We start from the raw sequence: 102,894 nt of genomic DNA, 5'->3' as shown, positions 1-102,894 counted from the left end.
ACGGGCGAGGAACGGCGAAGCGTACCCTTGCGGGCGATCGGATGACGGTGCTACGACCAGCCCTCCGCGGGGAACCATCCGGAACATGAAGCACCGGGGATGAGATGAGCACGAACACACCCGGCACGGCGGAACGGCGTGACGTCCTCAGCGGCCCCGTTTTCGGGGCCAGTGAACGCACCGGCGGCAGCCGGTTGCAGCCCTTGACCTCAGCCATCAGGCCCTATGTCCGAAACCCGAAGGGGTTCGGCGGAGCTTACCGGCAAAGCCGGTTAGCGCAGTAGGACTGACGACCCGGCAACGCCGGGGAGCCGAAGGTGGCCATGTCCCGGTCCCGGAAGTTGATGTTTAGTCAGTAAAGGCAGTAATTGCATCTGAGGCTGCATAACCGGTAACACCATCCGGACAGCAGTGAGACACCCGGCATGACTGGCAGACGACAGAGAACGCGGAGGGAGAGAGCCGGTGCGTCAGCACCGGGTTTTGCCTGGCCGTAAAGGCCTGCAGGCATTGCGCCCTGTACAGCACGGATTCAGGTGCGTGAGGTTGCCGAGCAAATCGGTTAGCGCAGGCAGGTGCTCTGGCTGCCTGATGCTCAGTGCATTTCAGGCAGTTCCTGTGATGCGAAGGTTTAAAACTCCAGATTTTCCAGAAGTTCTGTTTCATCAAGACGTTTTGACGGATGCCGGTACTCTCTCAAGGCTTTAGCCACTTCCGGATCGTTCAGCCATACAGCATGAACGGCGTTCAGGTCGAGCAGGTCGGCCTCGCGGCGTAACCTGCGGGCAGTCTCATAGTTATCCCAGCCTGCCTCGTATGCAGCCTGGCTCATTAGTGACGCTTTCTGTGCAGCAATGCGTTCAAGTACCGCTGGATCGGTTTCCGGTACAGTCCATTCCAGCTTGCTGGCATTGCCGCGCAGCACAACGCGATGCGCCCGATCAGTGATCCTGACGACCTGCGGTTGAAAGCTCAGTGCCTCGTAGTCGCTCAGGTGCCACTCATCGTTCAGCTCAGCCTGAACCAGCAACTCCATTGCCTCCGTGACGGAATCAGCACGACCCAGGCAAACTGCCCCGTCCCGCCAGTACGTGCCGAGATTTCTGTCATCTTCGTGGAACTCCATGGGTCCGTATACGATGACGCCAAAGGGACGGGCGCTCTCAATATACGACTGACGCTCAGCCTCACGGCATCCGGGAGCATCGGCCTGCAGCCATTCAAGTTCCGGCAGGTCAGGACCATCCACGGCTTCCCACGCTTCAGGATACAGTTCGATAGCCAGAGACCGCACGGACGACGCCAGCTCATACCCGGACGGTGTGACGATGTCACCCTTGTTAATCATCGTGCTGATGCAGGAAGCTGCCATCTGCAGGTCATCGAAAAGGTCTTCAGTATTGACACCCAGCGTCTCCATTGCGCGGTGCTTCATCAGATCGCCTTCCAGCTTTGCCAGGCTGAACCGGCGATTTGTGCGCGTAACCAGGTGCACGTCGAAGTTTTGTTTTACCCATGTTTCGGTAGATTCAGAAGCGGCGATTTTGACGTTGTGGGTGTTCATGCTGGTTCTCCTTTGTCGGTTGCTGTTAACCATGTTTCGGTGAGTTCATCGCGGCGAAGGGCAAAGGAGCAACGGCAGACGGGCGAACGCGGGGGCGTCACCGGAGGCCGCAGCGCAAGCGAGCCATCCTTATGGCGAGTGCGAACGGGCGAGGAACGGCGAAGCGTACCCTTGCGGGCGATCGGATGACGGTGCTACGACCAGCCCTCCGCGGGGAACCACCGGAACAGAACAGCCGCACCGAAATGAAGTGAGCATGAACACCTCCGGCACGGCGGAACGGCGTGACGCCCTCAGCGGCCCCGTTTCGGGGCCAGTGAACGCACCGGCGACAGCCGGTTGCAGCCTTTGACCTCAGCCATCAGGCCCTATGTCCGAAACCCGAAGGGGTTCGGCGGAGCTTAGCGGCTTGCCGCTTAGCGCAGTAGGACTGACGACCCGGCAACGCCGGGGAGCCGAAGGGGGCCATGTCCCGGCAGTGGCAGTGGCAGTGGCAGTGGCAGTGGCAGTGGCAGTGGCAGTGTAAGCGGGAAGATTACAGATGAAATGCGGTTAACAAACTATCCGGACTTATAACCGGGAAGGCTGGCAGGCAAAAGGTAAGGGCCGGTGCGGCAGCACCGCCCCTTACCTGCCCGAAGGGCTGCTTTTCGCTTTCAGACGCGCGCATATTCTCAGGCATCGCGCATCTTAGAATGCTGTTTAACTGAAAAACAGCGTAGCCGTGTTCACGCCGCACGCCCGCGCATACCGGGACAGGTTTTCGACACTGGCAGATGTGATATTTTTTTCCATGCGTGAAAGCGTTGACGGTGCAATACCCATTCGAGCGGCTACATCTGCGCTGTTTAATCCGGCATGGCTGCGCCACTCGGCCAGCAGCTCCTGGAGACGCTCTTTCCGGGCTTCCGCCTCATAGGCTGCCCGAAATTCATCACCCTGCATCAGCTTTGCTTTCATCTCCGCGAGAGTTTTATGTGCCATTGATCATGTCCTCCAGTCTGCGCCACGCCAGATCGATTTCGGCAGGTGGCGTTTTAGGTGTTTTTTTTATGAAGATACGTAACACAAAAATATTCTGGCCTGTCTGATATACCCATAAACCGCGAGCAATATCGCCACCCATTGTGCGAACTTCAAACAGACCATTACCGAGAGGCTTACAGTGCGGCTCTCTCAGGGAGCGGGGATTTTTTTCCAGCTTCTCCAGCAGTCGCACCATTTTGGCGGCTATTTCTGCGGGAAGAGCTTCCAGTTCATCACCGGCATTGTCGTGCAATTTTACGTTAAACAATTTATCTCCTCCGTGACAGAAATAATAGCAATAATGCTAACTTAGCTCAAGAGCTAAGTTAGCATATAAGCTAATTAATTATTTACATCCTTCTCCGACACTCCTCTGATAAAAGCCATCATCGCCTTGATCCGGCGCTGGCTTTTCAGCCGTTCTTCAAAATCATTGAGATAGTAAACCGGTGTATAGCGAACCCGGTTAAATTCAAGCGTCAGCGTGTTGCCGGTGACAACCTCCGCAGCTATGCCCAGCAGGGAAAGCTGTATAAACGCCATATCCGCCGCGACAGGATCAATATCAATGCAACTGACGAACATCTGAGCGGATGGATTCAGCCCGGCTTCAATCAGGCACTCAGCATAAGCGATCACCATTCCCCCGGCTCCGCAGGTCGGCTCTGACAGGGTAAACATCCCTTCCCGGCGGATGGTATCAATCACGCCAGGCATCAGCAGGCGGGCCATCATCGACTGGACACTGTAAGGCGTAAAATACTGCCCCCTGCGATCGTCGCCCAGCTCCAGCTCCATAAAAATAGCGCCCAGAAAATCATGAAACTGAGCCTGAAGCGCACATACCATCAGCGCGAACAGTTCATGCATATTCTGTATATCGGCGGTGCTGTACCGTTCGCAGATTTTCCGGCAGCGTTCAATGCTCTCCGGCGTTCTGATCCGGGCGATATCCAGCTCACTGGCCGCCAGGATAATGAAATCGCTGAACACCTCCCAGCGGCGCAGGTTATACCCTGTTTTTCGAAAGACGCTGATAAACTCTTTTCTCGCCGCTGCCAGGCTTAACGCGGGTGCGGAAACCGCAGGCAGATTTACCGGCAGCGCGGGTAAAGGATGCTGAACAACCGGTGCCGCGTCCTGTGCCTGGTCAAAAAATTCCGCAAAACTTATCTGTGACATGAATAGATTCCTTTTACAGCCGCCCCGATCAGGGGCGGCTTTTCACATCACGCCATGCTGAGGCCGGCATGAACCAGTTTCATAAACTTCGGCCAGTTTTTCAGCTTCATCGCAGGAACGCGGGCGCTCTTTCCTTCGCGAAGCGCATTTACAAATACTCTCGCCTGTGACACGATTTGCGGGTCGAATTGCATGGGTTTATCTCCGTTAAGTTTGACAGCGCCGGAACGGTCGTTGGTAGCGTGGTTCCGGCGGTGAATGAGCAGGCTTATGCCTGCTTTTTTCATTTCTGGTTCAGCTCAAATGCCTCCTTGACGCTCGTTATGATCCGGGCGTGAGTCATGTGGTTGTAATTACGCAGGCGGAAGTAACGCACCCCGATACGGGCGTAAATGTCCGTTACTTCGCCGCAGTACATTTCTGCAAACATGAACGTTTCACAGTTCCCGCCCTCACTGCATGCCCAGTTCAGCGGATAGAGTGTCCCCAGCGCATCGTGAAAGCGGTGTACGTCGATCTCCACGGGCGCTTTTACCGCCGCCGCCTCACGATTCAGCCAGTAACTCCGCGCTTCTTCGGCATAACCCTCTGCGCCGGAAAAACAATCTGCCAGGTGCGGATGTAAGCCGTTGATGTTTTGCCCTTCAGCCCAGGTTTCGGTGGTTTTGGTTGCGGCGGTTTTGACGTTCTGTGTGTTCATGCTGGTTCTCCTCTGATGGTTACTAAAACCCTGTTTCGGTTGGTATGGAGCGGCGAAGGGCAAAGGAGCAACGGCAGACGGGCGAACGCAGGGGCGTCACCGCAGGCCGCAGCGCAAGCGAGCCGTCTTTGTGGCGAGTGCGAACGGGCGAGGAACGGCGAAGCGTACCCTTGCGGGCGAATGGATGACGGTGCTACGACCAGCCCTCCGCTCCGTACCAGCCGGAAAAGGGTGACAGCACAGGGATGAGCATGAACACAGTCGTCACGACGGAACGGCGTGACGCCGTTGAAGGGCGCAGCGCGCCCGGTTGAAGCACCGGCGACAGCCGGTTGCAGCCTTTGACCTCAGCCATCAGGCCCTATGTCCGAAACCCGAAGGGGTTCGGCGGAGCTTACCGGCAAAGCCGGTTAGCGCAGTAGGACTGACGACCCGGCAACGCCGGGGAGCCGAAGGTGGCCATGTCCGGCAGTCGGTTGTCTGAAAAACTGCCACAGAAACTCTGCCGGGATCACGCTGAGCGCTTTACTAACACGGGTGTCTGCCTGTTACGTCTGAAGACAGCCTCAGCCCTCGTCACCTCCACCGCCCCGCCACCAGGCAATGTCATCATCCAGACGCCTGATCTGCTCACTGACGGCCTCAGCAAGACGCTCGGTTTCGATTTCCTGCGCCCCTGAAAGCCCCTCCCACTCACCCGACATCACGCAGAGTTTTTCATGCATGGTTATCAGCTTCCGGCGCTGACTTCGCGCCGTTTTCAGCTCAGTAACGTAATCGCCCCGGCTCATACCGCCACCGCACTGAACATCAGCTTGTTGGGTACCATCCAGCGCTCCAGCGCCTGCGTCATCGCGCTCGATTCCTCTGACAGGAACCTGGCTTCAATTCCCAGCCTCCATAACGGCTGGCCTGCCATTTCCCAGCGTTCCAGAGATTTCAGGGAGGGGAACCTCTCACTCCACCGATAAAACATGGTCTCCAGCTCGGTATGGTGCAGTTGCGAGTCAGACCAGCGGGAAATCCAGCTGCTGACACTGGCTGGCGTATGAAATGCCAGGTCAATCTCAGCCTGCCCTTTTATCGCCTGATGAGTCCGCGTTTTATCCTCTCTCTCACGGCGGAACTGGCGGGAGTACTTCTCACTGAGCAGCTCCGTTTTTCGCCGCTGCCGCTCTGTGCCCTGAAACCGCCATCCCGGGAACAGCTCGTCAACATCATAACTGTTCAGTGGATGCGGGCAGTGCTCACCGGCACTGGCAATCATTCGATCAATCGCTGCCAGCCATGACTGTCTGTTACCCCTGAATTCAGACTCAGGCATCGAGGGACGGAAAAAGCGGATTTCTTTCAGCGTCACCCGCCTGCTGCCCCTGAGAAGGCGGAAAAAGGCGTGTGCATACGGATAGTCGGCACAGTACACGTTACGTTCATGCCTGCTTTCAACGAACGCAATGGCCTGCATCGCGGCACGGCGTGCAGACGAGAGCGGAACCAGTGAACGGCTGATCGGGATCATGCAAATTCTCCTTCCGCCAGATATTCCGCCATACCGGCTGCGCAGTGTTCCAGCAGGGAGGCCTGAGCTGCTGCGTCGATCAGGTCGCTGATGCGCTGCGGGTCGAACGGCGTCAGCCTGAGCACCTCGCGCACGCAATTTCCGTCAGCTGACATGAGGACAATCAGCCACTCACCGGACACGTCTCCCGGACTGCATACGCAGAGACTGAATGCCTCTCCGGGCGGCGTGTAGCGCAACTGAACCGGAAAGAATCCGCCAAATTCTCCACGGTATTCCCCGTTGACCTTCCAGCCCGCAGGCACGTGCAGCAGCTGCGCGACGGCGCTGGTCAGAATGTGGCGATCGTTCTCGCCTCTTTCACGCCACTCCTCAAATTCGCAGGGGTGCATTTCAGTCAGCATGGTCAGATTCAGAGCATTGTTATTTTTCATGTTTGTCTCCATGCCGCCCCGAAGGGCGGCGCTCCTTATCAGGCCGCGTGAGCGGGAACGTTGTTGTCAGTGTCGCTGCCAGCCTCAGCAGACCCGGCCACGCCAGTCGTTTCAGGCTCCGGCCCTTTCATCCAGGCTGGCACCCAGCGCGTATCCCGCATTTTTCCCTCAGCCAGTTCAGCGGCATCGCCCTTCTTCATTTTCGCCGCGTCAGCAGCCGCGCCTGTAAACCCGGCCTCAGTCAGCGAATCGATAATCTGTGTATGCTTCAGGTCAGCGAAGAAGTTCGCCTTTGTGGGTTGCCACCAGTCACGCATGTGGAAGCCAATCGCATTTTCCAGTGTGTCCAGCCGGCTGTCAGTGGTGCGCTGATATTCACGCGTCTGCACCCCGTCAACCGAACAGGCAACGCAGAACGCCATCAGTGACATAAGCGTTTCACCGCTCAGATCGAAGAATGTGGTGAAGTCTTTATTCCATCCCTGCGGCAGCAGGGATTCCAGACGGGCCTTTTCCTGCATCAGGACGGTAAAGCCCGGGCCTTTGTCACCGGACGGGGCATCCTGCGTCAGGCTGTAGTGTGGTACGGTCACGCGGATGCTGAACGGGTTGCCATACTGTGAGCCGGAGCTGAATACGTTGTTGCAAAGCTGCCAGACCAGCAGGGAAACAGCCTTTTTCTGTTGCTGCATCAGCGCAGCCTGCACGGCAAGGGTGCGCTCAGACGACATTTTGGTGAGAAGCGGCAGACTGATCCCCTCAGCCGCATCCGGCTTTTTAGCCATGCTGATTGGGCTGTTCTGAGGTACGGCAGACTGTGCGTCCTGCTCTGTTTCGCTGCTTTCATCAGCCTGCAGATCGGCAACCCGCACAACGCCGCGCTGCACACAGAGTTCATCGTATTTATCGAACCCGACCACCACGCCCGACATGGCGCGAACTTCCGGGGTCCAGGCACGAACCAGTGCTGCTTTCTCGATGATTTCAATTTCATCGCTGGCTGCGCTGTAGCCATCATCGTCAGCGCTTTGTGCACATTCATCAGCCACCTGGTACAGATCATCAATGCGGCTTTCTTCGTCACCGATGTAGACAGGTTCCGGCTCGTCGGTCAGCTGATACGTCAGCGCATCCCGGTGCGGATAAAGCGAACTCAGCTGGCCCATGCTCCATTTCCAGCCTTCACTTTCCTGAATGGCCTGCGCCATTGCGGTCAGCTTCTGCAGGGTCAGGGTTTCCAGCAGAACCGCGTCAGCCGTTCCCTCACCTTCCTGCTGACTGAACAGGTCTTCGCGCACGACACCGCCTGCTGCCTCGTACGTCTCACGACCCACGAAGAGAAAGCGCTTATCTGTGATGGAGATTTCTTTATCGGTAATGAGTTTTCGTAACATGGTGACGGGCAGGTTATGCCAGGAGGCTTTGACCTCTTCATAAACACGCACCTGACGGGCCTGATCGTCTTCAAGGCAGAGCGCCTGGCACTGCTCAACCGTCAGCTGATCCTCTGCCAGCAGCTTAAGCAGCGACGGCGCAAGGTTTGCGAGTTTCAGCATGCGCTGAACGTGACGGGTGCTGTAGCCCAGCTCGGCACCAATCTGTTCGGGAGTTTTACCCTGATAAGCCAGGGTACCGAAGCTGGCAATCTGCTCCGCCGCATGCATATCGCTGCGCTGCGCATTCTCGATGTAGGAAACCAGCGCGGCCATTTCCGGTGAGACGCGCTTGAAAGGCACCGGGTAATCAGGGGTCAGAAACTGCTGTGAGAGCAGCAGATTCAGGGCGGTAAGGCGTCTGCCACCTGCGGCCACCGCCAGTTCGCCGTCCGGCAGTGCGTGGGCGACCAGATTCTGCAACAGGCCGACCGACCTGATGGTTGCCGCCATGCTCTCAACGCTTTCAGTGGAATACGGGATGGTACGGGCATTCAGCAGTGACATGACGAACACTGACAGGGGCGCATACTCAACCGGCGCGGCCTCAAGCGCCGCTTTTACCGCCGCCTGTTCGGCACCGGTCACTTTTTTAACGCTGGTTCTTTTAGGGGCTTTTGCTTTAACATCGGTTACTGACATCGTTAATACCTCGTTAGATTATTGACTGTCCCGCCCTGCGGAGTGGCTGCTCCGCAGGGCACCTTTTAACGGCTTACTGCGCTTTGCGAATACCGTAATCACCGATATAACGGTTCAGCCAGTAACCCGCCTCTGATTCAAAATCCCATGCTCTCCAGACCAGACCGCCGTCCTTACGCACGACCAGGCGAAAGTGCGTACCCTGATCGTCTTCGATAGTCACATTGGAATACTGCGCAGCGACTTCCATCGCCTGCTCACGCGTGAAGGTGTCATCCGGTAAGCGCACAACTGCTGGCTGTTCCACTTAAATCTCCTGTCTGTCTGCCCTTAAAACCATCACCCGTTGAGTTGCCGGGGCCGCGGTCTTGACGTTTTGCGGGGAACTGCTGCTTTCTCCCCTGGTTGTAACCTTCACCCGTTTGAGAGCCGTTCGCCGCAAAGGGCGCAACGAGCACGGGCCGGCGCAGATGTCCGGGAGCGAGCGGAAAAATTTTTGGCCACATAAAAAATTTTCCGGCGAGAGGCTTCAGCCGTCCCTGGACAGCCAGGCGGTTTGTGCTTGTCTCAGCCCCGGCGAAAGGACTCAGACGGGCGAAACAACCCATGAGGAAAGCAGGAACCCGCCGCAACGGTGTGACGCGCGGGGGCGAAACAGCGTTGCCCCTTACATCCCGCCGTGTGTGGTGGCGGGATGCAGGGAGCGCCGTTTACGGCGGGACTGAGCGGCGCAGCCGGAACGGCTGCTGCGAGCGGAAGGTGTTGCGTCAGGATGGAAACCCGCTGCCCCGGAACGGGGCCGGGCAGAGACGGCTCGCCGGCTCTGTGCGGAGCATGACAGCCGACCGGACGCCCGGGGTAACGGACTTTTTATGAATAATCGGCGATACACCGAAGAAATGATTTCAGAAGCCTTCAAACTAATGAATGCTTATGCTATTAAACAGCATAAATAAACAACCACAGAGAGCTGAACATGTCAGTAATACGTCCGGTCGCCGCTCAGTTTGAGGCTTACAATAAACACGATATAAATGCTTTTATTGATTGCTTTTCTGAGGATTTCAGGGGCTATCGCATGCCCGCCGAAACCCCCTCTACGATCGGAAAATCAGCGCTGCGTGAGTTTTACATAAGTAATCGTTTTAACAATCCGGAACTCAGGGCAGAACTCATTTCCAGGACGGTGCTGGGTAACAAAGTGTTTAATCACGAATTCATTCATGGCCTGTCACCCGATCCCCTCGAAAGCATTGCTGTTTTCGAAATTTCAAATGACCTTATCTCAACGGCGTGGTTCTACTTTCCATGATATCAATCTCGCGGCTCTGACAGGCAAAAAGACAGGAGTCGCGCCGTCAGGCGCGCCTCTTTCCTTTCTGCTGCCGCAGGCGCGTTTTTCGCGGGCTAAAAGGCGGCCGGAACCGCCTGACTGTGCTGATTACCCTTTCCCGCCCTGCTGAATAAAGTGGCCACCGATGTAAACGGCACTCTGACAGGTCATAAAATGACAGATTTCATCCATGATCTCCTCCGCTCTAAACTCTCTCAGGCCGTTGGTTCGGCGCTGCGCGTTCACAGCAGCTTTATACTGACGCAGGATTTCGCGGGTTTGTGGTGACAGTTCCATTTTTTCTCCTTTGCGGCAGGGCTTCCCCTGCCGGCGACATCAGTTGCTGAATACAAAGCCGTCGTGCAACACATAGCTGCTGCTGAACAGGTCGCGGGCATAGGCTTCATAGTCGAAATAAGAGCGCAGCGGCTCCGGCACGTCATTCAGCAGGCCGTTGTCTTCAACCAGCTCATACGCGTAATCTTCCTCCGTTTCTGCCTTCCCCCTGTACGCATCATCAAACGCGTCAAAATCACACCCGCCCGAATAATCCGCCCACGCAATAAAGGCGTCTTCCCTGCCCTCTTCTTTCGCCTGCTTCCAGGCCGCGATGAAATCCCAGTCGATAGAGGATTCAGATACGAATTTAGACGGAATGCCCTCCCAGTCCTGAAACATAAATTCAGGATCTTCTTCAGAGGCGTGGAGTTCGCGACACGCGTCGTGAAACTCGTCCTTTTCCTCAAATTCAGTGAGATCAAACCATTTCCCGAAAATGCTGCCGCAGTTGTATTTATGGTAAGTCCCGACGTATACCGCTGGTCCGCTAAATGTCATAAGAAATCCTCCGCAGTCAAAGTAATCACCGTTCCGGCCTGTGCCGTGACTGAATGACAGCCCGGCGGAAAGCGGAGTGTTCAGGAGCGACACCACAGGCCGCAGCGCAAGCGAGCGGGAGACGGGATTACGCACGGCGCTGGCGCGAATTTCTGAGCGGCGGCGCGACGGAAGTAAGCGCGGCGGAGCGAGTGCGAACGGGCGAGGATGGCGAGCGAAGCGATCTCTTGAACACGCAGCGGCCGGGCTAAAGTGAAGTCACGGCACCGGCCGCAGCACGCACGGACCGGTTTTTCTGCCCTGTCCCGCCGCATGGCGGAATATAGCGGCGCGCAGCAACATCCTTATTATTTTCTTTCGCCCGCAGTCCGAGTTTATCGCGGCCCGACTAAGCTGACGGCGCGGCACTTTCCCTATGCCGGTTTCCGGCCGCAGAACGGGAAGCGGCAAAAGAAACGGTTCAATCGAACATCACTACGATTTAGAGCTTGATTTACTTGGGCCTTTTGGAACCGTTGATTCGTTATATCTATCTTTAAAAAACTTTAGTCGGGCCAATATTTCTTCTTTAGTAGCAACCTTATGTTGTAACTTTTCAGCATCAGAGCTTTTTTTAATATTACTTACCGCAGATGTTGCATCTGAAGGAGGATTAGGTGTCGGATCAGACGGTGGATGAGAGTTATTTGAATTATTATTTTTTGGCCTAGGGTTTGCAAAAAATGAAAGCGGAAGGATTATTGCTTCATTATTCTTTCCTAACGCTAAAACATTTGCTCCCATATGAATTTCGCTAGTGTTACCATCACTACTATCATCTGAATCGCTATCGATTTTATAAAACGTAAGTTCTTGAGAATATTCAATAAATTGATCATAACTCATACCGCTTACAAAGAGATCTTTAGAATCGACCTTCTTTGTTATGTCAAAATATCTCATACAGCATAAATCTAGTGACTTCCCATTTTCTCCAAGCTTACCGGCGATAACATAGTGAGAATTTGAGTTTTCGTTGTCTTTTAACATAAATTTTGCAAATTCATACCCAGTCTTTCCCGATTTGTATTTATCATATTCATCTTTGAAGTCAGATGGCCTTCTCTTGAACTCAATAATGAAATAAGCATTATCCTTTCTAGTAATTGTGTCGCCTATTGCTTCTGGATAACCTGACAAAGGACTCAGTAAGTCTATCCCAAACTCTTCTGATGCATTTAAAACAAATCTATACTCAACAGTTTTTTCCCACCATAAATTTCCTACTAATTGTTTTTTTTCAGCAGTAGTTTCTATAGATTCGCTGGTCATCTTCTTTCTCCATGAGGTATAAAATATCTACAGAATGCCTAACTTACCCAACCTTGCAAAGATGTAATTAATATCCCTTAGCTTTTTATTTAAACGGACTGCTAGGGTAAGTGCGCATAAAAACCTAATCTTATGTGGCTCCCTCCAGCCCACAGTTTTGCCGGCTCGTCAAACCCCGCTACCTGATGAGCAAGCAGGCCAGTCCCTCTCACGATTTTATTTTTGGAATATCTTTTAATCTCGTTGTGTAGCGAGGTGACAGCATTTCACGCTTCATCTGCCATGCACTGTCACTCTCTCCCTGGCCCGCGAAAAAAACTTTTCCTCTCCCTGAACGATTAATACCGTCCAGTGCTGCCATTAACGCGTCTGCGTTCGCACGCGGCTGCTGCTCACTAAACATGTCAAACTGCGCAACACCTGACTGGTAAAAATCACCCAGCATGACGCCGGCTTTCGCATACCTGTAACCCTCCTTCCAGATAGTGCTAAGCCCACGAAGTGCTGATTCGATAATGTCCCGCGAGTCATTCGTCGGATAATCGCATATGCGTGAGGACGTATTTGAATACTGCGGTTCATCACCGTGACGACCGGTGGCAATCGAGACGCTTATATGGCGGCAGCGTGAATTCTGCTCCCTTAGCTTTTCCGCCGCACGCGTGGCATACAGTACGATTGCCTGCTGCATATCTTCCAGCTGTGTTATGCGCTGGCCAAAAGAGCGAGAGTTCACTATCTGCTGCTTAGGCGGAGGTGCGTCTTCTAGTGCCAGGCAGGATTCTCCATTAAGTTCCCGTGTCGTACGTTCGACGATGACGTCAAAGTTTTTCCGTATCATGCTGATATTGCTGTCTGCGAGCTGCAGGGCCGTGGTGATGCCCAGCTGGTTCAGCCGCTTACTGATGCGATGACCAATACCCCAGATATCACTGACGTCAGTCAGATGCAGAAGTTTTCGTTGCCGGCTTTCGTCAGACAGATCCACGACACCCCGGGTCTGCGTCCATTTCTTGGCCGCGTGATTAGCCAGTTTGGCCAGCGTTTTGGTCGGTCCGAAACCCACGCCGATTATCAGTCCGGTTTCTCTCCGGATGCGCTCACGCATCTGCTGGCCAAATGTCTCAAGCGGGATAAGTCTGCCAATCCCGGTAACGTCCAGGAATGACTCATCGATGGAATAGACTTCCTGTCCCGCGGCCATCTCGCCCAGTATGGCCATCATGCGCGCTGACATATCACCGTACAGTTCGTAATTTGAGCTGAACACCTGCACGCCGTTCTCTCTGAAATAGCGTTCGTTCTGGAACAGGGGAGCGGCCATCTTAATCCCTAACCGCTTTGCTTCTGCCGATCGCGCGATGACGCAGCCGTCATTGTTCGATACGACGACAAGGGGTTTGCCGCGCAGGTCCGGCCTGAAGACGGTTTCGCAGGAGGCATAAAAATTGTTGGCATCGGCCAGCGCAAACATAATCATTCTCCTGCCGGTCCGCTGAATCCTACCCCGGCTACGTCCGTGAGGGCATAGGCAACCACACCCCATACGGGGAGCGGCTGGCTTATATCAAGCAAAGTAACAGTTTCATCCGCGTCCAGCGCCTGCAGGGCGGGAACCGGATTGAGCAGCAGGCGCCTCAGCGTCATCTCCCCGTCGAGCTCGGCCACGATAAGCTGACCGTGTGCCGGTTTCAGCGCCCGATCAATGGCCAGCACGGACCCTTTAACAATACCCGCATCAGCACAGTCGCTTTCGCTGCGCATGAGATAGGTAGAGTAAGGCGAAAGATGCACCAGGTCGCCCAGATTAAGGCGCGTTTCAGTGTAGTTCTGGGCCGGACTCTGAAAGGCCATGAATTGCTCCATTATTTACAGCTTTTCAGCCTTATGAGATGAACCTGATAGCGACCAGTTGTTCGTCGCGCAGGCGCAATTAATACTCCAAGTATCAGTATACGTCGCTATCCTTACATCAACAGAAGGAGGTACCCATGTGTGGAAGATTTGCGCAGTACAGCAGCCGCGATGATTATTTTGATGCACTCGGCCTGACCCCGGACGAAATCACATTCGATCCGGAACCTGTCGGGCGCTTTAACGTAGCACCAGGCACTAAAGTACTCCTTCTAAACGAACAGGAAGATTCGCTGCGTCTCGATCCGGTGTACTGGGCCTATGGACCGGAATGGTGGGATAAGCAGCCACTTATCAACGCGCGCGGTGAGACGGCTGCGAGCGGCCGCATGTTTAAGCCTCTCTGGAATCATGGCCGCGCTATCGTGCCTGCTGACGGCTGGTTCGAATGGCAGAAAGAAGGTGGTGAGAAGCAGCCATTCTTCATCTTTCACAAAAAAAAGGAGCCGCTTTTCTTCGCCGCCATCGGCAGGCAGCCGTACGGTCAGGATCACGGCAAAGAGGGGTTCGTAATTGTCACATCAGCCAGCAATCAGGGCATGGTCGATATACATGACAGACGGCCGCTGGTGATTACGCCTGATGCCGTTCGTGAATGGCTCTGCAATGAAACGTCTCCAGCGCGTGCGGAAGAAATTGCCCATGATGCTGCCGTTCCGGAAAAAGCATTTACCTGGCATCCTGTCAGTAAAAAAGTAGGCAATATTCATCACCAGGGAAGTGAGCTTATCGGGGCTTTACCCGCAGATAAAGATTAATGCCCTTACCGTTCACAAAACTCTATATGGGTATCTCTCCGCCGGGTATCGTTTCCGGATTGAGCAATCCCGAAGAGAAATAAGGCTGCATATTTCTTTCCCTGAACGTGCAATCGTAACGCTCGCCGCAGGCCCGGCTGAGGCGTACCGCAGCGCAGCGAGGAACGAACAGCCGTGGCGAGGAAGCGTCATTTCACCGATGCCGTCATGGACTGCTTACGCCCGATACATACATTCCGCATTCTCATTAAATCAGCCTGGCACTGAAAGTCGGGCTGTCCGTCATAAAATTTCCCATCCTGTCAGACACATGGCTTCGCTTTTGTTCATGGCCGCTTCGCTCCCTCTTGCCAGATTAATTCACCTCAATAATACTGTACAAATAAACAGTAAAATGAGAGGAGGAATTTTATGCGCTATTTCAACAGAGTTTCTGCAGTGACACGACAGCATAACCGGAGCATCTGGTCATGAATCCGGGTAACTATGCAGCAGGCCTGACATTGCTCTGGCCACCCCTGTTTACGCCCCGCGTCCGTGTGCCACTGTATGCCGATCCGTGCGCCGCCGGCTTCCCCTCCCCCGCTCAGGATTACGTTGAGAAAGAACTCGATCTGAATGAGCTCTGCATCCGCCGGCGCGCCTCGACCTTCTTCGTGCGCGCCAGTGGAAACAGTATGCGGGACCTCGGTCTCTGCGATGGTGACGTCATGGTTGTTGATCGGGCAGAGAATGCGACTCACGGCGACATCGTGATCGCGGAGGTCAACGGCGAGTTCACCGTCAAGCGTCTGCAGCTACAGCCCACGCTGGCACTGCTCCCGATGAATCCGGCCTATCCGGTAATATATCCGGAGGAACTGCAGCTGCTCGGTGTTGTTACCTGGTTCTTTAACAGTACCCGGGCCCGTCGGAGGTGACCATGTCCATGTTTGGCCTCGCCGACGTCAACTCGTTTTACGCCAGCTGCGAGGCATTGTTTCGGCCAGATCTCCGCGGTAAACCCGTTGTTGTGCTGTCGAACAACGACGGCTGCGTCATCGCGCGCAGCACGGGCGCAAAAAAACTGGGTATCAAAATGGGTGCACCGTGGTTCCAGATTAAAAATCAGAATTTTAGCGAGCGCGTTCATGTATTCAGTTCGAACTACGCGCTCTAGTAAGTTAAGTGGAATGCAACATTGATTGAGTAAAATTTGAGCAGCAATACTGCTGCCAGAGGTGAGCACAATGATGATTTCACCGGATGAACATATCCTGTTGCTGGCAGAGCGCTGGCTGAAACTTCTGTTCGACCTGGGACGGGCGCCGTCAACACTCAACGCCTACCGCAATGCCCTCCACCATTATTTTGCGTTCTGCAGCCAGCACAGGCTTGACCCTGAAAAGGCTAGGTTTGAAGATCTGGCCGCCTACATCAGCCCTCAGTTACCCGGCATGCCTTTCTCCGCGGCCAGCGCCACACTCCAGCTGCGACTGTCAGCAATTCGTCTGTGGTATGACTTTCTGATGTATCTGGATCTCTGTACGGTCAATCCGCTGCCCCGCTCCGGCACACCTGGCATGCTGTTTTCCGGCCGGGGATTGGTTCCCCGCATCGTAAAGCTGCCGCGTATTCCTGACGATACGCAGTGGCAAACTTTTCTTTTCCACGCTGCCGCTTCCCCGCTTCGTGACCGCCTGATGCTGGCCTTAACCTATTACGGTGCGCTACGGCGCTCCGAGATTACTTCACTGAGTATCAACGACTTCGACTTTGCACACCGGCTTATCCGCATTCGCGCAGAAACCACCAAAAGCCGGCGTGAACGCGTTGTCAGTTATAGTCCGGCCGTTGCACCAGTGCTGGCAGCCCACCTTATGCAGATGAAACGGAACGGAATCGTCAGAGGTGCCCTCTTCCGTTCTGAGTCCGACCGCAATCAGGGTGCGCCGCTTTCATACTGGACCTGGAGCAAAACGGTACGGAAATGGTCACTGGATTCAGCGCTGACGGACATCTCAACACATACCTTCCGGCACCTGCGGCTGACACATCTGGCCCGTGCAGGCTGGAAGCTGCACGAACTCGCCACCTATGCGGGACACCGCGACCCGGCTACCACACAGATCTATATCCATCTTTCGGGCAGGGAGCTTGCCACAAGGATGGCAGGAGCGATAGAAACGGCAGATATCAGGTTGGCTAACCTTATTTTCAGCCCGGAGAAATAATATGAGAACAACCACACCGATCGTAAGCAGCTGGCGTCCCTTCAACATTGCTGAATACCGGCTTGAAACGTCACTGACTTCCGCTGAACAGACAGGGCTGGCCAGCTCTCACAGCCGAGCCGGTATGCTCCGGATGAAACCTGCGCCTGACCTCATCAGGCCGCTGACAGATATTGCCACCGAAAGCGGATGCAGCAGCAAAATCGCCGGGCTGGTTATAGCTGGGTTGCTGCGTGAAATGCATTTATCCGGCACACCCTGCTGGCGCTGGTCGCAGGAATGCTGGCAGACGCTCTGCCGGGATGCCAGAGAAGGTCGGCCGTTAATGACCGCCTTTGCCTGGCATCTCGGGGATTTTCATGACCCGCTCAGCCTCCCCGATATTCGGAAACCCGCCCTCTATGCCTCAGCCATCTTCGGCCAGACCGTTTATCATCATGAACTGCACCGGCTGACCGATACTCTGACGTCACTGGGTTATGCCCCGAAAAGCCAGAAGAATCACATCTCAGGCATCCTGGCAACACTGATGATAATAAACGGTGATCCCCGGCTTGAAACGTTTACGCCTGAACTGCTCTGGCAGGCGCAGAACAGCATAGATAAAGCGACATCCCGTTACGTTGGCCGGGTTTCTCACGGACTCGCCACACTGGGAATTCTCAGCGCCCCGATGAGGATGCGAAACTATACGAAGTGGTACGAGAAACCGGTGGAAGGAATTGATCCGGCCTGGGTGCACTGGTGCCGCCGCTGGCGCGAAACGTCTGTACTCAGACCACGCACCCGTGAAAGCCAGTACAGCTTTATTCTGCGTTGCGGCCTCTGGCTGGCCAGGGTGCATCCGGAGGTGCGGGAACCGGCAGACTGGACCATGGAAACCTGTGCCAGCTTCATCGCTGCGGTAGGCCGGATGAACGTGGATGAACTTCAGCTGGGCACGGAAAGGGGGACCAGAAAATCGGTGCGATCCGGTGAGCCCATGATGCCGCATTCAAGGGCGCATTTTATCTATTCATTGCGCCGTTTCATGATCGATTATGAAAACTGGGGCTGGGGTCGCCTGCGTTTCAGCTCTGCCCGTCATCTTTCCACACCAGACACTACCCTGTTCCGCCGCGGGGTCAACCCGCGTGTTATTGACGATCCGGTCTGGCTGAAGCTGATATGGGCCAGCCTGAATCTGCGTCAGGAAGATTTGCTGACTGAAATACATTACCCTCTTGCCATGCTGCAGGCGATGGCCGTCATCTGGACCCATGCGGGGCTGAGGAAGAGCGAGCTGCTCCGCCTGACCACTGGGTGTGCCATACCACAGGCAGAGGATATTGTGAAAGAGGACGGAGGCATCATTCCTGCAGGAACTCTGTGCTACCTGCATATTCCCGCCGGAAAGACCTCAAAAGCCTTTGTGAAACCGGTGGCTGCCGTGGTGAAAAAATATGTCGACATCTGGCTGGACGAGCGCCCGCCAGAACAGGCCATGCTCGCCGACGAGCGGACCGGCGAAAAGGTCCGATTCTTGTTTCAGTACCGGGGCAAACCTGCCGGCGGAGCAATCCTCAACCGCACACTAATACCGATGCTATGTGCAAGAGCTGGCGTCCCTTCAGAAGACAGTGGAGGTACGATAACCAGCCACCGGGGGCGGGCCTCGGCTGTGACCGCGCTGGCCAGCGTACCACAGGGCATGTCACTGTATGAGCTCATGCAGTGGACGGGGCATTCAACGCCTCAGTCCACCATGCATTATCTCCGCATTCGTCCGACGCAGCTGGCCGCTTCCTTCGTAAAAGCAGACAGAGTAGCTCACATGGTCAGCGTGCTTATAGACCACGATCCAGAGGCAGCCAGTCTGACCGGACCCGCGACGTACTATGATTTGGGCGACTCCTACTGCACAAATCCCTTCTGGAGTAGCTGTCAGCACCGAATGGCCTGCATTGGCTGCGATTTTAACCTGCTGAAAGACAGCGCACACGGGCTGATACTGGAAAGTAAAGCTTCTATAAAACGTTATCTTGAAGAAGTTCCGCTCACACCCGATGAGAGAGCCATCGTAGAGCAGGATGCTGAAAAGGTAGATCAGGCTCTTACACGGTTAACTACTAAATCTGGAGGATGAAATGGTTCGCTTTGTGCTGTGAGTTCAACGGGTCGACGCAACGCTATCCTTAAAGATGGGGGGGCATCGCCATGAAACAAAGATTGCGCATTTACGACACGCCAGAACAGAAAGCGATTATCTGGGATCAATACAAGCAATGTGACTTCCTGCATGATATCGCCAGATGTTCGACAGATATCATTCTTCTATTATGCCCACTATTCACCAGACTGGTAGGTATCGCTCACCTCTCAGATATCCACGGTCAGCACCGTCCCGCCGGTGGGGCAGAGCAGCTGCAGGTGCTTCAGCCATACGTCCTCCTGACCATATTGCCAGTCGCAGCCGTCACTTTGCGTTATCATGCCGGGCCACCAGGGTTGGCTATGCGTCCGCAGCCCGCATCAGACAGGTGCTCATCGACGGCCTTCGGAAGAAAGAGCTTATCAAAGCACTGCTCCCGCAACTTCGCCTGAAACGATGCGAGGCAGGTTTACATGAATTTTCCTCGCGGCGGGCAAGTTCCGTGTCGGCGCAATCGCACAGGAACCACGAAAAACAGGCGTGAAAGGATTGTCTGCTACAGACTGAATCATTTATCTGATATGTGAAGCTCTGTCTCCAGAGCCTCACCGGGTAACTGAGTTATAAACCAATCATCCTGATGGCCACTATTTCTTCAGCCAGCCTTCCATATGCTCAATTTCAGTCTTTTGCGCTTTGATAATATCTTCAGCCATTTTCCTCATTTCCGGATCTTTACCGTATTTGAGTTCTGTTTCTGCCATCGATATGGCCCCTTTATGGTGCTCTATCATGCCTTTGGCAAAAGCCTTATCAGCATCCGGGTCTTTAATGGCTGCCATCATGCTTTTGTGCATATTGCTCATGCCAGACATGTAGGCCTGAGAAGAGGATGACATGCCGGTCTGGCTTTGCATATCCATGGCAGGCTTTTGCGCCATAACGGTAACGGGTAAAACTGCAAGCAGGCCAGCCAAAACAATGTTCTTTGCTCTCATTGCGAAACTCCTTCTAAGGTTATACACATAACAAGTATAGAATCACGCCAGGGATTCCCTTCCCGGCTGGCGTCGATCAGCCTGCGTGACCGTTCATGGGAATATCTGACATCATGGCTCTGTGCTTTTCTGCCTGTGACTGATGGGCCCATGCGCTGCCGTTACTCATATTTTCATGAGCAACAGCGGCCTTTTCATGTTCACCATAATCAGCAAAGTTGTTACTGGCAGTCCTGTTATCAGTTTTACCTTTGTGACCCATCATCATTATATGCATGTCAGCCATGGAATGATGGCTGACAGCATCGGCGTTACCGGAGGCCATATGTGCCATCACGTCATGCGGGTGCCCTGTCATTTCACTGTGCGCTTCGGGCTGAAAAGATACCGGTGCCCCGGCAGCATAACTGAAACCGGCGAAGCCGGATAAAAGGGCAGCAGCAATAATTTTCATCTTCATAAGTATTTTCCCGTATTGTTATTTGATATAAATCAAAAAAAGTCAACCTGCTAAAAACAAAATAAACCCTCCCCTAAGGGCAAGGTCAAAAACATATTATTCAGGAATCGTAAATATATTTACCCACCACATTCCGATAGTGTTAATAACCAACAGCATACAAGTTAGCAGGCTGTTAAAATAAACATGCCGATAAAGTTCTTTTAGAAAATACACAGTAAGCGTATATTTAGCTTCCCGTTTTAAAAGGCAGCCATGATGGCTTTTTATAAAAGCATTTTCAGAAAAATGATGCAGCGAAAAAGCCGCCTACGGACGGTTTTTGCTGTTTCATGCTGGGCGCTTTTGAATGCTCAGCTGGCTGTAGCGGCCTATAACTGTGACAGGATCATAGTTCCGCTTCCTGAAGAGGTTCAGGCTGTATCCATGCCAGGCATGAACGCTGGTGACATGCCTGTTAAAAGTCTTCTCTGCGATAAGCACTGCACACCGGATAATGCCCAAAAAACCGGTCAGTTTCATCTTGCAGATGCTCTTATGCAGGGTCCGGCCATACGTCTGGTTGCCGCTGAAATTTCTTCGTCCTTTTCTGCTTCTTACTGGCTCACCCCACCCGTTACGGGGCCTCCTGCTGAAATAAGGTTTTGTCGCTTCAGAGAATAAATTTTCCGGTTAATACAGCCACTGTAACCCGCCGGGTTACTCCCTGTTATTTTCCGGAGATTAATCAATGCGTATCTTGTTATTTATTTTTGCTGCTATAACCGCGGTTTTTTCAGTCGTGCCCTCAACTCTGGCAACACCTGTTCCTGTCGTTACCTCTGACGCAGTACCCCTTCACGCTGAAATCATGGACTGACAAAGACGTCACCATTGCCCATGGCCCCGTTGCTTCTCTTGGCTGGCCAGCTATGACCATGCAGTTTTCACTGGATGAATACCATGGCGACCGGTTCAGCCCCGGACAGGCGGTCAACTTCACGTTCCGGAATTCCGGTAGCACCTTCAGCCTGACCACAGTCAGCACCCGATAACTGCCGGAGGCATCATGTTAAACCGATTTTCATTTATGACGATCGCAGGATCGCCATTCCTTCTCCTTACGGCAGCACTCAGCGCTTACGGAACCACCCTGAATGAGAGCCTGCGGCTCGCCGAGCTGTGGTCTGCGGAGCTGTCAGCTAATAAACAGGAAGTGAGTGCTTATAACAGTCAGGCAGAATCCGCCCTCCAGCTTCCCGATCCGAAGCTACGGTTTGGCATTGAGAACGTCCCTGTCGCCGGTGCTAACGCGCATCGTCTGACGAGGGAAGGCATGACAATGCAGCGTGTCGGCATCATGCAGGATTACGTCAGCTCAGCCAAACGTGAAGCCAGCTCGCAGACATTTCGTGCAGAAGGCCATAGGGCTGAGGCAAATAAAGACGTTATCCGCACCACTTTGCAGCAGAATACGGCGCTGGCCTGGTTTGACCTGGCTTATGCCGAAAAAAATCTGGCGGCCATTGAAAGAACGCTTGATGAAACCCGCAGACAGCTGCGCGTGCAATATGCTGGCGTGTCAGGCGGCAGCGCGACATCCGAAAGCGTAATTGACCTGCGGCTTGCTCTGAGCGAACTGGCTAATCAAAAGGAGAGCATCAGACGAGACATCAATATTGCCCGTGCCCGCATGAAAGAGCTGACCGGACAGGATATTAATCAGGCAACAGGAACCGGGCCGGATATATTCAGGCTGCCTGCAGATGAAACGTTGCTGACAGAGGAGATCCGTCAGCACCCGGAAATTATACGCGCTTCGCGCGAGGCGGATGTGGCACAAGCCAGAACCCATCAGTCAGCAACGGCGTCCATTCCGGATGTGGGCGTTGAGGTCTATTATGCCCGCCGCGCTGAAGGTTTCGATGATATGGCCGGCATTATGTTCACCGTGGATCTCCCGGTGCTGCAGTCACACAGGCAGGACAAAGAGCACGCTGCAGACGTTTCCCGGGCTTATGAAGCGAATGACAGGCTATCTCTCCTGGTCCGGGCACATCAGGCAACTCTCGAAACCCTTATCTCCGGCTACAACACAGCCCTGGCCGTCTATAACAGGCAGATAAACGAAATTATCCCGCTGAAAAAGTCCCGGGTCCGTCTCGCCGAAGCAGGCTACCGTACCGGCAACGTGTCGCTTACGGATGTTCTGTCCGCCCGCCGGGCAGTTCTGGACAGTGAAACGGATAAAAACAATGCCGAAAAAGCACTGGCCAGCGCGTGGGCTGCCATTCGTTATCTCATTCCGCAGGGAGACAGACCATGAGGACAAAACCGCTCTTCTTTTTTATCCCGGCTTTTGTTCTTGTTGCTTTTGCCGCCGGCTACTTTCTGGGGGAGGTCAATACCGATCGGAGGGCACGCGTTCCGGATGATGCCCACAGCAGTGCGGAACGTAAAGTGTTGTACTGGTACGACCCGATGATGCCCGCACAGCGCTTCGATAAACCCGGTAAATCGCCCTTTATGGATATGGAACTGCTTCCGCGGTATGCAGACGACAAGGCAGAGAAAGACGGCGTTGAAATCAGCGCACGCCAACAGCAGAGTCTCGGCATCAGAACGGCAAAAGTAACACGGGAGGTCCTGGACGAGCAGCTTGAGGCTTTCGGAACGATTGCGACCAACGAACGTGGCATGACCATCATTTCTGTCCAGGCTGAGGGGGTAATTCAGAAGCTTTATGTTAATGCTCCAGGCGCGTTCATCAGGAAAGGTGACCCGCTGGTTTCTGTCTGGATACCTCAGTGGACGGCTTCTCAGCAGGAATATCTGGCTATCCGAAGATTTGGTGATCCTGCACTGACTTCTGCAGCACGCCAGAGACTAAACCTCCAGTTTATGCCTGAAAGTATTATCCGGACAATTGAGCGGACCGGTAAGCCCAGCACGCAACTTATGGTCAGGGCTGAATATGACGGCTATGTCAGTAAACTATCCGTTCGCGAAGGACAACAGGTTACGTCGGCACAGGCCCTCTTTGAAATGGCGCGTCCGGATCCGGTATGGCTAATCATTGATTATCCAGCCGCTCAGGCGGGCCTGCTTACCACCGGAAGTAAGCTCCGTGCTGAGACGGGCAGCTGGCCGGGGCAATCCTTTTCAGGCGAGGTGACGGAACTGTTACCCGAGCTGGACCCGCTCACCCGCACGCTCAAAGCCCGTGTGGCCGTCAGTAACCCAGAAAGGCTGCTTAAGCCGGGCATGTTTGTTCATGCCATACTTGCCAGCAGCCAGCCCTCTGAACCGGTGCTCGTCATACCTGAAGAAGCGCTGATTATGACCGGGACGGATAACCGGGTGCTGATCACTGAAGGCGATGGCTGGTTCAGGCCCGTCAGTGTCAGCACGGGCCGGACACACAACGGGCTGACAGAAATCAGGCAGGGGCTCCAGGAAGGACAGCAGGTAGTGACTTCCGGACAGTTTCTTATTGATTCCGAGGCCAGCCTCAGAAGTGCGCTTCCTTCTACTCCGCAGCTATCTCCTGATGTGGCTGAAAAGCACTACCTGACACGGGGCGAGGTGTTATCAGTCACGTCTGATTCGGTCACGGTTTCTCATGAAGCCGTCAAGGACCTTAACTGGCCGCCAATGACCATGACGTTTTCACTCCCCGCTCCGCTCCAGGGAAAAATGAAACCCGGCGATCATATCTCGTTTACCTTCGAAATGAACGATGCCGGTGCCACGCTCGTTTCTTTTACTGATGACTCAGCGCACACGTCCCAGTCAGTTGAAGGAGGTCATAAATGACATCGGCCATTATTCGCTGGTCCCTGCAGAACCGGCTGCTGGTCATACTCGCCGCCATCATGATGAGTGTCTGGGGCATATGGTCCGTGCAGAAAACTCCGCTGGATGCCCTGCCGGATTTGTCGGATGTGCAGGTTATCATCCGTATCAGTTATCCCGGCAAGGCTCCTCAGGTGATCGAGGATCAGGTGACTTATCCTGTTACGACGACCATGTTGTCGGTACCCGGGGCAAAAACGGTTCGGGGTTTCTCAATGTTCGGAGATTCCTATGTATACGTTCTGTTTGAGGATGGAACCGATCCCTACTGGGCCCGTTCACGGGTACTTGAGTATTTAAGCCAGGTACAGACCGCATTGCCTGCAGGCGCACGGGCTTCACTCGGACCTGATGCAACGGGTGTTGGATGGGTTTTTGAGTACGTACTGACCGATAAAAGCGGTAAGCACAGCCTTGGCGATCTGAGGGCCATTCAGGACTGGATGCTCCGTTTTGAACTCAAAACTCTTCCCGGCGTGTCAGAAGTGGCTTCAGTCGGAGGAATGGTCAGGCAGTACCAGATAATTCTGGATCCGGACCGCATGCGTGCACTGAATGTTTCACATGCCCGGATAACGTCTGCGGTACAGAGTGCCAACCAGGAGGGCGGCGGTTCGGTAATCGAAATGGGCGAAGCGGAATATATGGTGCGCACATCAGGCTATCTGAAAACGGCTGACGATTTTCGCCATATTGTTATTGAAAATCGTGGCGGCGTGCCCGTAATGCTTTCAGACGTCGCCACGCTCCGGATGGGGCCGGAATTCCGCCGTGGCGTGGCGGAGCTGAACGGAGAGGGAGAAGTGGCAGGCGGCATCATCGTGATGCGCTCAGGTAAAAATGCCCTGGAAACCATATCAGCAGTAAAGAAAAAGCTCGCTGTCATTAAAAAAAGCCTGCCTGCCGGGGTGGAGATCGTGCCGGTGTATGACCGTTCCAGACTTATCCAGAGCGCAGTCGCAACCCTGACACATAAACTCGTTGAGGAATTTATCGTTGTTGCGGTGATCTGTACCCTTTTCCTGTTTCATTTCCGGTCTGCGCTGGTTGCGATTATTTCACTGCCGCTGGGGATCCTGGGAGCGTTTATCGTTATGCGCTATCAGGGGGTAAATGCCAACATCATGTCTCTGGGTGGAATAGCCATTGCTATCGGAGCCATGGTCGATGCAGCCATCGTGATGATTGAGAATATGCATAAGGTGCTTGAGCGCTGGCGTCATGCGCACCCTGGCCAGCATCCGGCAGCAGCGGATTACTGGCGCATCACGGAAAAAGCGGCCACGGAAGTGGGACCAGCGCTGTTCTGCAGCCTGCTTATCATCACGCTGTCTTTCATCCCTGTCTTTTCTCTTGAGGCTCAGGAGGGAAAGATGTTTTCACCCCTGGCGTTTACCAAAACGTATTCAATGGCGGTCGCCGCCGGCCTTGCCGTCACGCTTGTTCCGGTGCTGATGGGATTTTTTATTCGGGGGAAAATACCCGATGAAAGAGCCAATCCCTTAAACCGCTGGCTGATAAAAGCCTATGAGCCCGTGCTTAATGCCGTACTGCGCTGGCCCAGGGTAACCCTGACCGTTGCGGCTGTTCTCCTGCTTGCAACAATTTATCCGCTTACCCGTCTTGGCAGTGAATTCATGCCCGCCCTTGATGAAGGCGATCTGCTGTATATGCCCTCAACGCTGCCAGGCATTTCCGTTCGTGAAGCTGGCAGGCTCCTTCAGCAGACTGACCGGCTGATAAAAACCTTACCGGAAGTTGAAACCGTTTTTGGAAAAGCGGGCCGGGCTGATACTGCCACCGATCCTGCACCATTGACCATGCTTGAGACCACTATCCGCTTCAGGCCCCGCGATCAGTGGCGTCCCGGCATGACGATGGAAAGACTCGTAAAAGAGCTGGATGAAGTGGTGAAAGTGCCGGGCATAGCCAATGTCTGGGTTCCTCCCATACGCAATCGTCTGGATATGCTGGCTACCGGCATCAAAAGCCCTGTTGGTATAAAAGTGAATGGAAATAATATTGTCCAGATAGAAAAAGTGGCCCGTGATATTGAGCAGGTGGTCCGTCAGGTGCCGGGCGTTACCTCGGCGCTTGCCGAAAGGCTCACGGGCGGACGATATATTGATATTGATATCGACAGGGAGAAAGCTGCCCGTTACGGCGTCTCGGTGCAGGAGCTTCAGTCGCTTGTCTCTGCTGTGGTAGGTGGCGATAACGTCAGCGAGACGATTGAAGGGCGGGAGCGGTATCCCATCAGCATCCGGTATCCACGTGAAATTCGCGACTCGCTGCAGAAGCTGCGCGATCTTCCGGTGATAACAGCTGAAGGCAGCCAGGTCAGCCTGTCGCAACTGGCACGCATCACCGTTGCAGACGGTCCGCCAATGCTCAAGAGTGAAAATGCCCGACTTTCTGACTGGATCTATGTGGACATCCGGGGCCGGGACCTGAAATCAGTTGTCCGGGACATGCAGAACGTTGTTGACCAGCAGGTCAGCCTGCCCGAGGGCGTTTCTCTGAGCTGGTCAGGGCAATTTGAATACCTTGAACGGGCAACTGACCGGCTGCTGGTTGTTCTGCCTCTGACGCTGATGATTATTTTTGTACTGCTGTATGTCACCTTCAGTCGCATCACCGATGCGTTACTGATTATGGGAACGCTGCCTTTTTCACTTATTGGCGGGGTATGGCTTCTCTACCTGCTGGGCTACAACCTCTCCGTTGCGGCGGCGGTGGGGTTTATCGCACTGGCAGGTGTGGCGGCAGAGTTCGGTGTCATTATGGTGCTTTATCTCAATCAGGCGCTAAAAAAACATGCCGATCAGGAGGGCTCGCTTTCCTGCTCAGGCCTTCATGCAGCAATTCATGAAGGTGCCGTTCTGCGTGTGCGACCAAAGGTTATGACCGTCGCAACCATTATGGCCGGGCTGATCCCCATCATGTGGGGAGGAGGTACAGGTTCTGAAATCATGCAGCGGATCGCTGCGCCAATGATTGGTGGAATGATCACCGCGCCCCTGTTATCCATGCTGGTGATCCCGGCCCTTTATCTGATTATTCATCGCAAAAACTAATCCCTGACAGACGTTCCGGGCGTTCGCGTCCGGGACAGGAGACTGATATGAAAAAGACACTTCTTATGGCTTCTATGCTGCTGGTATCCGGCGTCTCCTCTGCGGTCATGCAGACGATTCAACTCTACAAAACCCCGCAATGCGGCTGCTGCACAGCATGGGCCAGTAAAATGGAACAGGCGGGCTTTAAGGTGCAGACTCACGTCATGACGGAGAAAAAAAGTGACGGCCTTAAAGCGCAATGGCATGTTCCCGCCGGGCTGCGTTCCTGCCATACCGCACTGATGAATGGCATGGTGCTGGAAGGTCATGTGCCCGCTGAGGATATCCGTGCTGCACAGGCTGTCGAGAGTGACGTTTACGGACTGGCTACGCCTGGCATGCCGGTCGGGAGCCCGGGCATGGAGCAGGACGGAAAACACGAGGCTTACAGCGTAATGCGTTTTGACAAGTCAGGTCAGACAGGCGTGTTCAGTCGCCATGAATAGCGAATGACATAATCCGACAGGCTGGCAGGAAAACGGGCAGGCTTTCTGTCAGCCACAGGTGAGGCGACAAAAGCGCCACGGGAAAAGAGAGGATTGATGCAGATGAAAAATGCGGCTTTCACTGTTGCACAGCACAGAAATATTCCTGTGCTGCGTTTTACAGGATGATGAATTATGCATGGGCACTGAGGCTCTGATCTGTCACCCCGTCTAGTGAAACGGGCAGAATGACCGTAAAGGTGATGATGTTGCCAGACTGGTCAACATTCAGTTCCCCCTGGTGCGCAAGGATAATGGAGCGGGTAATTGAAAGCCCCAGTCCGGCGCCATCTGAAGTATGTTTCCTTGAGGCATCACCCCGGTAAAAGCGATCGAAGAGACGACCAAGTTTTTCCTGCGTCATGTCCCGTGTTGGATTGGACAGGCTGACAGATGCCTGTCCGGCCTCTTCCCGTATAGTTACCTGAACGGTGACGTTGTCAGGTGAATATTTGATGGCGTTGGTCAGCAGGTTGCTGAATGCCCGGCGCAACATCAGACTGTCACCGGATACGGTTGCCTGCCCGGCAATCAGAAAGGTTTTTCCGCTTTCGCCCGCAAGAGGCTCGTAAAACTCGATTAACTCGTCCAGCTCGGTCCTCAGTGCTACATCCTGTTTTTCCAGCGTCATCAGGCCATTTTCTGATTTCGCCAGGAAAAGCATATCGCTGCTCATTCTGGCAAGCCGGCCCAGTTCCTCAAGGTTCGAGAAAAGAACCTCCCGGTAGCTTTCAGCATCACGCTCACGGGACAGCGCAACCTGCGTCTGCATCATCAGGTTGCTGACCGGGGTACGCAGTTCATGCGCGATATCGGATGAAAACTCCGAGAGCCGTCTGAATGAGTTCTCCAGCCTTTCGAGCATATTATTGAACTCCGACACGGTGGTCAGAAGCTCAGACGGCAGGTGGCGGGAAGGCAGGCGTTCGCTGAGATTGTTAACAGTAATGGCAGAAGTCAGCCGGTTAATCTCATTCAGCGGCTTCAGCCCGATTTTAGTGGCAAGCCAGCCAAGAAAGACTGAAATGAAAATCAGCGCCCCGTTGAACCACATCAGCCACCTTTTAAGCTGGCTGAGAAACTCATCGTGAAGGCCGGTATCATAAGCAGTGGTTATCAGCACATCATGCCGTCTGCCGGCTTTTTCTGCGCTGATTTTTCTTACCATAACGTTATAGCGAAAACCTTCTTCTTCGACTGTCTGCAGCGCATCAGGACTGTGGATTTTGTTTGTAAACAGTTCGCCCGGTACCGGAAACCCCGGAGATAAATACTCGGCAAGAATGTTGCCCTCTGATGTTGTAACCGACAGATAAAGCCCGTTATGCCCCACCATGGCGTCGCCCAGTTTGCGGGATAATGCCTCCGGATTAAGCTTGCCGGCATGAATTTCACTTTCCAGCAGTTCGCTGGCCAACTCCAGCTTACCGGTCAGGAGGACCTGGTCCTGATTACGGAAATAACTCCCCAGGGCCGCGACCAGCAGCACGCTTGAAAGCAGCCAGACGGACATCATCACGCCGGCAAAAATAAGGCTCAGTCTTGTGGTCAGAGACCAGTTGCGTTTCACTCTTCGCGTATCTCCAGTACGTAGCCGATACCCCGTACGGTGTGAATCAGCTTCGGACTGAAATCATCATCTACTTTGCTGCGAAGCCGCCTGACGGCAACGTCGATAACGTTGGTATCGCTTTCAAAATTGATATTCCAGACCAGTGAAGAGATCAGGTTTCTTGGCAGGACTTCACCGGTACGCTGCAGCAACAGTTCAAGCAGGACGAACTCTTTTGATGAAAGGTGAATTTTCCTGCCTGAGCGGGCTACGCTGCGCCGGGCGATATCCATCACCAGATCGGCAATTTCATGCGTGCCGGAGGTAAGCGAACGGTTCCGCCTGAGCAGGGTCCGGATACGGGCCAGCAGTTCCGCAAAATCAAAGGGTTTGAGCAGATAATCATCTGCACCAAGGTCGAGTCCTTTAATTTTTTCGCTGACGTTATCCTTGGCCGTAAGAAACAGAACGGGTTCTTCATGACGGGCCATTCTCATCTGCTGCAGGATATCCCAGCCGTCCATAGACGGCAGCATCACGTCCAGAATAATCAGGTCATAGCGCTGCTGCAGAATATGTTCGAGCCCCTGGCGGCCATCATCGACCAGAGTCACGTCATATCCTGCCTCCTGTAGCCCCTGCTTCAGGTAGCTTCCTGTTTTCACTTCATCCTCAACGATCAGAATGGTGGTCATGTGTGATGATCCTGGAGGCTGCGATTTAGGACTATTCCATACCGGTTCCAGGCGACAGCGTGCCAAGCCAGGCGACGGTGGCCAGAATCAGTACAGAAACGGTAAATTCCGTAACGATGCTTTTGCGCATCATGACAATGCCTGTCTTATAGTGGCCCTGGCTGAGCGCAATTTCCAGCCTTGGTGCAAGCCGGAAGCGATTTGCTGCAGCCAGCAGCAGCATCATAAAAAATAATGCGGTCTTAATCAGGAGCAGCTGCCCGTAGTCAGTGCCTGCCAGCGCACGCAGCGGCACCTCAACAATGAAGACAAAATTAATGATGGCGGTGACGACGATACTTAACACGATGATGGTACCGGCACGTGCGAATCCTGACAGCGCATCAGCCAGCTGCCTGGCATGACCGGCTTTTTCCGCTTTTTTTACACACAGCAGGATCGTAAAGGCAGCCAGTGCTCCTATCCAGGCACCGGCAGCTGAAAGATGAACAACATCACTCACCAGGTGCAGGTAATATTTATACCCGTCATTCATGGCGGCGTGCCCGCCCCATGCCAGGGTCGCCAGTGCCGTGCCGCCGGACAGTGCCAGCACGTAACGGGAGAGCCTGACATGCTTAAGCCGCAAACCCAGACCAACAAAAGCGACAACAAGCGCGGCAAGCCTGACCATCCAGCTGACGCCGACGGCAGTTTCACCAATGACCATTTCGATAATGTGCAGCGTGAGCTCGCCGAGTTCACTGACCCCGCTCATGGCTTTTGCGACCAGCAACATGTTAGCCAGCGACAGCATAATGCCGCCGGATATCAGGATAAAAAAGAACGACCAGACGCTGAATAAAGACACCGATTTTTTTAACGTTCCCTTCACACCATACAGCTCAAATAAAGGCAGCCCGAAAAGAACCATAAGATCGAGATAAAGAAGAAACCTGATGACAATAAAAGTCTGATCGTTCATAGCATTATTTCACGCTGAAACTGTAGTTTCCGGTACGGGGATGCGTATCAGACGATACCGCACGCCACTCCACCTTGTAGGCTCCAGCCGGTAAAGGCTTTGCCGGAGTGATAATCATGGTTTTTGGATCGCTACCCCCGGAGATTTTCGCCGCCACAGGCATTGGCGAATGTGCAGACATACCCGGCATGCCGGTCATGATAAGACGTGCGCCCGAGAACTTGGTGACCAGATTTTCGGTAAAGTGCAGCTCCACTTTTGACGGCGCGATAACCTGCGCCTTGTCTGCGGGTACAGAAGAAGCCAGTTCCGGATGCGCCTGCGCGGCAAAAGCAGCAGCGGAGGCGGCAACAGCGATGAGGTAGCCAGCATAAATACGTTTCATAATAATACCTGTCTTGTTTGTTTGAATTAACTGCATCAGAACCACACGCGTGCCCCGAGAAGAAAGAGCACTTCATTATTTTTTTCGCCCTCGCGGGCAGCCATATCCGCGGTATTACCGTAGAGCTGGCTCCAGGAAACACCCACATAAGGGGCAAATTCCCGTTTCACTTCATAACGAAGGCGTAATGACAGTTCAGTACTGGAAAGTCCCTTACCTGTTTCACGCGCTTCGTCGTCTTTCCCATAAATGTTGGCTTCAAAAGAGGGCTGCAGGATCAGGCGATTGGTCAGCAGCACATCGTAATCTGCTTCCAGCCTGAGTGCGGTACGTCCCTGCTCACCTGCAAAGGCGGTCAGCTCGGACTCAAAGTTGTACAGCGCCATACCCTGCAGGCCGGCGGCAAGCCAGGTCTGCGGCTTACCAGGTTTAAAGTCCTGACGGGCACCGGCAACCACATCCCACCAGGGCGTGATGGCGTGTCCCCAAAGAGCCTGGATTTCCGCCGACTCGGTTTTTCCATCGCTGGTCTCCCCTTCACTGCGTAGCCAGAGGCGGTCAGTGTCTCCGCCAGCCCAACCAGTGACGTCCCAGCTGAGGCCGCTGTTATCGTTGTTTTTCTGCCATTCCAGCTGATCGGCAAGCAGAAAATAATTCACGCTGCTGTCATGAACCTTGTGCCCATTTACATCGGGGAAGGCAGCCTTGCGATCGGCATCTGTGAGAGGCGGAATGGGCGTTCTGCTTTCAGTGGACGCCGCCGGCTGCATGGATCCCATACCATCCATATCCGACGCTGGCTCCATACTCCCCATGGCAGAATGGTCCATTCCGGCCATGTCATGGCCCTGCATGCTATGAGCCGCATCTGTCTGCGCTGCATAAGCGGACGTCAGCGTGCTGCCTGTCAGCGCCGAGAAAATCAGAAAGCTGGCCACAGAACGGGAAAAGTTCTTTTTCATATCATCACGCCTTGAAACTGACATCGGGAATACCTCATTCAACAACCCGGACTTCACGGAACATGCCGGTTTCCATATGGAAAAGCAGGTGGCAGTGGTAGGCCCAGCGGCCCAGCGCATCGGCCGTTACGCGATAACTGCGGCGGGTCCCCGGAGGCATATCAATGGTATGTTTACGCACCAGGAAGTTGCCTTCTTCATCTTCAAGGTCGCTCCACATACCGTGAAGGTGAATGGGGTGCGTCATCATGGTGTCGTTGACCAGCACAATGCGCACGCGCTCGCCGTATCGCAGCGTGACCGGTTCAGCGTCAGAAAACTTGATGCCGTTAAATGACCATGCGAATTTTTCCATATGACCGGTGAGGTGCAGCTCGATAGTGCGCGAAGGATCACGGCCGTCCGGGTCTTCAAAGGTGCTTTTAAGGTCGGAATAGGTGAGAACTTTTCTGCCATTATTGCGCAGGCCAATACCCGGGTCGTTGAGTTTTGCCGCTGGCATCATGGCCTGCATATCGACCAGCGGATTCGCGGTTTCAGACGCAGGATGCTTCTGCATATCACCCATGCCAGCCATACTTCCATGGTCCATACCGGCCATATTGCCGTGGTCCATACCAGCCATGCTTTCCGCAGATTCGCCCTGTACGGCTGCGCCATCCATGCTCTGCAGCTCTCCGCTGTCCATGGTCTTCATGGCATTGCTGTCCATACCCTGCATCTGGCTGTGGTCCATACCCCCCATGCCGCCATGATCCATGCCACCCATGCCCATGTCGTCCATGGTCAGCCAGGGGCGCGGATCCGGTGAAGGAACCGGTGCGGATAGCCCTGCCCGGGTAGCAAGCGTGCCCCGCGCATAACCACTTCTGTCCATGGACTGTGCAAAAATGGTATACGCATCCTGGTCCGGCTCCACGATGACATCGTAGGTTTCAGCAACCGCGATACGGAATTCGTCCACGGGTACGGGATTAACATACTGTCCATCAGCGGCCACTACGGTCATTTTCAGGCCAGGAATACGCACATCAAAATAGGTCATGGCGGAGCCGTTGATGAAACGTAAGCGGACTTTTTCGCCTTTGCGAAACAGGCCGGTCCAGTTTTTTCCGGGGCCCTGGCCGTTCATAAGATAGGTGTAAGTCGCACCGCTGACGTCCGCGAGGTCCGTCGGGTTCATTTTCATTTCTGCCCACATTTTGCGGTCGGCAAAAGTCGTTCCGAGACCTTTTTCCCGGGCATCACGGAAGAAGTCGCTGACTGTAGGCTTACCATAGTTGTAATAGTCAGACTGCTTTTTCAGCTTCGCGAGAATGGTGGAGGCTTTTTCTTCGGACCAGTCGGTCAGCATCACCACATGCTCGCTGTCATAGACGAACGGCTCAGGTTCAGCGGCGTCAATAATGATGGGGCCGTAAACGCCTTCCTGTTCCTGCAGGCCTGAGTGGCTGTGATACCAGTAAGTACCGTTCTGCTTGACCCGGAAGGAATACACATAGGTGTCATCCGGCTCAATACCATGAAAGCTGAGACCGGGTACGCCGTCCATGTTTGCCGGGAGAATAATGCCATGCCAGTGAATGGACGTCGGCTCCGACAGGCGGTTTTTTACACGCAGGGTAACGGTATCGCCTTCCTTCCAGCGCAACAGTGGGCCCGGCAGTCCTGCGTTGATGGTTTTCGCATAGCGGGTTATACCGGTAATGTTGAGCGGCGCTTCGGCAATGAACAGATCAAAATCAGTCCCGGACAGCGTGCGGGCCTGCGACAGGCTTACCGCAGAGAATGCATCAAACGATTTCAGTCCGAAACCGCCCACAACTCCGGCGGCCGTGAGTCCTTTTATAAAATTGCGTCGTGAACTTTTTAACTGCATGACTGAGCTCCGGCATAATCAGTACATTCCCGGGCTGTTTCGCCATACCGGCTAGCAGACAGTGCTGACCGGTCAGGAATCTTATTTTTGTTAACGGCAAACTATCACAGCCAAAAAAACAACTTGATTACATTTCTGTCATGTTTGAAACGCCTGTTTTTAAATTACATTTCTGTCATTTTCGACCATGGCTTATTTTTTCGTTTAGGATGCAGTTCATCGAAGCCGGGAATATTCCGGCCCGTCAGTAAAAGTTTACTTATTAATTTAACCGTAAGGATTAACCCAATGAAAAAGTCAGTTTTTATTCCCCTCCTGGCAATGCTTTCTGTTTCCTCTGTGTGGGCTCAACAGGAATATCCGGCACCGTCAGTCAACCCGGCCGGTAACGAATCTGTCACCACGAAGAATGAGCACGAGCTGGCTATCCTGGCGCACCAGAGTATGAACAATGCCAGCTCGGCCGCACATCAGAGCATCATCGATATGCACCGTAAAATGATGCAGCAGGAACAGTAACAGCCCGTTCTGGCCTGTAATTCCGTGTGATACCGCAGTCCCGGACGGATAAGATCCCCCGCTTATCTGTCCGTCTTTGCCACTGCTCCGGGGGGGTTGTGTATTACCCTCATTATTGCCGGCACGTTTATCCGGTAACAAAAACTTTTTTGGCTGATATCAGCCCGCCCGCCTGTCTGTCTGTGGCGGGCTTTTTTTTATCCTGTTTTTTCCTTTTTACTTCTCTTTCCCTGCTTGACTGAAAATTCAAAATATTTCTTTGCGGCAATGATTCTTTTGTTCCAGGCTTATAACTTTAGGCAAAACAATCTGAATAAGCCAGGAGGAAATATGTCAGAGCAACATCGAAGCTGTATTGAAGCCTGTTATTTATGCGCAGCGGCCTGTGACAATTGTGCTGCGTCATGTCTTAAAGAGCAGAATCTTGAAATGATGCGGGAGTGCATCCGTCTGGATATGCAGTGCGCCAGCATCTGCCGTCTGGCGGCGCAGTTTATGACGCTGGGAAGTGAATTTGCAGGAGAGCTGTGCAGGCTCTGTGCTGAAGTCTGTCAGAAATGCGGTGATGAATGTGCAAAGCACGATCACGACCATTGTCAGAAATGCGCACAATCCTGCCACCGCTGCGCTGAAGAGTGCAGGAAAATGGCGGTCTGATGCTGCAGCGGCATCAGAGTTGTAACGCATTCATCATAAACAGCTACGTGTAAAAGCAGACTGAGCCGGAAGACAGCAGGGTTTACTTCCCCTTTTCCGGCCCGGTCGTAAGGATTACGAGTCGGCCCGGAAGGGCACGCTCAATAGCTTTACGGTGACAGGGAAAAAGCTTACGCCACTCCCGGGTTTCATTCAGGATGCGTCCGCATCCCTGACACCATCAAATAAGTCAGGGTACGTCTGAAAGGGAGCTGAATAAGAAATTAAACTCTGATGACCTGTTCTCTGAGCGGTCTGGATTGCTTGTTTATTAGCCGGAATAAATTTGATTTAGTGGTTATAAAAGAGTTTAGACACAAAGGCATTTAAAACATTTTGAATTCTGCTTAACGATTTACTCCCCTTTTAACGCGCGTCCCGTTTGGCTTCTCTTGCCAAAAAACACCCTCTCATTAATACTGTACATATAAACAGTACAACCAGGGGGGATTTTTATGCGCTACACATTCACAGTACTGATCCATTCGCTGAAGCACACAGGGACTGATGCATTATGAAAACAGCGAACTACGCACCGGGCCTGACATTCTTGTGGCCCCCCGTGTTCACGCCCCCGGCACGGGTACCACTTTTTGCAGAACTCTGTGCTGCCGGCTTACCCTCCCCAGGCCAGGACTATGTCGAGAAAGAGCTGGATTTAAACGAACTTTGTATCCGCCGGAAAGCCTCCACTTCCTTTGTGCGCGCCAGCGGCAACAGCATGCAGGAGTCTGGCCTTTTTGACGGCGATATCATGGTGGTCGATCGCGCAGAGGAGGCTATGCACGGCGACATCGTCATCGCCGAAGTTGGCGGACATTTCACGGTAAAACGCCTGCAACTACACCCTCAACTTGCTCTGCTGCCTATGAATTCCTCCTATACCGTAATCTATCCGGAAGACCTGCAACTGCCCGGCGTCGTCAGCTTGTTTTTCAATAGTACGCGCAAGCGCCGGGGGTAATCATGACTATGTTCGGACTCGCCGACGTCAATTCATTTTATGCGAGCTGCGAGGCGCTGTTCCGCCCGGATCTGCGTGGTAAGCCTGTGGTGGTACTCAGCAACAACGACGGTTGCGTTATTGCACGCTCCGCTGGCGCGAAGGGGCTGGGTATCAAAATGGGCACGCCTTGGTTTCAGCTAAAGAACCAGCCCTATCCCGAAAAGGTCTTTATTTTCAGTTCGAACTACGGGCTTTACCATAACCTCAGCCAGCGAGTAATGACGGCTCTGGAAGAGCTGACTCCACGCGTCGAGCAATACAGTATTGATGAAATGTTTCTGGACCTGACGGGTATCGACGGCTGTGAAGACTTTGAACATTTTGGACGCCGCCTGAGGATTCACGTGCTGAACACCACCGGACTTACCGTTGGTGTCGGCATGGGGCCGACAAAAACGCTGGCAAAATCCGCGCAATGGGCAAGTAAGGAATGGAAACAGTTTCGTGGCGTGCTGGCGCTCACGCCGGGTAATCCGAAGCGCACCGCTTCCCTTCTGGAAAATCAGCCCGTGGAAGAAATCTGGGGTGTAGGCCGCCGTATCGGCAAGCGCCTGAACCTGATGGGTATCCACAATGCCCTTCAATTAGCACGCGCCCACCCTGCTCTTATTCGAAAGAACTTCAACGTTGTGCTGGAGCGAACCGTTCGGGAACTGAACGGCGAATCCTGTATCCCAATTGAAGAGTTACCTCCTGCAAAGCAGCAGATTTGCTGTTCCAGGTCGTTTGGTGTGCGCATTACGTCAAAAGTGGCCATGCAACAGGCGCTATGCCAGTACGCGACACGCGCCGCAGAAAAGCTCAGGGAAGAACAGCAATTCTGCAGGCGTATCAGCGTGTTTATCCGAACTTCACCGCATGCAGTCAACGAGGTGTTTTACGGCAACAGCTCCGGCGAAAAGCTCAGCCTGCCCACACAGGATACGCGGGACATTATCGAAGTGACCATGCGGTCACTTGACCGCATATGGCTGGAAGGTCGTCGGTACATGAAAGCGGGCATCATGCTCGATGATTTTACGCCAAATGGTGTCAGCCAGCTTAGCCTCTTTGATGATGCGCAGCCGCGTAAAAACAGCGCGCAGCTGATGAAAGTGCTCGACGGCATTAATCAGTCCGGGCTGGGGAACGTGTGGTTTGCCGGCCAAGGGATTAATATGGAGTGGAAAATGAAGCGAGAGATGCTCAGCCCGGCGTGGACGACAAGCTGGTCGGATATCCCTGTTGCGCGCGTTCTCTAATCAAAATGAGGGAGCAGAATGATCTTTAACTGCGATTGTTTTTCCATTCCACATAAACCACAGCATGTCTCAGCGCGTCATGACAGCGCTGGAAGAGATAACACCCCGCGTTGAGCAGTATTCCATTGATGAGATGTTCCTGGACCTGACCGGCATTGATTTCTGCGAAGACTTTGAACATTTTGGCCGTCGCCTGCGCGTACACGTGCTGGCTACGACCGGCCTGACTGTCGGCGTCGGTATGGGGCCGACAAAAACTCTGGCCAAATCAGCTCAGTGGGCCAGCAAAGAGTGGCCGCAGTTCCGCGGTGTACTGGCGCTGACGCCGGGTAATCCTAAGCGTACCGCGACCCTGTTGGCGAGTCAGCCCGTGGAAGAAATCTGGGGTGTCGGCCGGCGCATCGGTAAGCGACTCAATCTGATGGGTATTGAAAATGCCCTGCAGCTGTCGCGCGCCCACCCTGCCCTTATCCGTAAAAACTTCAGCGTCGTGCTGGAGCGTACTGTCCGGGAACTTAATGGAGAATCCTGTATTCCCCTTGAAGAGTTTGTGCCTGCGAAACAGCAGATTGTCTGCAGTCGGTCCTTTGGTGAGAGAATTACGTCTAAGGTGCTGATGCAGGAGGCGCTGTGTCAATACGCAACCCGGGCGGCGGAGAAGCTCAGAAAGGAGCGGCAGTTCTGCCGGCGCATCAGCGTCTTTATCCGCACCTCACCGCATGCGCAGGGTGAGAAATTTTATGGCAATAGCGCCGGCGAGAGTCTCACGATTCCTACACAGGACACACGTGACGTGATTGAAGTTGCCATGCGATCGCTCGACCGCATATGGCTTGAAGGGAGACGTTACATTAAGGCCGGGATAATGCTCGATGACTTTACGCCGAATGGTGTCAGTCAGCTGAGCCTGTTTGATGAAGATAAGCCACGTGCAAACAGTGCGCAGCTGATGAAGGTACTTGACGGTATCAATCAGTCCGGGCGGGGTAGTGTGTGGTTTGCCGGTCAGGGCGTGAATGCGGAATGGAAAATGAAGCGGGACATGCTTTCACCGGCGTGGACCACGCGCTGGAGTGACATTCCTGTGGCGCGCGTGATGTAACATCTACCGCAGGGCACAGCAGGCAAAAGCATATATGTTGCCCTGCCTTCTCATGAAAACTGCTGCCAGAACTAATCCACACTGATCAGAGGCTTGCCCGGGCGCTTTCCGCGAAAGTATCGTCAGCGCGGGCCCCTATCCTTACCCGAAAGCCGATGTAGCTATTCATCAAAGGCCGGGCGGCGCATGCGGACGGGCCCCTCAAACTTATCGGCTGACTGGGTGCGTGTTGTGAGCATCATCCCGTGTCCACGCATCTGCGTCAGCATGCAAGTCAGTTGTTCCTGTCTTTTCATGGATTCCACTGCGTTGAGAATTCATTCATCCTGAATTTTTCTTCTTCCAGCCGCCGTTGGCCAGAAATGCAGCGCGCGAAACGCAGGCGCCCCACAACAGTTGCATACCGATTTTGATCAGTTCACTGGCATCATGCATGAAGAAAAGCGGCATAATAAACAGCGTGCTCAGCAGGAACCCCCATTCAGCAGCGCTCTTTCTATCTCTATCGCTCAATGAAGTCATCGACTTAAAGCCCAGAAACCCAGAAAGCATTATTTTTAATCTGTTCATATATCAGCCCGCATGAACCCAGAAAGCAACGGATAATCACATAATCACATAATCACATAATCACATAATCACATAATTACATAATTACATAATCGCATAATCTAAAGATTATTGATGTCTTGCCATCCATTCATTAATGAGCTCGATTGTAACATCTGTCATGTCCCTGTCCTGCTTCAAACAAGCCAACTTAAAAGACTTGTGCAGATCTTCAGGAATGTTCATCTGGAGTTTTTTCGTCGGTAATCCCGGCTTGTGGATAGCGTCAACCGCATGCATTGTACTTTTGCTTGCACCGAGTTTCATTTTCATTGGCATAATTCCAGAATGTCGTTTGTTAGTACGTCGATTTCACCTTTCGCATTAGAATCGTCCGTGTCAAAAACAGTGCCGCCATCCATCATTGTTTTGATGTAACTCTGCCTTTGAGTCGTTCCTGTCCGTAGCGCGGGAATGCCAGTATCTTCAATCGATGCCTTAAGAACGCTTAGCATTTTGGCTGTATTGACCTTTTTGGTTATTACAAATCTAGCCTTAATTGGTTGCAGTTCCTGCCGCGCTTCAATCACAGCAATGATGGCGCCACAGGCAGCAAAATCCAGCGGTGAAGGTGTAACAGGGATTAAAACTACGTCGGAAACCATGACTGCAGCAGCTGAAATAGCAGATATCGCAGCTGCACCATCTATAATTATATAATCATATGATTTCAAAGTTTTCCTTACCGAGTAGACTTCTTTTTCTGATCCGGCATCGGCTACGTCAAACAGGCATTTATCCTCGTTATACCAGTTTCCGATACTACTTTGAGGATCAGTATCAACCACTATTACTTTGGAACCTCTTTTTGCGATTGCTGTAGCTACATTTATCGAAGTAGTCGTTTTACCTACCCCGCCCTTACCGTTTAAAAATGAAATGACTTTAGCCATACACATACCTTAGAAAGTAAAATAGCGCCCTAACCCTGTAACCCTGTAACCCTGTAACCCTGTAATCCTGTAATCCTGTAATCCTGTAATCCTGTAATCCTGTAATCCTGTAATCCTGTAATCCTGTAATCCTGTAACTATACGTGCGTAAATTGAAAACGCAATTAAAAAGATTATTTGATTACAAAATCATGTAATTCAATAATCATGTGATTACATAATTGTTTGACTATAGTTTCAATTTTTTATTAAGGATGGATTTAAGTTACTGAAAAATATTAATTGTTTTTAAATGGCACGTTCCATGTGAAATACATCAGGTCTTACTTTTGAGCATCGCAACAGCTTCAGTTCCAGGCATATGGAACTGCACCCGGTGCCTCGCCGCCACGTCCAGCGCAAACACCTTCGTGTAAACCTCGGTAGACTTCATGCTTTTGTGCCCCATCAGGCTCTGCAACGCCTTCAGCGGAATGCCTGCATAAAGCATGTGCATGGCGTAGCTGTGGCGGAAAGTATGTGGGGTGACCGGCACGGAAAATGTGACTCCGTCACCGGCAGCTGCCGCAACGGCCTCATTCAGCCAGGTCCGCACTGTCCTGTCGGTCACCGTCCAGAGCCTGACTTTTTCGGTCCGGCCAGTATCCGGGTTGCGTCGCTCCAGCGGAATTTTCAGCGTGGCGACCATCATCTCCAGCTGGGCCACGTACTGCGGATCGGACAGCGGAACCAGCCGGTGAGGGACCGCGCCTGACGGCGCACGTCCGGGGCCGCGGGCAGCTTTTTCCCCGCGCTGCTTCAGCGTGGCCAGCTGTACGTAGGGGTAGGGCGGTGCCAGGCTGAAATCCCCCCTTGTCAGTGCCAGCGCTTCGTTAATGCGCGCGCCCGTATTCCAGAGAGTGGTGAACAGCATCTTGCGGTGCAGATCCGGCACGTAATGAAGCAGGGCGCTGGCCTCGGGCGCCAGCAGGTATTGGGGGTATTCGTCGTGCTGTGCGGCCATCTGACGCAGCGCCAGCGCTGCCGGATAGTCGATGGCCACGGGCAGCTGGGATGGCGGATGTGAATATGAAACGAGATCGGTCATGATTCAGCTCCTGACAGCCGCTGATGTTCGTCACTCCTGACGTCAGCTTCCGGGTCGTCTTCAGCATTTAAAATTCTCTCAAATTCGGCATTCCGGATAGCATCTGCGGCTCTGCGCTTACGCTCCAGGCGCCATACCTTCCACATGGAAGGCTCCGCCGACCACTGCGTGGCATCGAGGCGGGTGTCCGGAAGGTGGGCAGATTTGCGCAGACGTCTGGCCTGGATAATGGCTTTCAGGCCCAGCCTGGCATACTGATACTGCCGCTCATGAAAATAATATCTGTAATCGGGAAAGGAATCGTATTCACCGACGCCGGCGATCATGCGCCTGGCCTCATCCTGCAGTACGGGAAGCTCCCGTATCCGGAACATCAGCAGCGCAGACAAAGCACGCCAGTCACCCTCAACGCCGGTAAACGCCAGTACCGGATATTCTGTGGTTGTCTGACGCTCGCCATGGGGGTCATCCTCACCGTCGTCAGTGGCTACCCGGGCGCATCCCTCCGCAAACCGTTCCAGCAGAAAGACCAGTTCGGTGGCGATGAAATACCGCTCCCGCGACTGCTTGTCCTCTTCTTTCTGTTGTTCATTCCGCAGGCGTTCAGCGGCAGCCGTTTCTTCACGTTCTCGCGCATAGCGGTGATTAAGCCTGCTCACCAGAAGCGCTACGCCGCCGGCCAGCACCCCGCCGGCCAGAGTAGATATCACAGGCACCCATCCCGAAATACCGGCAGCTGCAGCCTTTGCGGCCTGAGCCGTAGAAATAACATCTGCCAAGTTGTCGCTCCTTTGAGTTATAAGGCTTCACTGGTAGTGAAAATCCAGCCGAGGAGATTAATGAATGCTCAACGCAAGGTTAAACGCATCACCTTCATCGTGTATAAATACGTCTCCGGTTTCATTCCCGTACTCTTCCCAGTCCTCCGCGAAATCCTTATCGGTCCGCTCCCGCCAGTGTCCTTTTTCTGTACTCCAGATGGCGATAACTTTACCGCCGACGGAAATAAGTTCACGGCGACCGGATGAGTGCTGCTTGAACCACATTTTCGTATCCGAACCAGGTACATGGGTAAGGTACTCATAGATACAAAGAAGGGAGCCGAAGCGGTTAATTGCTTCTCCGCACCCGCCTTCGCAAATGTTGCATTTCCATGCGGTATTATTATTATTCATATAATTTCCTTATAAATATTCACGTCCGTGTTTGTATTTAACCTGATAATCTTATCCGAAATAGTCACGCTCACATCAAGTGAAACATATAAACTACAAGCCTGATAAATGTCACTTAAGCAATTACCTGAACAGTAACCACATAAGATCCGATTTATTCCTTTATAGGGTATTTAGCGGAAGTCATAAAGCAGAAAAAGGCATGATGATCGACAGGTAAGTTACGAACCTGGCGTGTAAATGAGTTTGTAACTTATTGTATATTATAGCACAAAATTTGATTCTGTTTCAAAAATAACCGATTTATCTTTAAGATCCGGTTCTGCCTTTTTCCGGATCTACGAAAGTAGGGCGAACAAAAAACAGGCGCAATGTATATCTTTTTTGAAAATAACTACATTGCAGTATTTTGATTATTAAATTCCAGGATATGATGATTGTTACAACCTGATGTTAATTTTCTCCAGAGGTCAGCAGTATGAACTTTCACAACCTGTCTGAAAAAAATATCGATGAAGGCAGCGCAACGTACACGCTGCGATCCATTTCACCGGTCACGGACGCAAACGTGACGGAGGAGGCCCGGGCAGCCGGGAAGCCGAAGGGCACTTACGCCAGAGAGTTCATTGAAGAGCAGCTTGGCGACCCCGTCACCAGCTGGATCCGTTCGAACGGGCTGGTCGCTTCGATGGACGAGGACCTGGCGCAGAGCTGCAGTGCGCTGCTTAGCAAGGAAAGTTTTGAAATCTGCTTCAGCGTGCAGGAGGCGCAGCAGTACCGCGCCCTGCTGGACATAAATTCTAACGCGGATCTGAAACGCATACTGTTCGATAACGCCGCGTACCTGCACTTTCAGGCCGCAAAAGAGCTGATGCTCAGGAAGACTGTGCTGCGCGGAATCTCCATGAGGCTGGCCCTGTTCTGCGAGCTAGCGGGTCGGGAGAAGCATGTCGTGGACGAGGCGTGGCAGCGAATCTTCTTCACTCCCCGGCCCGACGCATACGAAAAGTATCTGGACGACATTGATGCGATCAGGGAGCTGAAAAAGCTGCCGCCATTCGTAGGGAGCATTGTTCACCATGGGCAGGGAGCAACGGTGAAAATCAGGCAGACTTACGGGCCTGACAACGGCATCTGGCGGGTGAAAATCAGCCTCAATGACGCCAACCCGGGGCTGAACGGCCTTCTTCCCCTGCATCCCCTTTCGCATCTCCTGCTGATTGCCGATCCCGGCTATAACGGGATCGTCAAGATGAAAGATGGCAGTCCACTGCCGGCAATGCGCTTCATCAGTGGCCGCTGTGAGCTTCATCTCTACACCAGTAGCATCTCAGAAGAAGAGAATCCAGTTTCCGCATCCGCCGCCGCCGAACTCATCTGCGAAGGCGTTGAATCGCATATGCTCTGACCCACTGGGACCATTCCGGGAGAAAGATGAATGAAAGAAAGAAACAGCCGTTACCTGATGACAGAGGAGTCCTTCTCTGCGATCGCGCGCCGTCCGTCCGGTAGCGTAATCGCGCTGCAGCTTAATATGAAGGAAGAAGATGCACGTCAGGAAGTGTCGAAGTCGCTCAAAGCCGCGTTCTCACGGGCAAAGCGGAAGTGCTGTATAAAATCTGGTGACGGTGACGCAGCCTTTATGACACGCAGGGCCGGCGCAGCCACGCACCTCTGGGTTACCGTACTGTAAACATTGGGGAGTAAAGGGTCAGCTACTGGAAAATCGCATTTGCCTGATTACCCTCTTGCAGGGGAAAATAGATATCAGAGAAGGTGATAGCACTTTATGCTAATGACTAGGATGTGACTTTCGAGTTATTCTAACGAAAGACATACATCTATAAATTGCATAAGTAATTTATCCATGATAAATTATGACCTGATGCATCTCTTCATCAAATAAATCCCTGAGTAAGCGCCTAAAAACGACGTGCAGAATTTTTTCTGCAGGCCGGCTTTCTGCTGCCCATTTTCAGGATCGACAAGCTTAAAATAGAAATAACGCAACAGGAGGACTCACTATGAACAGCAGCTGATAACCACAGGAATCACGACGAAGACAGAAGGCGGACTATGCGGCCCACGACGGGAACGCAGGGTGTCCCATACATGCACGAAATCAATTCAGGAGGTTGCAATGCGCAACTTAACCGGAAAGAACACTTCACTCTATGGAGATTCGAATGAATCAATTTTTAAACGCACTGGAAGGGCTGAACCTTCCATTCCAGGAGGAGACGTCAATGTTACTGACTGTCACTTCCTCACCGGTCCGTAAAATTTTTGCTGAAGCCTGGAAAAGCTATCAGTCTAAAAAATACTGGACGTCATGCCTATGCTTATTCGCGGGTACCGCGTACGTGACTGGCATTGCGGTACTTGTCTGGTGGCTTTTCCCTGCGCTTAAAGCCATGTTGGTGGCGAAATTAGCACTTTCACCACCTGTAGCTCATGCAATCTGCTGGGGAATCAAACGCGCTTTGCGCTGGGGATTCGGCAAAATAGTTGACGCTATCAGCCGAAAGGGTGCTTCAAATACCGGATGCAAACCCTAACCTAAAACAGGACAAATGACAAGCGATTTGTCCTTTCTAAACGCCTGCTGCTGCACTGGCCGCAGGCGGCATTATTACGGCCTGCGCATGGTTGAATTGACACAATGCCACACACATTACGGCCGGTTTAATCCCGGCACTCGATGCTTAAGGCGCCTGGCTTCGTCTGGTGCAAAAATATCACGGGCCTTGGCCAACTCCTCCACTGATGGCTCAGGCAGTGTTTCCATAAATGCCTGAAACTGCTGGCTGACTGAGTTTAGCGAAAGGCTTGATGTAAGTGCTGTATTGCGGTTTGTGTACACGAGGCGTAGCAGAGGCTTTGTCAGATCTTTGCCCTCCATAAGCCGCTTGTAAACCCACAGGTACACGTCAACCAGCTCCAGTCCGGCGCTCCGGGTACCTGACTGAAACACGAGCGGTTGTGCCGGCATATTTCTCATATCCATAACTGGCAGGCCGGGGCCAATAGCGAAGGGCTGCTCGCGGATCTGCCTGTAGAATTCACTCAGCTCGCGCTGCGTGGTATTAAACTGCGACTGCTGGTCAACGATGATTTCGGCGCGCCGGTTGGGGGCTCCCAGCCGCGTGCAGATGCCGTGCAGAACCGACTGAAACCCAACCATGTTCGGCATGATCCGCAGCCTGTCTTTGTTAGTTTTGCAGTTATAGCCTAACTCCGTAAAGTTGTTAGCCGCCCAGTTAAGGGCGTCACTTATAAGCTCCCGAGTACGCGCGTCGTGCAGCCGTACACACCGCTTCAGCAGAGTATGACTAACCTCCCGGAACAGTAGCTCTGAACGACCATCGTGCTGCTCAAGCCTGGCGCGCCACGCTTTCTCTGCCAGCTCCTTATCAAACAAGTTTGCCAGACTCAGCAGCAGAGGATAGCGCAACGGGGTCCAGTAGGCCGTCCAGCCCACCGCCGGATTCATCCCCTGGTCGAATACCTGGTCAAAGAAAGAGATGATGGCGTGGTCTCGCTTCACCACCTGATAGATATCAAAGCGTATGCGGAGCTTTTTCTGCAAGACCAGCAGGGTATCGACAACCTCTCCCAGCCGGTGTATGCCCATCTCGGCGGCATGAAGCCGCGGCACTCGCAGGTCCTTTCTCAGCGCGGCCAGCTCTTTCTCAGCTTCTTTGTCGAGATCATGAGGCGAGGATAATACGCCATAGGACAAAACGGGCTGCGTCTGGTCAAACAGGTTCGGGCCGGTATGACCGGTTTCATCCACATAAAAGTACATCTGAAAATCCTTTATCGGTGGCTTCAAGACTAACGCGGGAGGGACTTCACTCAGACACATTTGCATACTGCTCCCTCTTTAGACTACCAGGCAACTTTAGCTTCAGTTAACCTACTGATAAAAAACCGGATATTTTACTCATCGTCCTCAGAGTATTTTCTGCTGCAGGTGACGAAATACTTGCCCTCACTTCTGGCTGACCATGAGGTAATGAAGCCGCTACCCTGCAGTGCACCGAGTAAGGCTTCGGCCTTGGAACTGCTTTTCAGGGTGAGGGTCGCCGTTTTCTGGGAAAATACTTTTCTGTACTCCTTTTCACTGAGTACGTTCACAAGGGCAGACATGTCGTTTCTGGTGGGGTTACCTGTTTTTAACAGTCTCAGGATCAGGCTTATTTTCAGATCGTCATTGTCTGCGTTGCGAATCATATTTTTAATGACTTCAGCGGATAATCCTAAATTTTCCAGCACGTCCTCGCTGTAATTTTCATAGCCATTTAAGACAAGGGCGGCCTTCTCCGCTGCGGTGAACTCAGCAGAACGACAAATTGAGGCCAGCATACATTCATGGTAAGTCTGATCATTATCAGAATTCAGGTAGTATTCTGAATCAGTCAGAAATTCCTCCCTGAACTGCGTAAACCAGAACAGTAAAGTCTTGCACACGGCGCCGTTAGTGAGTGTGCCCAACCGCTCTGTGACTTTTGAAAAAGACCCTGTCCCCAGAGTGAGTTTATTGTTGAATATCATACGGCGGACATTTCCGGAGCTCAGATTCTGGTCCCATAAATCGGTATTTACAGGCAGGACAGGAAGTACAGCCTTATACGCTGCATCGCTCAGACCGTCATCGCAGATGATTCGTTCGTATAACAGTTTTTCATCCCCGTCGCCGGTCAGAGCCACCTGCTGCATGCCGAGAGCTTCAGCGTGCCTCTCAATGTAGCCGCTCAGTACCGCCTGGTCACACTCCTGCTGAAGATACTCAAGCAGTGACGTCCAGTGTGGCTCCACGTGGTCGTGCAGGAAAAACAGATCCCGCCAGGACAGCCCCTCATCCGTATTTAAAAAGTCATCGCCGAACGGTTTCAGGTCAGGCACGGTGAACTGCATCTGTTCCAGAATCTCCGTTTTTGCCTCATCAGACAGGGGGTCATGAAGGAGCATGTTGACAATCACTGAGCTGTTCTCGTCTGAACCAATAAGCATATCTCTGACGAAAACATCACTGTTCGAATCAATACGGGATTTCACCTGCGATAAGTCATTGTCCGTTACGAGAGAGAGCGGACGGGCATCCACATCCTCACAGGTTACGTTATCCTTTGCGAGCAGACCCGCGACCACGGTCCTGAAGTTGGCTTTATCGAAGAGGTACATACGGTGTTCAACGATATAATTCAAAGCCCGTGCCTCAGTATCGCTCCCCGGCAGTTCAACGTCGCTGTAAATTACGCCGAGTTCTCTGATGTTATCCATAAAGGGCTGAAGCGTATTTTCATCAAGGCGGGATATCAGACCATATCCCTGCTCTTCAACAAACTTTCTGTAATTTACCTTATTATCGGAAGTGACCGGCTTCACAAACGCAATCATGTTTATGATGATTTTTATCAGTACTGGTGCAGGCTCACTGGACTGAAGAAAGGACAGCATTTTGTCCAGATACCCGTTTTTTTCGAGAGCACAAATAATGAAGTCCTTAAAGGATTCACCGTGGATAAACTTGGATGCCAGAACCTCGAACACGGAAAGAACTTCATGCGCTTTATTTTCAAATAATTTAGAGATCATATCTGACAGATAACATGAATTTATCGTAGTGGGCACCTTCATCAGGTAAGTCACGATCTGATGATGCAGGGCACCTTCACGGTAAATATAATGCTGCTCTGCCAGTTCGTAAATGACCTCTTTTTCACTGTCCAGAGAAAAGCTGTCATTTACCTCTTTACACCCGGTAAAGCGTCCCACTGCTTTGATATAGTCGTTATCGTTAACTGAAATGGTCCCTTCCTGAAAGATTGACCTGAACATCATGTAATCCTGCATGATGTAGCCGTTGGTCAGCAGGTAATACAGAACTTCAAAGCCCCCCCGGAGGAAGCCCGTTCGCAGGGTTTCAAGCTGTTTCACGTCAAGAATATCCGGACTGATGCATTTTTCTATGTAGCTTTCGGCTATATCAGTGAATTTTTTTTCACCAATGAACAAGGTTAATTCGGCGAGTGTGATGGAATTCCGTATACGTACTTTTTCATTAACATCGTTCAGATGAGAAACGGTTTTCTGGTATTCCTGCCTTCTGTCTGAAGAAACCAGCTTTGTTCTTTTTTTGTATTCTTCTACAACATCACTTATATCTATCTGAAAAGCACGGAAGCCATTTGAACTCCGCTCATCATATCCGATAAAACAAGCATTGCCTCTGCCAAAAAAAGTCAGGAAATCTTCTTCACTCTTATATAACTGCTCGGGTATAAAATAAACACTGTTATTATAACGCGGGTGTTGAGAAGTGGAAAAATAAATCCCTGACCACATCGCTTCCGATATATATCTGCAGATAATTTCCTTTCTGACATCGGCAGCTGATGATGCGGTTTCTTTTTTTAGTCGTTCAACTTTCTTCTCGAGTTCTTCTTTTTCCTCATCCAGAGATTTAAAATAGTGATCATGGAGTGTTCTTAACCTGTAATCATTTATATAGGAGAACAGAACCCCTGACTTCTTGTCGGTCAGGTTATAGTCCTGCGCGTAAACATTTTTGTAGAAAATGACGGAAAAAATTTTCGCTTCATTTTTATTTTCATCAACCACCTTCCTGAAAACGTTGTACTCGTTGGCGATGTTTTTCAGAGAGCGCATGTCGGAAATATATAAAGAAGTCTGCTTGAGAAGGACATTGTCTCTGACAGGGAAGTCTTTCAGTTTGTTTCTGAGGTGGGTGTACGCATTCCGGCTGTCGAGCACGGGAACGACGGGCAGAATGAAGTCAAAAAACTTGGTCCGGACATCAGAACCAAGAAAAATATCATCACGGCATGCATAGATAAACCTGACTGGCTCATTTCTGATGTTATTGTTTATTATCTGATTTATTTCCCTTAGCTTCACAAAAATGTCAGAATTCCCCAGTCTGTCGAGGTCCTCAAACACGACCACTTTGCTTCTGGAACGGGAAAAAAAATAGACGATTTCGTCCAGGCAGTTGTTCAGCAGTGAGGAGGATTCCTGCGCGGATACGTCAGCACTTGCCTGGAGAAAGGCTATTTTGCTCAGCTTCAGCTTTTTGTCAAAAAAGCCCGCTTTTGAGGCCACCCTGACAGTAAAAAAAAGGGAAATTAACGCCAGTATCATACTTATCCCTAACCGTTCCGGAAACGCATTCTCGACATAAGCAAGCGTCTTCACATCTGCACCGAAATAAGACAGTATTTTTTTGGGCATGACTGACAGGCTGAATAGAAACAGCGGCATCACAATGAAGAATGAGGAAAAAAAGATGCTTAAAATGTGTTTTATGTCTCTTTTCTGAATCCTGTCGATACGTGAGTCGGGAAGGGTCGACTTGTCTTCTTTGTAAAGAATTTGCTGAAGGATGCTCAGCTCAATTTCTGCATTCTTTGGCGGTTCCAGGTCCTTTCCTGAAAGGGAAAAATCGGCCAGGGACACACTGATAAAATCGTTTTTTTTCCGTTCATCAAGATAAGAAAAAATCACCGTACTTTTGCCCGCCCCGTAGGGGCCGGTAACCGCTATGTTTCTTACCTGATTTTGTGAGAAGGCGTAATTCAGGGCGGTAAAGTACTCTTCGGTACGGGCATCTTTCATTATCACCGGGGTCAGTGCATCGTAGACCTGCTCAGTGCTGTCGTCAGTTACAGCTTTATTTTTTCTGCCAGAGGTCATTTCGCTGTATTTCATTTTTAAATCCGTTAAGAATTTCATTTTTAACCTTCATCGGAAAAGTAACTGCTGACGTGTATTAAATTGTTAGCCTGCAGGAATATAATCGGCTATTTTCGTGCTTTAGTAATCTATCAGGCAACTCTGGCGTTAGAATGGATGAATTTCTAGGTTAATCGACTAGCTACCAGGGCCTTTTGTTGTCAAAAATAAATAGACTCTATTTGAGAAATTCAACTTTTATAACGTGCTCTGATGGAACGGATAATCCGTTACAATCAATGCCTGACGTGGTCCCGTGCCCGGGAGGAAGTCTTCTCACAGAGGTATATGCATAGCTTAACGCCGTCTCAAGAGTATTTTCTTTATTGTCTATTTTTGCCAGGAACCAGACCAGGCAGGGATGCAACACCCGCAAATAATGTTCTGTCAGATCGCATTGATATTCCTCGTTGTAAGCGTTGAGCACGTCCTCAACCAGCTCCGGCAATCTGACATAGTCTCCTAATCCCAGTTCATTAGCATGAAAATGAACTTCCCTTATAAGATGGCCGTATGGGCCCCAGTGTGTCCTGTCAGCTGTGCGTTGCTGAAACATAGAATCCGGCACACCCATTTTTTTGTTCCAAGCCTGCATTTTTCCACTGATATTTTGATCGGGGGCCAGTTTGATCAGCATATCCATTACAACTGATTCTGATTTGTCGAGTGAAAGTAACCCGCCTGGGAAGGTATTACCTGAAAAAGTGCGGGTACCGTGAAACCAGTACGCAGAAGTAAACGGTCGTGGCTCGCCAAGCATCCCGCAAACGTATTCCCTGAGATAATAATTTGAGTCAACATTTATGGCAGGGTCTGATTCATAAATTTGTTCAAGATCTAACGATAACAGAACCGCTTCAAGTTCATGAACTTTAAAGGAAAAACCTGCAGAAAGTGTCAGCAGAGTCTGAGTCCTTGATGAGCAGTCAAGTGTGAGCATTAAGGATGTCCTTGAGGATTACCGGAAGTAAGGGGTGGACTCTCTGCACCTCAGTCGTAACACCAATAACCTGTACGCGCTGCCTCTACCAGCATCCCGATAGTAAGAGGGATGGCCTCACGCGGGTTTTTTGGATAGTAGAGACTGAAAGTCACCTGGTCAGAATCCATTGCAAACGCATCGAAGACGTTCTGAAGGCATTCCGCAGCGTCCTCCGGGTCGAGCTTCATGTCCAGATTGAGCGACATTTCTGGCGTGAGTGTTTTTCTCCGGAACGTAAGCAGGGAGCGGCCGTTCCACGGCTCAATGAGTGCCATTACGCGTGCCTGGGTGTCATCTACCATATCTTATCCTCCCCGCGGGCGATGGCATTGTACAGTCTGACCGAATTGAAACTGATATCGGCAACGTCTCTGGCCAGAACCACCCAGCCCACAACGGGTATCGCCCGTCCGACAAAGGTGCTGAGCTTATGCGTAAAGAGAATACGCGCGGTCCGGGGCGGGTATCCCCCTACGATGGTGGGGAGCTTGATGCCAAAGGGAAATTTGGCATCAGGGAACGCTCTGCGCGCTGCCCGTGAGGCATAGGAGGTTCCCTTGAGAGCATCGCGCGGTTTGGTGCGGGTAGTCAGGACATTACGTCCGGACAGGATGGCCACGATCGCGCCGAAGTCATCGATGCCCAGCTGTTCGGCGACTTCTTCGCAGAAAATCATGAAAAAGAGCTCACCAGCGGTGAGGTTCGGTCTGCCCGCGTAGAAATAGGTGTTATTGAGTTCTTCAGTCGTGTCCACTGCCAGCTCCTGCATGTTCAGCTTCGTTTATCGTCCTGACGCTTCTTAAACAATACCCTCCGCGTTCAGGCCTGACAACCTGTCAGGCACAGGGTAAACAGATACGGTACTTCAGCCCTATCTCCCTGCAGTTAAAAGACACCAGTGTCAGACGCAGGGAAATGCAGGCATGTCTGACTTCGCAGCAGCATCCCAGTACCACCACCGCCCGGGCCCATATTCCGCCTCATAGTGAGAGGTTTTTACCTGCCTGCGCTGCAGGTATTCTGGCGTGTTCATGCCGAACACTTCCATCGGCAGTGCATCCACACTAGGAACATCTTTAAGCACAAAATCCGGAAAGACATCTTCCTCACCGTCGTAGCGCAGAGGCTTGATAAAAGAGCGCTTTTCCTGCCACAGTTTTTCTTCCACAGTTCCCTCATAGCCGGAATCAAGCGGAATAAAGCGTGGGCTGACCGTCATCAGCGCCATGTCGACGACGGTGCTGCAGCTGGACGGTCGGTTGCGTCCGTCAAAGTGCCTGAACGTCGTTTCGGGCGGATCCGTTTCCGCAATGACTACTACCTTCATTCCCCGGCGCCAGTCGCCCAGCTCGCGGCTAAAACTCCTCCCCAGGCGCAGGCGCACGTCCTCCGGCAGAACCAGGTCAGGAAAACCAGAAAACAGCCCCAGTGGCACCATAGTTTTCAGTCGTGCTTCACCGGACTCACTCCAGCCAGCCAGCACAGAAATGACAATCAGTCGTCTTTTGTTCTTTTCGGCCGCTCTCAGGTGTTCCCGGTTAGCGATAACCTGCTGAGTGCCCTTCGTGGCCATGAGCAACAGGGATTCATCCAGTGGCACGCGGCCAATACGGATACGGGCAGCCGTCTGCTGCAGGCGCCAGCTCACCCAGCCAGGGCTGCGTTTCTTTTTATCGAAAGCGGGGTGCCAGACATTGATACCGGACTGCTCCCACAGCAGGTGCAGAAGCCCCAGCAGGCTCATCGCGGGCCGCCGTCTGCGTTTCACCGGTTCGTCATCTGAGACGGTTTCAGCCGGTTTTCCCTCGGAAGGTGCCTTTTTCTGGAGGCCCGTGGGCAGTCTCACTACAATGGTGCCATCTGCTGCAGCACGGACCGCGTCCCCCATATAAATCTCTGCCTGGCGTTCATCAGACCACACTGAATAAAACCGGCAGTCAGGTTTATGCTCATTACCCGTGAAAGCATATGAAGATAGCCAGCAGCGTTCGGTATCACGGGAGTAATGAACCTTCAGCCGTCTTCTGATCGGATCGCTTTCTGCCGGCAGACACCTGCAGGTCACTACTGTAGTTTTTTTATTGTCCCGGGAATGCTTAAGCCAGCGCTGCCAGGTGGATGTTTCATTCTGCTGGAAAGCTTCAGAGGCCTCCTGCTGGCCCCGCTGACCAGTAAAGTGAACCGGATAAACTTTTTTCTTTGTCATATACAGTCCGCTAAGCAGATTATATTGCCCATGTCGTTCATGAATAATTGCACTGTACCGGCGATGACTCAACCCAGAGGCGGTTAAATTCATTCTGATATCGCTGAGCCAGATTTGGATTGTCTCTTATAACCAGCGCATTCTCGGCATTACGTTTCTCTGCAGATGAGGTGTAATTAAATGATCCCGTCTGCACGCCATTGTTACCTGTCACAATAAACTTGTTATGCATAATGCTGTACTGTGCATCTGTTCTTACCTGAATACCTGAACAGGCCAGTTTGTTCACCAGTGACCAGCGGTCATGGCTTTTCTTTTCATCTGCAACAATTCTTACACGTACTCCACTCTGGGCCAACTTACTGAGCGCTTCTGCAACGGGTGCGCTGGTGAAGTCGTACGCCGCCACATCGGCAGAATCGGCAGCTGAGTGAATGAAGTTGAGGATCAAAGCCTGGGCTGTTCCCCCGGGTGAAAACCCAGCACTGATTTCTGAATCAGCCTGTGAAAAAAAAGGTAAAATAAAAAGAAACAGACAGCATTTTTTCAAAGTTTATAACCTTATATAGACAGACTATGTTTTATATGGATTATAATAACTATATCTTACTAAGGTTGCTAATTTTTGCTTCACTTAAAAAAGTAAATAATTTATCAATTCGACAGCGATAAATGTGGAAATCATTGATTCACATAATTCAACAATAAAATGGAAAAATATGACGAGAACAGACTGGTTAATGAAATTCAGGCGTTGCCATACGCTTGAAACCCTTGAGACTGTTTATGAGAATCTAAGCTATAAAATTCCCGACGATGAAGGATTTGCCATGACACAGGCTTATGATCATCGAAAAGCTGAATTTGCAGCAGGTAAACTTTTTGATCGTGTACCTGGGTATGTATGGAGGTTCGTTAAGTAGGTATGTGCTTTGGATTAGCGTGTTGAATCTTCACTTGAGGATTAGGCATAAGTTCTTACCATCCGATTTATCCACTGGATAGTCTAAATAAAAGGATCATTAGAGGATCAATGGTAGATCAATAAGGAATAAGATCGCTCTGAGACCTTTGATAGCAACGATTTCAGCCTGATTCAATACACTGCACCGGGTAAGTATATCCACTGTGAAGGGTGTGATATCCACTATACAGGGTTCAAACTACACTATAGCGGGTAGATTTGATCCACTGCACCGGGTAATATACTGTTCTTATGCACTCACTTTGATATTTGGAATTGTTAATGGAAAACAATAAGTTATCGCTCATTATCGAGGAAACATCCAAAGAATCAGGTGAAGTTATTCACCTTCTGCCCACTCTGCGCCAGACAATACAACCTAAAGTTTTGCTGCGACTGGGCGTCTTTGTACCCACGCTGAAATCAACGGATAAGGGCGGCAGGAAAAGTCACAGTATTGATGCAACAGAGTCACTGTCACGACTGTCCATTGTAGAGGGCGAGGGTTACAACCAGATTCAGATTTACGGTCCACGACTCGACATGGATACCGATTTCAAAGTCTGGGTAGGTATTATCTATGCGTTATCGAATAAAAAGCTCGATAACGACGATCAGCTGGAGCTCAACTTTGCTGATTTCGCAAAGTACTGCGGTTTCGAAACAAAACGCATCGACAGGCAGCTGAAGGACAGGTTTGATGCGTCTCTTACCCGAATAGCCCGGACCAATATAAGTTTCGTGAAGAGCGTACCCGGTACAGATGATCGTATCACCATCAACATGCACCTTGTGGAATCGACTTACTACGACAGCCATACCGGCAAAATCATCATCAAGCCAAACTCTAAGCTCAATACACTGTACCGGGTAGATGGTAAAACTAGGTTGTATCTTAAAGCACTCCAGAAGCTTTCCCGAAAAGAGTCTGCACAGGCACTCTATCTCTACCTGGCTGAGTTACCGCCAACCTTTTATCGGATTGGGTTTGACCGGCTGCGTGAGCGGCTTCAGCTTACATCACACCTGGGTAACCAGAATGCCACTGTTAAGAAGGCTCTCCAGCAGCTGAAGGATATCGGTTTTCTCGAATACTCCGTAGATAAAGAGGGGAGCGACTATGTGCTCAATATCCTCAAACGGAACAATAAACTCTGAATCCCCCTGTATAGTGGATAGTCTTGAAACGCAGAGCGGTCACCCTTCATAGTGTATTTTCGGCGCTACTCTTTGGCTTCCTTCTGATAGACAGCATCAGTGCCTTTAGGCAGTAGCTGTGATTGCTGCCGGTAATGAACAACTCTTTCACGGAAATATTCACGCAGCGCCGCTGGCTGCTGCAGTTCAACCTCATGCGGGATCACCGGCATATTAAGCCGTTCTTTGTAGGCTACTCCGGCAGCTGCAAGGTCAACGCTGACTCTATCTCTTTCACTCTTTTCTTTACTGGACAGATTGTAAGACATTTAGATAACTCCTGAACTTAGCATAGCGTTTATACCTCCTTGTGGGATGGCGGTGGCTGATGATGTCAGAAGCAGGTTACAGTAGTCAGGTGGCGCCCTACGTCCGATAAAACAAATTAGTAAACTAAATTTTTCAACTAACCCAATAGTTTTGAGGAAATTTTTGAAATGAGTGACCTAAGCCCAATTCTTGCCTTTCGGACTAAAAACGGTACCTTTTCTGGTCCATTTTTAAATGAAGCTCAGCTTACTGGGTTATTACGCCTCTACAGAGAGCAGGTATCTCCTGCTGGTGTGACGTTTCCGGATTTGTCGCCGGTAATCTACAGCCTGCATAGACTCATTTCTGACAGGGTCGCAGATCAGGCCAGACATCTACAATGGTTTATTAATCAGCAACAGGATTTAGAGCGGGCACGTCAACTTGCTAAAAGTTATGAACTTCTCTTTGATCAGTGGAACTATGCAAGTTCCATTGTTGATCAAAAGAAAAAGGCAGATCAGTGGGACAAGGTGGTAGATAAAGCCTGCGACATTCTTTATGATTTGCGTGAAGCTATGCCAATTGAAAAATCAATAAATCGCTGGGGCGAAGCTTTAACATATAAGGTTCAGCACATTGGGCGTATGTACACTGAAGCCTTGTTATTTATCATCTATGGCAGGGCATCGTACGAGCCTCTCTCGCTTGTTAATGATCCCCGGCTACGGAAATATATTCATGAAATTAAAACAATAATTAGATCTTATCTTGATGGTCAAAACAAAATAAACCTCCTGTTAAGTGCAGCCTTGCATGAGAAAAAATACTACGAGAAGGTAGCCATTCTTACAGGTTTTAATTCTCAAACTGAAGCAGATGCTTTCTTATTCAATTACATCAAAACTATCAATCCTGAGCCCATATACGATCCGAACTCAATTCTACTTCCTCGCATGTCGGATGTGCAGGAAGCGTACAACCAAACTATCAGATCTGAACGTTATACACATAGGCAGTGGATGGTGCTTTGTGCTTTGTGGGAGCTTCACAGCCAAGTTAGCCAGCTTGAATCTCTTCTTGATGCATTGGAAGAACAAGATGGAGAGCCGGATAGCAAAGCCTCTAGTGAAACCTATGAAATTATCACAGCAGTACTTGAGAACAGGTTTACTTTGCTTGATCGCTAGCCATCTCAAAAGTTGATAGCTTGGGATGGCAATCTTATGCTCAATGCTCTAACAACCAGCTAAGATTTAATGAACTAGTTGTAATAATGTTCGCCATTGGCACAAAGCGGACATTCAGCCCGTTTATTTCCTGCCTTCATGCAGCGAACGAAGTTGGTGAGCAACTAACAGACAGTTCCTCAATGCCGCTTTAGCGGCATGGAGGCGCCAGACGATGTCAGAACAGGGTACAGTGGTCAGACGGCGCCGTACGCCCGGCGCAGCCGGTTACGGGCTGATATATTGCGCTACCCAACCCCCTTCCTGCTAAGCCAGACGGCCTCAAAGCGACGATAACGTTTACCTAATCCCGAAGCCCCGGTGAGCGGGCAGGACGGCGCAGAGCGACGTACAGGGCGTGATTTCCGGGGTCTTGGTTTTACTGTTCACTGTGAACAGTAAAACTTAGAGGATTAGTTACACCATCCATTACAGCCACTCCTGTTCCGGCCCAATGGGCCGGGGCGGGGGCGGCCTGTCAATGGGCACTCGGAGCTTCAGGTCTGCTCCGGTTCGGGCTGAGAGGGGCTGGAGAGTTCAGGTCTGCTCAGTGTGGTTTTATATCGTCAATATGAGTGTTGTAACTAATGGTTTTACCCTGCCCGCCACCGGCGGGAGCTACTTCAGATTCTGAGCGGCGCGGACGCCTGCGGCCGCTGCAAGCGAAGGCCTTATTAATCCACAGCATGGCCGGACTGAAAACCTTATTTTCTTTTTGATTATTTCTTTACTGACCAAAGGTCAGGAATGTCTTGCGGGTAACGTCAGACTCGTTTGCAGCTAAGCTTAACTTTCCGATTGCGGGTAAATGTGCATAAAAAAAATCAGCACCTAAAAGTACTGAGTTCACGCAGGTCAGAGTGCCGGAAGTTCATGCCCGCAGGCGCAAAACCGGGGTGTTCTGCAGACGACGCAAACGACTTTACCGCCAGTCAAGGCGGTTAAAATCAGACGGAGAGACGTCAGTGAACGACGTCGGGAGGCGCAGGCTCGTAGCCGAGTCCCAGCTCCAGCTGGTTAAGATGCTGCCACACAAGGCGATCAAAACTGTCGGCATCGAGATTAATCAGTTCGTGATTCGGCCGCGAGCGGATGAGCCAGCTGGCCATCGCGCTGCGCCGTTCGTCGAGAGGGAGTCTGCCCAGCTTATTACGACGCTTCTCCCGCACTGCTTTCTCACGCCGGCTGAGCAATGTCGCTATGCGGGCTTTTTCATACCAGCGCCGGCGGGCAGCACGAACGGAATCACGCGTGCCGGGTTCGAGAATGCCTTCTTCTTCAGCTTCGATGCGCAGGTTTCGCTGCAGCAGCAGCTTATCCATATTGACACCGCACAGCTGCCAGAAACGCTCGGTAAGAATAATATGCCGGGGCATCCAGTACTGTTCGACCGGGTCCCATTCCAGGTCGGGCATTTCAATCAGGCCAAATCGTGCCAGCTCCGGGAACAGACGCGACAGCCGGCAGGGTTCAACCCGGGTTTCGGGGATGACATGGCCATCACTGTCTTTCGGGCTGAGTTCACCGGCAAGTCGGCTGACATTAACAGTCACAACCCAGGTGGCCATGTCGGCACGCTGAACAAGCAGAGGGAATATTGCATCGATAAGCGCACGCCGTTCCGGCCGGAAGTGCCGATCACGACCCGCAGCTTTACGGTACTGGGTGAAGTAAGGATGGAGTGACGGCCGGAAACGCAGCTTCCACTTACCGCTGGCCTTCTCTTTGACGACCAGACGACGCATGGCATGGCCAAATTCACCCGGAAGCGGGCGATAGCCGTCAGGTGCGAACCACTGCGGATCAGGACATTTGCAGGTGACATCATGATCGCCGCGGCGACGTCTGTCATTTTCTGAAGTCGGGCGGTTTAACCCGATTAAAATCTGGTCATTCACCCTGTCCCGTACTTATGGCGGACAGGGGTTGTCTTATGAATAGCATGCGTTATAATCCTTCACAGGCGCTGCGCCTGCTTTTGGACCCCCTGATTTCTGCCGTCTTCCGCCAAGTTGAGACAGATTTCAGGGGGTTTTTGCATTCAGAGCCCGATGAAACGCGGACTCCATACCCTGGACGTTTTTGCGGATACGTCCTATCCGGTTAGTTCATTCCCGCGCCGCGCATGATCGGCCACAGGTTTACTGCAAACCCTCATCGTCAACCACCACAGTATTCGATAAGGATCTAAAAAGGATCGCCGCCCGGCGAATTCTGAAAAGAATACCCATCTCACCCGCTTAAATCCAGCACAGTTTGCGCATAGCACGAATCGTATGGATAAAAAAAATGCACTGATAAACTTTATTTTGACTGTTCTTACGTCCGTGATCTGACTTAATCCAAATCATGGTTCAGGCTGGATGGTGCAACCCGGAGGGTTCTCTGAAGGATTTATTTCCTGATATTCTGCAGTAGGTTGAACTGCGATCGCAGATGACCGCCTCAACAATACGACAGGCAGGGCGATCAGGCTGAGGCGTACCGCAGCATCGCGAGGAACGAACAGTCTGAGCGGCGTGGCCGTCATGGGGTAAAGATTCTGGCGGAATAGCTGATACCCCGGACAATGCCCACTGGTTGGCGCTAACGGGCAGACTGACAGGCTTCATCGTCCCGGCCCCGTGCCGGGATTTTTTATGGTCACATGCGGTAAAGGTTTTTACAGGCTGGCCGCTACTCACTCATACCGTCGGTAGTATTGCGATTGCCACAGGCGGCCTTGTTCCTTTATGGGATGATATCCCCAGCCCTGGTCCCTTGGAGCCGTTTTTTTTTAGCTCTTTTCTGCACGCGCTATGGCCTGCTGCATGACCTGTTCGCTGACTACACCCGGAATAACCGTTGTGTTGTCTGCCGTGGCGTTCTCAGCCGGCATAACGATAATGCCCGGTGTTCCCGTCAGCCCAAGCATCTCAGCCAGAGCTGCATTGTTCTCCGTAACGTGGTCAGACGCAGCTTTATCCTCGTCTGAAGCGGCACCTGCACCCGCGGCAGCGGCAACCTTCTCAATGTCTTCGGCCGTCAGTTTTCCTTCGTTATGCCCGGTCCGGTAAATGCCGTTGTGAAATGCCATATACGCATCCGCCCCCTGCTTCCGGTAAACACCCAGTCCGCGGTGCGATGCCTGCGCTGACTCCGGATAGCGGGCGGCAAAGATGGTCCAGTCCCGGAACACAAAGCGCACGCCGGCGTTTGCAGCCATCACCTTTTCCATCACCGGCGCCATCATGCTGCAGGCAATGCATTCGTAGTCGAAAAACTCGGTTACGATGACTTTTGAGTCCGCCGGTCCTTTGACAGGCACGCCATCCAGTTGCATCAGCAGCCGGTGTGTTTTCAGCGCTGACTGCACGTAAGCCTGCTGCTGCATAGCCTGCTGCCGCGCCTGCAGTTTTTTGCTCACCTCAATGAGCACGTCCGGGTGCGCGACCATATAGTCCGCCGCAATCTCGCCGATGCGGGCCTGCTGCTCCGGGGTAAACGCTTCAGCGCCGGCGGCACCGGCCTGTACTGTAAACAAAGCAGCGCTCATGGCCAGAGCAATACTGGCCATCTTAAGGGTCTTTTTCATGATTTATCTCATATGCCTGCGGAGGCAGGACGAAGGTGACGCAGCCGCACTGAGGACGGCCGCACAGGGTATTAACGTTCTTTCTGTATATGACGGGTGATTTCCGGACCAGGTAACTCCCTCTCAGGCTCGCGACCCCGCGCTTCAGGGGGCAGGCTGACCTGCGCCTGCCGGTCGAGTTCGCGCGCGGCACTGGCCAGCGCCGCTGCTGGAATTTCTGGCTGAGCCGTTTTAACTGCAGACCGCGAACGGTTAAGTTCTTCCTGAACCTGGCGGACCACGACAGCCGGGGCCACGCCGTCGCTGCCTGCTGTAGCAGCCTGCCTGACGCTGTCCGGTATACCGCTCACTGACAGCGCACCGAGCACGGCGCGCACGGCTGCATCAGCAGAGGCATCTGGCGTATCAGCCAGCGTCCGGGCAGCCTGCCGGACGAGCGCGCTGTAGTCCGGCTGCGACTCGCCCGGAAGGCGGGGCAGCTTCTGTGCCATAATTTCTGCCACACGAGCAGCAAGCTGCACGGCCAGCGTAACCTTATCCATTTCGTCCTGACCGGGTGGCACTGCCGGCAGGCTGGTTTTTTCCATCAGGTTGCCGTTGCTGACTGATTTTATTGCACTATGCAGCGTAGCCTGCTCATCCTGCTCTCTCTCCGTTCGCGGCAGAACGGCGAGTATCTCCTGCAGCTCATCTTTCACCTGACTCAGAAGCGTGGCGTCCGGACGACGCAGCTCTTCCAGGTTGCCACCCGCCACCTTCAGAAGCTGTGCAGATGGAATCTGACGTCCGTGCATTATCAATACTCCCGCCTCCGGCTTTTCACGCGCTGCGGCCAGTCCCTGCGTGAGATCGCTGACGAGCACGACCTCGCCGCTACGACTTTTCTGCAGCATGGCGGCCTGTGCACCCTCTGTGACCAGCTGGCGGGTCTGCCCGGCGAGCAGTGCGCCCTTATCGTGAAGCAGCGGCATCATCGTCAGGCCCGCCGCTTTTCCGTTACCGTCATACACCGGCAGGGCCAGATGTGGCTCCGGGAACTTCCGTGTCGGCGGGATGATGCGTGCCGTAACCGGGCTGCCGCGCAGGCCATTTGACCGCAGAAACGCGCGGCCCATTGCCGTTTTAGACGCGGGCTGACCCATCGCCCAGATCCGCCTGGCCCGGTCGCGCTCCGGCTCGGGCGTGAGCGCATCATGCGCCGTGGCCGGCCCTTCTTTTCCGGTCCTGAGCGTCTTTGTCCAGCCTGCTTTATCATCGGTAACAATCTGGACGTGGTCCTTCGCACGCGAGACGTTGATATAAAACGCCCGCGCGCCGCTCATCAGCTCACGTGCGCCCTCAACACCTTCCAGCGCCAGTGAGTACCTGGCGCTGGCGCCCTGTGCGCCATAGCCGGTGACCGCCCAGCTGTAGTCCACATGCCGGTCCGCGAGCGTGGCTGCCGGATCGATAACCTTCACCCCGCCGGCGTTGCGCAGGACAATCTCACCGTTATCGCGCAGCTCTTCCACGCGATACTGTTCGTGTGCAGCGTGACCGGCCTGCTTCTGGGTTTTACTCAGACGGACGCTATCACCCGTGCGCAGCTCAATTGAGCGGGTCTCAAAAACCTCAATTTCCGTGGCGTTGAGTTCCTGCGGCGACCAGAACTGCGTGCGCCCCGCTTCATCCTTCAGGGTGACATTGCCGTTAGCAGGGTCAACGCCGGTGACGTGCAGGTACCGCTGATTGGCCATCACCACCTGCCCGGTTTCCCAGTCGTCGATACGGTTGAAGTCGTGCCGGCCGCCGTTGATGCGGTCCAGGACAGGGACGGTGCGGTACGCCTCGCCCAGCTCTTTTGATTCAACCATCGCGTTATGAATACCCTCATTGATGGCTCTGCGGTCTGCGTGCAGCTGAACCATGATCATGGTCTGCGCCCGTGCCCCATCGGTGCGGCTCATAAAGTCAGCCACGATTGTGGATACAGGATCTGCTGACTCGACAATTGATCCGGTGGGCAGCACCGTGCCTGCGCGCCGCGGAACGACATCCGGCGACACCTTTTCAATGTTTCTCAGCGCCGCCGCGAAATCATTGCTGATGATGCTGTACACCGCAGACTTCAGGTCCGGGTCGCGCTGGCGCACGATTTCCTTCATGACCGCCACGTCAATCGGGCTCCGCTCCTGCATCAGCTGGAATGGCGCACCGCTCTCGGGCGACTGCAGCTGCGCTACGTCCCCTACCGGCACGGCGCGGCCGTTACCGGCGGCGATCGCACGGTACGCCGCCGCGGTATCCTGGTTACCAATCATGGATGACTCATCGATAAGGAACAGCATGTTGTCATAGCGGACGTCCTCGCCGGCCGCGCTGCGCATCTGCCAGTCCAGCACAAACGACTTCAGCGTCTGCGCATCGATGCCGGTACCCGCCATCTCCTTAACCGCCCGGTGAGTCGGCCCCAGTCCCACAATGACCGGACGCACGTCAGCCGGCAGGGTATCAATGGCCGCCTTTACCGCATTGAACTGGGTGGTTTTACCGACACCTGCATACCCCTGCACGGCCGTAAACCGGTCCGGACTCTGCAGAATCAGCGAGGTGGCCTCTTTCTGGCCCTGAGTCAGGCCGGACAGGAGAGCCGGATCGACCTGTGCCATCAGCGGCACCTGCGTGTTTTTACCCCGCTCAATTTCGCCCACGATGGCTTTTTCCATCTCCCACGTGGAGCGCGCAACGAAGTGAGGCCCGGCGCTGGTCTGCACCTCAATGAGGTCACCCTCCTTAACCTGCCGGGCAACTTCACTCTCGATAAGCTTCAGGTCACCGCTGAACGTCAGCGCCTCATCCAGCAGTTTCGCCCACGGGAAAGCGACGTCCCGCATCTGCGCCACGCCGCGCGTTACGGCTTTCTGTGCATCAGAGAGCAGCTGTTTACTGAGCGTGTCCACGGCCTCACTGGCATCCTCCTTTCCGCTGGCCTGCCGGACCAGCGACAGCGGCGAGCGCGTTGAGCGCAGGCGTCCCAGCTTCTCTTCCGCCCGGCTCAGGGCTTCGCCGGTAAAAATCTCCGCCTCATGGCCGGACTGCGCCAGCGCGTTGATCATATTCACCGACAGATCCTGTGCGCCCAGGCTGGCCAGTACCGTGCCGCGGTCGTTGTCACGGCTGCCGGGCGCGCTGACGTATCCGTAAGTCACGTAAAGCGGCCGGGACGCATCCAGCCGCAGCGGCTTTTGCTGCCCTTCTCGCTGAACGATGAGCGTGCCGTTTTCAATAGCCGTGACCGTGAGGCGATCGCGCGCCTTCAGGCCCGCATGCTTATCGCCGGCAAGCGCAAACAGGCGTTCCCCGGCGGCAACTTCAACATCATTCTGAGTGAACAGCCGCCAGTCGCCGGAGAGTGCGCTGAGTTTTACCCGTGACAGCACCCCGTCCCCGTCAATCAGCGAGAGCATGCGGGTCTCATCATGCACGCGGTCAATGACGTAGTGCCGCGTTTCGTTTTTCTCTGACCGGTCCTCAAGCACCATACCGGCGCGGTAGGTCTGGGGGAGACGGCGCTCTTTAGCCGTCATAAACACCGGCGTACGCGCCACGATGCTGACCGACTCCTGCCCCAGCCTGCCGGCATCCTGCAGCGCACTCCTGATAACACCGGTCAGATGGCTCTGCTCGCGCGGGCCTGTCACAACGGCCGTAACGGGCCCCTCCGTAGGGTCCATTCCGGCATAGCGATCTGCCAGCGCCTGATAGCGGTCGCGCTTGTCCTGAATACTAGTCACGCGCACCTCGATTCCGTCAGACGGTGCGTTCAGGCTCTGACGCTTTACGCCCGCTGCCGTCAGCACGGACAGGGCATTCGCATTTGACTGTCGTCCGGCGCTGTCCAGAAACAGCAGCTGCGCATTCTGCTGCTGCGCCTCACCGGTGAGCACCAGCATTTCTTTCAGGCTGAGTTTTTCCGCGCTCTCCACGATGACCGTACTCTGCGGCATCAGGCTGAAATTGCCATCAAGCATCCGGCTGCGGTGGAGCAAACGGTCCCGGAGCTCAGGTGATCTGGCAAAGCTGAGTGCGCGCTCGGCAGAACTGGTCAGCACGCTGACCTCGCGTCCCTGCTCACGTGACATTGTCACCAGCGCCTCCGTAACCTCACGCAGCAGCCCGACTGATGCAGGTGCACTGATGATGACGGCGGGCTCCCGGGCAATGTGTTCAGGGTGCCCGGGGGACAAACCGCCGTCGGGGCTAAAATTAATTACCCGGTTCTCTTTCAGGATATCCGTTGCCAGCGACTGCACCGACAGCTCATCCAGCAGGTGGATGTGCGAGGTAAACACGCCTTTATCACCGTCGAGAGGCACAAGCAGATTGTCATTAATCGCCTGGTCAAGCGCCCTGCGCAGGTCCGGAATGGTGTTCTGCAGTTCACCGGCGTTATGAGCGGTAAGCAGAAGATCCCCGTAGGTAAACCGCGTTTTACTGTCGCTCAGTACGGAAATGGCGGTGCGGACCGCCTCCATAGCCGGCACAGGAGCGTCCTGCACCTCACCGGCTTCAGCACGGGACATTTCACGTTCGCGCGCTTCATTCATCACGCCCTGAATGTCAAAGCCGGTGTCTTCCATCTGGCGCTGCCAGCGCGCCTGAAGCCGGGCACGGCCATCGGCGGTCTCGGGCTTGGCGATCGGCTCATCCTTAATCTGTGCTGACGGAGCTGATATGTCCTTACCTGCTGTTACAGCGGCTTTTTCTGCCGCTGACACCGCGCTCTCAGGACCAGACTCTGCCGGCATCTCTTTTTCCTGTGCTGACGGTGTTAAAGGCTCTTTATTCGCCGTTTCAGGGATTTTCTCTGCGGCTGACACCCCATGCGCCGGTTCAGGCTCTGCCGGCACATCTTTATCCTCTGCTGACGGGGCTAACGTTTCTTTATCAGCTGTTGCAGGGATTTTCTCTGTTACTGCCGCAGCACGCTCAGCCTGCACGGGTATGGAGGAAGATTCGGGCCAGGTGCGCTCCGGTGCCCCCTCGTCCTCACCATAGCGGCTGATATCCTGCTTGCGCTGGCGAGTATCAAGTGCGGCCACATCACGGCTTTTCAGTGAAGCATCCTCGCCGGCGCGTGCGTGGATTTCCCGGTGGCGCGAGGAAAACTCATCCAGCACCGCTTCCGTAAAGCCCTTTATCTCCCACAAATCATGACGGCCGCCGGTCGGCACGGTTTCATAGCCGATAGCCTCAGCCTTGCCTTTAAGGACATTGCGGTAGATTTTGCCGTACGTTATCTGGTTGCGGTATGCCGTTTCGATAAAGCCGGCGCCGTGAATGGTGTCGGTGGCCAGCGCCTTCCACTTGCCGTCCAGCTCCGTGACGTTGGCCATCACCGCGTGCGTGTGGATCTGCGGATCGAGGTTGCGGGAGGTGTCGTGCGTGAACAGGGCGGCGACCATTTTTCCGCTGGTCACGATGCGCGTGACGCCTTCCTTCGTGTCCCGGGCGCTTACCGTCTGTTCCATGATGGCCAGCGTCTCTTTTACTGCATCATGGTGTGCCTCCAGCAGGCGTTTATCGCCGCCGGCAAGGATAAGCATCGAGACGCTTTTGGGTGCCGAAAAGGTAAAGTCGTGCCCCGGTCGGTGCACGTGTGTACCCTGCACCTCCTTGCCCAGCACCACGCCGTTGGGCAGATTGCCGTGCAGAATGTCCGTGAACGTATCCAGGTCAACCGGTCCCTCAAGCCCGAGTTCACGCGCACCCTCACCCATCCACTGCGTGGGCATGTCATCCAGAAAGTAATAGTTATCCTTGCTGCTGTAGTAGCCGGCAGCGTCGGCGGCCGAAGCCACCGGAGCAACGGTCATCATCGTTCATACCCTCCCGGGTCCAGGCTGTCACTCATCTCCTGATACGCGTCGTAGTCGTCGCGATGTCGCAGGATGTTTTTTTCGTCATCGGCCATGCGTGCGTTGGCGTCGCTGTACTGCCGGGCATCAGCCTCTTCGCGCTTTTCCTGGTCGGTTTTTCGCGGGCTGATGTGCCGGACGATGAGGCGACCGCCGTCTTCTTTTTCCATCTGCATGTTGAGTTCAGGCGCTTCACCCTGCGCCGCGCCTTCCTGCGGCACCGACTCCTCAGCGTTGCTTTCACTGCTTTCTTCTGCTGCAGCCCGACTTTTACGGCGCGCCAGCATGTCGAGTGCGCTGAGTCCGGACGGTTTTGGTCTGATAGCGGGTCGTACCGCGGGCTGCGGAGCTTTTGGCGGCGATGCTTCTCGCCCGGTGTCTGACGGCGTGACCGGCCGGACAGGTGCCGGCGGCGTCATTTCCGTTTCAGCCGGTGCCTCTGCGGCAGCCTGCTTTGCCGGCAGCAGCTCAGCCTGAGCCGCGATGACCGGCGCGGGTACAGTACGCAGCGGGAACGGGCGCACGTTTGAGGGCGACGGCGTATTACCTGCGGCCTCTGATGCGGGTAGTGCCTGAGCCGGCGTCGCAGCAGGTAGTGACGTCACAACCTCCCGCTCAGCAGGTGAAATCGGAGGGCTCATGGGCGGCTCAGCTTTTAACGGCGCAGCAGCCGGTGAGGCAGGCACGGTCTCCGGCCCGGATGTGGCGGTGGTGCGGTCATCGTCTTCCAGTATTTCTTCGCCGGTCGGAAACGAAATGTTCGCCGCACGGGAAATGCGTTCGTTGCTCTCGATGATTTGTTCGAGCTCCGGACTCAGCCGGTCATGGAAGTCGCGCTCAATCAGCGCGGGGTGATATTTTTTCTGCTTGCGGTACTTCAGGTTCAGCTTCACCACCGGGTATTCGCCCGGGAGGCGCACATAGAACTGCAGGTTCGGCATCTTCATAATCTGGTCGTAGTCCACGATGGGCTCGTTGACCTTGTCCTTACTGATGGAGATACCGTCACGTACCTGGTCAAGGCCGTAGCTGTTCTGTTCGCGCGCCTCGCGCCGGCGCTGATGACCCAGCTCTTCCTCCACGATTTTGGCCACCTCAGCGCTCGGCGAACGGCCATAGGCGCGGGTGTTCAGCAGGTCAAAAATGGCTTTGGCCATCTCGCGGCCATAGATGTGGATCAGCTGCGGCATGTTCTGAATGCCCAGCACGAAACAGCCGCCGAACTTGCGCGCCTCGGCCAGCGTTTCGTTGAACTCCGGTATCTTCTGCAGGCTGGCAATCTCATCACCGATGAACCACACGCGCCTGTCGCTGTTCTCGCCCATGCTCTGCAGCAGCAGCGTGGCCAGCGACAGCCACATCGATATCAGGGGGCGCACAGCCTTACGGTGGCGGGCCGTGGTGGAGATAAACAGCCAGCTGCTGTCGTACTGCGCATCGGTCATCCACTCGCGGATGCTGAACTCCGGCTTACCCTCTTTATCCAGCCCCTGCAGGTAGCGCAGCGACTTGGCATAGTTGGTCAGCACCGAGCGGATAGAGATGGCGGTTTTCTCGATTTTTTCCTCAACCAGGTTGGCCGACGGGGTGTTCTTCAGAAACTCGCGCAGGCTTTTCAGGTCGATGGAGAGACAGGTCTTCAGGAACGTTTCGATGCTGCGGTCAGGACGGGACGCGAACTGCATGGCCGTGTCGCTGAAGATCGTGCGCGATGAGGACACCCAGAACGGGTCGGAGTCGCCCTCAACCGGCATCAGCGCAGCCGTCATGTTCTCGTAGTCCACCACGTCCTGCGCCTCACGCCACAGCACCCAGTTCTCACAGCGCCGGTCGTGCGCGTTCAGAATTTTGTCCAGGCGTTCGTCGTAATGGGTCTCAATAAACGTACCGCCGGAGTCGTAAACAATCGCCCGGTCGCCTCGCCGGCGGATATAGTCCAGCAGCCAGCGGATGAGCGTGGACTTACCGACGCCGATGGTGCCGTGAATGAGATAGTTCATAACCTCGGCGTTCTTAACCATGTTCAGGCCGCCAATCTGCAGATCGGACTTCTCACCGGCCTTTTTCAACAGCCGGTTGACCTCTTTAAGCTGGTCAGTAAGGGTCATGCCCGAGATAAACTCGTCCTCACTCTCCCGCTTACCGATGCGACCCACATACCAGGCGATGAGGCACCAGAGCAGGCTGGCGGTGATACCGCAGGCGCTGGCGATGAAGCGCAGGTTCGTCAGAAACTGGCGGCCCATGTCCTGCATCCACGGATTGGCCAGCAGCTGCGCCGGCGTCAGCTTTATCGTGCACAGCTGCGCACTTTCATCGCAGTGCCAGAATATGTCCCACGTGGCTTCGGCCGCACGCGGGGACAGGCCCAGCAGTGAGTGGCTGGGCCACGCTGCCCAGTACCAGAAGCCATTACGGAGCACGTCATCGGGCGTCGTCAGCCAGAACAGCGCGCCGGTGGCCGCCACGAACAGCAGCAGCATCCAGTGGAAAATCCAGTTGCTGACCTGCACAAACATGCGCAGCCGGTAGGCCGTCATCTGGCCGCCCTGCGTCAGGTATTTGGGTGTAAAACTCATGGGAAACTCCAGATAGCACGCAGGCGCAGCCCGCCCGGAAAAATCGGGCAGGCTTATGGCTTAAATAGAAGTTGCAGAGAGGGCCGCTCAGGCCCCGGAGATTATTTCAGTGTGACGGACGTGGGGGTGCGGATAAGCCCCGCGCGGCGCAGCAGCCAGATGCCGGCCATGACGGGGATAGCACAGGCGAAGATAAACAGATTCCAGCAGGCCAGCGTGAGCCCGGAAAGCACGCAGCCGGCAGTCATTACCAGCAGAACCAGCAGCAGCGTGATAACGCCCGGGGGCATCATGTCGCCCTGCACCATACGGGTGGAGAGGTCCCAGGCAAACAGATGGCTGTGTGACATAATGGTTTTTACGATATCAGGCCCGAACTGCCACAGTACGATGGCGCTCCAGGCGAAACACAGGGTTAACCAGATAACAAATGTGCGTGCCGCACCGTTGAGAGTGAGCATAGATATTTCCTTCAGAAAGTTAAGGGCGGGGATGAAGTACAGCCGTTACAACGCAGACTCTGGCGCGCTGCGGGGAAAGCACCCCGCTGAGCATGATGGATACATGTCGGTTAAATCTGAGCCACGCTTCCGCTACCCCGAACTTCAGGGAGAAACGTGGAAATATGAGGTCCCGTAAGGGAGGAGGGCAGCACCCGTGGTGTTGATGCTGCCCCGATGTCCGCTGCCCTGGGGGCGCAGACGGGGGTCGGCAGGCGCCCCGTTGTCAGGAGAGATTTTCTTATTTCCCCTTAAGGCGCATGCCGCCGGCTTTGCAACCGGTCATGACTTAATACCAGGAATTTCAGCGCCCTGCAAGCTGATATACCTTTATAACTGCCCCCCTGACAATCGCAGAAGCAGCTAAGCAGTATCTTGCATTACATGATGCCGGCAACGGATTTAGCCAGCTGCGCTTCAAGTACGGGCTTTGCCTCCTCGAACTTCAGATTCACCTTATTAGCGTTTGAGACGACGCGGGTCTGGTACTTCATACGGTTGCCTTCTTCACTGCTGGTCTGCAGCTTGAGGCCAGAGTTTCCCTGCCTCAGTGCTGCCACATTATCTGTCGTCACAGCTGCTTTGCTGCGTTCGGAAATCTGTAGATCGGTCACCATCGTAAAGTTCGTGTCCTCGACCAGAGCATCTGCTGCCATTCCCGCAAGCCCCGAGGCTAGGCCTATGCCCAGAATGGCTCCACCTGAATTACTGTTGTAAGCAGTAATACCAGCGCCCAGAGCAGCTCCCGTAGCCGCACCTTCATATCCTGTCGAAAGGAAGCTTTGAGCCTGGCGCAAATCCATCTTCTCTGCTTTCAGAACGTTAGCCTGAATCCAGTAATAAGCAGCATCAGGGCTGGAGGTCACGGTATAGCCTTTTGCACGCAGGTCCTGCGCCAGTATTGGCTCAAGGTCACTCATGTCTTTATCAGAGGTATTTCGCACCTGCAGATAAACCGTTTTCTGACTGGATGGCTCCAGCCAGACGGTCTGGCTCATCTGCGTTTTGACATCGAGATTGCGCTTTTTAATAGCTGTACTCATGGCACTACAGCCGGAAAGCATAAGACAGGCAGCAGCAGTCGCTGCCACGAAGACATTGCGGTTTTTCACAGGTGCATCCTTATTTAACAGAGAAAACGGAAATGGCGCGCCCCTGGGCACGCTGTATTAACTGGGGGGGGGTTATAAAGAAAACCCCTTCAGCCAGAATGGCGGAAGGGGTATTAGCAGGAACTGGGTGTCTTAGATCTTTTTAATAATCTTGGCGAATTTGCTCATTGCGCCAGCAATACCATAGCGTGTTAATTCTGAACTGATAATAGCCTGCATGATGAGATGACTTATCAAAAGCATGAATGGCGCTGCATAAAATAACTGCGGATTCCAGGCTGCCATTAACGCGAAAATGCCATTGCCAAAGATTGCTGCTATACAGGTGTTTTTGTATTTCCGGCTTAACTTCTGTACCAGTAGCGATTTACTTCTCACCGTCTGAGGTATAGCGGTCAGCAACAGAAACGGAGTATAAGTCATAGCCATAATCGCTAAAGATAAGATTAGTGTGAAGCCACCAAAGGCCAGCGTCAGCCCCTGATAATGCAGCGTCGGGTTAATCCACACATCGTCTGGCGGCACAAAGCTATAAATGATGTATGCGAACGATAATGCATACAACGACAAACAAGTTACCGGAAAAATAGCACTCAATTTTATTGCATCGAGTGCATTTGGAACTTCTTGTTCGCCAGATGCAAAACTATTAAGCAGATAATCTGCATCCTTCTTGATATCGCTATACATCATCCCAGCCCCCTTACTTATCCGGCTCGCCGTCTAAGCTCCGCTATTTTTTTATCAAAGTCATCGCCCAGATTATCTTTGGGTTTCTGGCCCTGCTCATTTAACTCTTTATTATGACCCGCTTTAAAATTTCCTTTAGCAGAATCATGTTCGTGCTTAAGTATATCACTGGACGTCTGAACAGTGGTTTTATTTTCAGCAATTTTACCGTCATTTTCCCTGAGAGTTTCCATAAGGCCAGATCTTTGTGCTGCGACCTGATTAGCGACATTGTTCTGAATGCCGGCGCCTGCGGCCTGCTCGCTCACACGTTTTGACCCGCTGCGGAAATCTTCCCTCATTTCCTGAGAAGGGACACCCGCCGGACCGCTGAGATTCTTCTCTCCCTGCCGCGTGCTGACTTCAGTTGCCTGCCCTTTCCTGACGACAGCATTCTGCGATGAACCTTCTGCGGGTCCATGACTGTAAGCCGACGAGCTACCCGACAGAGCCTGTCCGGAAGCCTGTGCGCCGGCCGGAAGCGTGCTTCCACTTTCGGCAGATGTCCCTGCAGCATCCAGCGATTGTGCCGGCTGCAGCGGCTCACTGTTAACCTGGTCAGTCCGTGCGCCATAGTTGCGCATGATTTCAGGTTCCAGCCGTTCATGCATAAATTCGGTGGCCGCGCCCTGCGCGCTTCTGACGTTTGTCAGGATGTTCTGGGCGTCGCTGCCGTACTTCGCGGTAGTCCAGTCCACGAACTCCTGATTATAGTTGGCGTCCAGGCTGGCACTCTGTGTCTGCGACAGCGTGGCCATGCGGCTGAATTCCTGACTACGCGTGCTGCTCTCGGTGTACTGATGGTACTGACTCTTCGCATCATTAAGCGTCGCTGCGAACTGCTGAGCGTTAGAGCTGGACTGATTATCAGTATGACTCCCTGAATCGCTCAGACGGGTCGATGTCACCATATCCATGCCCTCGCGGAAGTCACGTGCCTCCTGACTGCTCTGGTCGCGGCGACTATCACGTCCCTCTGAGTGACTGTCCTGTGTACCGTGTGAGCTGCCGGTAGTATGACGAAGGTCAGCACTGATACTGGCTTCCCCGCCAGCGCTGACGCCGGTCGCCCACATGCCGAGTTTACCTCCCAGCTGATCGCCGGTATCAAATTTAACCTGTCCCCTGACACCCGTGCCAGCACTGCCCTGATTGGTGATATCCATCAGCTGGTTGTAGGCCTGCTGTTCAGAAACATTGTGCGACTTCGCATAGTTCTCAACGGCAGACTGCATTTTACTCGCGCCTTTAGAGACATTCGTTGCCACACTGTTGTCGCTACCCTGCGTCATGCTATCGCTGTTACCGCTCTGCTGAGTCAGCTGGTTCATCTGCTGGAAGCCGCTGGTCACGCTGTGGTTATAGCCATCAAGCGAACTCTGCGCCTGCTGCTGCGCCTGCCGTGCCTGCTCGGAGAACCCGCTGCTGGCGAGAGAACTGAGCCGCATGCTGACAGGCAGGTTTGATATCGCCTGACTGGTATCCACTACGGTGTGTCCGTCAGCCGTCTGTGTCATCATCGCGTTATTACCGGTCTGGAAGCCCTGAGACCCCGAGCGGCGCAGCATGTTGGTGTCAAACTTGTTGGCACTGACATTATCCATCGACATGTTGTTAAACGACCAGTTGCCGTCCGCCGTCGTCGAAGCCTGTCCGCCGGTCGCAAACGCCGCCGAGCTCATCACTCCGCCAACGGCCTGTGAGGCCACAGACGCCGCGCCTTTGGTCAGGAAAAAGGCGAGCACCGGTATCGACATGCTCAGATAGCCCGCGATGTTGGCCGCGTCTGAGTGCTGCAGTGCGACCTGATCCTGATTGGCCAGCACCAGCGGCGTGGCCCCGGTCTTCGTCTGCAGATAGAAGTTGGCCAGCGAGTTAAGAATGGCGAACATCACCGGCCACATGGTGAAATAAACGAAACCGCCGGCGTACAGCTTCAGCGTTTTAAGCCCGAAGATGTCGTGATTCACCAGCGCAAGCGCGATGACCAGCGGGAACAGCGCAATCAGCACCAGCATCATTAGCGACTGAAACATCGGCAGCGTACGCGACGCTATCACGCCACCCGCGCCCCAGCTGATGCGCTGCTTGGTCATGCTGGACTCGGTGGCCAGATTCAGCAGGTTGGCAGTATCGGAAGAGCGCGCCGCAAAACCTTTCCAGCCGTCACGGATGGCCGCATTGGTGATGTTATTACGCATAATCTGCGCTGCGCTCAGGCCGCCTGCATAGAAGAAGTTGTAACTCTCATCCATCGCGTTACCGAGCAAAGTATCCCCGCTGACGCGGCTGCCGAACACGCGCGTGGCCAGTGCATGCCAGGTTGTGCCGCCGATGCGCACGTCCGCCCCGATCAGATTTTTGACGACCGCAGCCGCCTGCTGGCAGGTGATAAACTGCCGGCCGCTGCCCGTATCCTGATACAGACCGCGCAGCGGGCTCGGGTTATTCGTAATCAGCGTCAGCGGATCGGTGCTGTTCAACAGCTGTGACACGGTGTACTTGTTATTCAGCAGGATATCGCCCACCACGCAGTTTTCCACGTAGTCGGTAAGCATGCCGGCCAGCTGCGGATTCTGTGACCGGAAGTCCGTGGTCTGCGCCACAATCTGCGAACCGAACAGCATGCCGGACTTCGTATAGGTCAGCGAGTCCGGCCGCGAGAAGCTGTACTCATAAAGCCGCGCCACACCGAACTGTACTGACGTGGTCAGCCCGGCGATGAAGGCCAGGCCGGCCGGCACGTTATCCACCTGATAAACTGCCGCCGGATCGGTGACATCAAGTATCTGCACGCTGCGTTTCGGAACGAGCAGCACCGACGTAATAATAAAGAAAACGGCCAGCCAGCTGGCAAACACCATCGGGTTGCGCGATTTGATGAAGCTGAAGATTACGCCCAGTACGCCAAAAAGCCCGGCGATACGTTTTAACGTGTCATAGGTGTCGCTGCCGATGACGGTGACGACGCCGTTAAACACCTGACGCCACATGTCACCGCCGTAAATGGTCCAGACCTCAGTCATTGCCCGTTCCCCACTGATAGTTGCCCTGATAGGACGTCGAGATAATGGTGGATACCTGCTGCTGCAGGTACTGCATGTTGCGATCGATGCCGTCCAGCGCGTTCTGGTCGGCGGTACTCTGCAGCTTCATCTGTGCCAGCAGCGAGGTTGCAGCCAGCACGTTGTTACGCAGCTCGCCGGCTGCCTGCTCGGGGAAGTTTTTACCGGCCAGTGACTGGCTCGCCTGCTTTACGAGCTCCTGCAGGTACTGAATCATCATGTCCTGCGCGATAAAGTCGGCGACCTGTATCAGGTAGGTCGGGCTCATGCCCATGCTGCGGGAGTTGGTCAGGTATTTCAGTACCGGCACCGAGGTTGTGTTGATGAAACCCTTTTCTCTGTCCGACAGGCCGGTATCGGCCGTGAGCTTGCTGTCGATGGAAATCATCAGGTTGCGCACCTGTGTTACCAGCGCCACGTCGCTGCTGACAGTGACGCTGGCCACCGTCGGCCCGAGGCACAGGTCCTGCTCATCACAGCCGTACATCTTCGCGGTCCCGCCGCGCATCAGCACAGTAATGATGTCGCGGTTATCAACCAGCGGCGTTAGGACGGTGACCTGCCCGGCTTTATTAAAGATGATGGAGCCCACCACGCTCATCACCAGTTCCTTCAGCTGGCGGTTACCATCGAACAGGTGGTTGCGGCCCAGCGCGTCCCAGATGAGGTTTTTGTTTTTCAGCACCTGGTCCTTCATTTTATCGGACGCCCGGCCGGTGACGCTGTCACCCTGACCGCCCACGGTGCAGCCCTGCCGCGACGCCGCCCAGTCGGAGAAAATGTTGCTCTCGCCGGCAATGTCCTGACAGATTTTCTGGTTCGACACCTGAGACACTGGCCACAGGCCGCCGATGATGCCCTGCGCGGCCTGACAGGAGCTCATGTTGGCGGAGTTCACGTCCGAGGCGAGCTTCTGCAGAAAGTCTTTGGCCTGCTTAAGCTCCGGCACCATCGTCTGCAGTGCCAGGTCAAAGGCGTAGCCCGCCGCATTACTCATGATCTGCTTAACGAAGCGCTGAAGTTCGGCCCCGTTGATGTAGGAAAAAGCGCCCAGATAGGAGTCAATGCCGCCGCAGCCGGCGTTGAGTGACGGTACCTGCATCGAGATAAGCTGCACCTGTTTAACCGGGTTACGCAGATAGATGGAGCCGCCGGTAACGTAGCCTGCGGCCTGACCCTGCCATGCCTGCGCCTTTGAGACGTTGCCGTCAAAGCCGAGGCTGCCAAAGTAGCCGTTCAGGTCACCCTGCACGTCGGCCAGAGCAGGCGTGCTGATGACCAGCGCCGTCGCGGCGCTGAGAAGGAACTGCCTGAGTTTCATGTGAAGACGCTCCGAAGCAGCCAGGGATTCAGCATCAGCTGAACTGGCTGGAAGAAAATTAATGAACAGCTGACCCAAAATACGGAAACGGGTATTCCGTACCGCATTCACCTGTCAGTTATGGCTGGAGAGTTTCATTTGATCTGACAGAAGGTGACGCAGTTGCCGGCCGGCCTGCTATAACGAAACTCCGCGACCGTGTTTATTTCCCGTGTGAGCAGATGCCTGTCCGGGCTGTCCTTCAACAGCGGCTCCTGGGAAAAGATAAACAGGCTCACGCCCTTCTTTGTGAGTTCTCTCAGCTGATGACTCATTGCCTCTGCAGCGACGGCCGGGAAAAAGCCATCCAGGATGATGACCGCTTTGTCACTGGCCTGTAGCCTCGCCACAATTTCATTTAATCCCGCTTCATATTCGTCTGAAGTCAGCAGTTCATAGCTGAAATAGTCGCCGTCAAGACGCACTGCGAGCTCGCGCCCGACCACCGACTTACCGGTGCCTGTCCATCCCTGCACGTAAAGATGCCCTTTACGTGCCTGATACAACCCGGTCAGCTTTTTTACGTGTTCTTCGGCGTTTAGCCATAGCCGCTTTTCAGGCGAAAGCCCGTCGTTTGTCATATAAGTCATGTTTCGTTCCGTGGATTCAGGGTAAGTAAGGTGTGTTCCTGCGGGTATCAGAAAGCATTACGGTCGGCCATAAATCCGTGCCGGCGCAGGGTGATGCTGACCAGCACGCCGCAGCCGAAGCCACCGGCAAGGGAAAACAGGAACAGAAGCGGATAAAGCTGCAGACCGCTGAGCACCAGCGCGTCAGAACCGTAAGTCATGCCGTCCATACGGCCGGCAATTTCGCAGGCGAACCAGGCATACAGGCCGGCGGCGGCCAGCAGCGAGGCGCAGACAAGCAGCAGCGCCGTCTCCAGCCGTGAGAGCGTTAACGTTTTTTCAGTCATGGGTATTCCGTCGGCGGCACAGCCGCCCGTATTACTGCGGGGTCAGTGAGGCACTGCTCGGGACCGGACCCAGCGTGTCCGGCGGGAGGTTATCGATATCGGCTTCGATCATCTGCGCCAGTCGCTGGCTCATGGTGCCCATGTCCGTCTCCCCCTGAAACAGCGGGTAGGCCACGTTGGTGTTCACGTTGACCATAAAGGTGGTCGGCGTGGCGATGGGCAGCCCGTTGCCGAAGAAGGTCAGGATCTCACCGGCAATCGGCTCATTCGGTCCCGCCTTACGCGGGATAAGCGCCACCGGAAAGGCCGCATCTCCGTAGCCATCAAGGCTGTAGGGGTACACCTTTATCCCTTCCGAATCAGTCCAGGACTTAAGCAGCGGGTCGAACTTCGCGCTGTACTGACAGCCGCGCTGCATAAAAACCACTACCGCATAGTCGTTCAGGTTCACCTGACGTCCGTCGGTCAGGGTCATCATTCTGGGCGGCTTTGCTGGCACCGCACGCACCGAACGCGTTCCGGGCAGACCGAAATCCGGCAGCTGCGCACCGCGCTGCCCCTTCGCCTGCTCCAGCGCAGCAATGTCCGAGGCCACCGACGCCTGTGCGAATACCGGCAGCGTCAGCAGTACCGTCAGCAGCACGTTAAGCCTCATGATGGCCTCCCCGGCCGCCTCGCGACCTTCGCCAGGCAATCAGCTCCGCGATGAGGCCCAGCGCAACCAGAACCAGACAGGCTACCGAGACGCCGGCAAGCACGTCGTACGTGAAGCTGACTGACCACGCCAGCAGCTGGCGCAGGCAGTTAAAAATGATGCCTGACATGAACAGTAAGATGATAAGAGGTAAGCGGTTCATTTACGGACTCCCTGTGCGTGGCGGCGCAGGGTCCGCACCGCCACGCCGGCAATAATGGAAAACAGTACGCCGGTGAGGTAGAGGCTGCGCAGCGTACTGTCAGTCTTTGTTGCCCATGCATCACGGCTCTCTGCCGCCTTCACACACGTGGCAGGCGGGGGGGCAGGCCTGATGCTGACCGGTACGGCCTTATCCCATGATGTATCAGGAACGGACGGCCAGGACTCCACGCGCGTGGCCTGCGAGGCGCAACTCCACACCTGCCCTGCCGGAGCATCGCGTATTAGCCTTTCGGCCTCGCTCACCAGCAGATGCCCGGCACCACCGGCGCTGTGCGCGCTGAGCAGGAACAGCAGAAAAAACAGCAGCGCCGGATGAATCACCAGCGTCTGCAGCAGAAAGTTGCCTGCCCGGTTTGCGGTAAGCAACCGCCCGTGCCAGACAGGTGAGAGTGTCAGCATAATCAGGTCCTCAGAAGTTAGGCTTAAAGCCGGTGGCCACATTGAGAAAGCGCTTCGCCAGGTCGTCCTGCGTCATAAAACCGTAGGCGAGCGGACGGAAGCTTTTTGACTTGGGGTCAACCAGAAACAGTGCCGGATAGTGCGTAATTCCCATGCGCGCGCTCTGGCCGGCGTCCGGCCGGCTGTCGGGCACCTGCGGCGACACAGTGCCGTCCACGCTGACCGGTATCAGGGAGATGTGCCGCAGGCGGGCAAAGTCCGCCACCACGCCGGCCATCTGTGCATCAATCGGGTCACTGCCGCGGTAGAAGTAGAACAGCCCGTACTGGCCGGAAAGCTGACTGATGGCCTGCGTCTGCTCCTGCTGGTCCCGTGCCTGCTGCAGCGGCGCGGTGCTGTTGTAATGCGGATGGTCAAGGTTGTAGTCGAGATCCGGATGGTCAAGCTGCGCCACGGCAAAGGACTGGCTGAACATCGAGGCCCGGTCGGTCCAGAACTTCTGCCAGCGCAGGAACGTGGCGGTATGCTCTGCAGACGGGTGGAGGATGGCGTTGTTCAGTGCCTCCTTTGTGTACTCCTTAAGTACGTCCGCCTGCTCTGACGGTGACAGCCTGCTGAAGTCCGGCACCTGCGGCGCGGGCTGCGCTTTAGGTGCCGGCGGGTCCGGCTTTTTCTTCGGCTCGTTGTACCAGTGCCAGCCGGTAAACGGGTCGGCCGGCGTCACCACCGCGTCAGCAGCCGGCGCATCATCCGCCACGGCCTGTCCGGCGCACATTGCTATCATCAGGCTAATCAGCAGCCGCTTCATTATTTACCTCCTGTCTGCGCATTGACCTGCGCAGCTATACGGTCTTTTGCCTGCTTGATCATCGTCGCTGAGTCAGGGATTTTCTGATTGGCCATCAGGTCGCTGTAGAAGTCCTGGAAGTTAATCAGATCAAAGTTAATGGCCTGCAGTTCAGGAACCGTAATGCCGCGACAGTTCGGTGAGTCACCGCTGCCAAAGCTGACGTGCAGCTGATCGCGGCGCCCCTGCTCCTGGATAATGCGGGCGAGCTTGCCGCCGAACACGCAATAGGCCTGCTTCTTCTGCACGCACACCCCCAGCACGGCCCTGTTGCAGGCTTCGCCGACCAGAACGGTGACCTTTTTAGCCTTCGCTTTACCGATGGCCATTTCGTCACTGTTGCAGTTGGCCAGCCCCGAACTGTTCCCCCAGCCGGTATCAACGCAGCAGTTTGAAAAGCCGGCCATCGCCTTGCGGCAATAGAGCGCCTGTCCGGTAAAGGCCTTGATATCTATCTGATCGCCGTTCTTGACGTCATCGCCGGCAGAGGCCAGACCGGCAAGTTTGGCCACAGCGGTATCAAAGCCGCTGTCGCCGGCACCGTCGGTACCGTTGCAGTCGCCGCTCTGACAGAGGTATTCTCCGCCGCACAGCAGGCCCTGCGAGCTGTAGGTGGTCTGGCACTGGTAAGTATCCTGCTCATGGATGCACGTTCCGCCTTCCGCCTCGGTACAGCCGCGGCCGGCAATGGTGCAGTTGCGGTCAGACATCAGCTGGGCGCAGTTACCGGTGGAGTTTACCGGCACGATGTAGCTGTCCTGGTACTGCCAGCAGCCCTGCGTCTGGGTATAGGTCTGGCCGTCGGAGGTAACAGATCGTGAGCCGCCCGGGTCGGTGCAGACGCTGCCGGTACTGGCGGTGGCCTGTGATTTGTCAAAGCTGCAGCTTTCGGACCAGGTCGTGTCGGCCTTTTTGTCGGACACGGTCACGCTAAACGTCACGTCGAGGTGGAACAGCGTGGTGCCGTCATTAATGTATTTAATGAGAGTGTTAATGACGGAATCAAGTCGGGCCCCTTTAGGGGTAATCACGGCAGAGTAAACCTGACCCGCATTAACCTGCTGTCCTGCGACACCCAGGCTGTCAGCCCCCTTGCCGTACCGGAGCGTGACATTGTTGTTCAGTATCGAGGTGACATAATCTGCCCCGGAGTTATAAGACGGGGCCGGGGTATAAACCAGCTGCGTGGTGCCGCTGACGAGCGTGGCCGTTTCAGGAAACGTGAAATCGACCAGTATCTGATTGCCCGAGCGCCGTGCGTTCTTGAGCAGCATATTCATCGTCCGGGTTTCCGTGTGGCTTGAGCCCGTGACGATAACGCTGCCGGTGCGGGCACAGGTCTGGACCTGCGCCACGTCCCTGTCGCAGGTGAAGTTTTCAAATACTGACTTCGACACGACTTTCGCGGTGCACTGGCTGTTGGTTCCGTCCACGATGGAACCGCTGTTCGCCTCGGCATTCTTGCCGTTTTGGATAAAGTCGGCGTTAGGGTCAATCGTCACGGCCGGATTCTTAACGGAAGAATCGGTGACGGCCTGCCCCGCCTCATTACTTCCAATCTGAGTCTGTCCCTTATCCTTTATCCCGCCGTCCCCGCCCTGCACGCCGCCGTAATACCCCCCCTGCGGAGGACTGGCGGTGTAGCCCGGGATCACTGACGCCGGGTCGGTCCCCTTCGCCGCAGCGGTGCCCTGCCCCTTATTTGAGCCGGCATATCCCGCACCCGCGTTGTAAGCGTCACTCGTTGCATCAGCGAATGCGCCGGACGCCATCAGACATAAAGAAAGCAGCAGGGCACGCTTCATTTCGTACCCTCCGCATCCTGCAGCAGCTGCGCGGCCGTACTGCCACAGTCACCGCGCTGCTTAACCTCTTCGAGCGCCTGCTTAACCGGCAGGCTGCCGTAGATGACGTCCGACTGACTGCCACAGGTAACGACCAGCGCCGGCACGGCCCGGATGTTGTATTTCTCATACAGGGTCGGGTCGATCTGCACCCCGGCCTGCTTATCTTTTTTAGACAGTTCAAACATCGTCTCAGCGGTCTGACGGAAGTCGTTGTTCAGCAGGCCGCGCAGCGTGGCCGGTATGCCGAAGCGGCGGGCGTCCGCAAGCATCGGCAGCAGCCCCTCCTCCGGGATACCCAGGCTCACGAAATACACAGCCCGCGGTGCGGGGCGGGCGGCGCTGTTCTGATCCGCCTGCGAGGCGGCAATTTCGTTCTGCAGCTGCGAGACCCGTTCCTGCTGCGCATCCGGCAGCGTGATATTCATGCCCTTCAGCTGGCTTTTGAACAGCTCCAGGTCGCGCTGCTGCTGCTTCATGTACGCCATGTCATTACCTGACACGACCGGCTGCTCTGCGGCATTCGCCATTTCTGCGCACAGAAGCGCGGCGCCAGCAAGCAGCGCCGTAATCAGAGGTTGTTTCATGGTGAGTCCTTACAGATAAACGCAGTTACGCTTTCGCCACATGAGGTAGCCGAAGTTCTTTTTCGTCGCCGGTGAGTTGTGTACCGAGCCCCAGAGCTGGGTCGTGGTGCCGAAAGGGTGGCAGTCGCTGGGTTCGGGGTACATATTGACCATCTGATAACGCCAGCGTGATTTCGGAATGATTGGGGACGGATACTGGTAGCACACAGCCACGTCCGCCCCGACCGTCTCCATCACCAGTCCCTCCCGGTGCAGCTTGAAGGCCATGCGCTCGCTGACCAGCAGCGAGGCTTCCAGCGGTGAAAACTCATTACTGGTGAAGCCCGTAAACGGATACATCGAACCCTGTGCGCCGGCGCACCAGAACAGCGGGTCCAGCGGCACGCCCGCTGTGGAGGCAATCGAGTCCGCCGCACAGGCGCCCTGCGCCAGCAGGTTATTGAACAGTGCCACTTCCGGGTTCAGGATCATGGCCAGCGTGCTGTCGTTCCACAGCGGGTCAACCTCGGACAGATAGGCGATGTCCATGTCGCCGGTCTGCATGCAGCCCGTACTGGTGATGATGTTGAGCCAGTAAATCAGCGGATATTTGTACCAGTGAACGTGATAGAAGCTGCCGGGAGTAGGTGAGTCGCTCTGCCCGCCGCGTCCGGCACCGGTGCGGCCGAGGTTAATTTTAAAGCCGCCCATGTTCACCATGACGCCGGGTTCGCGCGTCACGTCCGTCAGCGCCAGCGGCTCCCAGAAGCCAATGGCCAGACCCAGCCGGTAGAAAATACCGTAGGGACACATCTGAATCGGCGAGGCGGGGTTCGGGGTGTCCGGATGCGCGCCTGATGCGAGCTGGATACTGCCCAGTGACATTGGGAACAGACACTTCCAGCAGACGTCGCTGATGGGGTTTACCCAGCGCCCGTCGCCGGCGTTGCTGGTCGCTGCCATGACAGGCTTCGCCATGATCCCTGCCGTGAGCAGGCACATTATGAGGAGGAAACGTTTCATGAGCCTCTGACCTCTGTTTTACTGCGGAGCCAGACGCATACCGGGCCGTCGTCCGTGTCGTGAATGCTGCCGGTAAACCAGCCTTCGCCCGCTGGCCCGGACGGCTCCCAGCGGCTGCAGTCACCGGTTTTCCGGAAGGCCTGCATCATCCAGTCCGGCGCGTCGTTTTCCATCCAGGTGAAGGCGGCCGCCAGGTTATGTGCGGTAAGCCAGGCCTCAAACTCGCCGGGCTGCGGATATTCATTGCCGTCAGCGGGCACGAAAAATTCAGGATGCGTCCAGCCGCCCCAGCGATCGCGCACGACCGGCTGAGCCGATATTTCAGCAGGGTGTGTCATAGGGTGAGATTCCGTAAAGACGGCAGCGGAACTGCCGGGGTCAGACGTTAAACGGGCCTGCCTGCGAGGTGCAGGCTGAGGCGTACCGCAGCAGCGCGAGGAACGAACAGCCTGCGCACTGCGGGCAGAAAAGGTATTCAGGTGGCCGCAGCCACCCGGGGAGGGTTTACTTCACCGCGCGGCACAGCCTGCCGGCGATAGTGTCGAGCTCACGGTCATAGCTGGCACGCTCGGCCGCACTGAGAAAGCCCTGCTGCTTTACGTAGCCTTCAGCATCTTTTCTGACCCGGTCTGCCTGCTGCCACAGCTGTTCAGACTGCGCTTCCGTCAGGTGACGCGCCTTGCGGGCGTTACTGATATCGGCCTGCAGCACGTTTACGCGCACCGATACGTGCGCCTGAAGCGGGTCTTTAATACTTCCGCCGGTTTCCCCCTTTACGTCATGCTGAGCCTTTACGTCGCATGACGGCCAGTCCTGTGTAAATGACGAAGCCGCGGTGGCATGGCCGGCCGCAAGCAGTAATAGGCCGAATGTCATTTTTTTCATTGCCTGTATCCCTTTGTGTGAGTACTCACGCGCAGAATTATACACCAGCCGCTGGCAGTCACGGCCCCAGCCACTGCATCCTGGGTGTCGTTATTGTGCCGACTCAGGACCGTGGTCGCGCCTGACAATGTACCAGCCGGCCGCCTCCGCTCCCCGCAGACAGCAATCGGTCCAGCCACCGGTGTAGTCATCCTGTTCGGCATCGCGCAGCATCGCCTCTGCAGCGTCGTCACTCTGGTGGGGGTTCAGATAGCGGGTTCGCGCCTTTACGATGGCCACACCTACCCGGGCCCGGACTGCATAAGGCAGCAGAACCTTTGTCCGCGGCTCGGTGCGAAGCGCAAAGCCTTCCGCCTCCAGCGCGCCGCCAAATGCTGCCAGCATGCACTGCCAGTAGTGGCTGTTCGCCTCATCAGCTGCCAGTTTCGCCATCTCGCGACTGCCAAACGGTGCCGGAGATGATGAGACAAAAGCTACGCGCATCGTGTCTGGCCGCTCAGGATTCATTCTCCTTTCTAAACGGACAAGGACGATGGCCATCGCCATGAGGACAATAAAACCACCTACAGCCGGCAGGCCTGATGTAAACGCGTTGATGCTCTCGGGTGCCAGTGAGATTTCGGCACGACAGGCAGGCGGAACAGGATCAGTCCATACCGGTTGCATCACCGGCTCAGCGTGCAGCTGAACGGGCGCGGCCTCGGATGACGACGCAGAATACTGCCAGTCATTTACCAGTCTCTGCACAAGATCATACGGCGTTTTATCACTCATTTCAGTGCCACCTCCTCTACCCGGAGCATCCTGTCCGCGCGCGTGATGCGCACCGGCGTGTGCTCAAAGCCGAATTTTGTTGTTAACGTACCGTACTGGTCGAAGTACACCGGCTCGTCCAGCGCGATGCTGCTGTCGTGCACGTTGCCCTTTACCAGGATGACTTTAAAGTTTTGCAGCTCCGCGAGCTGCGGCTTCAGCCACGCCATCTGCTGCGGATTGTCACCGTCCACGAAGTACAGCGTCTCGCTGAAGGCGACTTTATCAAGCGGATTAATCTTGTCGCCTGCCCGGGCGATGACGTTGCCGCGCATATCACGGATGGTTTCCCGCACCGTAAAGGTCGGGTCATACAGGAACGCGCGGTCCGTTTTCGCCGGCGTCAGCCCGGCCACCGGGGCCGGACGAACGGCATGGGCTTTCACCCGGGCCTCCGCCTCACGCTGCAGGCGGTCCATCTCGCCGCTGTCCTCCATGCCCTTAAGGCGCTGACCGATAAAGGTCAGCAGGTCCGGCTCGGCGATCGGGAACAGGTGGCCGATGGTGCCGAGCTCTTTCGCCTGCACGGGCTGAGCAACCACTGCAGCGAGCAGAACAACCGCTGTGGCGAGTTGCCTCATGGCGCCCCCTGCATCTGCCGGGCAATATCGGCCTGAATGACCGGAGTAATATCGTTGACGCCGGCAACCACCGCGCCCTTCACCAGAATGACGCCGCCGTGCGCGGCCTGCCAGTCAGACAGGCTGGCGTCCAGCGCGGCGCCAAAGCGCTTCGTCAGCGTCTCCAGCGCTCCCTTTTCCACCGGCTGCTGCGCCGTCTGCTGCCGGAACGTGTCGATGGTGCCTTTCATGTCAAACACCACGTAATCGGGCTGTACGGCTCTGGCAACCAGCGCACTGACGCCGGTGCTGAGCGCGATGACCAGCACGGTAAACGCCGCCAGCCGGACGCCGCGGCTGCGCATCATTCGCGCAGCCGCTGTCACGCGAGCGCCGTCACTTATGCTATCCGCGGCTTCTGTGGCCACCTGCTGAGGCGGCTGTCTTTCTTCCTGCATCATTAATTCCTCTTTTAAGCAGTGGTCAGTCCGGCCCAGCGCTCCAGCTCCTGCATCTCGGCCTGGTACATGTGCGGCTCGCAGGCCAGCAGGTAGGCAGCCTCTTCGCTGGTCGCCCCGGCCTTCTGCGCCTCCGTCATGTACTGATAGTCTTCCCCGCGGGTGCTGAACATGGCGCGCGTGACCGGGTCAACAAAGACGCGGTGGAACGAGCTGTTTTCGCCCGTTGAGATCATGACCGAGCTGAAGCCGGTATCGCGCGCGGGCTGGAAGCCGCGGATGACCTGCGTTTCAACTTCGCTGAACTGATCCGGGTTGGAGTTGAGGTAGGTTTTGAATGCCTTCGCATCCTGCAGCAGGGTTACTTTGGTGCCCGAACAATCCCATGCCGCCGCCGCAGCTGGCGGTGCAGCCTGGTCTTTGGTGCCGGTAAAGTCCTTGATGCCCTGCGTGATGGTGATGAATGCCCCGCGATGGCGGCGGACCGTACGGTAGCCGGTTTCGATAAAGCGGGCTGCGTGCGGGTTAGAGCCGCTGAACAGGCGCCAGGCCTCATCGATAATGGCGACCTTCTTCAGGCTGCGCGGCGAGTGGTACATCTTTTCCTGAATCGCCAGAATCAGCGAGTACAGGATGGCGGAGAGCAGGTGCGGCTGGTTTTCCAAGCTCAGCAGCTCCAGTACGGCAAAGCGCGTGTCGCCGTCGAGCGTCGGCTTATCCGAGTTGAAGTAGTCGCCGTTGGCTCCCCACGTGCACCAGCGGTCCAGCAGCAGCACCAGTTCGTTAATGCGGTTCATGATGGTCGGCTGCTGGCCATATTCCTCTTTCACTGCCGCCGACTTCATGTACAGCACCACGTCGTCGATACGCGCGGTGTTCTGCTTCGATTCGTATGCCGCCACCACCCCTTTGAGCAGGATGGTTTCGCTGACCTTATCCAGCGGTTCGTTAGGGCTGGCCAGAACGGTCAGCAGGCCCTGAATGCCCTCGGCGGATTCTTTAATGTCCCGCACGTTGGCGAACGGGTTAAAGCGCAGCGTCGCGCCATCCAGATAGGCCCCGCCCGCCTGCCGGCAGAAGTTCTTATAGCTGCCCCCCATGTCGATAACCCAGCCGAAGCCGCCGGCGTTCAGCACCTGCCGCAGGATTTCCTGTATGAAGAAGCTCTTCCCCGCGCCGGTGGTGCCGGTCACCGCAATGTTGAAGTTGGTGGCCCCATTGCTTTCGCTGAACATGTCAAAAAAGGCCAGCGCGTTGCGATAGGTCGGCAGCGGGCTGCCCGATGCCGCCATCTGCCGCTCGGCCACGACCGGCATGAGGTTGACGGCGTTGAAGCTCTTGCAGCGCAGGGTGGCATTCATGTGCTTCATGTCGTCCCACAGCCCTTCCTGCATCACGAACGGCAGCGAGGTCATCCAGTTGCGCAGCTGCTGGTAACGGGGGGCGGACATTTCCAGGTCATTTTTGCGGAACACGTTGATGGCGGAGAGTTCACAGCGCTGCTGTTCGCTGTCGCTGTCGGGCGTGAACAGCGTCAGGTTGAGGTTAAAGCTGCACATGGCGATTTCGTTGCTGGCAAGCCCCATACGCAGGTCGCGCCACTCCTCATAGGTGCGCTGCGTATTGGGAAACAGCTTGCCGTAGGAGGAGTTGGCCTTCTTGCCCATGTCCTGCTCTTTGCGAAAAGCCTCGTTCTGACTGCTCACCTGATCCTCCACGCAGATGGTCCAGCTCAGCAGGAACGGACAGGGAATACCTAAATCCGGGAAGCGCATGTTCTGCAGGTTGTCCGCCGCCTGCCAGAGTGCAAACTGCCTCGGCACCTTCGTCAGCTGCATGTTCACGATGCGCGTGCTGACCACCGCTTTATCGCCGCTGTCGCTGACCGCCCGGTCACCCTGCTGCCGCGCGGTGATCAGCTTCAGGTGATCCGGATGAACCTCCATTTCGGTACTGTTATCCACGCACTGGCGGTGCAGCTCCTGCTCCGGGTTCCAGTGCTCGCTGCCGGTACTGACCTGCCCCGGCCGGTAGTTAAGCTGCTCGCGGATGACGGATAAAAACTCATTCGGTCCCACGCGGCGCGTGTCCATGTGTGCGGCCAGCATCGATACGCGGAGCGTTTCGCGAACATGCGCCACAGCGTCCATCGTTCTGATGCCGCCGGTGCCGGAGTGTGCGTACACCAGGAACACGCGGTAGTTACGCAGGTACAGCGGATACTCGCGCTCGTTGGCCAGCCCCTTGAGCGCCGACCGCTCCCAGAAGGCTTTGGTGATGGCGTTGAGGCGCGGCGCCATGTCACCCTTCCACATGTCCCGGCTCAGTCCGTTCTCCAGCATGTCGCCCACGCACTTGCTGGCCACCATCAGCACAGTGACCGGCGTTTTACGGGGCAGCTTTTTGCGCAGCAGGTCATCGAGCGCCTGTACCACCTGCTGATTTGCGCCGGCAAGCGGCGCCACCTCCATAATGAAGCCGACCGAGCGGCTGTTGATGAACAGCTCGGACTTTTCGTCGAACTCACGCCAAGGCAGCAGGCTGGTCAGCGACGGATAGCTGAAGCTCTCCTGCAGCCTCTGGCGCGCCTGCTTTGCGCCACCCTCATCCCGGCTGCTGCTGAAAATACCGGTGAGGTGATCGATAACATTATTGAGCATGCTGGCCTCCGGCGCGCTCTGTTTTCAGCACGGCCTTTATCAGGGCAGGGAAGAGTGCGGACTTTCCGGTACCAGGCGTACTGTGCGCAAAGATGTGTCCGTAACTGGGCGCATCCGCGAACATCAGCCCGGGCCGGACCCGGTGATGCAGCGCTGCAGCGGACGATGCAGATTCCGGCCGTTCATGCGCGCTGCTGAATGAAAAACGCTTTTTCATTACTCCCCCTCGCTGATTACGCGAAAGTCTTCATCCCAGCGGGACTTCTCTTTCACGAACTCAACCACGGCAGGCTGATGAAAGCTGTCCTGCTCATCCACCCAGGGCGCAATCCACAGGCGCTGCGTCGCATCCGGGATGCGGCGGGCGTCCACTTGACCCGGTCCGCTGTAGTCACCCGGGACCACAGGACCAGTGGCACCGTTACGGACCGGCACCTTGGATGCCCGCAGGCTGTCTGCGGTCCCGCCCTGCCCTTTAACCGTAAGCGGGGCAAGTGTTGCCACGCTTACCGGGCGGTAAGGGCTGACGGCGGGCTTCACGTTGCCGGGCGTCGCCAGCGCCTCAGCGGCAGGCTTTGGGGCGGCCTCCTTAGCTGCCGTCAGGTCGTCCAGGCTCTGGTGCTTTGATGCCAGCCTGCTGGCATCGGACATCGAAAGGCACTGGTCGGTCGCGGTCTTATTACAGTCAAAATCAGAGTTCATGCCGGCGCAGCCGGTCAGCGCAGCGCACAGCAGTGCGCACGCAAAAAGTTTCTGCATGGTGGAATCCTCAGTGGCGGGCGGGCCGCAATGGGTCAGGGAGATAAACGTGCGGGTCAATCGGGTGGTGCAGGTTGCCCTGGTGAAGGCACTAAAAAATCGGGTTCAGCCAGTATGTTTACCTTTCATGAAGGCGTTGATCATCTGCAGGTCCTTAAGCGCATCCTCACTCATAACGCGGGGGCTGCTGACAGCGGGTATGTTTTTCACCGGCGATTTTGTGCGTACCCAGACGTCTGCGCGCGGCGTGCCCGGTGAGACCTGATGAATGACGTCAGCGATGTACGCCGCCAGCTGCTCAATCGTGAGGTCTGTGAATGCGGGCAGGTGCCCGGAATTCTCAGCCATCGGGCGAACTGCCGCATCCGGCACCGGGCGGGTGTTAAGCCTTTCAAGCCGGAACAGCATATTCCCGGCAGGTTGAGAGACGCGGATGAATAACGCATCCGGCTCCGTTGCGGTTTTATCCTGAATCATCAGAAACCTCCGTTATGCTGAAGAGCGTGTTACGTCACCTGAGCCGGCGACGGAATCAGGTGCGCCGGCAGATAGTACCTTGAGGCATTCGGCATCAGGCGCGGCACTGTCAGACGCCAGACGCTGACGGACCATATCGATTTCGGTCAGCATAGCGGCCAGCCGGCAGCTGCTCGCCTGTGCCAGCCAGGCACGATGATAACGAAGCCGCAGTGCGCAGAGCCGGATACGCAGTTCACGCTGGTTGTATTCATTCATGATTGCCTCCGCAGCCGGATTTTCGTTATCTGATGTTAAGCAGGGTGAAGAGCAGCGTAAAAAAATACGCGATACCGGTGGTTAAGCCTGCAGTGGATAAGATGTCTTTTGGACTGGGTACCGGCACCACCCAATACCACACGCCGCCGATAAGATAATATGCCGCCAGTATCAGCCAGCACGCCGCCATCACCCAAAAGGTTACGCCAGCCAATCCCCTGAAAAGGTACGCCAGCAGAACAATAACAGGAGACGTGAACAGGGCCAGCCGCCAGACCTGCCAGCCCGGGAAGTCCGGGAAGCCGGTCAGTCCCTCACGCATCGTCAGACCGGATACGGTGAAGTTCACCGCCAGCGTGACTGCAATCAGAATCACAAACAGGTGCTCTCTGCTGTCCGGATGAAGCCAGCGTTTAATCAGCCCCTTCATGCTGCCTCCTGTCCGTGTGTTGACGTCCTGCGGAACTGGATGTTCTGAGACCGGACCTTTTTGAGATCAAGTTCAACCAGTCTTCCCATAAGGTTCAGGAGAAGCATTGCACGCTTTGCGCCCTGCGGCTCATGCCAGATAGCCTGCATGTTTTCAAACGTGCCGTTTGTTATCAGAACTGTATCGCCATGCTCAGGCGCCTGCATGTCTGCCTGCGCGGCCGACTCAGCTCCCCGCTTCATGCGCTCCATTTCCGCATCACCCATTATTGCGATGCGATTGCCAAAGCTGACTATGGTTGAGACTCCGCGCGTTGCTTTAATAGTCGTTGTGTGGATTTCTTCAGGATCGAATCGCGCAAACAGATAGCCAGGAAAAAGTGGCTGGGGTTTAACCGGTTTAACGCTTCCCCCGGCAACAAGCTGACAGGTGAAAAGTGGAAGGTAACATTCCACCCCCTGATTGATCAGATGGGCTTCGGCACGTTTTTCCTGATTAAATAACGACTTGAGTACATACCACTGTTTCATCTGTCATCTCCTTAATTAATAGTGTCGCCAAGGCGCAGCTGGCTGGCCTGACGCAGAACTTCGTCAGGATTCAGAACAGGCGCACTGCCGTTGCTGCTGCTGACTGCCGGTGCAGTTGCTGAGGCCTGCTGCACGGCGGCCTGCGGAGCCTCCTGCTTCGCCTTTTCAGCTTCGGCATCCTCAATCGTTTCCAGACGGAAGCCCTGCTGGAACACCACCGTCACCGCATTGCCGGCACCGATATCAATCACCGGGTGATACTGCTCGGCACGCTTAATCCAGTACTGACTCAGCGTGTCCGCCGCCTTGCTGGCACCGCCACCGAGCCCCTGTTTGAAGATGTCACCGGCACCAACTGAGGCGCTGCCACCCAGCCCGACCGTTGGCGTGGCGGCAGACTGGATACCTTCACCGAAGCCGGACAGCAGGCCGGCGGCACCGGCATTGGCGATAATGGCGCCGTTACGCATCACCGGCTTGCCGCGGATGCCCACCTTGCCCTGGAAGGACACGTGCCCGTCGAAAGGCATATCGATATGCTTGCCGTTATCCAGGATGCAGCTGATGTTTTTGGTGCGCACCTCACCACGCTCGCTGGAGATGTCACCGTACATTTCTCCGGTCACGCGGCACTGGTCCATGTTCCAGGTCTTCCCGTTAGGCATGGAGACCTCGCCGAGCAGGGTGATTACCACCGGCGAGGTATTCTGCTGACCGGTTACGCTGGCGTTGGCATCAGCGCCCTCAATCATCGTGGCCTCAGAAAAGGAGCCGGAAGGTATCCAGGGAAGCTTTGTTTTTTTCTCGGTAAGCGCAGCGTAGGTGAAGGTTTCGCGGCTCAGACCGCCCGGACGCACCGTACCGGCGCCGGGATAAAAGGCCTGCCCCTGCGGCGGGTAAAACTGCCCTCCCTGCCCGGCCGCCGGTCCGCTGCCCGGACTGTTGATGCTCCACTGCGCCGGACCGGACTGCCCGGCGGAGACCGGTGCATTAACTGCAGTGGTTCCGGCAGCCGGCGTGGTAGCGGCAGGACCGCTTGCCGGCCGGCCCGCCTGCTGCGTCTGCAGCTGACTGATTGCGTCTGCCATCGTGTTGAGCTTCTTCTGCAGCTCCTCATTCTGGCTTTTCAGCGTGCCGGTAAGCGTGCCGAGGTCGCGCTCAAGGCCGGCGGTCTTGTTCTGCTGCTGCTGCAGCGCGGCGGTGGCCACCCCTTCGGTAAAGGACGTATTCACCAGGCTGCCGGTCAGGTTCGGTGCCGCCTTTGGCGCGGGCCGGTTCAGCTCGGCCTGATGGTGTGAGTACGCCCAGATGCCCCCGCCGGTGGCCAGCATGACCGCGGCGGCCACGCCGGCAATCACCCACTGGCGCCGGCGCGTGGCGGTGTTGATGTTGCTCATGACCCGCCCTCCGCATCAGTGGAGAAAATCACCCACACGAAGCCTTCGCCGTTTGCATACAGGGTGCGGGTTGAGAGCATTACCGCCCGCACGCCCTTCTGCCAGAACTGTTTTTCACTCAGCGTCCGCGTCACGTAGCCGGTGTTTATCATGCGGTATCGCATCACCCGCAGGTGGGAGCCGGCAAGCTGGCGCTCAGGTGTCAGCAGCAAGCCCGCAGGCGGGTTATACGCGGGACCACGCGAGGCCTTTACCTCGGTGTAACTCTCCGGCACCCCGCCGCTGACAATGCTGCGCGCAACGCTTACCAGCGTTTTCTGGAAGGGCTGACTCTCCTCCCATACCTTTGCGTCCGGGTTGGGCTTCAGTGGCACATCCGCCGGTATCAGGTGCAGCGTGCGGCCGTTACCGGGTTTGGGTGACACGTCGATCGAAACGCCTACGCCGCCGGCCGTTTCCAGGAAGATGGTGAAGTCCTGACCGGTCTGTGGCGTAATCAGCAGCGCGCCGTCGGCAGTGTTGCTTTTGAGGTAGGCATTGTCCGGACCGGTGATGCCGGTAATCAGCTCGCCGTCGATAATGATTTTGTTAGGACTGGTATTACTCATCTGCGCCTTAAGATGCGCATTATTCTCAAACGGGGTCCCGGCCGGGCCGGGTACGGCTGCCTGCCCGGCGGCAGGCAGCAGCGCCAGCGCGCCGGCAGCGGCCAGGGCGGAAAGGGTCTTTTTCATCGGTTCAGTCCTGTTGCGGGCGGCGTTCAGGTTGAGTCCAGGGCACCTCGGGGAAGGCCGTCAGGCGGATAAGGCCGTCCACGTAGTGCACGCTGAGCCGGTAGGCTTTACTGGCATCCGGAAGCGAAATGTTCAGGTTACCGTTCGTGGTGCTCGCGCTCAGCGTGCCCTGCACGGTGATGTCACCGGTGGTGGAGTCGGTGATTTCGTCATCGATGCGGAACACGGATGAGACGCCATTTTTTTTGATGTACTCAGCTTCGGCGGCGAGCTGTTTTTTCATGTCGTCACGGTACTCAGCGGGAACGAAGCGCAGCAGGGCGGCATGCTGGCTGTCCACGGTTTCGGGCGTGACTGAAAGGCGGAGGTTGACGAAAGAGCGCACCAGCATGCCGTTTAAGGCCGCATCTCCGGAGGCGGAATCGGAGATGAATGGGCGGTCAAACATCATCGGGGTGGTCAGGGTCTTCTGCTTTTTTGCAAAGTGCCACGCCAGCGCGCCGGTGACGACGTTGCTGACGGCGAGAATAAACACGAGCAGCGAAAGTGCGCACAGGGCCAGAATGATTACCCGGTTGCGCCCCTCCCGGACCTGATACTTCATAGCGTTATCCTTTTAATAAGCGCCATCCGGAGATGGCGCGTGGGTTACTGCATCCAGTGCCGGTTGCCCGAGTCGGGCACGCGGCGGAACTGCAGCCGGAGCAGCGTGGTCGGCAGGTACCAGTAAAGAAGGTTCATGAGCCACCAGGTGCCCTGCCCCTTCTTCAGATGGCGGACTAACAGCCAGAGCACGCCTGCCACAATCAGCATCACAATGAACAGGTCGCAGAGCAGGCCGATGCCCGCGCACGCAAGGATGAGCACGGCCTCCTCTGTGGGGAGTCCGCCAAGGCGTTTCTGCTGATTGAGGGTTTCCGGGAACTGGTACTGAAGCGATTCCCCGTTCATGCGGGATTAACCGGCCAGGGCGAAGAAGGTGCGGGTGATAACGATGAGGAAAGCCAGACCGCCGACGAAAAGCATCGGGTTGCGCGTTTTAATGTATCCGCCAATCGAGATGATGATTTCGCCGATGTAAAACCCCCACTCAACGGTACTGCCATGACCGAACGTGTCTTTGGCATCCTGCTTCTGAGCGGCCAGCAGGTCAGTAGCTCCTGCAAAATGTGGCAATGCAAAGAACAGCATTGCGAGAGCTACAAGGGTTACGTTTGCACGATGCCGGTAAACTTTCTTACAGGCGGTATGAGTAAGGCCTTTCAGTATTTGTTTAATGGAGGGATATTTACCAGAAGTGGGTTTCTGGTAGACATCAGACAATGCTACCGCCACGCTATCCGTTTTACCGGAAGCGAAAATCGAAGTTTGCATTATTTAATCCTTGATCAGAATCAGGTTCTAAAATAAAGGACTCACCATTTTAAAATGGCGAGCAGTATCCTGTATCAGCAATATCTGATGCAGTCTGGAAAAACATTTTTTAGCAACTATGAATAGTTTTCAGAACGAGCTATGTAGATTCACCTCCTTATAAGCAGAAAATTTATAATGGCGTTATAAAAATACTTTTAGATGAGAGGCATGGGCGGCGAAAAAACTCAAAAACTACTCACAATCAGTGGCAGATTCGAATCTCCGACCGGTGGCGGCTAAGTCGGAGAATGATCTGAGTGAGTCTTCAAGTCTGATTTTTGCCTCTCGGGTCTTACTTCTTCCTGAACGCTTCGATGATTCCACTAGGAGCTGGTTAGTCTCCTCTGACAGGTGGACTAATACTGAACCTCCCCTGATGGATTTTGCATTGGCCATAAGGCGTCTCTTATGTGACTAAAAATTAGTTTTTTCATAAACTTAGCTATTAACATTTGTCTCAAGCCGTTTCACGTACTGATAAAAAACTTAACAAAACAACTCAAAAACAACTCGGTAGTGATGTGAATCTGTAAAGAATTATGCATGTATTGAAAAGTATTTCGAGTAGTTTTTGAGTATTTTCCTATATAGAAATTGAGAATATCGAAAAAACCATTATTAAACAGATGGTTACGAGACCAAAAAACCCTTCAAAAGATACTCATTAGTGTATCATCTTTCGTTTAACCCAAATTCTTGAGTCATGGGGCTAACTGCGTAAAACGTAACCGATGGGCGGGAGTAGACTTTGGAAACATCTAATAAAAACCTCAAAAAGGTTTTAGAAATTTTTGAGCGGAAAGGAATTGAAAAGAGGAAACAGGCCTCAACAATGGCTGACATCCTCGGTATCAAATATCAGAGCGCTAAACAAAAACTCGATGGTAAAAGAGGGGTTTTCTATAACGAGTTAAAATCGATTTATAATTACTTCCACGAATCTTTTGAAGAGTCAAAACCGTATAACGGGATATTTATTGTTAACGACATGCATGTAAGATGCAATATTGTTGTCAGTGAAGAAAAGGTGGATATTAAAGAGCCAGGTATTAACTATGCTTACTTTCATAAAAATTATTATGTAGTTAATCCAACGGGTATTAAATTCAGTAAAGATATGAAGCGGGTAATCAGAATGGATTTTCTACCTGCACCTAAACTGGCAATTCTCGATAATGATAAAGAACTCCTCGAACTATTAAAATCAGTATCTAACAGATACGGTATAGATGCGTCAGTTTACGAGACTGCCCAGGAAATGATCCAGGCAGTCGACAGGGAGGATTATGATGGATATGTTATTGACTGGTTACTGGACTACAGCGAAACCTCTGAGGCAGTCATAAAAAAGATCCGATCTAAAAGCGAGACAGTACCAATAATCCTGCTAACCGGACAACTGAACCAGCATGAACGTCAAATAGGAGAAACCATTATAGAACACGGTGTTGAACTGGTTGAAAAGCCGACTCGTATTTTTATACTTTCCTCCATATTACTGGCAAATCTCTTTTTTTAAATGGACCTAAAATGGAATTAATCAAATTAACGGCTACACATATAAAGGAAATGTACGACATAAGATTTTCCGTCACCGAAAACCCTGTCCATGCCCATCAGATTGAGTTTCTGCAGAGAGAAGTAATTCTGGCTGATGTTGCCCAGGGTGGCGGTTGGATCTGCAGGATTGATGATAGCTATGTAGGTTATGGCCTCGGCATTCACATACCTCATGCATTGATAGGTGGTCTGTTTGTAAAGCCAGAGTACCAGGGGCGGGGAGTTGGAGGAGCGATACTGGAAAAAATCACTAAGTGGTTTTTTGAACAGGGAGACACTGAGATTGAGCTGACCACTGACGAACATTCATCAGCTGCTCGTTTCTATCAAGTAAGAGGCTGGCAAAAGTGCGGTCACGATGAACATGGACAATTGATTATGAAGAAAAGGAAAATGACCAAATGAAGTTACTTACAGCTCTTCTGTTCTCTCTTCTATCAGCCAAAGCAGCTTATGCAGACTCCTTTGTTCTGGCAGATGGCAGTAAAGAAATTAAGGTCTCTACCGAGGATTTGGTCAAACTTCCAGTCACTTCGATAACGACAGCTACAAATTTCACGCCCAACGCTACTTTTCAGGGTGTGACCTTCGCAGAGCTGCTATCAAAGTACTCGATTAAGGCGTCATCGCTGAGAGTCTACGCACTTGATGACTACAGCTATACCCTGCCAGTAGGAGAGCTCATAAAATATGGCGTTATACTGACATACCGGAAAAATGGCCAACTGATCCCGGTTTCTGACCTGGGGCCCTTTGCAGTAATCTACCCTAGAGATGAGCATCCGGAACTCAACAAACTGGAAGTAAATGCCAAAACTGTCTGGCAGATAAACAGGATTGAGGTTATCAAATGAAACGCAGGGTTGTTCCCTTCACACTTGGCTTGTTATTGACTCTTTTTTTTTCTGGTTCAGTTTTTTTTACTGTTCAGAAATTCAATGAAATTAAAAATCAGTATAAGAGTATTGAGCCAAATCTTGATAACTATTCGACGGCTGAAATCCTCTTCCTCGCATTTGAAAGAACCCGAACATCTGTTTATCAGACAGAAAGTCCTGATAACTTCGTAACAAAGAAATCTGTTTTTGATTCTAAAGTTAGAATCCTTAAAAACAAATCATTACGCATAAACTCGTTTTATTATGAGCCTGACTTTCTGAGTGCACTAGAACTTCTCGAAAAGCAAAGCGATGAGTTAAGCAGATTGAATGAAGAGACTACAGATCCGATAAGAAAAGATGTGCTATTACAGCAAATGAATAAGATGCAGCCCACTCTTATAAATCTGCAGGAAATCATCTATAAAATTCAGATAAGAAACTTCAACACAATAAAATCTCTAATTATTGATAACTCCTCTTACACGGAACTTGCTGCTCTCTCCTGTATATTCCTTCTCTTTATATTAATAATCTTGCTCTGGGTGCATATAGCGAGATTAAACACAGCGATAAGGGATAAAAATATTTTCATATCCGCCATATATCATGAACTGTCAGGCTCCATTCAGAAAATTCAGTTATCATCAGATATGATTGATGTTAGAGGAGATATTTTAAACTCAGAAAAATATCTAGCAAAAATCACGTATCATTCTAATAAACTTTACCTTCAGACTAAAGAAATACTAGAATTTTCGAAAATTGAAATCGGTAACGTTGGCCTGAGTAATGTTAGTTTTTATACAGAAGACGCTTTAAATGCAGGTTTGTCTCTCTATAATGAAAGCAATGCAAATAAAATTGAGTGCAGCGTATACCCGGAGAATATTCTTGTTAATGCTGATAAGCAAAAAATCATATCCATAATTCATAACATCATAGATAATGCAAACAAAAACACACATTCTGGATTGATTAGAGTAAAGCTCCGGATCACGAATTCTCACTTGTTTTTAAGAGTGAGTGACACAGGCTGCGGATTTGACACTAAAAAAATTCATCTTCTTTTCAAACCATTTAATCAGGGCGTTGAAAATGAAACGCGGCAAGGTTTAGGACTAGGACTGTCGATTGTTAATAGCTACCTTAAAACGATGAAAGGAAGGATCAGTGCGCACTCAGAGATTGGTAAAGGTTCTACTTTCATGGTCAGAATCCCGATTAACATTGTTAATTGATTTCATGAAAATAAAATGAAGTCCGGTCTTTCCGGACTTCTGTCTTACTCAACAATAAAGTGCTTACTCTCCGCTTTATCTTCTGCAGAGCTCATACCTGTCAAATTCTGGTCAATCATCTCTTCAAGAGCCTGTGGCCCGGACTCACCGCGTATATGCAGATACATTTCCGTCAGCATCGCCATCATGATGCTGGTTCCTTCGCGCGTTCCTGCAACACGACGTATTAAGTCACGGTTAAATTCCTCTATATCGAACTTATTTCCTTCACCCTGGTGTTTTTTGACCATCAGACCGATACCCACCAGTTCATTCACCACAGAGGAGAAGTTAACCTCACCGTGGGTTGCACCGTTCTGCAGCTCTATCTGCACCAGCTCCTGGACTTCTCTTTCGGTTTTTTCTTTGAAGTAAATATTTCTGCGTGCCATTATCGTATTCCCTGTAAGACAAAGTTAATTTACCCTGCCTTTTGATTGATTTATTTATAAATATTGCCTTGATGGCGCAAGCCTGACTGCCCATTCGGATAATTTTGCTCTTCCTGTATTATTTACCCCGGTTTCAGGGTGTGTCAATCCGGCACCGTTCATTTAAGCCAGAAGTGTGTTAATCCGGCACTGCACCTCAATTCTGTGTGTGTTAATCCAGCACCATGCACATTTTTCATACGTAATTTACGGCTTAAATCTATGAATGATGTGTGTCAATCCGGCACTCTAACGGCTTTTGATGTGAGTCAATCCGGCACTACAGGCCTTTTTTATGTGTGTTAATCCGGCACTGCACACTGACATACCATGCATAACATTATGTTTTTAATCAATAGCCACAATCAGCACACACTACAGTGCCGTTTACAGTGCCTGATTAACACACAATCCAGCACCGTAATGACACACAATCCGGCACTGCATAAACACACAATCAGGCACTGCAAGGTGTGTTAATTAACACACAATTTTCATCATACATCGAAAAAACAGCTCAAAATTCAATTTAACTTCATGATTTTAATGAAATAAACTGCAAGATTTTATCTTGCGTGGGGTGTGATGAAATTTTACTATCGAAGAGCGGCTTGTTAATTGATCCTATCTTCCTGGATTCATTATATTCCCGACGCGGTTCAGCATCTGCCCGTCAGCGCATTGTGCGCGTCTGTAACGAATTATCTTGCAAGCGCTGATCCGAACGCGTATTTTTCACCGGAACCCGCCTGGCGCATTACGCGCACGCACGTGAGATTATCAGAATGAAATTATTGGCTGCTCTCTCGCTTGCCGTTGTATTCAGCGCGCAGGCCGCGCCGGAAATGTGCTTCACAAAAGCCGGTAAGGATTTCGGTATTGATCCGCGTCTGCTGATGGCGCATTCAATTCAGGAATCACGCATGCGTAATAACGCACTGAATACAAAAAGCAGCGGCGGCACGCATGACGTCTGCAATATGCAGATTAACAGTTCCCACTTTAATCAGCTGAAAAACTTTGATATTACGCGGGAAAGGCTACTGAAAGATCCGTGCATCTGTATTTATACCGGTGCATGGATTGAGGCGAGAAACTTTAAGCAGTACGGCAGGAACTGGGACAGCGTCGGGATGTACAACACTGGCCCGAGTCCGAAGCTGATCAAACAGCGTCGTGAATATGCGGCCATTATCAAAAGCATTTACCGCGTACTGATTGCACGGGATGAGGTTTATAACGCTATGACGCAGCGGAATAAAAAATCGTCCGCGCCGGAAACGTTTCTGGCCGCGGACGTGATGCCTGACAAAAAATAACCCCGGCGCGCCGGGGTTATTTTTATGATTTGAGTTTTGCGAACTCCTCCGCCATTTTCCACAGCGCCTGATTCAGCTTTATATCGCCGTCGATGCCGGTTACCGGACGGGTAGTGGTTCTTTTTCCCTTCGCCGTTCTGCCGGGCACGCCCCCCTTAATCAGATTCTCCTGCACGATATTAAACGCGGTCCACAGGTCGGTGCCTTTATCATACCAGGCGCGCGGCTTGATAATACGCTCAGCGGATACCGGCGGCTCTTTTCCGTCGTATTTATATTCCAGCGCCAGCTGCCCCAGCAGGCGACGTTCTTCGCTGTTAACCTGAATACCTTTCATCATGCCTATATTATTTTCCACCTTATCGAATACGCCCAGCACCTCATAAGCGCCTTCAATAACCTGCGACACAATATCACCTTTGTGCGGCACGCTGATTTCACCAAATGATTTCCAGCACACCAGGCCATTGGTGCAGACCTGCCGGAAAATACCGGGGATCATCTTATAACTGCTGGAGCCGTCATGGCTGTTCAGCAATACAATTTCCGGCACCTCTTCGCCACCGTTGTTATTTCCACGACGCAGGCGGATCATGTGTTTGGTAAATTCACGGCGCTCAGGATCGCGCACGCGCGACTGGCTGGCAAAAAAGGGCTCAAACCCTTCTTCCCGCAGTTTATCCAGCAACGTAATGGTCGGAATATAGGTATAACGCTCAGAGCGCGAATCATGCTTTTCTGCAGAAAACGCGCTCGGAACAATGCGCATCAGCTCGTCGTTATTCAGCGGGCTGTTTTTACGGATAGCGGTCGGGGCGGCATAGCGGGAAGCGAAACGGACCATAATTAATTACCTCTTAAATTTGAGTGTCAGCAGTGAAATAAATAACGGTTTATAAAGCGGCCAGCGCTTCACGGAATATCAGGTAACCGGTGTCGTACTCATATAGCGCCAGCGGCCAGCCGTTGTGCATGTAAATAACCGCCGCTTCAGGCTCCTCTGTGGGTTCCTCCAGCACATCGAGCTCAGCCAGCTGCGCACCATTAACGCCGCTGATGCCGGTGAACACGCCGTGCCTGTGCAGGTGATCGTACAGATCGCGAAACTGCGCCGGACTGAGCGTCCCGCCCTGCTTTTCAACGCATGTTTTGGGAGATTCTGGCGTGGCGGTTTTGACGTTGACGTTCTGTGTGTTCATGGCATTTCTCCTGCTCAGGTGGGTTGTCATGTTTCGGTCGATCCAGTCGCGGCAGAGGGCAAAGGAGCAACGGCAGGCGGCAGGTGCAAGGGCGCCGCAGGCGTGCATTTCACCCTTGCAGCTGACGAATGACGGTGCTACGACCAGCCCTCCGCGCCTGGACTGACCGGAACAGGCCCGCCGCGCGCGAAAACGGCACGAACACACCCCGGACGGCTATGCCGGTCCGGTCCTCAGCGACCACGGTTTTCCGTGGCCAGTGAACGCACCGGCGGCAGCCGGTTGCAGCCTTTGACCTCAGCCATCAGGCCCTATGTCCGAAACCCGAAGGGGTTCGGCGGAGCTTACCGGCAAAGCCGGTTAGCGCAGTAGGACTGACGACCCGGCAACGCCGGGGAGCCGAAGGTGGCCATGTCCCGGCCCCTGACGTTGATGTTTAGTCAGTAAGGGCAGCAATCGCACCTGAACCGGCATAACCGGCAACGCCTGGACAGCAGTGAGACACCTGACATAACTGGCAGACGACAAAGAACGCGGAGGGAGAGAGCCGGTGCGTCAGCACCGGGTTTTTGCCTGGCCTGAAAGGCCTGCAGTTTTTTTTCGCGGTTCAGCACCCCGCACATGGCCTAATGGCCGGTTTAAACCGGCCATTAGCTCCCTAGATTATGACCTTCCTGTTATAGGTCGCTTTCCAGTCCATATACTCTGGTCCGTCACGAAGCGGTGTAAGACTGGTGAGATTCTCGGCTAAACCGTTCATGACCAGAATCCGCTCCACGGCCGCAAACCAGTCTTCCTTGTTGCCAATAGGAAACCAGAGATTCGAGTTGTCACCGCTCAGCAGCGGATGATTGCAGAAGTGAACCCCCCTGCCCTGCGCTGTTATGCAGCCCGTCACGATGCAGGAGGCCCGTACCGTTTCACTCAGGGCACTGCGGGCGAGGTTTTCCGCTATATCACCCCAACACCACTCGCCATCCGGAACCGGCAGCTCGATGCACCGTAACGAATGACAACCCGCCCGTGCGGTCAGTCTCGCAATATCCGACACACCCGTGTCACCATATGCACCGTTTGCCTCGCAGACATAATGGCCATTGTGCCAGAAGGACTCAGCGCCATTATCCAAGCGAATCAGGCAGTACTTACCCATCACTCTGCTGATATCGTCCTGCTGAACAGGAGCGGTGAATGCTGTGGAAAGTGGATGCGCGATAATCTCATTCATGGCTGTTTCTCCACCTGACGCGCTACCTGCATCCACTGCGAAAACAGCATTACCGTTAAATGCGCCAGCTGGCGGCTGCGCATGGCGTTTACAATCGCGATGGCATGTGCGACGATTTGCATGTCAAAAATCATATATCTCTCCAGATTCTGGTTTTGATGTTGCCGGTATCTCGTAAATACCGGCGGTGAAGAAAGCAGAGGAAACTCTGCTTTTTTTACATCTGCTGTTTGCTCATCAGGCAATATCCGCTTTATGCATGGCGTATCCGGCTTTGAGAAGCAAAGCCAGTTCACTGCTTGCGTATCCCCATGCCGCATCGCCTATCCCGTCTGGATAGCCGTGCACAATGTGTGCCGCCTCAATCCACGCTTTAAATGACGCCAGCGGGATCATCGGGCGCGGGCGCGACCAGTCAGTAACCGTGTTACAAACCTGCTCAGCCATATTCATCAGAGTGCCTGTGAGAAGTTCAAAACGTTCATCCCCGGTCATGCTCTCCGACTTCAATAACCTGAGATAATCCAGGCTCTGAGCCAGTGCCGGAGCAAGGTCGTTATTTTCCTGTCCGTTAACCCCTGTTTTGGAAGATTCTGAAGCGGCGGTGTTGACGTTTTGTGTGTTCATGCTGGTTCTCCTGTTCGGGTGGTTTATCCATGTTTCGGTGAGTTCATCGCGGCGAAGGGCAAAGGAGCAACGGCAGACGGGCGAACGCGGGGGCGTCACCGGAGGCCGCAGCGCAAGCGAGCCGTCCTTATGGCGAGTGCGAACGGGCGAGGAACGGCGAAGCGTACCCTTGCGGGCGATCGGATGACGGTGCTACGACCAGCCCTCCGCGGGGAACCATCCGGAACATGAAGCACCGGGGATGAGATGAGCACGAACACACCCGGCACGGCGGAACGGCGTGACGTCCTCAGCGGCCCCGTTTTCGGGGCCAGTGAACGCACCGGCGGCAGCCGGTTGCAGCCCTTGACCTCAGCCATCAGGCCCTATGTCCGAAACCCGAAGGGGTTCGGCGGAGCTTACCGGCAAAGCCGGTTAGCGCA

General features: G+C 53.9%; 106 protein-coding genes and 3 pseudogenes. 29 read left to right on the top strand and 80 right to left on the bottom strand.

Going from position 1 to position 102,894, the window contains the following annotated elements; translation table 11 throughout:
• Nucleotides 1-631 precede the first annotated feature (631 nt).
• From HFD94_RS19955 to HFD94_RS19905, 11 genes are all read right to left on the bottom strand, one after another.
• Entirely contained in the window at nt 632-1,564 is a 933-nt protein-coding gene (locus HFD94_RS19955; protein ID WP_167433476.1) for a hypothetical protein, read from the bottom strand.
• Between the two features lie 702 nt (nt 1,565-2,266).
• Entirely contained in the window at nt 2,267-2,548 is a 282-nt protein-coding gene (locus tag HFD94_RS19950; protein WP_064365784.1) for a helix-turn-helix transcriptional regulator, read from the bottom strand.
• Nucleotides 2,538-2,858 (bottom strand): type II toxin-antitoxin system RelE/ParE family toxin, encoded by a 321-nt coding sequence (locus HFD94_RS19945; RefSeq protein ID WP_006122142.1) that lies wholly within the window; start codon nt 2,856-2,858, stop codon nt 2,538-2,540. Before HFD94_RS19945 ends, HFD94_RS19950 begins: the two co-directional genes overlap by 11 nt.
• Before the next feature lie 74 nt (nt 2,859-2,932).
• Nucleotides 2,933-3,772, bottom strand: coding sequence for an N-6 DNA methylase (locus tag HFD94_RS19940; RefSeq protein WP_167433475.1), 840 nt, complete (start codon nt 3,770-3,772; stop codon nt 2,933-2,935).
• A 47-nt stretch (nt 3,773-3,819) separates the two neighbouring features.
• Complete coding sequence (locus HFD94_RS19935) at nt 3,820-3,966, bottom strand: hypothetical protein (protein WP_033774359.1); 147 nt, start codon at nt 3,964-3,966, stop codon at nt 3,820-3,822.
• Between the two features lie 89 nt (nt 3,967-4,055).
• On the bottom strand, nt 4,056-4,472 hold the full coding sequence (locus HFD94_RS19930; RefSeq protein WP_371742572.1) for a hypothetical protein: 417 nt from the start codon (nt 4,470-4,472) through the stop codon (nt 4,056-4,058).
• A gap of 566 nt (nt 4,473-5,038) precedes the next feature.
• A complete protein-coding gene (locus HFD94_RS19925; RefSeq protein ID WP_243234804.1) occupies nt 5,039-5,197 on the bottom strand; it encodes a hypothetical protein in 159 nt (52 codons plus the stop codon).
• Nucleotides 5,198-5,259: 62 nt separating this feature from the next.
• Nucleotides 5,260-5,991, bottom strand: a complete 732-nt coding sequence (locus HFD94_RS19920; RefSeq protein WP_167433473.1) for a plasmid SOS inhibition protein A — start codon at nt 5,989-5,991, stop codon at nt 5,260-5,262.
• Nucleotides 5,988-6,425, bottom strand: coding sequence for a conjugation system SOS inhibitor PsiB (psiB, locus tag HFD94_RS19915; RefSeq protein WP_167433472.1), 438 nt, complete (start codon nt 6,423-6,425; stop codon nt 5,988-5,990). The genes HFD94_RS19920 and psiB overlap by 4 nt, the downstream gene beginning before the upstream one ends.
• A 38-nt stretch (nt 6,426-6,463) precedes the next feature.
• Nucleotides 6,464-8,500: a ParB/RepB/Spo0J family partition protein gene (locus HFD94_RS19910; protein ID WP_167433471.1), complete on the bottom strand. Its 2,037-nt coding sequence runs from the start codon at nt 8,498-8,500 to the stop codon at nt 6,464-6,466.
• A 73-nt stretch (nt 8,501-8,573) separates the two neighbouring features.
• Nucleotides 8,574-8,807: a DUF905 domain-containing protein gene (locus tag HFD94_RS19905; RefSeq protein ID WP_256378012.1), complete on the bottom strand. Its 234-nt coding sequence runs from the start codon at nt 8,805-8,807 to the stop codon at nt 8,574-8,576.
• Between the two features lie 669 nt (nt 8,808-9,476).
• Here HFD94_RS19905 and HFD94_RS19900 point away from each other — a divergent pair.
• Nucleotides 9,477-9,812 carry a nuclear transport factor 2 family protein gene (locus tag HFD94_RS19900; protein ID WP_167433470.1) on the top strand — a complete coding sequence of 112 codons (336 nt, stop codon included), beginning with the start codon at nt 9,477-9,479 and terminating at the stop codon, nt 9,810-9,812.
• Nucleotides 9,813-9,941: 129 nt separating this feature from the next.
• Here HFD94_RS19900 and HFD94_RS19895 read toward each other — a convergent pair whose 3' ends face one another.
• From HFD94_RS19895 to HFD94_RS19875, 5 genes are all read right to left on the bottom strand, one after another.
• Nucleotides 9,942-10,130 (bottom strand): hypothetical protein, encoded by a 189-nt coding sequence (locus HFD94_RS19895; RefSeq protein ID WP_167433469.1) that lies wholly within the window; start codon nt 10,128-10,130, stop codon nt 9,942-9,944.
• Between the two features lie 39 nt (nt 10,131-10,169).
• Entirely contained in the window at nt 10,170-10,670 is a 501-nt protein-coding gene (locus HFD94_RS19890; RefSeq protein WP_167433488.1) for an antirestriction protein ArdA, read from the bottom strand.
• Nucleotides 10,671-11,144: 474 nt separating this feature from the next.
• On the bottom strand, nt 11,145-11,981 hold the full coding sequence (locus HFD94_RS19885) for a hypothetical protein (RefSeq protein WP_167433468.1): 837 nt from the start codon (nt 11,979-11,981) through the stop codon (nt 11,145-11,147).
• Nucleotides 11,982-12,189: 208 nt separating this feature from the next.
• Nucleotides 12,190-13,455 carry a translesion error-prone DNA polymerase V subunit UmuC gene (gene umuC / locus HFD94_RS19880; RefSeq protein WP_167433467.1) on the bottom strand — a complete coding sequence of 422 codons (1,266 nt, stop codon included), beginning with the start codon at nt 13,453-13,455 and terminating at the stop codon, nt 12,190-12,192.
• A 2-nt stretch (nt 13,456-13,457) separates the two neighbouring features.
• Nucleotides 13,458-13,835 carry a S24 family peptidase gene (locus HFD94_RS19875; protein WP_167433466.1) on the bottom strand — a complete coding sequence of 126 codons (378 nt, stop codon included), beginning with the start codon at nt 13,833-13,835 and terminating at the stop codon, nt 13,458-13,460.
• A gap of 137 nt (nt 13,836-13,972) precedes the next feature.
• Between HFD94_RS19875 and HFD94_RS19870 the strand changes: the two genes are divergently transcribed.
• From HFD94_RS19870 to HFD94_RS19845, 6 genes and pseudogenes are all read left to right on the top strand, one after another.
• Complete coding sequence (locus HFD94_RS19870) at nt 13,973-14,653, top strand: SOS response-associated peptidase family protein (RefSeq protein ID WP_167433465.1); 681 nt, start codon at nt 13,973-13,975, stop codon at nt 14,651-14,653.
• Nucleotides 14,654-15,123: 470 nt separating this feature from the next.
• A complete protein-coding gene (gene umuD / locus HFD94_RS19865) occupies nt 15,124-15,573 on the top strand; it encodes a translesion error-prone DNA polymerase V autoproteolytic subunit (protein ID WP_167433464.1) in 450 nt (149 codons plus the stop codon).
• Between the two features lie 8 nt (nt 15,574-15,581).
• Nucleotides 15,582-15,809 (top strand): annotated as a pseudogene (locus tag HFD94_RS19860) (DNA polymerase V subunit UmuC); the annotation flags it as partial.
• Between the two features lie 73 nt (nt 15,810-15,882).
• Nucleotides 15,883-16,866 (top strand): site-specific integrase, encoded by a 984-nt coding sequence (locus HFD94_RS19855; protein WP_167433462.1) that lies wholly within the window; start codon nt 15,883-15,885, stop codon nt 16,864-16,866.
• A 1-nt stretch (nt 16,867) separates the two neighbouring features.
• Complete coding sequence (locus tag HFD94_RS19850) at nt 16,868-18,991, top strand: tyrosine-type recombinase/integrase (RefSeq protein ID WP_167433461.1); 2,124 nt, start codon at nt 16,868-16,870, stop codon at nt 18,989-18,991.
• Nucleotides 18,992-19,062: 71 nt separating this feature from the next.
• Nucleotides 19,063-19,229, top strand: a pseudogene (locus tag HFD94_RS19845) (IS30 family transposase); the annotation flags it as partial.
• 415 nt (nt 19,230-19,644) lie between these two features.
• On the opposite strand, the gene HFD94_RS19840 reads toward HFD94_RS19845, so the two are convergent.
• Together HFD94_RS19840 and HFD94_RS19835 are read right to left on the bottom strand one after the other, a co-directional pair.
• On the bottom strand, nt 19,645-19,995 hold the full coding sequence (locus HFD94_RS19840; RefSeq protein ID WP_167433460.1) for a DUF305 domain-containing protein: 351 nt from the start codon (nt 19,993-19,995) through the stop codon (nt 19,645-19,647).
• A 76-nt stretch (nt 19,996-20,071) separates the two neighbouring features.
• Entirely contained in the window at nt 20,072-20,455 is a 384-nt protein-coding gene (locus HFD94_RS19835; RefSeq protein WP_167433459.1) for a hypothetical protein, read from the bottom strand.
• A 255-nt stretch (nt 20,456-20,710) separates the two neighbouring features.
• Between HFD94_RS19835 and HFD94_RS19830 the strand changes: the two genes are divergently transcribed.
• From HFD94_RS19830 to HFD94_RS19805, 6 genes are all read left to right on the top strand, one after another.
• Nucleotides 20,711-21,118 carry a hypothetical protein gene (locus HFD94_RS19830; protein WP_243234803.1) on the top strand — a complete coding sequence of 136 codons (408 nt, stop codon included), beginning with the start codon at nt 20,711-20,713 and terminating at the stop codon, nt 21,116-21,118.
• 140 nt (nt 21,119-21,258) lie between these two features.
• Complete coding sequence (locus HFD94_RS23070) at nt 21,259-21,489, top strand: copper-binding protein (protein WP_167433486.1); 231 nt, start codon at nt 21,259-21,261, stop codon at nt 21,487-21,489.
• A gap of 14 nt (nt 21,490-21,503) precedes the next feature.
• Nucleotides 21,504-22,760 (top strand): TolC family protein, encoded by a 1,257-nt coding sequence (locus tag HFD94_RS19820; protein ID WP_243234802.1) that lies wholly within the window; start codon nt 21,504-21,506, stop codon nt 22,758-22,760.
• Nucleotides 22,757-24,250, top strand: coding sequence for an efflux RND transporter periplasmic adaptor subunit (locus tag HFD94_RS19815; protein ID WP_167433458.1), 1,494 nt, complete (start codon nt 22,757-22,759; stop codon nt 24,248-24,250). Before HFD94_RS19820 ends, HFD94_RS19815 begins: the two co-directional genes overlap by 4 nt.
• A complete protein-coding gene (locus tag HFD94_RS19810) occupies nt 24,247-27,366 on the top strand; it encodes an efflux RND transporter permease subunit (protein ID WP_167433457.1) in 3,120 nt (1,039 codons plus the stop codon). Before HFD94_RS19815 ends, HFD94_RS19810 begins: the two co-directional genes overlap by 4 nt.
• Before the next feature lie 47 nt (nt 27,367-27,413).
• Nucleotides 27,414-27,854, top strand: coding sequence for a DUF411 domain-containing protein (locus HFD94_RS19805; RefSeq protein WP_167433456.1), 441 nt, complete (start codon nt 27,414-27,416; stop codon nt 27,852-27,854).
• A gap of 172 nt (nt 27,855-28,026) precedes the next feature.
• On the opposite strand, the gene HFD94_RS19800 is transcribed toward HFD94_RS19805, so the two are convergent.
• From HFD94_RS19800 to HFD94_RS19775, 6 genes are all read right to left on the bottom strand, one after another.
• Entirely contained in the window at nt 28,027-29,463 is a 1,437-nt protein-coding gene (locus tag HFD94_RS19800) for a heavy metal sensor histidine kinase (protein ID WP_167433455.1), read from the bottom strand.
• Entirely contained in the window at nt 29,460-30,140 is a 681-nt protein-coding gene (locus HFD94_RS19795) for a heavy metal response regulator transcription factor (protein WP_167433454.1), read from the bottom strand. Before HFD94_RS19795 ends, HFD94_RS19800 begins: the two co-directional genes overlap by 4 nt.
• Nucleotides 30,141-30,171: 31 nt before the next feature.
• On the bottom strand, nt 30,172-31,104 hold the full coding sequence (copD, locus tag HFD94_RS19790) for a copper homeostasis membrane protein CopD (protein WP_167433453.1): 933 nt from the start codon (nt 31,102-31,104) through the stop codon (nt 30,172-30,174).
• A 4-nt stretch (nt 31,105-31,108) separates the two neighbouring features.
• Nucleotides 31,109-31,525 (bottom strand): copper homeostasis periplasmic binding protein CopC, encoded by a 417-nt coding sequence (copC, locus tag HFD94_RS19785; RefSeq protein WP_371742571.1) that lies wholly within the window; start codon nt 31,523-31,525, stop codon nt 31,109-31,111.
• On the bottom strand, nt 31,525-32,343 hold the full coding sequence (locus HFD94_RS19780) for a copper resistance protein B (protein ID WP_167433484.1): 819 nt from the start codon (nt 32,341-32,343) through the stop codon (nt 31,525-31,527). Before HFD94_RS19780 ends, copC begins: the two co-directional genes overlap by 1 nt.
• 142 nt (nt 32,344-32,485) lie before the next feature.
• Complete coding sequence (locus HFD94_RS19775; protein ID WP_167433451.1) at nt 32,486-34,330, bottom strand: copper resistance system multicopper oxidase; 1,845 nt, start codon at nt 34,328-34,330, stop codon at nt 32,486-32,488.
• Nucleotides 34,331-34,618: 288 nt separating this feature from the next.
• Here HFD94_RS19775 and HFD94_RS19770 point away from each other — a divergent pair, with 288 nt between their 5' ends.
• The 5 genes and pseudogenes from HFD94_RS19770 to umuC (HFD94_RS19745) form a co-directional block, all read left to right on the top strand.
• Nucleotides 34,619-34,849 carry a hypothetical protein gene (locus tag HFD94_RS19770; protein ID WP_167433450.1) on the top strand — a complete coding sequence of 77 codons (231 nt, stop codon included), beginning with the start codon at nt 34,619-34,621 and terminating at the stop codon, nt 34,847-34,849.
• Nucleotides 34,850-35,179: 330 nt separating this feature from the next.
• Nucleotides 35,180-35,506, top strand: coding sequence for a four-helix bundle copper-binding protein (locus HFD94_RS19765; RefSeq protein WP_167433483.1), 327 nt, complete (start codon nt 35,180-35,182; stop codon nt 35,504-35,506).
• A gap of 553 nt (nt 35,507-36,059) precedes the next feature.
• A complete protein-coding gene (umuD, locus tag HFD94_RS19755; protein ID WP_167433449.1) occupies nt 36,060-36,509 on the top strand; it encodes a translesion error-prone DNA polymerase V autoproteolytic subunit in 450 nt (149 codons plus the stop codon).
• A gap of 8 nt (nt 36,510-36,517) precedes the next feature.
• Nucleotides 36,518-37,792: a translesion error-prone DNA polymerase V subunit UmuC gene (umuC, locus tag HFD94_RS19750; protein WP_167433481.1), complete on the top strand. Its 1,275-nt coding sequence runs from the start codon at nt 36,518-36,520 to the stop codon at nt 37,790-37,792.
• A 58-nt stretch (nt 37,793-37,850) separates the two neighbouring features.
• A pseudogene (umuC, locus tag HFD94_RS19745) lies at nt 37,851-38,894 on the top strand (translesion error-prone DNA polymerase V subunit UmuC); the annotation flags it as partial.
• A 321-nt stretch (nt 38,895-39,215) separates the two neighbouring features.
• On the opposite strand, the gene HFD94_RS19740 reads toward umuC (HFD94_RS19745), so the two are convergent.
• From HFD94_RS19740 to HFD94_RS23065, 6 genes are all read right to left on the bottom strand, one after another.
• Nucleotides 39,216-39,464, bottom strand: a complete 249-nt coding sequence (locus tag HFD94_RS19740) for a hypothetical protein (protein WP_167433448.1) — start codon at nt 39,462-39,464, stop codon at nt 39,216-39,218.
• Between the two features lie 108 nt (nt 39,465-39,572).
• Nucleotides 39,573-39,776: a plasmid partition protein ParG gene (locus HFD94_RS19735; RefSeq protein ID WP_167433447.1), complete on the bottom strand. Its 204-nt coding sequence runs from the start codon at nt 39,774-39,776 to the stop codon at nt 39,573-39,575.
• Nucleotides 39,773-40,396: a ParA family partition ATPase gene (gene parA / locus HFD94_RS19730; protein ID WP_167433446.1), complete on the bottom strand. Its 624-nt coding sequence runs from the start codon at nt 40,394-40,396 to the stop codon at nt 39,773-39,775. The genes HFD94_RS19735 and parA overlap by 4 nt, the downstream gene beginning before the upstream one ends.
• A gap of 316 nt (nt 40,397-40,712) precedes the next feature.
• Nucleotides 40,713-41,483, bottom strand: coding sequence for a site-specific integrase (locus HFD94_RS19725; RefSeq protein WP_167433445.1), 771 nt, complete (start codon nt 41,481-41,483; stop codon nt 40,713-40,715).
• Complete coding sequence (locus HFD94_RS19720) at nt 41,480-42,262, bottom strand: hypothetical protein (protein WP_167433444.1); 783 nt, start codon at nt 42,260-42,262, stop codon at nt 41,480-41,482. The genes HFD94_RS19725 and HFD94_RS19720 overlap by 4 nt, the downstream gene beginning before the upstream one ends.
• Before the next feature lie 57 nt (nt 42,263-42,319).
• Nucleotides 42,320-42,658: a hypothetical protein gene (locus HFD94_RS23065; protein WP_243234801.1), complete on the bottom strand. Its 339-nt coding sequence runs from the start codon at nt 42,656-42,658 to the stop codon at nt 42,320-42,322.
• A 478-nt stretch (nt 42,659-43,136) separates the two neighbouring features.
• On the opposite strand from HFD94_RS23065, the gene HFD94_RS19710 reads away from it, so the two are divergent.
• The 3 genes from HFD94_RS19710 to HFD94_RS19700 all read left to right on the top strand — a co-directional run bounded on the left by HFD94_RS19710 (nt 43,137) and on the right by HFD94_RS19700 (nt 45,216).
• A complete protein-coding gene (locus HFD94_RS19710; protein WP_167433443.1) occupies nt 43,137-44,066 on the top strand; it encodes a hypothetical protein in 930 nt (309 codons plus the stop codon).
• A gap of 30 nt (nt 44,067-44,096) precedes the next feature.
• Nucleotides 44,097-44,351, top strand: coding sequence for a hypothetical protein (locus HFD94_RS19705; RefSeq protein WP_167433442.1), 255 nt, complete (start codon nt 44,097-44,099; stop codon nt 44,349-44,351).
• Nucleotides 44,352-44,844: 493 nt separating this feature from the next.
• The gene (locus HFD94_RS19700; protein ID WP_167433441.1) at nt 44,845-45,216 is read left to right on the top strand and encodes a hypothetical protein; all 372 of its coding nucleotides are present in this window, start codon (nt 44,845-44,847) and stop codon (nt 45,214-45,216) included.
• A gap of 116 nt (nt 45,217-45,332) precedes the next feature.
• Here HFD94_RS19700 and HFD94_RS19695 read toward each other — a convergent pair whose 3' ends face one another.
• The 7 genes from HFD94_RS19695 to HFD94_RS19665 all read right to left on the bottom strand — a co-directional run bounded on the left by HFD94_RS19695 (nt 45,333) and on the right by HFD94_RS19665 (nt 54,154).
• Nucleotides 45,333-46,466: a DUF3800 domain-containing protein gene (locus HFD94_RS19695; RefSeq protein ID WP_167433440.1), complete on the bottom strand. Its 1,134-nt coding sequence runs from the start codon at nt 46,464-46,466 to the stop codon at nt 45,333-45,335.
• Nucleotides 46,467-46,600: 134 nt separating this feature from the next.
• On the bottom strand, nt 46,601-50,392 hold the full coding sequence (locus HFD94_RS19690; protein ID WP_167433439.1) for a DNA-binding protein: 3,792 nt from the start codon (nt 50,390-50,392) through the stop codon (nt 46,601-46,603).
• Nucleotides 50,393-50,594: 202 nt separating this feature from the next.
• Nucleotides 50,595-51,356: a hypothetical protein gene (locus tag HFD94_RS19685; protein WP_167433438.1), complete on the bottom strand. Its 762-nt coding sequence runs from the start codon at nt 51,354-51,356 to the stop codon at nt 50,595-50,597.
• Nucleotides 51,357-51,406: 50 nt separating this feature from the next.
• Nucleotides 51,407-51,700 (bottom strand): DUF1493 family protein, encoded by a 294-nt coding sequence (locus HFD94_RS19680; protein ID WP_147788645.1) that lies wholly within the window; start codon nt 51,698-51,700, stop codon nt 51,407-51,409.
• The gene (locus tag HFD94_RS19675; RefSeq protein WP_147788646.1) at nt 51,694-52,152 is read right to left on the bottom strand and encodes an STM2901 family protein; all 459 of its coding nucleotides are present in this window, start codon (nt 52,150-52,152) and stop codon (nt 51,694-51,696) included. Before HFD94_RS19675 ends, HFD94_RS19680 begins: the two co-directional genes overlap by 7 nt.
• 147 nt (nt 52,153-52,299) lie before the next feature.
• Entirely contained in the window at nt 52,300-53,604 is a 1,305-nt protein-coding gene (locus HFD94_RS19670; protein ID WP_167433437.1) for a DUF1173 family protein, read from the bottom strand.
• 37 nt (nt 53,605-53,641) lie between these two features.
• Nucleotides 53,642-54,154: a phospholipase D family protein gene (locus HFD94_RS19665; RefSeq protein WP_167433436.1), complete on the bottom strand. Its 513-nt coding sequence runs from the start codon at nt 54,152-54,154 to the stop codon at nt 53,642-53,644.
• A gap of 169 nt (nt 54,155-54,323) precedes the next feature.
• On the opposite strand from HFD94_RS19665, the gene HFD94_RS19660 reads away from it, so the two are divergent.
• Both HFD94_RS19660 and HFD94_RS19655 read left to right on the top strand, forming a co-directional pair.
• Nucleotides 54,324-54,527 carry an Hha/YmoA family nucleoid-associated regulatory protein gene (locus tag HFD94_RS19660; protein ID WP_167433478.1) on the top strand — a complete coding sequence of 68 codons (204 nt, stop codon included), beginning with the start codon at nt 54,324-54,326 and terminating at the stop codon, nt 54,525-54,527.
• Nucleotides 54,528-54,850: 323 nt separating this feature from the next.
• Nucleotides 54,851-55,726 (top strand): RepB family plasmid replication initiator protein, encoded by an 876-nt coding sequence (locus tag HFD94_RS19655; protein WP_033781262.1) that lies wholly within the window; start codon nt 54,851-54,853, stop codon nt 55,724-55,726.
• Between the two features lie 65 nt (nt 55,727-55,791).
• Here the strand turns inward: HFD94_RS19655 and HFD94_RS19650 are convergent, their stop codons facing one another.
• Nucleotides 55,792-56,034 carry a DNA polymerase III subunit theta gene (locus tag HFD94_RS19650; protein ID WP_167433435.1) on the bottom strand — a complete coding sequence of 81 codons (243 nt, stop codon included), beginning with the start codon at nt 56,032-56,034 and terminating at the stop codon, nt 55,792-55,794.
• 168 nt (nt 56,035-56,202) lie between these two features.
• On the opposite strand from HFD94_RS19650, the gene HFD94_RS19645 reads away from it, so the two are divergent.
• The gene (locus tag HFD94_RS19645) at nt 56,203-57,204 is read left to right on the top strand and encodes a hypothetical protein (RefSeq protein WP_167433434.1); all 1,002 of its coding nucleotides are present in this window, start codon (nt 56,203-56,205) and stop codon (nt 57,202-57,204) included.
• 1,001 nt (nt 57,205-58,205) lie between these two features.
• On the opposite strand, the gene repA is transcribed toward HFD94_RS19645, so the two are convergent.
• From repA to HFD94_RS19465, 36 genes are all read right to left on the bottom strand, one after another.
• Complete coding sequence (repA, locus tag HFD94_RS19640) at nt 58,206-59,141, bottom strand: plasmid replication initiator RepA (protein ID WP_167433433.1); 936 nt, start codon at nt 59,139-59,141, stop codon at nt 58,206-58,208.
• 878 nt (nt 59,142-60,019) lie between these two features.
• Nucleotides 60,020-60,817, bottom strand: coding sequence for a DsbA family protein (locus HFD94_RS19635; RefSeq protein WP_167433432.1), 798 nt, complete (start codon nt 60,815-60,817; stop codon nt 60,020-60,022).
• Between the two features lie 71 nt (nt 60,818-60,888).
• Nucleotides 60,889-66,675 carry a MobF family relaxase gene (gene mobF / locus HFD94_RS19630; RefSeq protein WP_167433431.1) on the bottom strand — a complete coding sequence of 1,929 codons (5,787 nt, stop codon included), beginning with the start codon at nt 66,673-66,675 and terminating at the stop codon, nt 60,889-60,891.
• Nucleotides 66,672-69,293 carry a type IV conjugative transfer system coupling protein TraD gene (traD, locus tag HFD94_RS19625; protein ID WP_167433430.1) on the bottom strand — a complete coding sequence of 874 codons (2,622 nt, stop codon included), beginning with the start codon at nt 69,291-69,293 and terminating at the stop codon, nt 66,672-66,674. Before traD ends, mobF begins: the two co-directional genes overlap by 4 nt.
• A 101-nt stretch (nt 69,294-69,394) precedes the next feature.
• Nucleotides 69,395-69,754 carry a hypothetical protein gene (locus tag HFD94_RS19620; protein ID WP_167433429.1) on the bottom strand — a complete coding sequence of 120 codons (360 nt, stop codon included), beginning with the start codon at nt 69,752-69,754 and terminating at the stop codon, nt 69,395-69,397.
• 419 nt (nt 69,755-70,173) lie between these two features.
• The gene (gene traT, locus HFD94_RS19615) at nt 70,174-70,857 is read right to left on the bottom strand and encodes a complement resistance protein TraT (protein WP_167433477.1); all 684 of its coding nucleotides are present in this window, start codon (nt 70,855-70,857) and stop codon (nt 70,174-70,176) included.
• Nucleotides 70,858-71,037: 180 nt separating this feature from the next.
• The gene (locus HFD94_RS19610) at nt 71,038-71,598 is read right to left on the bottom strand and encodes a hypothetical protein (RefSeq protein ID WP_167433428.1); all 561 of its coding nucleotides are present in this window, start codon (nt 71,596-71,598) and stop codon (nt 71,038-71,040) included.
• 14 nt (nt 71,599-71,612) lie between these two features.
• Entirely contained in the window at nt 71,613-74,660 is a 3,048-nt protein-coding gene (traG, locus tag HFD94_RS19605) for a conjugal transfer mating-pair stabilization protein TraG (RefSeq protein WP_167433427.1), read from the bottom strand.
• Nucleotides 74,653-76,020, bottom strand: a complete 1,368-nt coding sequence (traH, locus tag HFD94_RS19600) for a conjugal transfer pilus assembly protein TraH (protein ID WP_167433426.1) — start codon at nt 76,018-76,020, stop codon at nt 74,653-74,655. The genes traG and traH overlap by 8 nt, the downstream gene beginning before the upstream one ends.
• Nucleotides 76,021-76,154: 134 nt before the next feature.
• Nucleotides 76,155-76,640, bottom strand: coding sequence for an ATP-binding protein (locus HFD94_RS19595; protein WP_243234800.1), 486 nt, complete (start codon nt 76,638-76,640; stop codon nt 76,155-76,157).
• A gap of 56 nt (nt 76,641-76,696) precedes the next feature.
• Complete coding sequence (locus tag HFD94_RS19590; RefSeq protein WP_167433424.1) at nt 76,697-76,975, bottom strand: hypothetical protein; 279 nt, start codon at nt 76,973-76,975, stop codon at nt 76,697-76,699.
• A 31-nt stretch (nt 76,976-77,006) separates the two neighbouring features.
• Nucleotides 77,007-77,630: an F-type conjugal transfer protein TrbB gene (trbB, locus tag HFD94_RS19585; protein ID WP_167433423.1), complete on the bottom strand. Its 624-nt coding sequence runs from the start codon at nt 77,628-77,630 to the stop codon at nt 77,007-77,009.
• A complete protein-coding gene (locus tag HFD94_RS19580) occupies nt 77,620-77,832 on the bottom strand; it encodes a hypothetical protein (protein WP_129063645.1) in 213 nt (70 codons plus the stop codon). The genes trbB and HFD94_RS19580 overlap by 11 nt, the downstream gene beginning before the upstream one ends.
• Nucleotides 77,829-78,293, bottom strand: coding sequence for a hypothetical protein (locus HFD94_RS19575; protein ID WP_167433422.1), 465 nt, complete (start codon nt 78,291-78,293; stop codon nt 77,829-77,831). Before HFD94_RS19575 ends, HFD94_RS19580 begins: the two co-directional genes overlap by 4 nt.
• 10 nt (nt 78,294-78,303) lie before the next feature.
• Complete coding sequence (traF, locus tag HFD94_RS19570; protein ID WP_167433421.1) at nt 78,304-79,101, bottom strand: type-F conjugative transfer system pilin assembly protein TraF; 798 nt, start codon at nt 79,099-79,101, stop codon at nt 78,304-78,306.
• A complete protein-coding gene (gene traN, locus HFD94_RS19565; protein WP_167433420.1) occupies nt 79,101-80,945 on the bottom strand; it encodes a type-F conjugative transfer system mating-pair stabilization protein TraN in 1,845 nt (614 codons plus the stop codon). Before traN ends, traF begins: the two co-directional genes overlap by 1 nt.
• On the bottom strand, nt 80,942-81,571 hold the full coding sequence (trbC, locus tag HFD94_RS19560; RefSeq protein WP_167433419.1) for a type-F conjugative transfer system pilin assembly protein TrbC: 630 nt from the start codon (nt 81,569-81,571) through the stop codon (nt 80,942-80,944). Before trbC ends, traN begins: the two co-directional genes overlap by 4 nt.
• A gap of 9 nt (nt 81,572-81,580) precedes the next feature.
• On the bottom strand, nt 81,581-82,573 hold the full coding sequence (traU, locus tag HFD94_RS19555; RefSeq protein ID WP_167433418.1) for a conjugal transfer pilus assembly protein TraU: 993 nt from the start codon (nt 82,571-82,573) through the stop codon (nt 81,581-81,583).
• On the bottom strand, nt 82,570-82,911 hold the full coding sequence (locus HFD94_RS19550) for a hypothetical protein (protein WP_167433417.1): 342 nt from the start codon (nt 82,909-82,911) through the stop codon (nt 82,570-82,572). Before HFD94_RS19550 ends, traU begins: the two co-directional genes overlap by 4 nt.
• A gap of 166 nt (nt 82,912-83,077) precedes the next feature.
• Nucleotides 83,078-83,296 (bottom strand): hypothetical protein, encoded by a 219-nt coding sequence (locus tag HFD94_RS22920; protein ID WP_207712422.1) that lies wholly within the window; start codon nt 83,294-83,296, stop codon nt 83,078-83,080.
• A gap of 252 nt (nt 83,297-83,548) precedes the next feature.
• Nucleotides 83,549-84,232, bottom strand: a complete 684-nt coding sequence (locus HFD94_RS19540; RefSeq protein ID WP_167433415.1) for a hypothetical protein — start codon at nt 84,230-84,232, stop codon at nt 83,549-83,551.
• A complete protein-coding gene (gene traW / locus HFD94_RS19535; protein ID WP_167433414.1) occupies nt 84,229-84,852 on the bottom strand; it encodes a type-F conjugative transfer system protein TraW in 624 nt (207 codons plus the stop codon). The genes HFD94_RS19540 and traW overlap by 4 nt, the downstream gene beginning before the upstream one ends.
• Nucleotides 84,849-85,292, bottom strand: a complete 444-nt coding sequence (gene trbI, locus HFD94_RS19530; RefSeq protein WP_167433413.1) for a type-F conjugative transfer system protein TrbI — start codon at nt 85,290-85,292, stop codon at nt 84,849-84,851. Before trbI ends, traW begins: the two co-directional genes overlap by 4 nt.
• Before the next feature lie 11 nt (nt 85,293-85,303).
• Nucleotides 85,304-87,949: a type IV secretion system protein TraC gene (gene traC, locus HFD94_RS19525; protein ID WP_167433412.1), complete on the bottom strand. Its 2,646-nt coding sequence runs from the start codon at nt 87,947-87,949 to the stop codon at nt 85,304-85,306.
• Nucleotides 87,939-88,166 carry a hypothetical protein gene (locus HFD94_RS19520; RefSeq protein ID WP_167433411.1) on the bottom strand — a complete coding sequence of 76 codons (228 nt, stop codon included), beginning with the start codon at nt 88,164-88,166 and terminating at the stop codon, nt 87,939-87,941. Before HFD94_RS19520 ends, traC begins: the two co-directional genes overlap by 11 nt.
• Nucleotides 88,166-88,708, bottom strand: coding sequence for a type IV conjugative transfer system lipoprotein TraV (gene traV / locus HFD94_RS19515; protein WP_167433410.1), 543 nt, complete (start codon nt 88,706-88,708; stop codon nt 88,166-88,168). The genes HFD94_RS19520 and traV overlap by 1 nt, the downstream gene beginning before the upstream one ends.
• A gap of 105 nt (nt 88,709-88,813) precedes the next feature.
• Nucleotides 88,814-89,185, bottom strand: coding sequence for a hypothetical protein (locus HFD94_RS19510; protein ID WP_167433409.1), 372 nt, complete (start codon nt 89,183-89,185; stop codon nt 88,814-88,816).
• 12 nt (nt 89,186-89,197) lie between these two features.
• Nucleotides 89,198-89,443 (bottom strand): hypothetical protein, encoded by a 246-nt coding sequence (locus HFD94_RS19505; RefSeq protein ID WP_167433390.1) that lies wholly within the window; start codon nt 89,441-89,443, stop codon nt 89,198-89,200.
• Between the two features lie 25 nt (nt 89,444-89,468).
• The gene (locus tag HFD94_RS19500; RefSeq protein ID WP_167433408.1) at nt 89,469-89,873 is read right to left on the bottom strand and encodes a hypothetical protein; all 405 of its coding nucleotides are present in this window, start codon (nt 89,871-89,873) and stop codon (nt 89,469-89,471) included.
• Entirely contained in the window at nt 89,870-90,403 is a 534-nt protein-coding gene (rfaH, locus tag HFD94_RS19495) for a transcription/translation regulatory transformer protein RfaH (RefSeq protein ID WP_167433407.1), read from the bottom strand. Before rfaH ends, HFD94_RS19500 begins: the two co-directional genes overlap by 4 nt.
• Nucleotides 90,404-90,414: 11 nt before the next feature.
• Nucleotides 90,415-91,800 carry an F-type conjugal transfer pilus assembly protein TraB gene (traB, locus tag HFD94_RS19490; protein WP_167433406.1) on the bottom strand — a complete coding sequence of 462 codons (1,386 nt, stop codon included), beginning with the start codon at nt 91,798-91,800 and terminating at the stop codon, nt 90,415-90,417.
• Nucleotides 91,797-92,534 (bottom strand): F-type conjugal transfer protein TraK, encoded by a 738-nt coding sequence (gene traK / locus HFD94_RS19485; protein WP_167433405.1) that lies wholly within the window; start codon nt 92,532-92,534, stop codon nt 91,797-91,799. Before traK ends, traB begins: the two co-directional genes overlap by 4 nt.
• A 4-nt stretch (nt 92,535-92,538) precedes the next feature.
• Entirely contained in the window at nt 92,539-93,138 is a 600-nt protein-coding gene (locus HFD94_RS19480) for a TraE/TraK family type IV conjugative transfer system protein (RefSeq protein ID WP_167433404.1), read from the bottom strand.
• A gap of 44 nt (nt 93,139-93,182) precedes the next feature.
• Nucleotides 93,183-93,485: a type IV conjugative transfer system protein TraL gene (gene traL, locus HFD94_RS19475; RefSeq protein ID WP_167433403.1), complete on the bottom strand. Its 303-nt coding sequence runs from the start codon at nt 93,483-93,485 to the stop codon at nt 93,183-93,185.
• A gap of 6 nt (nt 93,486-93,491) precedes the next feature.
• The gene (locus tag HFD94_RS19470) at nt 93,492-93,908 is read right to left on the bottom strand and encodes a type IV conjugative transfer system pilin TraA (RefSeq protein WP_167433402.1); all 417 of its coding nucleotides are present in this window, start codon (nt 93,906-93,908) and stop codon (nt 93,492-93,494) included.
• A gap of 234 nt (nt 93,909-94,142) precedes the next feature.
• Nucleotides 94,143-94,346: a TraY domain-containing protein gene (locus HFD94_RS19465; protein ID WP_072006694.1), complete on the bottom strand. Its 204-nt coding sequence runs from the start codon at nt 94,344-94,346 to the stop codon at nt 94,143-94,145.
• Between the two features lie 352 nt (nt 94,347-94,698).
• Between HFD94_RS19465 and HFD94_RS19460 the strand changes: the two genes are divergently transcribed.
• From HFD94_RS19460 to HFD94_RS19445, 4 genes are read left to right on the top strand one after another with little or no spacing between them, the layout of a single operon-like run.
• Nucleotides 94,699-95,469 carry a response regulator gene (locus HFD94_RS19460; protein WP_167433401.1) on the top strand — a complete coding sequence of 257 codons (771 nt, stop codon included), beginning with the start codon at nt 94,699-94,701 and terminating at the stop codon, nt 95,467-95,469.
• A gap of 11 nt (nt 95,470-95,480) precedes the next feature.
• Nucleotides 95,481-95,915, top strand: a complete 435-nt coding sequence (locus HFD94_RS19455; protein WP_167433400.1) for an N-acetyltransferase — start codon at nt 95,481-95,483, stop codon at nt 95,913-95,915.
• A complete protein-coding gene (locus HFD94_RS19450) occupies nt 95,912-96,364 on the top strand; it encodes an oxidoreductase (protein ID WP_167433399.1) in 453 nt (150 codons plus the stop codon). Before HFD94_RS19455 ends, HFD94_RS19450 begins: the two co-directional genes overlap by 4 nt.
• A complete protein-coding gene (locus HFD94_RS19445) occupies nt 96,361-97,629 on the top strand; it encodes a sensor histidine kinase KdpD (RefSeq protein ID WP_167433398.1) in 1,269 nt (422 codons plus the stop codon). Before HFD94_RS19450 ends, HFD94_RS19445 begins: the two co-directional genes overlap by 4 nt.
• A 44-nt stretch (nt 97,630-97,673) precedes the next feature.
• On the opposite strand, the gene HFD94_RS19440 is transcribed toward HFD94_RS19445, so the two are convergent.
• On the bottom strand, nt 97,674-98,060 hold the full coding sequence (locus tag HFD94_RS19440; RefSeq protein WP_167433397.1) for a relaxosome protein TraM: 387 nt from the start codon (nt 98,058-98,060) through the stop codon (nt 97,674-97,676).
• A gap of 824 nt (nt 98,061-98,884) precedes the next feature.
• Between HFD94_RS19440 and HFD94_RS19435 the strand changes: the two genes are divergently transcribed.
• Nucleotides 98,885-99,418, top strand: a complete 534-nt coding sequence (locus HFD94_RS19435) for a lytic transglycosylase domain-containing protein (protein ID WP_167433396.1) — start codon at nt 98,885-98,887, stop codon at nt 99,416-99,418.
• Between the two features lie 22 nt (nt 99,419-99,440).
• Here HFD94_RS19435 and HFD94_RS19430 read toward each other — a convergent pair whose 3' ends face one another.
• The 5 genes from HFD94_RS19430 to HFD94_RS19410 form a co-directional block, all read right to left on the bottom strand.
• Nucleotides 99,441-100,262, bottom strand: coding sequence for a DUF932 domain-containing protein (locus tag HFD94_RS19430; RefSeq protein WP_167433395.1), 822 nt, complete (start codon nt 100,260-100,262; stop codon nt 99,441-99,443).
• Nucleotides 100,263-100,311: 49 nt separating this feature from the next.
• A complete protein-coding gene (locus HFD94_RS19425; protein ID WP_167433394.1) occupies nt 100,312-100,617 on the bottom strand; it encodes a hypothetical protein in 306 nt (101 codons plus the stop codon).
• Nucleotides 100,618-101,275: 658 nt separating this feature from the next.
• Nucleotides 101,276-101,845, bottom strand: coding sequence for a hypothetical protein (locus HFD94_RS19420; protein WP_167433393.1), 570 nt, complete (start codon nt 101,843-101,845; stop codon nt 101,276-101,278).
• Nucleotides 101,842-101,979 carry a succinate dehydrogenase flavoprotein subunit gene (locus HFD94_RS19415; RefSeq protein WP_167433392.1) on the bottom strand — a complete coding sequence of 46 codons (138 nt, stop codon included), beginning with the start codon at nt 101,977-101,979 and terminating at the stop codon, nt 101,842-101,844. The genes HFD94_RS19420 and HFD94_RS19415 overlap by 4 nt, the downstream gene beginning before the upstream one ends.
• Before the next feature lie 103 nt (nt 101,980-102,082).
• The gene (locus HFD94_RS19410; RefSeq protein WP_167433391.1) at nt 102,083-102,472 is read right to left on the bottom strand and encodes a hypothetical protein; all 390 of its coding nucleotides are present in this window, start codon (nt 102,470-102,472) and stop codon (nt 102,083-102,085) included.
• Nucleotides 102,473-102,894 lie beyond the last annotated feature (422 nt).

Origin of the sequence: Pantoea sp. EKM20T (assembly GCF_011800485.1) — a bacterium.
GTDB lineage: Bacteria > Pseudomonadota > Gammaproteobacteria > Enterobacterales > Enterobacteriaceae > Pantoea > Pantoea agglomerans.
Note: the sequence above shows the minus strand (reverse complement) of the source record. Positions and strands in the feature narration are given on the sequence as shown.

Bases quoted from the DNA above. Each gene is read 5' to 3' on its own strand.
- trbI (WP_167433413.1), bottom strand. From the start codon at position 85,292: ATGATGCAGGAAGAAAGACAGCCGCCTCAGCAGGTGGCCACAGAAGCC.
- HFD94_RS19670 (WP_167433437.1), bottom strand. From the start codon at position 53,604: ATGACAAAGAAAAAAGTTTATCCGGTTCACTTTACTGGTCAGCGGGGC.
- HFD94_RS19435 (WP_167433396.1), top strand. From the start codon at position 98,885: ATGAAATTATTGGCTGCTCTCTCGCTTGCCGTTGTATTCAGCGCGCAG.
- HFD94_RS19450 (WP_167433399.1), top strand. From the start codon at position 95,912: ATGAAGTTACTTACAGCTCTTCTGTTCTCTCTTCTATCAGCCAAAGCA.
- HFD94_RS19740 (WP_167433448.1), bottom strand. From the start codon at position 39,464: ATGAACAGATTAAAAATAATGCTTTCTGGGTTTCTGGGCTTTAAGTCG.
- HFD94_RS19850 (WP_167433461.1), top strand. From the start codon at position 16,868: ATGAGAACAACCACACCGATCGTAAGCAGCTGGCGTCCCTTCAACATT.
- traC (WP_167433412.1), bottom strand. From the start codon at position 87,949: ATGCTCAATAATGTTATCGATCACCTCACCGGTATTTTCAGCAGCAGC.
- HFD94_RS19645 (WP_167433434.1), top strand. From the start codon at position 56,203: ATGAGTGACCTAAGCCCAATTCTTGCCTTTCGGACTAAAAACGGTACC.
- HFD94_RS19835 (WP_167433459.1), bottom strand. From the start codon at position 20,455: ATGAAGATGAAAATTATTGCTGCTGCCCTTTTATCCGGCTTCGCCGGT.
- HFD94_RS19500 (WP_167433408.1), bottom strand. From the start codon at position 89,873: ATGAAGGGGCTGATTAAACGCTGGCTTCATCCGGACAGCAGAGAGCAC.
- traH (WP_167433426.1), bottom strand. From the start codon at position 76,020: ATGAAACTCAGGCAGTTCCTTCTCAGCGCCGCGACGGCGCTGGTCATC.
- HFD94_RS19415 (WP_167433392.1), bottom strand. From the start codon at position 101,979: ATGATTTTTGACATGCAAATCGTCGCACATGCCATCGCGATTGTAAAC.
- HFD94_RS19805 (WP_167433456.1), top strand. From the start codon at position 27,414: ATGAAAAAGACACTTCTTATGGCTTCTATGCTGCTGGTATCCGGCGTC.
- HFD94_RS19920 (WP_167433473.1), bottom strand. From the start codon at position 5,991: ATGATCCCGATCAGCCGTTCACTGGTTCCGCTCTCGTCTGCACGCCGT.
- HFD94_RS19695 (WP_167433440.1), bottom strand. From the start codon at position 46,466: ATGTACTTTTATGTGGATGAAACCGGTCATACCGGCCCGAACCTGTTT.
- HFD94_RS19420 (WP_167433393.1), bottom strand. From the start codon at position 101,845: ATGAATGAGATTATCGCGCATCCACTTTCCACAGCATTCACCGCTCCT.
- HFD94_RS19520 (WP_167433411.1), bottom strand. From the start codon at position 88,166: ATGAAAAAGCGTTTTTCATTCAGCAGCGCGCATGAACGGCCGGAATCT.
- HFD94_RS19940 (WP_167433475.1), bottom strand. From the start codon at position 3,772: ATGTCACAGATAAGTTTTGCGGAATTTTTTGACCAGGCACAGGACGCG.
- HFD94_RS19885 (WP_167433468.1), bottom strand. From the start codon at position 11,981: ATGACCAGCGAATCTATAGAAACTACTGCTGAAAAAAAACAATTAGTA.
- HFD94_RS19950 (WP_064365784.1), bottom strand. From the start codon at position 2,548: ATGGCACATAAAACTCTCGCGGAGATGAAAGCAAAGCTGATGCAGGGT.
- HFD94_RS19620 (WP_167433429.1), bottom strand. From the start codon at position 69,754: ATGCTCACTCTCAACGGTGCGGCACGCACATTTGTTATCTGGTTAACC.
- HFD94_RS19930 (WP_371742572.1), bottom strand. From the start codon at position 4,472: ATGAACACACAGAACGTCAAAACCGCCGCAACCAAAACCACCGAAACC.
- HFD94_RS19870 (WP_167433465.1), top strand. From the start codon at position 13,973: ATGTGTGGAAGATTTGCGCAGTACAGCAGCCGCGATGATTATTTTGAT.
- HFD94_RS19815 (WP_167433458.1), top strand. From the start codon at position 22,757: ATGAGGACAAAACCGCTCTTCTTTTTTATCCCGGCTTTTGTTCTTGTT.
- rfaH (WP_167433407.1), bottom strand. From the start codon at position 90,403: ATGAAACAGTGGTATGTACTCAAGTCGTTATTTAATCAGGAAAAACGT.
- HFD94_RS19735 (WP_167433447.1), bottom strand. From the start codon at position 39,776: ATGAAAATGAAACTCGGTGCAAGCAAAAGTACAATGCATGCGGTTGAC.
- HFD94_RS19680 (WP_147788645.1), bottom strand. From the start codon at position 51,700: ATGGTAGATGACACCCAGGCACGCGTAATGGCACTCATTGAGCCGTGG.
- HFD94_RS19925 (WP_243234804.1), bottom strand. From the start codon at position 5,197: ATGCATGAAAAACTCTGCGTGATGTCGGGTGAGTGGGAGGGGCTTTCA.
- traL (WP_167433403.1), bottom strand. From the start codon at position 93,485: ATGAACGGGGAATCGCTTCAGTACCAGTTCCCGGAAACCCTCAATCAG.
- HFD94_RS19480 (WP_167433404.1), bottom strand. From the start codon at position 93,138: ATGAAGTATCAGGTCCGGGAGGGGCGCAACCGGGTAATCATTCTGGCC.
- traV (WP_167433410.1), bottom strand. From the start codon at position 88,708: ATGCAGAAACTTTTTGCGTGCGCACTGCTGTGCGCTGCGCTGACCGGC.
- HFD94_RS19455 (WP_167433400.1), top strand. From the start codon at position 95,481: ATGGAATTAATCAAATTAACGGCTACACATATAAAGGAAATGTACGAC.
- HFD94_RS19550 (WP_167433417.1), bottom strand. From the start codon at position 82,911: ATGACACACCCTGCTGAAATATCGGCTCAGCCGGTCGTGCGCGATCGC.
- HFD94_RS19710 (WP_167433443.1), top strand. From the start codon at position 43,137: ATGAACTTTCACAACCTGTCTGAAAAAAATATCGATGAAGGCAGCGCA.
- HFD94_RS19810 (WP_167433457.1), top strand. From the start codon at position 24,247: ATGACATCGGCCATTATTCGCTGGTCCCTGCAGAACCGGCTGCTGGTC.
- traT (WP_167433477.1), bottom strand. From the start codon at position 70,857: ATGCTTTCCGGCTGTAGTGCCATGAGTACAGCTATTAAAAAGCGCAAT.
- HFD94_RS19650 (WP_167433435.1), bottom strand. From the start codon at position 56,034: ATGTCTTACAATCTGTCCAGTAAAGAAAAGAGTGAAAGAGATAGAGTC.
- copC (WP_371742571.1), bottom strand. From the start codon at position 31,525: ATGCAGTTAATTCAAACAAACAAGACAGGTATTATTATGAAACGTATT.
- HFD94_RS23065 (WP_243234801.1), bottom strand. From the start codon at position 42,658: ATGAATAATAATAATACCGCATGGAAATGCAACATTTGCGAAGGCGGG.
- umuC (WP_167433467.1), bottom strand. From the start codon at position 13,455: ATGTTTGCGCTGGCCGATGCCAACAATTTTTATGCCTCCTGCGAAACC.
- HFD94_RS19540 (WP_167433415.1), bottom strand. From the start codon at position 84,232: ATGAGTGATAAAACGCCGTATGATCTTGTGCAGAGACTGGTAAATGAC.
- HFD94_RS19575 (WP_167433422.1), bottom strand. From the start codon at position 78,293: ATGCTGACACTCTCACCTGTCTGGCACGGGCGGTTGCTTACCGCAAAC.
- parA (WP_167433446.1), bottom strand. From the start codon at position 40,396: ATGGCTAAAGTCATTTCATTTTTAAACGGTAAGGGCGGGGTAGGTAAA.
- traB (WP_167433406.1), bottom strand. From the start codon at position 91,800: ATGAGCAACATCAACACCGCCACGCGCCGGCGCCAGTGGGTGATTGCC.
- HFD94_RS19595 (WP_243234800.1), bottom strand. From the start codon at position 76,640: ATGACAAACGACGGGCTTTCGCCTGAAAAGCGGCTATGGCTAAACGCC.
- HFD94_RS19840 (WP_167433460.1), bottom strand. From the start codon at position 19,995: ATGAGAGCAAAGAACATTGTTTTGGCTGGCCTGCTTGCAGTTTTACCC.
- traG (WP_167433427.1), bottom strand. From the start codon at position 74,660: ATGACTGAGGTCTGGACCATTTACGGCGGTGACATGTGGCGTCAGGTG.
- HFD94_RS19895 (WP_167433469.1), bottom strand. From the start codon at position 10,130: ATGGAACTGTCACCACAAACCCGCGAAATCCTGCGTCAGTATAAAGCT.
- HFD94_RS19780 (WP_167433484.1), bottom strand. From the start codon at position 32,343: ATGCAGGGCCATGACATGGCCGGAATGGACCATTCTGCCATGGGGAGT.
- HFD94_RS19910 (WP_167433471.1), bottom strand. From the start codon at position 8,500: ATGTCAGTAACCGATGTTAAAGCAAAAGCCCCTAAAAGAACCAGCGTT.
- HFD94_RS19410 (WP_167433391.1), bottom strand. From the start codon at position 102,472: ATGAACACACAAAACGTCAACACCGCCGCTTCAGAATCTTCCAAAACA.
- HFD94_RS19855 (WP_167433462.1), top strand. From the start codon at position 15,883: ATGATGATTTCACCGGATGAACATATCCTGTTGCTGGCAGAGCGCTGG.
- HFD94_RS19610 (WP_167433428.1), bottom strand. From the start codon at position 71,598: ATGATGTATAGCGATATCAAGAAGGATGCAGATTATCTGCTTAATAGT.
- HFD94_RS19955 (WP_167433476.1), bottom strand. From the start codon at position 1,564: ATGAACACCCACAACGTCAAAATCGCCGCTTCTGAATCTACCGAAACA.
- HFD94_RS19705 (WP_167433442.1), top strand. From the start codon at position 44,097: ATGAAAGAAAGAAACAGCCGTTACCTGATGACAGAGGAGTCCTTCTCT.
- HFD94_RS19770 (WP_167433450.1), top strand. From the start codon at position 34,619: ATGAAAAAGTCAGTTTTTATTCCCCTCCTGGCAATGCTTTCTGTTTCC.
- HFD94_RS19820 (WP_243234802.1), top strand. From the start codon at position 21,504: ATGTTAAACCGATTTTCATTTATGACGATCGCAGGATCGCCATTCCTT.
- HFD94_RS19685 (WP_167433438.1), bottom strand. From the start codon at position 51,356: ATGCTCACACTTGACTGCTCATCAAGGACTCAGACTCTGCTGACACTT.
- HFD94_RS19690 (WP_167433439.1), bottom strand. From the start codon at position 50,392: ATGAAATACAGCGAAATGACCTCTGGCAGAAAAAATAAAGCTGTAACT.
- HFD94_RS19445 (WP_167433398.1), top strand. From the start codon at position 96,361: ATGAAACGCAGGGTTGTTCCCTTCACACTTGGCTTGTTATTGACTCTT.
- copD (WP_167433453.1), bottom strand. From the start codon at position 31,104: ATGAACGATCAGACTTTTATTGTCATCAGGTTTCTTCTTTATCTCGAT.
- HFD94_RS19580 (WP_129063645.1), bottom strand. From the start codon at position 77,832: ATGAACCGCTTACCTCTTATCATCTTACTGTTCATGTCAGGCATCATT.
- HFD94_RS19440 (WP_167433397.1), bottom strand. From the start codon at position 98,060: ATGGCACGCAGAAATATTTACTTCAAAGAAAAAACCGAAAGAGAAGTC.
- umuD (WP_167433464.1), top strand. From the start codon at position 15,124: ATGAATCCGGGTAACTATGCAGCAGGCCTGACATTGCTCTGGCCACCC.
- HFD94_RS19590 (WP_167433424.1), bottom strand. From the start codon at position 76,975: ATGACTGAAAAAACGTTAACGCTCTCACGGCTGGAGACGGCGCTGCTG.
- psiB (WP_167433472.1), bottom strand. From the start codon at position 6,425: ATGAAAAATAACAATGCTCTGAATCTGACCATGCTGACTGAAATGCAC.
- HFD94_RS19505 (WP_167433390.1), bottom strand. From the start codon at position 89,443: ATGAATGAATACAACCAGCGTGAACTGCGTATCCGGCTCTGCGCACTG.
- HFD94_RS19700 (WP_167433441.1), top strand. From the start codon at position 44,845: ATGAATCAATTTTTAAACGCACTGGAAGGGCTGAACCTTCCATTCCAG.
- umuC (WP_167433481.1), top strand. From the start codon at position 36,518: ATGTTCGGACTCGCCGACGTCAATTCATTTTATGCGAGCTGCGAGGCG.
- HFD94_RS19875 (WP_167433466.1), bottom strand. From the start codon at position 13,835: ATGGCCTTTCAGAGTCCGGCCCAGAACTACACTGAAACGCGCCTTAAT.
- trbB (WP_167433423.1), bottom strand. From the start codon at position 77,630: ATGAGGCTTAACGTGCTGCTGACGGTACTGCTGACGCTGCCGGTATTC.
- HFD94_RS19430 (WP_167433395.1), bottom strand. From the start codon at position 100,262: ATGGTCCGTTTCGCTTCCCGCTATGCCGCCCCGACCGCTATCCGTAAA.
- HFD94_RS19935 (WP_033774359.1), bottom strand. From the start codon at position 3,966: ATGCAATTCGACCCGCAAATCGTGTCACAGGCGAGAGTATTTGTAAAT.
- HFD94_RS19890 (WP_167433488.1), bottom strand. From the start codon at position 10,670: ATGACATTTAGCGGACCAGCGGTATACGTCGGGACTTACCATAAATAC.
- HFD94_RS19900 (WP_167433470.1), top strand. From the start codon at position 9,477: ATGTCAGTAATACGTCCGGTCGCCGCTCAGTTTGAGGCTTACAATAAA.
- traU (WP_167433418.1), bottom strand. From the start codon at position 82,573: ATGAAACGTTTCCTCCTCATAATGTGCCTGCTCACGGCAGGGATCATG.
- HFD94_RS19425 (WP_167433394.1), bottom strand. From the start codon at position 100,617: ATGAACACACAGAACGTCAACGTCAAAACCGCCACGCCAGAATCTCCC.
- HFD94_RS19725 (WP_167433445.1), bottom strand. From the start codon at position 41,483: ATGACCGATCTCGTTTCATATTCACATCCGCCATCCCAGCTGCCCGTG.
- mobF (WP_167433431.1), bottom strand. From the start codon at position 66,675: ATGATGACCGTTGCTCCGGTGGCTTCGGCCGCCGACGCTGCCGGCTAC.
- traD (WP_167433430.1), bottom strand. From the start codon at position 69,293: ATGAGTTTTACACCCAAATACCTGACGCAGGGCGGCCAGATGACGGCC.
- traW (WP_167433414.1), bottom strand. From the start codon at position 84,852: ATGAGGCAACTCGCCACAGCGGTTGTTCTGCTCGCTGCAGTGGTTGCT.
- traK (WP_167433405.1), bottom strand. From the start codon at position 92,534: ATGAAAAAGACCCTTTCCGCCCTGGCCGCTGCCGGCGCGCTGGCGCTG.
- traN (WP_167433420.1), bottom strand. From the start codon at position 80,945: ATGAAGCGTGCCCTGCTGCTTTCTTTATGTCTGATGGCGTCCGGCGCA.
- HFD94_RS19765 (WP_167433483.1), top strand. From the start codon at position 35,180: ATGTCAGAGCAACATCGAAGCTGTATTGAAGCCTGTTATTTATGCGCA.
- HFD94_RS19655 (WP_033781262.1), top strand. From the start codon at position 54,851: ATGGAAAACAATAAGTTATCGCTCATTATCGAGGAAACATCCAAAGAA.
- HFD94_RS19830 (WP_243234803.1), top strand. From the start codon at position 20,711: ATGATGGCTTTTTATAAAAGCATTTTCAGAAAAATGATGCAGCGAAAA.
- umuD (WP_167433449.1), top strand. From the start codon at position 36,060: ATGAAAACAGCGAACTACGCACCGGGCCTGACATTCTTGTGGCCCCCC.
- HFD94_RS19775 (WP_167433451.1), bottom strand. From the start codon at position 34,330: ATGCAGTTAAAAAGTTCACGACGCAATTTTATAAAAGGACTCACGGCC.
- HFD94_RS19470 (WP_167433402.1), bottom strand. From the start codon at position 93,908: ATGCAAACTTCGATTTTCGCTTCCGGTAAAACGGATAGCGTGGCGGTA.
- HFD94_RS19795 (WP_167433454.1), bottom strand. From the start codon at position 30,140: ATGACCACCATTCTGATCGTTGAGGATGAAGTGAAAACAGGAAGCTAC.
- HFD94_RS19465 (WP_072006694.1), bottom strand. From the start codon at position 94,346: ATGGCCAATGCAAAATCCATCAGGGGAGGTTCAGTATTAGTCCACCTG.
- HFD94_RS19510 (WP_167433409.1), bottom strand. From the start codon at position 89,185: ATGATTCAGGATAAAACCGCAACGGAGCCGGATGCGTTATTCATCCGC.
- trbC (WP_167433419.1), bottom strand. From the start codon at position 81,571: ATGAAACAACCTCTGATTACGGCGCTGCTTGCTGGCGCCGCGCTTCTG.
- HFD94_RS19660 (WP_167433478.1), top strand. From the start codon at position 54,324: ATGACGAGAACAGACTGGTTAATGAAATTCAGGCGTTGCCATACGCTT.
- traF (WP_167433421.1), bottom strand. From the start codon at position 79,101: ATGAAGCGGCTGCTGATTAGCCTGATGATAGCAATGTGCGCCGGACAG.
- HFD94_RS19635 (WP_167433432.1), bottom strand. From the start codon at position 60,817: ATGAAAAAGACCCTTAAGATGGCCAGTATTGCTCTGGCCATGAGCGCT.